The sequence below is a fragment of the Algoriphagus aquimarinus genome, assembly GCF_007997215.1.
Classification (GTDB): Bacteria; Bacteroidota; Bacteroidia; order Cytophagales; family Cyclobacteriaceae; genus Algoriphagus; species Algoriphagus aquimarinus_A.
Genome location: NZ_VORW01000005.1, coordinates 1 through 115,343, shown reverse-complemented (window position 1 = coordinate 115,343; position 115,343 = coordinate 1). Strand labels below are relative to the sequence as shown.

The following is a 115,343-nucleotide window of genomic DNA, read 5'->3' as shown; positions in this document are numbered from 1 at the left end:
AAAAAAAAACAATAACCACAAGAACCGTCCAAAATCTGAACTCTCCTTGTGGTTAAAATTAACTTAAATCAGATGACTAATTTATTTTCAATCCAGGAGAACGATCAAGGAACTCTTGGTAAAGTCTGATTTGACGGTTAGAAAGTGGCATTCTATAACCATCGATGAACACATGCATGATGTTAGTCCTTGTTTCGAAAGGATCTCCATCAGCAACGATCAAGTTGGCTACTTTACCAGCCTCTACTGATCCGTACTTGTCAGCCACACCGAAAATCTCAGCAGTATTGATTGTAACAGCCTTCCAAGCTTCTTCTTTGCCCATGCCATAGGCAGCTGCGAATGCCGCAAAGAATGGAAGGTTTCTTACGTTCTCTTGTCCGTCAGTTCTGATAGCTACTTTCACTCCAGCTTTAGCCATTTTACCTGCATTAGCATAAGGAGTATCATAACGATCTGAATCACGAGTTGGAAGTGCCTGAATAGGGCCAGTTACCACTGGGATGCCAGCTTTAGCGATTTCATCAGCTACTCTCCAGCCTTCGGATACTCCGGAAAAGATTACCTTGGCATCTTTACCTTCTACCCATTTGATCGCTGCTTGGATATCTGAAGCAGCATTCACTTCGATCAAAAGTGGAAGTTCACCAGTTGTAGCTTTTGCAAGCTGGGCCATCTCAGGATAGTATTCCAGTTCAGCACCATTTGCAGACATAGCCGCGTAGCTTACAGCATTGTCCCAAAGTTCGTTTGCTTCTTTTAGAGCTTTTTCATTTGCTTTTTTGATGTCATCATCAGATCTACGGTCAAATCTGCCACGACGCCCAGAACTTGGGAAGCTCATCACAATAGCTTTGAAACCTGCATACATTTGATCCGGAGTGTAGCCATTTAGATTGATCAATGCAGCTGTGCCTGGGAATAAGCCTCCCGAAGGAACAGCTAGCACAGTAGTTACACCAGAAACTCTGGTCACAGGAATTGCAACTGAATTAGGGTTTACGGTGGTCAAAGCCTGCATATTAGGAGTGAAATTTCCTATTTCTGCATAATCGACTGTTTCAGCCACTGAGTTGATTTCTACAAGGCCCAGTTTAGTGCCTCCGTCAATCATTCCTGGATAGATAAATTTGCCAGTACAGTCTATTACTTCTGCTCCATCGGCAGAGATATTTGCACCAACTTCCTTGATTTTTCCATCTTCCACCAATACAGAGGTGTTTGTTAATACACCTTTAGTAATGGTGACAACTGTAGCATTCTTAAGTAAAAATTTACCCGCTCTTGGTTTGATCACTTCCCCGTCAATCTGTGCCATCGCCATCATAGGCAATAAGGCCAGGAGGAAGGCGAAAAAGATTTTATTTAGTCTTTGCATGTCTTCTTTAATTACGGGTGATTAATGATTTAAATTGAATAGTGCCTCTGTAGTCTCGAATAGACTCTCAGTATCCTGCATACATCTGCTATCGTGACCTTCAAAGATCATGATAGGTTCTACCATCTCTGTAGCACTCACTTTCAATCGCTGATCATTCGCATCTTCCTTGATATCGAAATATTTCACCCCATCTACAAAGGTCATTTGGGGAATAGTATAAGAGGATAAAGGATGACCTTCGAAAATCACCAAATCAGCTTGCTTACCTTCCTCAATTGAGCCCACCTTATCCGCGATTCCCAATTGCTTGGCTGGATTAATAGTAATCATTGACAATGCCTGATCGTCAGTCATTCCACCATAGCGCTGAGTTTTTGCAGCTTCATGGTAGAGGTGACGGATCAACTCAGCATCATCGGAATTGATAGAAGTGATAGCGCCATTTGCTGTTAGGATAGCAGCATTGTAAGCAGTGGAATAATATACTTCCATCTTATATGCCCACCAGTCAGCAAATACTGAAGCCCCCATGGTGTATTCCGCGATTTCCGGAGCCACTTTGAAACCTTCGTTTGTGTGCTGGAAAACTAGTTTGGTGATACCAAAGTCTCTGGCAACATTGATCAGCATGTAGATCTCATCTGCACGGTACGAGTGACAGTGAATGATGATCTTTCCATCTATAATGTCTGAAAGGACCTGAAGTCTTTCATTGTGAACAGGAGGAAGAGCTGTACTGTTTTTCTGAGATGCAGCTGCATTGTATTCGCTCCAAGCTTTCTTGTATTGAATAGCTTCATTGAAACCATTTCTAAGAACTGCCTCAACACCCATTCTCGTACGCGGTTGGATACCATTTCCTCTTCCGTGAACTCTCGTTGGGTTTTCACCCAAAGCGAATTTGATTGTACGGGGAGCATCTTGCATAATGATGTCTGCAGGATCAGTAGATCCCCATCTATGTTTCAGCGTAGCGTTTTGCCCTCCAATCACATTGGCAGATCCGTGCATAGCATGTGAGATAGTAACTCCACCAGCTAATGCACGATATATACCAACTTCATATGGATTCACCATATCCTTCATTCTCACTTCAGCCACGATAGGGGAAGTGGCTTCATTTACCACATCCAAACCTAGGTGAGAGTGAGCATCTATGATTCCTGGCATTACATACTTACCAGTAGCGTCTATAGTCTGTACTCCTGATGGAGCACTTAGATTTTGGCCGACTTTCTTGATGATACCATCTTGAACAAGAACATCTGAATTCTCCAACGTTCCCTTTGTAACTGTAAGAACGGTAGCGTTCTTTATTAATACACTGCCTTTTTTCACTTGGGCTGAGGCAAACTGAATACTCAGACCCAACAGAACGGCAAGAAAATAATTTACTTTTTTCATGTGTTTGCAATTAGATTTTAAGGCCACATGGAATCTCACATAGCTTATAATCATCCTCCTTTTTGTCGCGTGTGTCATGTTCGATTTCATGTCTTTACTTGTTAGCGATTAGAGTTGGATTGAGTGTGCCTTCGAATGGAAATGATCCAAATTCGCCAACAGTCATAGAGGCTTCATAGCTTCCTTCGCTAACTTCACCTTTTACGTCTACCGTGATGACCATTTCATTTGCTGAAATATTGAATGAAAATGATAAGGTGCTTCCATCCAACACTACATTTTTGATAGGAGAGGATGCCTTACCAGAACCTGATGGGTCATCGTAAGTGATAGATCCTGTATAGTTTGAGCCATCTTTTTGAATAGATAGTACTCCAGAACCTGAGCCTGCAGGGCTTTCAGAAGTGTAATCCCAGTTTCCTTCAATTTTCACTGCTCCTTTTCCTTCACCGTCTTTTGGAGCTTTCTTTTTCGCTTTTGTCTCATAATCGAAGACGAATCCATCTACTACTACATGCTTGATCTGTGAGTCTTCTGCGAAAATAGAATCAGTACTCATAATCAAGTTTGCTATTTTACCTTTCTCAATTGATCCGGCAACTTTATTGATTCCCAAAATTGCTGCTGCATTAGTAGTCAAGGCTGCAAGGGCCGCTTTTTCTGAAAGACCATTTGCTATCATTGTTCTCATAGCTTTCATGATATCTCCTGATTTCACTCCTGAAGTAGTGAATGCGAAAGGAATTCCGGCAGCTTCCAATTTACCCGCTTGTGCAAGTGCATTGTCATAGGCTTTTTTAACGCGTGCATTAAGCTCCTTTACTTCATCCTTGGCATCTTCTTTTTGTGCTTTGATTGCCTTATCATCCGGAATTTCCAGTTTGACCAATACTCCAGCTCCTGAAGCTTTGATCACATCCAAAACTTCTTCGTATTCTTCCAGACCAGTCAAAACTAGTTTGAAGCCTTTTTCTTTTTGAAGGCTAATGGCTCTTCGGATTTCCAACTCTGATGATGCGGAAAAGAGTACAGGAATCTTACCTGCTACTACTTCTTCCATAGCAGAATAAGTAGGTGTGATCTCTGGGCGCTTTAGGCCAGCTACTGTAGTGTATTTTTGCGATCTCTGGGAAGTCAGCTTAGTATTGTCATATACCTCTCTGAATTTTGCCATAACACCTACTGCAGTGCCTGGATACATTCCTCTAGAAGCTCTGAAACTAGCCGCCAAGCCAGAGTTATCTACCAATAAATTGGTGGAGTTCTCAGAACCTAACAGCACAATAGCTGCTTTGCCCGCAATCATACCGCCATCAGGCATAATCTGAACTATCGTAAATCCAACCTTTCTTAGATCGTCAACTTTGCTGTCTTTGAGAGAAAACTGATCGGTGGCTGATCTCCAAGGGGTAATTCCTGCGATTTCATCAGGAGGATTTGAAGAAACAAAGTTTTCTGGCTTTTCAGGATCCTTTGGTTTGGTGATTCCTACATCACCGGCACCATCAATAAAGCCAGGGTATATAAATAAGGAGTCACCGGCAATTAGTTTCGCTTCTTTAGGAAGTGTGAGGTTTGTTCCTACTCCTTGTATTAATCCGTTCTTAATGAGGACGGTAGCTTTGACCCCGGCTTGGCCAGGAGCTGTGAAAACAGTTGCATTTGTGATTGCATAGGTATCAGTGATTCGTTTCTTTCCAGATGGGTCGCTTTGCGCATAAGCCAAGGTGGAAGAAAGCCATCCTGCAACCAGCAAACAAAACACACCTGCATGCAGTAGATTTTTTTTCATAAGGTTGAAATGGTTTTAAATAATGTGGATGATTTAACACTGAAAAATGCCCATATGGACTTCAATAAATATTCAATCTCCTCATCGTATTTGGTTTATATTTTGATAAGCAAGCTAATAAAAGGGTTTTCTTTATCCATTTAGATTTTTTTTTTGCGACTCATTATTTGACCAATGGCAAGATGTTGAGTTTGAAATACTGTTTTGTCAACACAAAAACTCTTCTTTTTAATATGATTTTATTTGATTGGTATTAGGGGTATGTAATTAGCTTATAGATACTATCTTTGAGCCAAGTGTCACCCGACGAATAATGAAAAAAATCCTAATCATCGAAGATGATTTGCTTATCTCTAGTCTAGTTCAATTCCGTCTAAAGAAGGATGGATATGATACTGTATTAGTAAAAGATGGTAATGCAGGTATAACAGCTATCGATACAGAAACGCTTGACCTGATAATCACAGATGTGATGATGCCATTCAAAAATGGAATCGAAATCATTCACCATGCCAGAAAGACAAAACCTGAAGTTCCTATTATAGTCCTAAGTTCATTGGGAGAGGAAGAAAAAATAGTTTTGGAAGCATTCAATTTAGGGGTATCAGATTTTATCCCTAAGCCATTCAATCCAAATGAATTAGCAATTCGTGTAAAGCGTATTCTTAAGTCTTAAATTCATGAAAGTTAAAAACGCAGTTGCACTTGTGTCCTTGCTGTTTTTGATTATCAAAACAGATATTGTTTTGGGGCAGGATGAACCTGTCTTTGCTGATTCTGTTTCATTTGCCAATTTTTTAAAGAGTCAAGGTAAAATTCCAGGGTTGCAATTCCGTTTAGTGGATTCTTCTAAAGCTTATATCTTGGATAGTGCCCTCAACAGATCTCTTCAATCGGGTATAGTTCGCGATTTTGCAACTGCCCTTAGGCTGAAGGATAGTGTTTTACGATCGTATGAATACGATTTGGAAATACAATATTTGATCTATAGTGATCCGAATACATTCAAAGCTACTCAAGAGTACGTTTCAAACCTTCTTAGAAATGGCGATATAGAGCCTACTGTTGCAGGGGATTCTAATGGTAAGGATTTAATCTCCCTTGCTTCTAGAAATAAGTATTCTCCTTTTCTTAAAGGCACCTATGCCTATTTTAGTGAGATTAAAATTTTTGCAGTTAGCCTTGTCATTTTACTTTTCTTCATTTTCGCATTCAGCATGATCCTCTTTATGTTGATATTTAAAGCAAGAAGAAATCAGAAGGAAAAATTACTGGTATTATACGATGAGCAAATTGTAGCACCACTTTCTGAAATATTGTTTGAAAAAACGCTAGAAGAATTAGAATCCCTAAGTGATGAGGAGCTAAACGGCTATTTCCCTGCCAAGCAACTTAAAAAGCCTTTCTATGTTCAAGTGCTCGTTGAGAGAATACTTGCGTTGAACAAAACGATGAAAGGTGATTTTAAGCTTATGCTTAAAGCTCTTTACAAAAGGTTGGATCTTGACAAGTCTTCCCTCAAAAAGCTTAAAAGTTCCAAATGGGATACGGTAGTCACCGGATTAGTTGAGGTCAATGAAATGGATTTGACGGAAGCTATATATGCGGTAAAGCAGCATATCAATTCTCCTAATTTCTATGTGCGCTCTCAAGCTGTAGCTACGATTCTGACACTTTCAGACAGTGTGGATCTATCTTTTCTGCGTGATCAGACTTTTCCACTTTCCCGTTGGCAGCAGATGAATTATTTGAGGATCATCAAGTTTCTTCATACTACGCGTGAACTTCATATTGAAATGCTCTTTGACTCTAGAAATCAAAGTATCAGGCTATTTGGATATAAACTTGTCCGGGTGATTGGTCGGGTAGATCTCTTGGAAACCTTGGAGGAGAAGTCAGGTTCTGTTACCGAAGAGGAGAAAATTGAGATTATCAAAACATTCGAATATTTGGGGGTTCCGGCACATACTGAATTGATCAATGGTAGTTTGAAGTCTGAAAACATAGCATTAGTATCAGTAGCAGCCAAGGCTGCAGGAGCAATAGGTGATGCTACTTCTGCCAAGATTATTTGTGAATTATTAAATAAAGCACCTGAGTTTAGGCTAAAAATGGTCTTGTTGAATAGCTTGCAGAATCTCGATGCAGCGGTTTATAATCAGTTTATTAATGAAAGTGAGAATCCGGAGGTAATGAGAATTAGTATGCACTTATCAGACTCCTTACTACAAGATGTATAGTTTTTTATTTTATCTTATTTTAGAAATTCTAGGATTTATTTTTCTTGTCCTCAGCTTTTCTGTGATCGTGCTTTATATGCTGATTATGATTCTCAGCGCAATGGAAATGCGTGATCATCGTAGAAAGAATAGGTTTGCAGACTATCAGGATATCATTACTTCACCCTTAGCTCCAGGGGTTTCTATTTTGGCACCAGCCTATAATGAAGGTGAATCCATCGTGCAAAATGTTAAAAGCTTACTTTCTCTTCATTATGGAAAGTTTGAAGTGATTGTGATTAACGATGGGTCAAAAGATGAAACGCTTACTAAACTCATCAATGCCTTCGAATTGCAGCTAACTGATTTTGCATACCATGAGGAAATTGAAGCAAAACCAGTCAGAGGGATTTACAAATCAAAAAATCGCTCCTATAATCGATTGGTTGTGATTGACAAAGAAAACGGAGGAAAGGCGGATGCACTGAATGCTGGTATCAATGTTTCTAGCAAGGAGATATTGGCCTGTATAGATGTGGATTGCATTCTTTCTCATGAGTCTATCACCCGTATGGTAAGGCCATTTATGGAGGAGACCAATCGTAAAGTCATTGCCGTAGGTGGAGTGATTGGTATTGCCAACAATTGTGATGTGGTGGATGGTACGGTGACTAATTACCGAGTTCCTACCACACTTTTAGGTAAATTCCAGGTCATCGAATATTGTAGAGCCTTTTTGATGGGAAGAATGGCTTGGACTAGAATTAATGGATTGATGTTAATCTCTGGGGCATTTGGATTTTTCAAGCGCGACCTTGTAGTGGAAGTAGGAGGCTATTTCCCAAAGACTGTAGGCGAGGACATGGAGCTGGTGGTGCGTATGCGTCGCCATATGGAAGAGAGAAATATTCCTTATAGAGTATCTTTTGTACCTGATCCACTTTGCTGGACAGAGGTGCCTGAGAGTGAGGAAATTTTATCTAGACAGAGAAATCGCTGGATACGTGGTACTATAGAAACACTTCAACTTCATAAAGTGACGGCCCTCAACCCGAACTATGGTGTAATGGGATTAGTGTCGTATCCCTATTGGAGTGTGTTTGAAAAAATGGCGCCAGTTCTAGAGCTGTTGGGTGTACTGTATACCATCACTCTAATAATTATTGGTGATTTCTCAGCTTTCTATTTTATAGCTTTATTCATCGTTTTGTACTTATTGTCGATCCTGGTATCCTCATTTAGTATCCTCTATGAGCAGGTTTCATACAATAATTACAAAGATAAAAAAGACCTTAATAAGCTTATCGTAACTGCCTTTTTGGAGCCACTAGTAATTCATCCAAAGATTGTACTCTGGGGTCTCAAAGGCCACTGGGACTTTATCAAAGGCAAAGGAGGATGGGGGCATATGATCCGGACTGGCTTTAAGAAATCAGAAGACAAAAAGAACATTGAGCCTAATACATTGAATTCTTGATTATGAAAAAAGTAGCTTTTCTTCTTATGTGTTCTCTGGCTTTTTCAATGGGAATCAAGGCGCAGGACTCGTTTGATCCAGATGTTTTGCTGGTAGATGCCAGAACTTTGATTTTGGATGGGAAATACTATGAAGGTAGGAAGATCGCTTTTCGTGCCTTGTCCAAATACCCGGATTATGCTGATATCTTAATTTTAGTAGGCAGAAGTTATGCTTGGGAAGGTAAAAATGATTCAGCTTCTATTTACTTGGAGCGGGCGATAATAGCTGCTCCTACCTATGAAGATGCCTATTCTGCCTTTTTGGATAATTTATCCTGGGATGAGCAATATGATCGAGCAGAGGAAGTTTTGGCCAAGGCTAAGGAGAATTTAGGACAGCCGCTTCCTAATAACCTTCGTTATAAAGAATCTCGATTATTTTATTTCAAAGAAGAGTATGAAGAGGCTTTTGAGATAGCAGAAGATCTTTTTGAAAAAAATTACAAGAATGATAATCTGCTTAGCTACATGCAAACCTTGCAGAGGTTGAGAAGAAATAATGCAGTGGGAGTGACATACGATTATGATACTTTTGCTGGGGACATTTCACCTTGGAATACTTTCTCTTTTTATGGAAGAACCCGAACAGATATTACCGGAACACTTATAGGCAGGGTGACTCAATCTTCTCGTTTTGATGATAATGGGACCTTGTTTGAGCTAGATGCCTATCCATCTCTGGGAGAAAAAATGTACGCATATGTGAATGTGGGTGGATCATCGGCAAGTTTTTTTCCTCAATTCCGTTTTGGAGCATCGCTTTATTATAATTTACCTAAAGCATGGGAAATAGATGGTGGGTTTAGGTACCTGAAATTCTCTGATCCAACTACTATTTACACTGCTTCAGTAGGTAAGTATATAGGCAACTGGTGGTTTAATCTTCGAGGTAACTTAATTCCTGGGACAGGTAATAGTTTGGGGACTTCTGCCAATTTGCAGGCAAGATATTACTTCAAAACAGGAGAGGATTTCTTCTCAGTACAGTTGAGTTCGGGAGTATCTCCTGATGAGGAAACCCGTGACCCTACACAACTTCTGAATTCCTACAGAGCGAGAGTTGGTTATCAGCAATTGGTGCTTCCTCGTTTTATGATTTATGGTTATACTGGCTATAGCCGTGATGAACTTGGTCCGGATAGGTTTAGAAATAACTTGAACTTTTCAATGGGTGTTGAATATAGATTTTGATGAAAAGAATTTTTACAGAAGAATTTAAGCTACTTATTAGTCGGGTTTTTCCCTTCGTCTTTATTTTGGTCCTTATTCCATTGATCAGTTATCTGCTATGGATGGTGTTTCCTGCCAAAGAGATAGAGATTGTGGTGATAGACAAGACCGTACCTACTGATACTTATCAAGAACACCAAACACTCTTTTGGGCTTTTGAGCACATGAAGATTCAGAATAAGGAAGGGCAGTATTATAAAAAAGACAAGGACTACTTTGGTTTTTTCCCAAATGATTCCCCTTCATTCGGAACCCCTAGGGACTTGAGGGAATTGACTGAAAGCGAAATAAAAGAAAAGGCTTCAGGTCTTGATGTTTTATACTTTGCTGATACCTATGGTGTTTTTGAAGATGATTTTGAGGAAGCTGAATTCGATGAAATATCCAAGAAAATTTACGGAGGCTTAAATCGCGGGGATATAAGTTTATTACGTGAAGCAGCAGCGCAGCATAAAACAATCATAGCGGAATTCAATACCATGGCTTCTCCTACTCCTGTAGGAATAAGAACAGAGTTTGAGAATATCATGGGCCTTAAATGGACTGGCTGGATAGCTCGGTATTTTGATGAGATGGATACTACTATTAATACTGATATACCAAAATGGTTTATTTCACAATACATAGATCAGCATCAGAATACCTGGGTGCCATCTGGCCCTGGTATTGTGTTTGTGCATGAAGATGGTACCGTAGAAGCTTTTTCCAATGATGTGGAGTACTTAGGTAGAACTCCCAAAATCCGCACGCAAAGGATCAATCAACATGGATTTAATCTACCTGAGATTGTTCCATATCCTGATTGGTTTGATATAGTACTTATTGAGCGAGATTATCAAGTGATTTCCTACTACGATATTGATCCAACTGATATAGGCAAAGAAAAGCTTAGAAGCATGGGGTTACCTCGTTTCTTTCCCGCAGCAGTTGTCAAGAATGTAGGAGAAGGTGAATATTATTATTTGGCAGGTGATTTCTCAGATATGCAGAATCCACTGGGATCTCCCCACTTTAAAGGATTACCTATGCTGTGGAGAGGCTTGCATACTGTTTCAGATTTTACTGATAGAGAGAGTTTTTATTGGAATTATTTTTATCCATTGCTTTCTCAGATTATGGATAAAACCTACAAGGAAAAACTTAAAGATTAATACTATTCAATTGGTAGTAACTTACGTGTCTGCATAGTGTAGTTATTTTTGTTTTTGTAGTCTTCAAATTCACCAGTCAATTTATTCTTGACATTTTGATCATCGATCGGATCTATATTTAGTCCATCAGTGATTATATATAACTGATCATCAGAGATGAAGTATTCTCCATTAAGGTATTCCATCAGCTGATTTTTATTCCGCATCAGCGGCATAGCAATGTTTGATTGAAACACACGAGAAGTATCCAATACCTGTCCCATCCAAATTGTTTGCTCAGGTAGTTGAATACCAACCTGTGCGTGTAGAAAGGCAAGCAGGGATGGCGTAACTTCAAAATGACTACTCATTCCTTTAAAATAAGCAGGTCTATTAATAAGCGGTGAATAAATAATTAGAGGAACATGGAATCGGTCCAATCTGGAAGCCATAGGAACTTCAGGAAGCCGGTGATCACCTGTGATTACAAAGATTGTATTTGCAAATTCAGGCTTCTTACTATAGGATGTGATAAAGTCCTTTATCGCATCATCAGCATAGAGAATAGTCATGTAAATATCCTGATATTCCCGATATTCAGTCTTTTTGGCATCGGATAGATTCAGGTAGTTTTCCAGATGATCTTCAAACTTTTTCGAATAGAAATCCCTTTCCGGAACCAAATAAGGATCGTGAGAGGTAATGGTTTGGAATATTCCAACTTGTGGTTTTCCTATATTTCGTGGGAAAATGGCTAATCCATTACTGAATATCTCTTTGTCACCATAACCCCAGGTAAAGCCATTGGCAGGGGGCATTTTCTGATATTGTGGAGCAAAATCGTCAATATCTATAAGCTGAGTTACCCCAGCATTTTCCAGAAACTCCTTTTGATTGTCAAAGCTGACATCACTACCAATAAAGAAGCTGGATTCGTAGCCGTTTTTCTTTAGAACACTTAGCAACGTTTCATGATTAGGAAAATCTTCATACAACTCTTGAAATCCTCTTTCTCCAAAGGGAAGCCCTGCCATGAGTTCAGGCAGCACCCCAAAGGTTCTACCAGTGGAAGAAATGGCATTGGTCCATACCAAGCTATGAGACTCGAGTGAATCAAGGAAAGGAGTAAAGCTCCCGAGATAGGCATCCTTGCCAGAATAGGCTTTCCCCATACTTTCTACCAGAATGAAAACTATATCTGGAGCAGTGGTGAGACTGTCGAAATATGGACTTAGTACATCTGGGTATTCTGCTTTGTGCAGAAAAGGATAGGTTGGGTCTGTAAATTCCTTTTTTACAAACAAGGCTTCATTGAGAGACCTGAGGTAGAAATCAAAGTAATATTCTTTGGTGTACATGAAGTAATCAAATGCCTCCTGTGAGAGGTACTTAGATTTATTCATCTGAATATTTGTCTTTGTCTCGTCTAATTTATTCGTATCAGTAATGGGGAGAAAGTAGAAAAAAATCAAAAAACAGTATGTAGCAAGGGTTAAAGCCATAGTTACTTTGCTACTGATTTTTAGGTACTTATTAGCCAAGGCTAGTAGGTAGAACATAGCCGCACTCAATAAGACACCACTTCCAACAGTCAAAATATTGAACTGTCCTGAAGATCGAACGGTGAGGATGATGTCATCCACGTTATAGGCAAAAAGATCTTTGCCCAGCGGGACAAATGTCTTATTGAAATAGAATATTAGGGCTGATTGAAGAAAGATTGCAATCACCAGCCAAGTTTGGGTAAACCACTTTGCAAACGTGACTGAAAACAAACTATTCACTACATGAAGTATGAAGAGTAGACCCAGAAAATAGAAAAGCCAACTGAGATCCTCTAAAAGACTGTAACCAATTACCTCTTTTATACTGAGAGGAATTATACGCGATTTGAATATTAAACTTAATTCAATTGCTCTCAACAAAAACATTAAAGTTGAGAAGATCAGCGACATACTCCAGAAATTACTGAGAGTAGTTTTAATTTTTGCTGGTAGGTTGGATCTAATTTCAGCCTTTTGGGCCATATTTACTCGTTAACTTTTTGGGTGAAGTCTGAAAAGATAGGTTAAAATCGGGTATCTTCAACGGGAGAATTAAAATATTATATGAGCAAATCAGATTTGTTGTTGGAGTTATACACCAACTTGAGTACTACTGGAGCTGTAGCTTTCAGTTCTAAAACATTGGTTAAGAAGATGCTTGCCCATGTTGATTTTAAAGACGCCAAATTAATTATTGAATTAGGGGGAGGAGATGGAAGTATTACTAAGGGAATAGTAGATAAATTAAGTCCTGAAACTGAACTTTTGGTTTTTGAGATCAGTAAATCTTTTTGTACTTCAATGGAGAAGTTGTTTCCACAAGATAACGTAAGAATTATCAACGATTCCGCTGAAAACATCGACAAGTATTTGGATGGAAGAAAGGCAGATTATGTTCTTTCTAGCTTACCATTTAGCTTTTTTGCACCAGAAGTAAGGGATCGAATTCTTTCTCAAAGTAAATCTGCACTCACTCAGAGCGGTTCTTTTATTCAGGGCTGTTATTCCTACCTATTGAAGAATTTATTCAAGAAGCACTTTGGGAAAATAAATATCAGCTTCACTTTAAAAAATCTTCCGCCAGCATTTGTGATGGTTTGTCGATAAGTTATTGCTATGGAAGTTCTTAGAACAGCCATTCTAGATATGCTTAGGCGAAAAAAGGCTGAACCTTTTTCTTTATCTGAAGTAGTCCAACAGATGTATCCCGAAGACTGGGAGCAATTCCTCGAAGAATTGAATAAAGTAGCGTTGGAATTGCAGGATGAAGGTCTGCTGAGTATCGCTTACGATAAGCAGCAAAATAGTTCTGATGCGAGTACTTCCAGCACTTTGATTATATCTCCTCCAATCAAACCATAGTAGATCTATTTCAGTTTGTAAATCAACAAGAACTTACAGCTATGGATAAGGAATTGAAATTCCCGACTACTGAAGTAAAAATACCTGAAGGATTGAATTTGATAACCCTTGGGGCTGGATGCTTCTGGTGCATTGAAGCCGTGTTTCAGCGATTGGAAGGAGTAGATAAAGTGGTGTCGGGATATGCTGGAGGCTTCATTGAAAATCCCACGTACAATGCAATTTGTACAGGAACCACTGGTCACGCGGAAGTGATTCAGGCTTATTATAATCCTACTATGATAAGTTTGTCAGACCTTTTGGAAGTTTTTTGGGCTACGCATGATCCTACTACTTTGAATAGACAGGGTGCAGATGTAGGCCCTCATTATCGATCTTCCATATTCTATCATAGTTCTGAGCAGGAGATTCTTGCTAAAAATATGAAGACTCAATTGGATGACTCTAAGGTGTTTGACAGTCCTTTAGTTACAGAGATTACTGCCTTTACTAATTTTTATCCTGCAGAAAATTATCATCAGGATTACTACAACCAGAACGGGGCACAGCCTTATTGCCAGTTTGTGATCAAACCCAAAGTGGACAAGTTGAAGAAATTCTTTTCACAGCGCTTAAAATAGTATTTGCTATTTTTGTCTTGCAAAACCCATTTGCACTTATGATTAGAACCAGAGCACACGAATCCAGAGCCGCGATCGAGCGATTGTACATCACAATGAGGCACCTTTTTACACGAGGTAGCTATAAACCAATGGGAGTTTCAGGTGAAAGCCTGGTAGATGCCTTGCGCGTATTAAGCCCAGAGATTTACGGATTGGTTACTGACCATGAAAAGATAGAATTGGATGGTTTGCTCTATGTAATGGAGCGTCTACCTAGAGGGATAGAAGAATGCCGTTTTGTACGTCTGATCAGTCGTGAAGGCTATGAAACTTCCAAACTGGAAGCCATCATACCTTCTAAGCGTAAGCGGAACTGTTACAGATTGGACGAGCAGATCATGTATGTGGAGATGACACGTGGCCGCTCCGACATTTATGATATTTTGACTCACCTTACTTTTTTATATATAGAGTCAAACAAAATCTACAATAACAGCACAGATCCAAAAGGTAAGATTTCTACCAACTGGTTGATGCTGCAGGAATTTGTACAGAAAGAAGCAGCAGGAGAGGAGTTTGAGAAGGAAGCAGCAAGTGCCTACTTGAGTCATCTGATCGGGAGAACTTACGAAGAGACTATTGAGGCAGTAGATAAATTTGAGAAAAGCAGTAATTCCAATAGTCTGTTTTCCATTGTGTATCACATGGGGAAATTAGCGCAGGAAGAAGCCACAAAGCAGTTGGATCGTGAGATATCTTTTTCCACCACACTTAGAGAGAGAATCGGACATCACGTATATGGAGAAATGTGGGCTAGGAGAATAAAGATTGCGCTGGATGAGCATGATCTACTCAAACGTCCCATTCATATTATCTCTGCTAATCTTCACTCTGTAGTCAATACCATCTACGGAACTCAGTTGCTAGATCTGAAAAGCTACGAAGCTCTGGAAAAAGTGGTGATGGATATTTCTGTCAAAGCAAAAAGTAACAAAGGGGAAGCTATCGATAAGTATGCGGTAAAGCATGGTTTTATCAATTTGCCGGATGAGTCAGGAACAAATATCGGTGCTCAGATTATCGATACGGCACTTTTGGAGAAAGATGAGTTGATACCAGGTGTGAAGTTGCCAAAAGATAAATCCAAGAGACCTGTTTTCGTGGTGATGGATTATGCCTTTGGCGAACAGGCTTACGAATGCTTTGATGAATTGCTCAAGCCTTATGATAAGGACGGTAAGTCAATTCCATTGGATGTGGTATCTACCTCTATCATGGGAAAAGCTGGTATTCTATATGGAGGCAAAGGTGATCTAATGATCCCAAATGCGCACGTGTTCGAAGGAACCGCGGATAATTACCCTTTTAAAAATGAGCTGAAGAAGTCTGACTTTGAGGGTTTTGGATTGGGAGTTTATTCTGGACCTATGATATCTGTTTTGGGTACTTCTCTTCAGAATAAAGACATACTCACCTACTTCATGCAATCATCCTGGAAAGCGGTAGGATTGGAGATGGAAGGAGCGCACTATCAGAAAGCCATACAATCTGCTTCTAAAATCAGAAAATCCATACGCTCCAATGTAAAAGTGCTTTATGCTTACTATGCATCGGATAATCCCTTGGAAACAGGAAGCACCTTGGCTTCTGGTGCTTTGGGAATGGAAGGAGTAAGACCTACTTACTTGATAACCTATAAGATCTTGGAGAAGCTGTTTGGGTAAGTTTCTGAAAGAATAAATACTATTGAAAAATGCCTGAGATGAGAATCTTGGGTATTTTTTTTAACCCTTATCTAGTTCAGATGGATAGTAGGATATTTGTGTGAGACTTATGTTGCCAAATGCCATTTTAACGCTTGTGTTGAATATGATCTATTTCAACCTAGGTGTTTGGAGATTTCCCCGCGTCTAATCATCACTTTTTGGTTGAATGGGAATCCATAACTCTTCTTCTGAATCCGGGTCATCATTCTTGTACTTTTCTCCCATCTCAGTAAAGTGAGGTCTATGGTCAAGTTGGTGGTTTGAACTAGGGAGCCAAGTTCCCAAAATATACTGATACATCGCGGGTGCTTCATTGTCAGTTCCTCTAAAAGGGAAAACTGCATAAAGACCGGAAGGAATAATTAGTTCTTCCATTTGATCTGGAATAGTTTCCAGATCAGTCACTTTTACTGCCGCCCATTTATCGAATTCAGTTGCAGGATTAAATGAATCGAAATAGGATAGGGAATCATATACTTCCACTGAATACAAGTCTTCATCTACTCTAGTATGAATTTCCTTTTTCCTAGGCATAAAAGACTTCCAAAGTGCTTGGGTCTGATTGTTCAAGAAATTCATTCTCACTTTTTTGCCAATGAGTTTTGTTTCTGGAAGGGATTTTATGCTTGGATTCATGCTGTTTTTATTGATTATTAAAGTAGACCACTGTGGTCATGGAGAATAACACAGAGGGCGCAGTGTTTAATCTTTAGTAACTTGTGTAACCTAGCAAATCATCCAAGGGATCAATTTCCACTTCGAATCAAATCATTCTTAAAAACAAAAACTCATTGAAAAGAAAAGGGGGTAGGAGATTTAAACTCGTTTACCAGGTTTATTTTTTCGTGTAATTTTCAACTCTATATTCTTATTCCTACTTCATCCCAAGATCCTTCTCCAGAAAGCTACTTATAGATTCACTAAGCTTCTGGTATCCTTCAGGAGAATAATGTACATCATTTGATCCTACGCCGTAATCCTTATGAATTTTCACAGACTCTTCGTAGATATCATTTACTTGGACTTTGTGTTTTTTCATAATTGCCTTTGCGGCCTCATTGTACTTTTGCACATCATCAGTGAATCTGCCTTCTTCCTCAGGTGGTACATAGGTAGTGGTCACAAAGATCAATTTTGCATCAGTTTTTGCCTTGATAGTAGTTACCAATAAGTCAAGGTTTGCAGCATATTCATCCACAGTGTAAGTCACCTTACCATTTACCTTATCTCGATTTCCGGTGGATTTTGCATCAGGTAGTCTATAGCACAAGTCCCACAGGCCCCAATTGAATTGAACTATATCCCATTCTTTATTACCTAGCCATTTATTGATTTGCTTCAAGCCAGTGCCTGTATGTTGGGCATTTCTAGGATTATGTTTAACCAATGCTTTGCCTTCAAAATGATCCTTGACGAAGGGAGTGTAACCAATCGAGATAGAATCGCCGATAATTAATACCCTGGGTTTCCTGAAGCTAAAAGCGCTTAAGCAAAGTAAAATCAGGAATGCGGAGGATAAGATACTTTTATTCATTATTGAAGATAATTAGGTTTTTTGGCTTAGGATGGTCCTTTTATATGAACATACCTTACCAGGCAATCCCATAATCATCGCCGTAATCACTACTTCCTCCCCAGAAGCTACCATGCTTCCAATCAAACCAAATTGCATTGATTGGGCCGGAAGTTTTGTTCCATAATTCAATATTGTATCCTTTTTTTGCCAAGTCTTTTCGTATCCAACTTGGTGTGTCTTCTCTTACTACTATGGCGCCAGGTCGTGATTCATGATCACCAAACGAGCTCTGCATTTGATAGGAATTGAAGTTGGCTGCTTCTGTGGCCTCTTGCACATCCATCCCAAATTCAATGATGTTTAGGAAAAGCTGTAAAAGATTCTGATCCTGAGAATCTCCGCCCTGTACTGCAAATGCCAGCAAAGGTTTCCCATCTTTCATCGCTAAGCTTGGGGTGAGGGTTACTCTTGGTCTTTTTCCAGGTTCAGGTAAGTTATAGGGGCTGAGATTTTCATCTAAAACGAAACTTTGCATACGCTGTGACAACCCTACGCCTGTGTTGCCTGCGACGACTGCAGGAATCCAACCACCGCTAGGAGTAACAGAAACTACCCAGCCTTCGGCATCTGCAGTTTCCACTGAAGTTGTTCCGCTTTGGAAGTCACTTATAAACTGCTCATCCAAAGTACTGTTGATTTGCTTAGGAGAAAGTGCCGCAGTAGCCTGTTCCTTTTTTCTGAGTAGATTCAAATGAGGATTGGTTCCACCCTGAAAAGGGTAGGGATCTCCTGCACCTATTTTTGGATCATTCATTTCTTGGATCAGTTTTGCACGCTCCTTAGCATATTCTTTGGAAAGCAATCCTTCCATTGGGGAATCTACAAATGCAGGATCTCCGTAGTAAAAGTCCCGATCTGCAAATGCCAAACTCATCGCCTGATAAACAGTGTGGATGTAATTCACGGAATTGTAACCCATAGATTTAAGATCAAAATTCTCTAAAATATTCAGGGACTGAAGTAAGACAGGACCCTGAGTCCACTCCTGCAATTTGTACACATCAATTCCATTGTAATTAACGTGCAGTGGTTCTTCTATTTTTACTTTCCAATTTGCTAAGTCAGCTTCAGTGAAAAGTCCTCCTTGTTCCCGTGTTCCTCTGACGATTTCCTTAGCAATATCTCCTTTGTAAAACCTATCATAGGCTGCATAAATTGCTTCTTTTCTAGTTTTCCCGGCTGCCAAGGATTCTTTCTCGGTCTCTACCAGTTTGGACAGCATCTGGTAGAGATCTTCCTGTACGAAGATTTCTCCTGCTGAAGGAGCTTCTCTTTTTTCTCCCAGATGTGGGAGGAAAATCTTTGTAGAATAAGGCCATTGTTTAATTCTAGCCTTTTGAGCTTCTATAGCATCTGCAGTTTGAGCTTCTATAGGATAGCCTTGGGCAAGTTCCATGGATGGTTTTAAAATTTGGGCTAAACTCATGGTGCCATATTCTGCAAGCATCGTCATGATTCCGCCCGGTGTACCAGGAGTAGTTGCTGCCAAGGGACCATATTGTGGAGGATAATCCATGCCTTGAGATTTATAAAAATCTACCGTAGCACCAGTTGGAGCATACCCCAACGCATTGATAGCAATCACTTTTTTGGTGTTGGGATTATAGATCAATGCTTGTGTTTCGCCACCCCAGGAAAGCACGTCCCACATCGTAGAACTAGCAGCAATCATAGCGCAGGCAGCATCTACTGCATTGCCACCTTGTTGGAAAATGGCTGCTCCGGCAGTAGCTCCAAGTGGTTTTCCTGTGATAGCTACCCAGTTTTTTCCATGCAAAACGGGTTTGTTATTTGGCGTGGTGCCAGCTCCCAAACCGGGAAGGCCTTGACTGTGTGCCTGAAGCGTGATTAGAGAAAATAGCAGGAGGTAAAATTTATTCATAAGGGTAGGTTTTAGTCGATTTATTTCAAATCCATCAATTGATTCAAAATGGGTTTGAAATCAGCGAATTTAGAATTGTAAAAAGTGAATATATTAAATAAGGTATTGGGATCTCGAATTGAGAGTGCATTTGAATTCACATAATCTTTCATTTCCTCTGCATTTTCATCAAAGAGTTCAAATAGCTTTTTCCGATTGGTTGGTACTTCTGTTATATTTTTCCCCTCTAGATAGTAATAAATATTTCTTTTGATTATTTGGTGATTCTGGTTCCCCATCATCAGAGCTGTATTATAATTGGATTCCTTAAAAACTGCCATAGTCCTTCTCATCAGAGGGAGTTTACCATCTACAATTACCTCAAAGAATCCCGAAATCGGTGATCCTTCATTAAGAAAATCCATTCCATTTACAAAATACCGGGGAATCATTGTGGTAGAATCCACCCACACCAAATTCTGAATACGTAGTCCAGCCATCATTGTGATTTGATCGGCTTGCGGAGCCAACATCTCAAAAGAATTAGAGGTGATGTTATATCGAACGCTATAGCCTTCAAGCATTTTTTGATCTTTATAGAGTAATAAGGAAGCTGTGTTCCATTTGGTATCCAGGTAGTTGTCACCCTCTATTTCGGTCGGCTGAGGAGGAATTCCATAAATCATATTTCCTCCAATAAAATTTGGTCGTTGATTGAATAGGTTGGTGATATTGGTCGCCCTGATTGTTTGTTGAATCGCAGAACCTGTACCTGTAGCACCATATTTTACGAGGTAAATTATTCCCAAATCCAGGTCTGCTTTCAAATTAACTACCTGTTCATATGCAGTATATCCTTCAGCATTGATCGACAAAGTATACTTGTCTTCAGCTATATTCTGGAATTTAAAATAACCGCCCTTAATTGAAATATTCCCATAGGTTGTACCCTTTAGCGTAATCTTCGCTCCATCAATAGTTTCTCGTGTTTCTGCATCGAGTATCCTTCCGTGAAAACCAAAAGTTTGGCCAGCTAAAAATAAAGGGGTAGTGAGAAATAGGAGGGAAAAGAAAAAGGATAGTAAATAATTTTGATTTCTATGCATAAAATTAAAGGGTCAATTTCGATACAGATGAAATATAACTTAAAAGTGGGATTGAAACCAGAGCTAATCAGGGAGAATTAATATTATTAGGAAGATAGCTGCATCGCTAGCTATAGTATGATGCCATTAGTCTAATTTTCTTTAGGAGACTTAAATAGACTCAACATTAGCTTTAACAATTTCCTTTATTACTTTACTAACAGAAATGGAATAAACCTATAAATTGGAATTCGATCAGGTTCAAATAACCCAACTATTTGTGTTTCTGTACAATTAGGGGCTATATTTGAGCAGACGTAAAAGATAACGTCGCTTTTTACAATACTTCACTTACCATAATTTGGACTTCTCATCATTTAATTTCGAAACCTCGCTTCAGGAAGGACTGGACGCAATGGGTTTTGAAAAACCAACCCCAATCCAAGAAAAGGCCATTCCGGTCATCATGGAAAATAAGGATCTTATCGCTTGTGCCCAGACGGGAACAGGTAAGACCGCCGCATTTATACTTCCTATACTTAATAAAATAAGCAAGAACGGAACGAGCACTTTGAATACACTTATTCTAGCGCCAACCCGGGAACTTGCTATTCAGATTGATCAGCAAATCCAAGGATTTGCCTATTTCTTAGGAATTAGCTCTATTCCAATTTACGGAGGAGGAGACGGGATCGTCTGGGAGCAACAAAAGAAAGCTCTAGAAACTGGTGCTGAAATTATCGTTGCGACACCAGGTCGTTTGATCGCATTGCTTGCAGGAGGTAAAATTGATCTGTCAACACTTGAACATTTGATTCTTGATGAAGCTGATCGTATGATGGATATGGGATTCTCAGATGATATTCTGAAAATCGTCAATTACCTTCCAAAGAATCGTCAGACAGTTCTTTTCTCTGCTACCATGCCTCCTAAAATCAGGCAGTTTAGCATGAAGTTTCTCAATAACCCAGCTGAAATATCAATTGCTTTGGGCAAAACAGCTAAAGGAGTAACTCAAGCTATGTATTCTGTGTACGATACGCAGAAGGAAGAATTAGTCAGAAATATACTTTCTCAAAAAGCTTATGAGGCTGTTATCATTTTTGCTTCTACGAAGGACAAAGTGAAATCCCTTTTTAAGGTGTTGAGAAAGCAATTCGATATTGAGGCTTTTCACTCAGACTTGGAGCAAGTAGAGCGTGAGAAGATCATGTCTGCTTTCAAGAACAAATCAGTAAAAATTCTGATAGGTACAGATATCATTTCACGTGGTATAGATGTAGTGGGAATAGAATTGGTAATCAACTATGATACGCCATCTGACCCTGAAGATTATGTACACAGAGTAGGACGTACTGCCCGTGCAGATGCAAAGGGTGAGGCAATTACTTTCGTGAATCCTAAGGATCAGTATAAGTTTGATAACATAGAGAAGTTGATTGGGATGAAAATCACTCAAAATCCACTTCCTGAAGGTTTTGAAACTGGACCTGCCTACACTGGAACGGCAGAGAAAGGTAAGTCTGACTATGGTTCAAAGAGAAAGCCAGCATTCAATAAGAACAAAAAGTCGAATTCTGGAGGGAATAGAAAGCCTTTCCCAAAAAGGGAGAATTCTGGAAATGACGCTCCTAAAGAGGTTCAAGCAAATAAAGAGATTCAAGCAAAGCCTGTCGAGGAAAAGAAACCTGCAGAAGTGAAAGCTCAGTCTGAGCCAAAAGAGGTTAAGCCAAGTAAATATGGTATGCGAAAAAATGTCGTTGATCCTGATTAATTGATCAACTAAGGAATTGCTAATATGAAGTACTTCAATTATATTGAAGTACTTTTTATTTTTAAACCTTTTTAGCAATGCAATATATAAGACTCAGATCAAGAGGTTTATCTGTTTCATTTTTACAGGAACTTCTTGGAAAGCTAGGTTACGAAACTCCGTCTTCAGGCTATTTTGGAGTTGAAACCGATGTGGCAGTTAAAGACTTCCAATCAAGGAATCAGCTTGTCGTAGATGGAGAGGTAGGAATTAAAACGTGGACTTTACTTTTTGATAAAACAAAACCAGCGGATGTGCTTGGAGATGTGTTTCTCGGTGAGCAAGACCTCGTTGATTTTGCCAAAAGGTATCTGTTGGAACTTGCCGCTGTAAAAGCAGTAAATGAAGTAGAAAGCTCCGGTAAAGGTTTTTTTATTGATGGAAGGCCTAAGATTTTATTTGAAGGCCATGTTTTTTGGAGACAATTACTAGCTAGAGGAATAAATCCTGAGAATTTTTCCAATCCATCTAATGAAACTGTTTTATTCAAGCATTTTAATAGAAAACAATATTTAGGAGGACCAAGGGAATATGAGAGGCTTAATCAAGCTGCTTCAATTTCTCCTGACCCTAAATTCAGAGAGGCAGCTCTATCCTCAGCTTCTTGGGGAAGTTATCAGGTGATGGGCTTTCATGCTATTCCATTGGGTTATCCTTCTGTTCAGCAATTTGTTGATGAAATGTATAAGCATGAGAGAAATCACTTAGAAGTATTTGGGCGATATATCCTAAAAAACGGTTGTTTAGCCTATTTACAGAGTAAAAACTGGGCAAAATTTGCAGAATGCTACAATGGTTCGGGATATGCACAGAATAAGTATGATGAGAAGATGGCTAAAGCCTATTTGAAATTTTCAACCCAGTAACTATGATACTTGATGAACTTATTAGACTTTTTGAAAGGGATATAAAGCGAATGAAAGTGGAGATTGATGCTTATTCCAAAGAAGAGAATTTGTGGAAAGTAGATCAAAGAATCACTAATTCAGCAGGAAATCTTTGTCTACATCTGATAGGAAATATGTCCTATTTTGTAGGAAAAGAAATAGGTGGATTTCAGTATGTCAGAGATAGGGATTTTGAATTTGCAGGTAAAAATGTACCCAAGTCAGAATTGATAGCGATGATAGAAAAACTGGAACATGTTGTCACAGCTAGTTTGGAGGGGTTAGATGAGTGTATGCTTGAGAAAGATTACCCTCTGGAAGTATTTGGAAGTAAAATGACTTACAATTTTTTTCTAATCCATCTCTTTGGCCATTTTAGCTATCACTTAGGCCAGATCAATTACCATAGGAGGATACTAGATAAGTAAAGAATAACTGTTTTTATAGATAATAAATACGTTATCAATATTGTTTTAAGTCATGAGAGTTCTAGCTGTTTTATTATCTCTTTTCATAGTAATAATTTCATGTGATCCCAAAAGCAAGACCAATTCAATAGAACCTAATCAAAAGGTTTCATTAGAAAAGCTGGACAGTATTCAGATTAATTATTTAGGTAAATATCAAGTACATGATCTAGATCCGGTGTCTAAAACTGTTGTATTTGATGGCGGTGATGGAAACGCTTCGCAGATAATAGTATTAGCAAATTTTGATGGGTCAATAATCAATTCATTTTCCAAATTAGGGGATGTTCCTGATGGTTATGGCGGTCTAATGAGCACAATTAGACTGATTGGTGAAAATCAACTATTGGTATTTGGCTCTAAAGGATTTATAACATACGATTTTGAAGGAAACCTAATATCGGGTGTTAAGGCAGTAGATTTCCAACCGCTTAATTCCAGACCGATACGAATGGGGCTAGGTATGGAAAAGTTAGGTGATAGTTATTTATATGTGAATCAAGATATTCCGGATAATAGGAGTTATTCGGATAAGGAGATTTATGAAGATTTATATTTGTTGAAGTGGTGGTCTCCACTTACAGGAGAGCAAGAGTCCTTTGGCCAATTTCAGGAAAGTAGCATTTACCGAAGCGGAAAGTACTTTTACCCCAATTCCTGGGCACCTGTGTACAGCCTTTCTGATGATAAGATCTATGTGGCATTTGGATTGGAGCCAGTAATCTATGTTTTCGATTCCAATCCACCTTATTCACTGATTTCCAGTTTCCCGCTTGATCTTCCAGAATACCGCTACTTTGAAGGGAGGGATAAGTATTCAAGAGACTTGACATTTTTCTTTTTAAGCGTAGTTACTTCAGGAAGAATATTAAACATAAAGAAAGTTGATGGGTACTTCTTGGTTGCTTATACCCAAGGATACAGCAACGCTGATATAGAAATGCGAATAGCAAAAAAATCCGAAGAGGAAACTATCGATTTCAATAACAGAATTGATGAGAAATATCCTTTACATCTCGCCATTTTGGATTCACTTGGGAATTTAGTTAATGATATAGTCCCGGTTGGCTTGGAGGTTGAAAGTATGTTGATAAGAAATGGTGAACTTTGGATGCAGGAAACACCCAACAAGGAAGTGGAGCTGGATTATTTCAGACTGTTTCGAGTCGGGTTGAAATTAGATTAATTGGTTTTTTGTAGGTGTTTCAATTCTTAAGAGATATAAAAAAAGTCCCGCATCAACGGGACTTTTTTAGTTTTAGGAATGCTTAAATCCTAGTAAAGCACTCTAAAGCGGATAGTGCCAGGAATATGTTTCAATGCATCGATTGCTTCATTTGAATAAGCTTTGTCGATATCAGTAATTACGTATCCGATCTTCTCGTTAGTCTTCAGGTATTGTCCGACGATGTTAATCTCAAAGTTTGCCAAGATCTGATTGATTTTTGCCAATACGCCAGGCTCATTCATGTGAATATGAATAAGTCTATGAGCGTTCTGCAAGAATGGCAATTGGATATTAGGGAAATTTACAGAATTGTACGTGTTGCCTGTGTTGATGTATTCCATGATTTTTCCTGGAACAAATCGGGCAATGTTCTCTTGCGCTTCTAATGTACTTCCACCGATATGTGGAGTTAAGATCGTATTTGGCAAGCCAATCAATTCAGAAACGAATGGTTCCTTGTTGTTCTTAGGCTCTTCAGGAAATACATCGAATGCACATCCAGCTAATCTTCCGGAAAGTATCGCGTCACGTACTGCAGGGATTTCTACCACATGTCCACGGCTAAGATTCACTAAGTAGGAGCCAGGCTTCATCAATTCGATTTTCTCTCTATTGATTACATTCTCATTTTCTTTTCTACCATCCACATGAAGTGAGATGATATCACAAGTACTCATTAGCTCATCAAGGGAGTTTACTTTCGTAGCATTTCCCAAAGCAAGTTTTTCAATCACATCGTAGTAGAACACATTCAATCCCATGTTTTCTGCAAGAACTGAAAGCTGCGCTCCAATATTTCCGTAACCTACGATTCCTAGTTTTTTGCCTCTGATCTCAAAACTACCTGTAGCAGATTTGTCCCATTTGCTTTCATGCATGGAAGTCGTCTTATCTACAAAATTTCTCATCAGGAAGATTATTTCTGCGATAGCCATTTCGACTACAGAACGAGTGTTGCTGAAAGGAGCATTGAATACTGCAATTCCTTTTTCTTGACAAGTTTCCAGATCGATCTGGTTTGTACCTATGCAAAATGCACCTACGGCGATCAGTCTATTAGCATTCTCCAATACCTTCTTAGTGACATTGGTTTTGGAACGAATTCCTAGAATAGAAACAGTTTTGATTTTCTCGCAGAGTTCCTCTTCTGACATGGCAGAGCTTACTACTTCTACTTCGTAGCCTTCTTCATTGAGTAGATCGACACCGATTTGGTGGACATTTTCAAGGAGCAATACCTTGATTCTGCTTTTCGGGTAAGAGAATTTCGTGTTCAAATTATTGACGTATAGGATTTCATCCAAACTTGGCGCAATATGATCTGCCTCTTTGGTTACTTTAGGACGGTTTACATTTTCAGTAAATGCATAAAACTTATTGGCTAGGCCTGATTTCTTGATCTCATAATCTGTGTAGCCGTCACCGATCACATAGATTTCGCCTTCAAGATTGATCTTTCTAATTGTTTCCGCTTTGCCATTATTCTGAGAAAGTGGGTTGTCATGGTTGAAATCTACAATATTATCCGACTCATCGTACACAAATTCATTTGCAAAGACATTGTCATGATGAATGCCATAATCTGCTACTATAGGAATAATGAAATCCTTGAAACCATTGGATACGATGTAGATATTATCCGAATTATCCTGAAGGAACTCTTTGTTACGCTCAAAGGACTTGGAAACTTTTTGCTTCAAAGCAGCGATCAAGTCAGTAATCTGAGCCTTGTTGGCTTTGAGGATATCGATTCGTTGGACCAAACTGTCACGAAAGGTCAGATTACCCTCCATACCTTTATCAGTAATATCCTTGATAGCTTTTAGTTTTACTTCTCTTTCTGGATCATTGAGAAGACTGATTTCTCCCAGAATATCGAGAGCTTCTACTTGTGTGAAGGTACTGTCAAAATCAATAATGAACTTAGTCGGATGAGGCATGTGCAGGGTCAAAAGGTTAATTCTTCTGTAAAATTACAGGATTGTTAAAAAAATCGAAGTTTTATTGAAAAAAATGTTTCAAATCTTTTTCGCAATCGATCTTTTCGCAATAAATAAGGGAAATAGGCAGGAATTTCGAATTACTATAAGTTTGCCAAACATTAATGATTTTCTTTTTCCCTCCAAATCTAAAGCGTATTTTTGGGCATTAATCTCCCAATGGTATGAAAAACTCTCATTTAGTTATACTTGCTTTTGGTCTGGCACTAACTACTGCTTGCCAAAATCAGAAATCTGAAACAGTTCTGGAAGAAGTAGGAACAGAGGTAAGTGCTACGGGTACTATTCCTGGTAGTTACGGTGCTAAAGTAGATGTGTCAGGAATAGTTTCCCCATCTGAAATGGTTCTTGTGGTGGAGAAGGAAGGGAATTTTGAAGGAAAAATTTCTGGTGAGATAAAAGAAGTTTATACCAAAAAAGGCTGCTGGCTTACTATGGAACTCCCTAATGGAGAGAGCATGCGAGTGACTTTTAAGGATTATGAATTTTTCGTACCGACTACTTCTCAGGGATATCCAATTATTTTGGAAGGAATAGCTGTTTTGACAGAAACGGATGTGGAAACTCAGAGACACTACGCTGAAGACGGTGGAATGAGCAAAGAGGAAGTGGCAAAAATCACTGAACCTAAGCGTGAGATTACTTTTGAAGCAGTTGGTGTAGTGATTAAAGACAAAGCGTAATATGCCAATAGCACTTGACAACCTGCGGATAGGTAGAAAATATCAGTTGGTCAACATGGGTGAAGTCAGACAGCTTGAGATTATTGATCGTTTGAGAGGTGCTAATTTCAAAGTAAAGGATCTAGACACCCTTGAATATTATACCATTGAGGAATTACTTCAATGGGGAAAAGGCAAGGATTACGATATCGATGAGATTTTTCGATAAAAATTAAACACCTGCCATCTTTCATTTATCAAAGTTTTTTAGGTGTCGTCAAATCCTAGAATTTATTCCTATAAACTAGACGAAATGAGTAATAAAAGTACATTCAGGGCTATCCTTGGAGCAAAATGTCCTCAGTGTCACGAAGGAGATTTATTCTCAGTGCCTGTAAATAGCTATCGTAAATTATCCGATGTCAATAAATCTTGTTCTGAATGCGGAGCTAACTTTCACGCAGAACCGGATTTTTACTATGGAGCAATGTACGTCAGCTACGGCTTCTCTGTAGCCTTAGTGATTACGACTATGGTGGCTTTGAATATACTAATGGACAAACCGGAGCTTTGGATGTATCTTACTACAGTTGGATTGTCGAATATAATCTTAATGCCTTTGATGCTTCGGTATTCTAAAGTCTTGTACCTCTATAATGTGGGGAAATTGAAATATCGAGGTTATTGATTGTTCAAATATTTACTCGGTGAAATAAGTATCATAAGAAGGCTTACAGAAACCAGAAGTAAGAAAAATAAGGCTGGTAATCCGCCAATTACGGAAAGAATTCGTACCCCATCGATTCCTGAATAGGTGATCATTACCCAGGATAAAAATCCAATCAGCACCCCCCAAATGACTTTTAAATTGGTGTCTGAGCGAAATGGATCTCCATCTTGCTTTTTCATGCTTATGCTTGCCAAGGCATCTGTGCTGGAATCTGCTGCCGTCACGTAGGATATAAAAATGCCAAGAATGAATAGCTGGGCAAATATCTTAAAGTAGCCCATATCCTCAAAAACCTTATAAATGATAGATTCAGGGCCTGAATTTAGAAAAAGGTCTTTGTAAAGCTCAGGATTGGCGGAAGCAAAATCTAATGTAGTTCCTCCAAAAATCCCCATCCAAATCAGACAAAAAAGTGCAGGGAAAAACCAATTTACCAATAGAAATTCCCGGACTGTTCTACCCACAGCTATTTTTCCAAGAAACAAGGCAGTCATGGGAGCCCAGGCCATCCACATCGCGAAATTAAAAGTAGACCAATCGTAGGTCCAGCTGTTTCCAGAGCCGCTTAGTTGTAGGCTTAGGTCTGCGAAATTTGAAAAATATTGGCTAAAGCCAGTCAGTATAGAATCGAATATTCTCCCCTTTTCTCCAAGAATCACAAATAGAAATGCGATGAGAAAGAAGAAGCCAAGATTGAAAAGTGAGAGGTTTTTAATTCCTTTTTCTATTCCTGTAGAAGCTGAGATAATGAAGGTGATCAAGATCCCAAGAGTAATTAATCCTGTGAGAAATGTGGGATTTAACTCCGGAAAGAAAGCTAGAAAACCTCCAGAAAGACTTAGAATTCCCGCTCCAAGCGCAGCAGCCATTCCTGTCACCAAAGCGAAAAGGCTAAACATATCCAATCCTGTTTCCCAAAATCGGTGAGGTGTATTTCCTATCATCGGTCTAAGCATGATACCAAGACTTAATCTGCTTTTGCCAGAATAATACATCAATGCAAAAACTAAGGCTGGCACCGCGTAAATAGCATAAGGAGTAAATCCCCAGTGAAAGTATAGTGCTCCCAAAGCAAAGGTCTTAGCTTGATCTGAATTGGATTCAAAACCCTTGAAATCTGGAGGAAATAAAAAATGGGAGAGTGGCTCAGCGCTCCCCCAAAACAAGATTCCAACTGCGATAGTTGTACATAGGACAATAGCAAACCAGCTGATTCTATTCAATCGGGGAATTGCTGATTCACCGCCGATTTTATACTTGCCTAAAGGGGAAAAGTAGACAGCAATCGTAAGCAAGGTCATCGTAAATGATACCCAGCTAAAACCAAGTGAAAAGTTGGTCAATATCCTTTGCTGTATATTCCTGATGAAATCAATAAATACATCAGGAAAGATTATGCTGCTAAATACAGCTAGAATTAGAAGTATAAATGGCGGCCAGAATACCCAGGGGCGAACGTTGAACCTGAAAAATGCAGTGTTTTTTGCCATGGAATGGGTAAGATACCGGAATTTAGAGTTCTTCAAAAATAGGATTGAAACTCTTTTAAAATATGACTCATACGACCAATAATGAAAAAACTTAAAACAGTTGGACTCTATTTGATGTCTGCTTTTTATATACTAGCGGGTATTAATCACTTCATAAGCCCGGACGGTTATCTCCGATTAATTCCTGAATATTTACCATTTCATGAGCTGTTAAATATTTTGGCAGGAGTATGTGAAGTAGCATTTGGAATTGCTTTGCTGTTTCCTCAGACTAGAGGCATGGCAGCTTGGGGAGTCATATTGATGCTGCTAGCATTTATTCCGGCACATATATATTTCATCCAACTGAATTCCTGTATTGAAAATGGAATTTGTTTGCCTCCATGGACAGGTTGGTTTCGATTGCTGATCATTCATCCTGTACTGATTGCTTGGGCATATCTATATACCCGTAAGATTTAATTCTTGATTTCTCATGTGGTGATGAAATATATATTTACCACTTCCTGTTAGTAATGCTAACTTTTTGAAAGATTTGTTAACTTTTTCCCTACTTCTGCGTTTCACAAGAGGTTACAAGACTCTTTTATGGAAAACTTAGTGAATAATATGAAGATGGAGGTGCATGACAATCTCTATCTAAAAGAACCTTTCAGCTCAGAATTGGGTAGCTCCATAGTACAGAAGGGAGCAGTTCTCATACAGGATTTAGGTATGGAGAACTTCACTTTTAAAAAACTTGCAGTACATATAGGAGTGACGGAAGCGGCAGTTTATCGCTACTTTGAAAATAAGCATATGTTGTTGCTTTACCTTACAGCTTGGTATTGGGCGTGGATGGAAGTTAATTATGTTTACTCTACGGCAAATCTTGAAAGCAGCAAAGCACGTCTATCCATTGCTATGAGACTCATTGTAAATGGGCCGGTCTTCACTAAGAATGTTCATATAAATCCTGCTGATTTGCGCAGTATAGTAGTCAATGAATCACTTAAAGGATACCTGACCAAAACTGTTGATGTAGAGCATGAAAGCGGGATTTTTGCTCAAGTTTATAGTTTTGGAGAGCGAATTTCCGAATTGATATTTGAAATAAACCCTTCTTATCCCTATCCGAAAACCTTGGCATATACTGTCATGGAGTCTAGTTTACTTCATGCCTTTAATGCCAGACATTTGCCCGGCATGACGGAGCAATCTCTAGACTCAGAAAATCGGTTGGTCTTTTTTGAAGATTTAATAGTAAAGGCAATCTCAAATGAATAATTCAAACACAATTACTCCTATGAAGCGATTTTTTAATCTGCTGAAGGAGGAAAAGGATCAGGTGTATTCGATCTACTTTTATGCCATTTTGAATGGTTTGGTAGCATTGTCTTTACCACTGGGAATACAGGCTATTTTGAATTTCGTCCTTGGAGGTAGGATTACTACTTCTTGGGTGATTTTAGTTCTTATAGTAGCAGCAGGTATTGCTTTTGGTGGTTTTCTACAGATCTCCCAATTGCAAATCACAGAGAAACTGCAACAAAGAATCTTTGCCAAGTCAGGTCTTTCTCTTGCATACAGACTTCCAAAAATTAAATCAGAGCTTTTTCATGGTACTTATGCTCCAGAGATTGTAAACAGGTTTTTCGATACTGTAAATCTTCAAAAGGGAGTTTCTAAGATTCTAGTAGAGTATTCTACAGCATTGATTCAGGTGGTTTTTGGATTGATTCTGTTGTCGTTTTACCATGCGACTTTTATTCTTTTTGGGATAGTTTTAGTGCTTATTCTAGTTACGATTTTCTATTTCACCAGCCCAAAAGGTATGTCCACTGCGATGAAAGAATCCACGCACAAATACGAGACAGCATATTGGTTGGAAGAGATTGGACGTACTCTAAATACATTTAAACTGGTCGGAGGGAATTCAAAGCTGCCGATTCTACGTGTAGACAAGCTTCTAGCGCGCTATGTGGAATATAGAACACATCACTTTTCCGTGTTGGTTTTTCAGTATAAAGTCTTGATCGGCTTCAAAGTATTGATAGTGACCAGTCTTTTAGTTGCTGGTAGTTTACTACTGATCAATGGACAAATCAGTATTGGTCAATTTGTAGCTGCAGAAGTCATTATCGTAATGGTGGTGAATGCTGTGGAAAAGTTGATCATTTCTCTGGAGACTGTTTACGATACACTGGTGGCTTCTGAGAAACTAGGGCAGATCATGGACATGGAACTTGAGGATCACAATGAATCCGAAAAGGATATCACTAATCAATACAAGGGAATCAAACTGGCAATGGAAAATGTGATTTTTCAACCTAGAGATGTTATCAAACCTATTTTGAAAGGAGTCACCCTAACTATAGAAGCTGGTTCCAAGGCAGTAATTACTGGGAAAAGTGGAAGTGGGAAAAGTGCAATGCTTGCCCTTTTTTCAGGATTATATGAAACCTATCAGGGCAAAGTGAAAATCAATGATCTCTCCTTGGAGATGATACACTTGGACAAGTACAGAAGTTCAATAGGGGATTGCATGGAGCTGCAACAGATTTTCCATGGAACGATTGGTGAGAATATTTTGGTGGGCAGAGACATAGAGCCGAAACAAATGGCGTTTCTACTTGAATTGGTAGGACTAAAGGACTTTGTGTATCAGTTGCCGGAGGATTTGCAAACGGTACTTCTGCCTGAAGGAAGAGGACTTTCAAGAAAGATGGCTCAGGCGATTATGTTGGCAAGAGCTCTTGTGGGTGAGCCTCAGGCAATGATTCTAGAGAATTCGCTCCATCATCTTGACAAGGAGATAAAAGACCGCGTTAAGGATTATTTGTTTGGTGGAAAGTGGACACTGGTGATGGTCACACAAGATGTAGAAGTGATCAAGGAGGCTAATCAGGTAATCGTAATGGACAATGGTGAGCTAATTTACCAGGGGAATCAAACAGGGTATCAGAATTTTTTAACACTTAACTCATAGGACTATGTTAAACATCTCTGAAAATAAAATCAAAGATAGAAGGCCTTTTGAGCAGTCAGAAAGTCTCCAAATGACTCTTGCCAGTCAGCAGAAGAAAACAAGGGTTAGAATTCTATTTGTGTCGTGCTGCATTGTATTTCTTATGCTTTTTCTTCCATGGACACAGTATATACGGTCCAAGGGCTATGTTACGATGCTTCAGCCACAGCATAGAGCTCAGACTATACACTCAGTAATTGCAGGTAGAATAGATAAGTGGTATGTGAATGAGGGGGCTTTTGTAAGCAAGGGAGATACCATCGTCAGTATCACAGAAGTGAAAGATGAATACTTTGATTCCTTGTTGCTTCCAAGAACTCAGCTACAAGTAGATGCAAAGAATCTATCAGCGCTTTCTTATAAGGAAAAAGTCAAAGCGCTGGATAGCCAGATCGCAGCGCTGAAACGAAATAATATCCTGCGGAAGGAACAAGCTAGAAATAAGCTCAAAATGGCTGAATTGAAAGTTCAGTCAGATAGTATTCGCTTTGAACAAGCCAAAGTCAATTATGAAATTGGTATTAAACAACTCGGAAGAGCAGAAAAGCTCTACGAAGAAGGCTTAAGATCCCTCACAGATTTGGAAACTAGAAGGTTAAAGTTTCAAGAGGTACAGGCCAGTGTAATTGGTGAGGAGAATAGTTTGTTGAGTAGTAAAAATGCCTTCGTTTCTGCACAATTGGAGCTAGATGCAATAGATAATGATTTCAAAGATAAGTTAGCAAAGGCTGAATCTGACATGTATACAGCTCAATCTAGTCAATACGATGCGGAAGGTTCAGCGTCGAAACTTGAGAATCAATACTCGAACTATGAAGCCCGAACTGGGTTTAGGCATATTTTGGCTCCTCAGGATGGATTTATAGCTGAAGCCATTCAAGTAGGTCTGGGTGAGACAATCAAGGAAGGTGACCAAATAGTAAATATTGTTCCATCCAATGGTGAACTGGCTGTAGAGATGTACATCTCACCGGTAGATTTGCCATTGATGGTCGTAGGCAAAAAGGTTCGTTTCATCTTTGATGGATGGCCTGCAATTGTATTTTCAGGCTGGCCTAAGCTATCCAATGGTACGTTTGGTGGTGTCATCGTCGCGATCGATCAATTCGCCGGGACAAGCAACCAATACAGAGTCTTGGTGGCTGAGGATCCAGAAGAGGCAGCATGGCCCGAGGTATTGCGGGTAGGATCTGGAGCTGATGGAATCGCATTGCTGAACGACGTACCTGTATGGTATGAGATCTGGCGTCAGTTGAATGGATTCCCTGCAGATTACTACACTAGGATTCAGAAGGAAGAAATAGCAAAAGGAAAGTAATGAAAAGGATACTCTTCACTATCTTACTAATTGCCAGCAGCCTGAACCTTCAGGCCCAGCAGACAGATACCTTAACATTTGAAACGTATCTGGAATGGGTGAAAGCCTATCATCCACTATCAGCACAGGCAGACATTATGCTTACCATGGGGGATATGGAAGTCCGCACCGCGAGAGGCGGTTTTGATCCCTTGCTGTATGGGAATTTGGACAAGAAAAGCTACGACGAAAAGACGTATTACGATAAGCGAGAAGCGGGAATCTCGATTCCAACTTGGGCCGGAATCGAACTTAATGGAGCTTTTGAGCAGAATTCCGGGCAATATCTTAATCCTGAAAACTCTTTGCCATCTGGAGGTTTATTATCAGCAGGTGCATCTGTAAATCTGGGCCAAGGGTTGATTTTGGATGATAGAAGAGCAGGTTTGCGTAAAGCACAGATTTATCAGCAGTCCACGGAATCGGAACGAAAAAGTATGCTGAATGAATTGTATTTACAAGCAACTGACACTTATTGGAATTGGTCACTAGCTCACGCAAATAAGGCATTGCTAGTGGAAGGAGTAATCCTGGCAAAAATGAGATTTCAGGGCGTTAAAATCAGTTACGAGCAGGGTGATTTTCCAGCTATAGATACGGTGGAAGCAGCTTCACAACTCTTGAATAGGGAATATAATCTTCAGAAAGCTGAGAATGAGTTGTTTATTAGAACACAGAATCTCAACAATTTTCTATGGGATGATTCAGGGAATCCAATTGTTTTGAATCAGGAGACTTTACCTGAGAAGTTATACACAGAACAAGCCTTGATATTAAATGAGGAAGAATTGAGGGTGTTGGTGGCTGATCATCCAGAGCTAATGCTGGTAGATTATGAGTTGGCGAGTCTTAATGTAGATAGACGACTCAAGGCACAGCAGATTATTCCTGTGGTCAAGCTCAAGTATAATTTTCTCACAGAAAACCTTAATCAATTTGATCAGGCGAGTTTCTTTGAGAATAACTACAAATGGGGTCTTACTGTATATACACCTTTGATGTGGAGAAAGGCCAGAGGAGGAATGCGTATGGCAGAAGCCAAAATTGACTTAAAACAGAATTCCAGAGATTTGAAGGAACTTCAGCTTCGTACAAAGCTTGAAAATGAATTAAATGGCTGGAGCGCGGTTAATTATCAGATCAATACGTATACTCGAAATGTAGCTGCATTGGAAATGTTGCTCCAAGGTGAAATAAGGAAATTTGAAATAGGAGAAAGCAGCCTATTTTTAGTAAATAGTAGAGAAGTATCTGTTTTCAGTTCAAAAATCACCTTAAACGAGTTGCTTTCAAAGCGCAAGGTTTCTTTTGCCAAAACTAGATTTGCAGCCGGAGTTGGGTTTGATTGATCTTATTATTTGATGTAAATTTATCTATAACCAAAACTAGAATTTATGCCTGCCTTTGTAATAGTAGAAGTAGATATCACAGATCAAGAAAAGTACAACGCTTACAAGGAGCTTACGCCTGCGACAGTTTCAGCTTATGGTGGTAAGTTCGTTCTTCGAGGTAATCCTGTGAAAGTACTCGAAGGAGAGTGGAATCATGAGCGCTTGGTAATGCTGAGATTTCCCACAAAAGAAAAAGCAGAGGCTTGGTACAATTCTGAAGGATATCAACATGCTAAATCTGTGAGGAAAGGGGCAGCAAAAGCTAAATTTCTGTTGATTGAATCGTAAATAATTTTAAAAATATAGTATCAAAAAAGGCTTCCATTTGGAAGCCTTTTTTGATTGAATACCAGTTGATTATAAGTCTGGTTGAGGAGTCATTCTTAAGTAAGGTTTGATCACCTTATGCCCTTTAGGGAATTTGGCAGCAATATCTTCAGTCTTGATAGAAGGAGACACTACTACGTCTTCGCCTTGCTGCCAGTTGGCTGGAGTCGCTACTGAATAGTTTGCAGTCAATTGAAGTGAATCAATTACTCTCAGCAACTCATCAAAGTTTCTTCCTGTGCTAGCTGGATAGGAGATGATGAGTTTCACTTTCTTGTCATTTCCAATAATAAACACGGAACGAACAGTAAAGTTTTCACTGGAATTAGGATGGATCATATCGTACAATTCTGATACTTTTCTATCCTCATCACCGATGATTGGGAAATTCACAGTAGTATTTTGTGTCTCATTGATGTCAGAGATCCAGCCTTTATGGTTTTCTACTCCATCTACACTAAGAGCAAGTACTTTCGTATTGCGCTTCGCAAATTCATCCTTGAGTTTTGCAACAGCACCTAGTTCTGTAGTACAAACAGGAGTATAATCTGCAGGATGAGAGAAGAGAACTCCCCATCCATCTCCTAAATAGTCGTAAAAATCAATTTTACCTTCTGTGGTATCGGCTGTAAAATTTGGTGCCGTATCGCCTAGTCGTAATGCCATGTTGTTAATTGTTTAAAAGTTCCTTTTTCTGTATGTTAAATATAACAATCAGTCATCCTTTCAGTTCATATTTTTCAAAACCATTGTAAAAAAAAATTATTTATCCTAAACCCATTTTGGATTAAGGGAGTTGTAAGTCCATCGAATACTTTTACTTCGTAAATAGACTAAAACCAAAGCTCCCATGAAAACATACTATAATCCAGAAGACCTTAAAAATTTCGGCAAGATCGCTGAATATCAAAAACCACTAGCAGACAAGTTTTTTGATTACTATGGAGAAGTCTTTGCCGAAGGTGCACTCACAGCAAGGGAAAAATCATTAATAGCACTAGCGGTTGCTCACACGATCCAATGCCCTTATTGCATCGATGCTTACACCACAGACACCATGGAAAAAGGCTGTGACGAGGAGCAAATGATGGAGGCTGTGCATGTAGCAGCAGCTATCAGAGGTGGTGCTTCACTAGTCCATGCTACTCAGATGATGAATAAAGTGAAAGAAATATCCATGTGATGAAATCATTAAAAGCGCAACATCATCGATTATCAAGTGCAAAAGAAGAAATTGGAATCTTAGAAAACCCAATACCGGGTTCTAAAGGGGGAGGCTTTTCCACTTATTTAGATGAAGTGGGTCTTTTTCCACTCAAACCAACTCAATTGGACACTCTCCAGATAAATCTGGGTAAAATGTGTAATCAGGTTTGTCAACACTGCCACGTGGACGCAGGTCCGGATCGTAAGGAAATAATGACCAGAGATACCATGCAGCAATGTCTTGAGGTTATTAAAAATCATGAAATTAAGACCATTGATCTGACAGGTGGAGCTCCTGAAATGAATCCTGATTTCCGATGGTTTGTAGAAGCTATACGCTCAATTGATTCTGATGTGAATATTATTGTGCGTTGCAATCTCACCATCATTTTGGCTAATCCTAAGTATCATGATTTGCCGGAGTTTTTCAAAAAGCATAGAATTGAAATAGCTTCCTCTTTACCGTATTTCACAGCGACGAAAACTGATTCACAGCGTGGAGATGGAGTTTTTGACAAATCAATAAAGGCTCTCAAACTGCTGAATGCGCAGGGATATGGAATACAGGATTCTGGGTTAATTTTAAACTTAGTGTATAATCCGTCGGGTGCTTTTATGCCTGCACCTCAAAGTGGTTTGGAAGTGGAGTTTAAAAAGCGGCTTGCTGATAAATTTGGGATTACCTTCAATTCTCTTTTTACAATAACGAATCTTCCGATTAGTAGATTTCTTGAGTATTTGCTGAGAAGTGATAACTATGAAGCATACATGGAAAAGTTAATTGCCAGTTTTAATCCTGTCGCAGCATCAGGTGTGATGTGTAGAAACACTATATCTGTTGGTTGGGATGGGTATTTATATGATTGTGATTTCAATCAAATGTTGGAACTAAAGGTAGCTACAGCAGATTCTCAGCATATTAAAGATTATAATGAGAAAACACTTCTTGGTAGAGAAATCATAGTCAAAAATCACTGCTTTGGCTGTACTGCGGGAGCAGGTTCAAGTTGCGGAGGTACAACTGCATAATATGAAAAACGGGATACTAATTTTCCAGAAAAATGCGGAATTGGGAAATGTGAAAACCAGATTAGCATCTACTATAGGCGATCAAGCTGCTTTCGAAGCATATCAACTTTTGGTGAAATACACTCATAAGGTAGCATCAGAAAGTCCTGTTCAGAAGATTCTTTTTTATTCAAATCATTTAGAAGAAGATCGAGGTGAATATCCTATAAACTATAGGTTTGAATTGCAATCAGGCTTCGGATTGGGCGAAAAAATGAGTAATGCCTTTCAAAGACTTTTTGAAGAGAAATTTGATAGGCTGATAATTATAGGAACGGATTGTGCAGAGATCACGGCAGAACTGATCTATGAAGCCTTTGAAAGTTTAAAAGATAAAGATGTGGTCATTGGTCCGGCACATGATGGGGGGTATTACCTGCTTGGCATGCGTAAATTTATCCCCGGATTATTTGAAGGGATCCCGTGGAGCACTGATCAAGTGGCATCTTTGACTAGGGATTATTTGGAGAATCATAAGATCTCCTATGATGTGCTTGCTACACTTTCAGATGTGGATTTTGAAGAGGAGTGGAATAAGTTTAAGGATAAACTTTAGCCTTATTGTACCTTCATTTCTTGGGGAAATTAAGGGAAACTCCCATCTTACTTCAGATTTTGTTCGTTGGAAAAAATACTAAATCATCCCCTTTACTTCTTGATAGAAATATATGTTGTTAAAAAGCTTTAAGCCAGTCAGTTTCGTTATTACTGTCTTTTTCCTATTGCTTGGATCTAGCCTTAATTGCTTTAGCCAAACCAAAACGAATAAATACGACATTGTACTCGCTGGATTTACTATTGGTAGTATGCAGGCAGATAAAACTACTTCTCCAAAGGCTGAAGATTATCAGCTCCACAGTAAAGTGGAATTCTGGTTTTTTGGTAAAATCCACGTGGAATTTCTCCAGAACGTAAATTTTAAAAATGGGCAGCTCATGAAAGCTACGACTAAGTCGGATTCGAATCGAGGTAACTTTGTGACAACTGTAAATTGGAACAAAGATCACTACGACGTAGATGCCAATTCCTATAAATTCCACAATGAAGAGTCTATCAAACAAGCTGTCTACGGCACTCCTGCCAAACTTTATTTCCAGGAACCTAAAAATGGTGATGAACTGATTTCAGAGAATTTCGGAATGCTCACTAAGGTGATAGAGCTAGAGAAAGGCGTGTATGAAATCGATGTGAATGGTAATACAAATACCTTCTATTATGAAGGTGGGATTTTGCAAAAAGTGGTGCTAGAAAACAACCTCAAGAATTACTCTATAAAGCGAAGAGTTGACTGAAGCAAATAAGATTTCTGTAATAATCCCCTGTGTCGATGAGGAAGAGAATTTGAAAGAATTGATACCCTATCTTCTGAAATTTGGAGGAGATTTACTTTCAGAAATTATAGTAGTGGATGGTGGTTCAACTGATAATTCTATTTCTCTTGCGATTTCCTTGGGAGCTGTAGTCATATACTCCCCAGTTCGAAATAGAGCGAAACAATTAAATCTAGGTGCTCATCATGCCAATGGAAGTGTGTTTTACTTTGTGCATGCTGATACCAGGCCAGTAATGGAATTTGCCCAAGTCATACTCGCAAATATTTCAAACGGGAAGCAAGTTGGATGTTTCCGGTATAGATTTAACTCAGAAAGTAGACTTTTGAAAGTGAACTCTTGGTTTACGAGATTCAATGGAATATTGTCAGGAGGAGGGGATCAAAGTCTATTCATCAAAAAAACATTTTTTGACTCTTTGGAGGGATTTGATGACTCGTATTCTATTATGGAAGACTTTGAACTAGTAAGGAGAATTCGGCAAAAATCTGATTTTCATGTTCTTCCAGAAGAAATGACAGTTTCCGCTCGCAAATACCAAGAAAACAGTTGGGTGAAAGTGCAGCTAGCTAATTTTGCGGCTTTGTCTCTTTTTTTGTTAAAAGTTAAGCCATCAAGGATCAAAAGTTTATATTTAAATTTTTTAAACAAAAGAATCAAAAGCATAACTTTAGTTGAATGAATCAAGCGACAATTAATGGCATCCAGCAAGTTGGTATAGGAGTAAAAGATGCGAACCAAGCTTGGGCTTGGTATAGGAAAGCTTTTAAGATGGATGTGCCGATCTTTCAGGATAGTGCAGAAGCTAAGTTGATGACTCGCTACACTTCTGGAAAAGTGGAAAGCAGGCATGCAATTCTAGCTTTGAATATGCAGGGAGGGGGAGGATTTGAAATTTGGCAATATACATCGAAGGTCCCGCTTGCATCTGAGCAGGAACTTACTTGGAAGGATTTAGGTATTTTAGCTGTAAAAATGCGATGCCATGATATCCAAAAAACCTATGCTCACTTAAAAACAGTGGGAGCGCTCATGCTGGGTGAACCTATAAAAAACCCAATTGGAGTTTGGCATTTTTACGTGAAAGATCCATACGGGAATACCTTTGAGCTGATTGAAAATGGCTCTTGGTTTAGTAAAAACAAAGATCTTACAGGTGGAGTTTTAGGAGTTGTCATTGGCGTATCATCTGTAGATGATGCACTGCCTGTTTACCAAAAGCACTTATTGCAGACCGAAATCCTGTGTGACAAAACTGGAGTATGGGATGACTTTGTTCAGGTAGGAGAAGGAAGTACAGAATATAGAAGAGCGATTCTTCAGGGTTCATCTGTTTTGACTGGCGCTTTTGGGAAATTGTTTTGCCAAACGCAGATCGAACTGATAGAAACACAAAGTCAACCTAGAAATAAGGCATTTGAAAATAGAAACTGGGGGGACCTAGGTTTTATCCACGTTTGCTTCGATGTAAATGGAATGGGAGCAATCAAAGAGAACCTTGCGAAAGAAGGCATCCCTTTGACTGTTGATAGTGGAAATGAGTTTGATATGGGTAAAGCCGCCGGTAGATTCTCTTACTTGGAAGATCCCGATGGAACGCTTATTGAAATGGTAGAAACTTTCAAGGTTCCAATCATGGAGAAATTAGGATGGTATTTGAAGCTAGACAAAAGGAAAAGCAATAAAAACCTACCAAACTTTATAGTGAAGCTTCTTTCTCTTAATCGCGTAAAAGCATAATCTCAATTTATTTCCCAGAAATCAAGCGGGCTAGGTCGACCAAACGGTTGGCGTAGCCCGCTTCATTGTCATACCAACCTACAAGTTTGATCATGTTGCCCTTTGCAGATGTCAAAGCAGAATCAATGATGCAGGAATGTGGATTCCCTATGATATCAATAGATACGATAGGAGAGTCTTCGACTTCGAGAAGTCCTTTTAAATAGCCTGTACTCGCCTCTCTAAATGCTGTGTTTATCTGATCTTCGGTGACATCTTGTTTAAGTTCCACAATCATATCAGTTAAGGAACCGTCGGGCACTGGCACTCTCATCGCAGAGGCTTCGATCTTACCTGCTAACTCAGGTAAAATTTCATCTAAGGCTTTTCCAGCATTGGTCGTGGTGGGGATAATTGAATAGGCCGCAGCTCTTGCTCTTCTTAGGTCACGATGAGGCGCATCATGAAGGTTCTGGTCATTGGTGTAAGAATGGACGGTAGAGGCAAAGCCTTTGACCACTCCGAAATTATCATCCAGAACTTTGACCATAGGAGCTAGGCAATTTGTGGTGCAGGAAGCATTGGAAACAATTTTCTCTTCACCTGTCAAAATTGAATCATTGACTCCCAACACGACCATTTTTATAGTAGGGTCTAGTGAAGGAGCAGAAATGATTACTTTTTTTGCTCCTGCCGTTAAATGTTTTTCAGCTCCTTTTCGATCCGTGAATCTTCCAGTACACTCGATGACTAAATCAATATCTAAACTTTTCCAGGGAAGTTTTTCTGGGTCAGACTGTCCAAAGAGTTGTATTTCCTGTTTATTTACTTTCAAGATCGAATCCTCAAGCTCAATTTTGCTTTCAGATTTACCATGAATAGAATCATATTTTAGGAGGTGTGCTATAGAAATTGGATCAGCCAAATCATTAATAGCCACTAGGGTTAATCCTTTTTTCTCTAGGATCAATTTTGCAGTATACCTGCCTATACGGCCAAAACCGTTTATGGCAATTTTGATGTTTTTAGTTGGTTCCATTGGTATAGTTTTCAATTGGGAGTTCAAAAATAGGAAAATCAACTGCAAACCCTCCAAAGAAAATTTTATTCCTTTTGGATCAGCTTTTTAGCTAAAATCAAAAGAAATTTTCGGAGCCAAATTGGTTTTAAAAACTTAACCCTCTATATTTGCACAACCATTCAGAAAAGCAAGTTTTCTGAGGTATTTAATGGTCGGTTCGTCTAGGGGTTAGGACGTATCCCTTTCACGGATAAAACACGGGTTCGATTCCCGTACCGACTACATTGTCGCCTGAATTTCAGGAAGTTGTGAATAATTTTTGATTTATTATGGTCGGTTCGTCTAGGGGTTAGGACGTATCCCTTTCACGGATAAAACACGGGTTCGATTCCCGTACCGACTACCAAGACGTTAAAGCTCAATCCCCGCTTAGTCTTAAGAAATTTTTGTTTTATGGTTGTTAGTGGTTAAAGTGAACAAAAACCCGATCTGTGATCGGGTTTTTTGTTTTACAGCCCTTTTTGATTAGTGGCGAAAAAGCCATTTTTAATTTTGTTAATTTCAAGATTGGAATAATAAAATAAACCTATGCCTCAACCCAAAATAAAACGACACTATGCCAAAATCATTTTGGCTGCCGCTATTCCGCTACTATTTTCTTGTAGTAAGCAAGAGAAAGTAGATCTCCGGGAGCGTAATCTATCCCAAGAAGAAATTGCTCCAATGGTGCAAGCCGCCGAAAGTCAGGTTAACCCAACATTAAGTCCCGGGTTCAAACTTTCGCTTTGGGCGGTAGATTCTTTAGTCTATGACCCTATTTCTATTCAGATTACTGATGATGGCAGCTTGTATTACTCACGTACCAATCGTCAGAAAAATTCTGAATTTGATATTAGAGCGCATCAAGATTGGGAAATTGAATCCATAAGTCTTCAAACCATCTCGGAAAAAAGAGCTTTCCTTCAAAAGACACTTTCCCCTGAGATGTCTGACAAAAATACCTGGTTAGCTGATGTGAACGGTGATGGTTCACACGATTGGCGGGATATGACTGTGGAAAGAGAAGAAATTTACCGACTGGAAGACAGAGATGGAGATGGTCGTGCAGACTATTCTCAAATGATGGTTCAGGACTTTAACGACGTGACTACGGATGTAGCAGGAGCTTTGCTGAAACTGGATGATAACTTGTTTGTGGGTGTAGGTCCAGATGTTTGGAGACTTACCGACAAAAATGGTGATGGCATTATGGATGAGAAAGAATCAATTTCTCATGGATATGGTGTTCACATTGGATTTGGAGGACATGGTATGTCAGGCCTGGAAGTTGGGCCGGATGGTAGAATATACTGGGGGATTGGCGATATAGGTTTCAATGGTAAAGGCCCAGATGGAACTGAGTGGAAATATCCAAACAGAGGAGTAGTAGCGAGAGCAAATCCTGATGGAAGTGATTTTGAAATCTTCGCCATGGGTGTAAGAAATACACATGAGTTTACCTTTGATGCTCATAATAACCTGATCTCTGTAGATAATGATGGTGATCATGGAGGAGAAAGTGAAAGACTTGTGTACCTAGTTAACGGTTCAGATACCGGCTGGAGAACAAACTGGCAATTTGGTAAATACCGTGATCCGGATAATAATACTTATAAAGTGTGGATGGATGAGCGACTTTTTGTGCCAAGATATGAAGGTCAGGCAGCTTATATCACACCACCAATTCAGAATTACATCAATGGTCCTACAGGCATGGTTTATAACCCTGGGACTGCTTTAGCAGAGAAGTGGAAAAACACCTTTTTCGTAGCATCTTTTGTAGGGAACCCAGCTAGATCAGGAATCCACGCATTCAAATTGGAGCAAGACGGAGCATCTTTCAAGATGTCCCAAACTGAAAATATTATGTCAGGAATACTGGCAACGGGCTTGGACTTTGGACCTGATGGTTCGCTTTATTTTGCTGACTGGATAGAAGGTTGGAATACGAAAAATTACGGTAGAGTATGGAAACTTGATGACGAGGGTGGAGCTAGCTGGGAAGCTAGAAAAATCACTGCACAGGTCATGAAAACTGATTTCAAAACCTTAACAGACGATGCGCTTAGCGGCTATCTTGGTGATGAGGACATGAGAATCAGAAGAAAAGCTCAATTTGAATTAGCTAAAAGAGGAGCTGACGGAGCGAAAGTTTTTCAGGCTACTATCAACAAGAAAGGTAATCAGTATGCTAGAATTCATGCAATCGTCGGTATTAGCCAATTGGCTAGAATGGACAAAATGGACTATGCGGATGCTTTGATTCCTTTGTTGAAAGACCAAGACTCTGAGATTCGTGCCCAAGCTGCTAAATGGCTTGGAGATATTAAGTATGCAAAAGCTGGTGATGCACTTTTACCCTTGCTGAAAGACAGTGAAATCCGTGTTAGGTTCTTTGCTTCAGAAGCTTTAGGAAGAATCGCTTACGAGCCTGCTATTAACGGTTTGATAGGTGTATTGGAAGCTAATAATGATGAGGATGCCTTTTTGCGACATGCAGCAAGTTTAGCGCTAGCTAGAATCAATAAGAAAGATCCTATAATCAAGTTAGCGTCTCACTCTTCTAATGCTGTTCGTCTTGGAGCTGTTTTGGCACTTCGTAGAATGGCTGATCCAGGAATCACAGCATTCTTAGCAGATAAAGACGAATACATCGTTACGGAAGCGGCAAGAGCTATCAACGATGATTTCTCAATCGAAGGTGCTTTGCCAGCACTTGGTGATCTATTGGTGACTACCAGTTTTGAAAATGAGCCTTTGATCAGAAGAGCAATCGGAGCCAATCTTCGTGTGGGAACACAGAAGTCCATGGACAACTTGAAGACTTATATAGCCAAGCCTGGTGTCAATGCAACTCTGAAAGCAGAAGCAATTGCCACTTTGGGAACCTGGGCTAAGCCTTCAGTGCTTGACCGTGTGGATGGCAGAAATAGAGGTGCTGTACAAAGAGATCTGGCACCAATTCAATCTTCCGTAAAAGAGACACTGTTAGGTGCTTTGAATGATAAAAATGAAGTAATCAGAGAGGCAAGCGTAAAGGCCATAGGTAAATTGAAGATTGCTGATGCTGAAGCTAAGCTCATTGCACTATTGAAGAATGATCAATCAGAAAATGTACGTGTAGCTGCAATTTTGGCATTATCCAATGCGAATCCGGGGACTATCTCAGGACCTATTGAAATAGCCATGAAAGATAAATCAAGGGCGGTACGGGTAGTAGGATTGGATCTATTGACTAAGACCGATATTTCTCAGGACTTAATGGTGAATTTACTTCAGGATGTAATTCAAAATAGAACTACCGCTGAAAAACAAGCTGCTTTGCTAAGTTTGGGTAATCTTGACAAGTCTGCTGAGCTTCCTCTTTGGAATACGCTTTTAGATGATTTGTCTAAGGACAAATTGCCAAATGAAGTGATGATTGAATTGGAAGAAGCGATAGATGCTACGAAATCGACTGATTTGAGAGCCAAATATGACAAAGTACAAGAGTCGCGAACCCATGGTGATCTAGTAGCACTTTATAGTGGTGCTCTAGAGGGAGGTAGTGTAAGGGCAGGTAGGAATATTTTCTTCCAGAATCAAACTGCTCAATGTATCCGTTGCCATGGTTACGATGATATGGGTGGAGTGGCAGGACCGCATTTAAATGGTGTGGCCAATAGAGCTTCTAAAACAGAACTCCTAGAGGCTTTAATTGACCCAAGTAAGAGATTAGCACCTGGTTTCGGTTTTGTTCAACTAGAATTGAAAAATGGTACTACTATAAGCGGAACTCTGATGGAGGAAAAAGCTGACGGGTTAGTTTTGAAAGTTGGTTCTAAGCCAGATACGTTAATCATGAATACTAGTATAGCTGAGCGTAAAAACTCACCTTCTAGTATGCCAGATATGAAGGCATTGCTTACGAAAAGAGAAATTAGAGACTTAGTAAGCTTCCTAAGTACCATGACTAAGGAGTGGGAATAGGAAACTGATAGTAGCATTAGTAATTATGGGATCATCACATTTTGTGGTGATCCCTTTTTTTATCTAAAAATGAGGGATGATTTTTTTAGGAGAAGTTGTATGTAAAATTCTATCACCCTTTCAAATTAGTGTCAAAACCGCCTGAAGGATATCAAATGTTTCGCCCAAAATATGCTCCGCAAAAGACTCTTTAATAAACATGAAAGCCTTATGCGATCACGTATTAAATGTGATTTAACAAATAAGAGTCAATAGAGAAGGGGAAAGATATATTGGCTATTCATGATCGAGTTTCTGTAGCTATTTCATCCACCATTTTTGATGAAGGATATTTCCATGGGATAAAACCAAAAAAGCCATCCCGGAATCCCGGAATGGCTTTTAAGAAATTGATTTTTGCTAAATCTTAATTCAAGAACTCGTCAAATGTAAGGCTTACGAAATACGTGGTTCCAACAGTAGGGTTACCCCACGCTTGGGTGTATCCTTTGCTGAAAAGGTTAGATCCTCCCACCTTCAGGATTGACTTCATGCTCTTGATTTTATAGCTCAACTGAGCATCTAATGTTCCATAAGCAGGAACTACTGATAATTGCCGACTGGAAACTGAAGGATTTACAAAAGAAGATTGCCAAGCAAATTCTCCTTGCCATCTGTAGGCTACTGCGAATCCTAGATTATCGATTACTTCTCTATTAGCGAAGTTCAACACATATCTATACTCAGGAGTGTTGAAGCTAGGCTGGAAACCTGTCTCAGCTAATTCATCCAAGTTGGAAAGTGTATTGAAGGACACGTTACCACCTACAGTGTAGCCTTTTGGTAACTTATAGTCCATACTCGCTGCCCATCCCCAAGATTTTATTATTTCAGTTCTGTTCACAGGCATTGAATAAACTTTTCTGCCACCTGGACCTGCACCAATAAGGTTAAGTCCTGTTAGTGGGTTTGGACCTGCAAGTCCTGAGTCAGAAGCGTCCTGAATTAATACTTGGCTACCATTGAAGTTTTCGAATCTATTGAAATAAGCATAGGCATCAACCAATAGCTTATTGCCCCAAATCCCTTTGTAACCTACTTCAAAAGACTTCACTCGCTCTGGTTTGAATTCTTTTATCTCATAGGGTTGAAGCTGGGCTATATTTGCAGCAGCTGATAAAAAGCCTACAGTTTGTACTATTGCTGCTTGAGCTTGTGAAGGGGGGATAATTCCTGCTTGTACCTGCTGAGTTACTATTGCAATCGCTTGCTGTTGTATAACTGGATCTTGAGTGGACTGTTGAACCGCTCCACCGTAGCTAGTCACATTAGCTAATGTGTAACCTGGATTTGTATTCAGATTGTATCGATTTGTAAAGAATGGTAAGCCACCGATCAAACGAGCTTGTGGTGTATTCAAATCGATGTACTGGTCTTGGTTAGTAGGAATACGGAATCCAGTCTGATAAGAAGCTCTGAAATTATGATTTCCTTCAGTGAGAACTCCGGAAATTCTTGGAGACCATTGACCAGCAAAGTTTTCATTCTTGTCATAGCGAGCTGAAGCTGTCAATTTGAATTTATCATTGAGAAACTTTTTTGAGCCCTGTATATATCCGCCAAACTCCTTGATATTGTATTCATCTCCATTTTCATCAAGAGCGAAAATGGTTCCGTTTGAATTCAAGTCATAGATTCTATAGTTAGCACCTACTACAAATTCAGCAAATTTGATTTGCTCTGTGAAATTGTAAGATCCTTCAAAGTGGTACAGGTTACTGCTGTCAACAAATTTTGCCCCAACACCATTTTGATCACCTGGAATAGGTCTAGAAGAAACTCCATTCAAGGCATTTTGGAATTCTGTTGACCCTGGCATATACCTTCCTTGGTCAGCAAATTGTCTAGCTAACCCATGGGCAGTATTACTATCAGCACCCTGACCTATAGCATTTGCATAGGCTCCTACATATTCAGGAAACCATTGTGTACTTGCTTTCCAAGCTTCATTAATACCTTGTGCGGCCGTTCCTACAGCAAAAGCATCACCTGATCTTTCTTGGGTGGTATATGCTCTTACGTACCAGTTGGACGCTCTCAGTTCAGCTTTGTATTGTCCCATTATGAAATCCTTCAGGGAGTATCTATCTGCACCGGTATAAACTGTGGTACCAAAACCTAAATTCCCTTGAAGAATAGCTTCAATATTGTCATTAATTCTATAATGTAGGGCAGCGTTGAATTTTACTGATTTAGTGCCATAATCAGCTATGTCTCTTTCCATATAGCCTGTTCTTGAAACAGCAGAATTTGGGATCAAACCTAATGCTGCAGAAGGAAGGGCTCCAGCCTGAACCATAGACTGAGCTACAGAAAGCATGTTTACGTTAGTTTCATCACCGTAAATATTCACACCATTATAAGCTGGGTTATTTTGGGTGTTTCCAGTTCCAATAGTTGACCCGTTTAAAAGTGATTGATCCCGGAAGTCATTTGCTTGCCAGTCGTCAGCTTTTAGGTATTCCATGTTTACTTTAAAAGCAAACTTGTCGCTGATAGCTTTTGCATATCTAGCACTGAAGTTATAGAATCCTGTAGCTGCTTGTGATCTACCACTTTCATTCATGATGCCCGTTTTCACACTGGCAGAGAGTCCTTGGTAAAGGAAAGGACTTTTAGAGTTCATCAGCAAAATACCATTAATGGCATTAGGTCCATAAAGGGCTGAAGATGCACCCGGAAGAAGTTCCACACTCTCAAGGTCAAGTTCTGAAATGCCGACAATGTTACCTATAGAGAAATTCAATCCTGGGGCTTGATTGTCCATTCCATCGATTAGCTGAACAGTTCTCACATTTCCGTTAGCATTAAATCCACGCGTGTTGAAAGACTTAAATAGGAGAGACTGCGTGCTCATTTCTACTCCTTTCAAGTTGTTAATCGCATCGTAGAAACTTGCTTGAGGAGCATCACGGATAGCGATGATATCCATTTTTTCTACAGATACAGGTGATTGAAGCACGCTTTCTTCAACTCTGGAAGCAGAGACTACCACTTCTTGACCAAGGATGGTTGTTTCAGATAATTGAATGTCAAGATTATTCTGTGATCCGTTGATTTCTACTTCTTGTGGTGTGTAGCCAATCATAGAAAAGACCAATGTAAACGGAGGTTCTTGATTAACATTCAGGGAGTATTTCCCGGAAAGATCAGAAATGGTTCCGATTACCTTTCCTTTTACCAAAATATTGACGCCGACTAAGGTCTCTTTGGTATCTGCATCTGTCAATGTTCCAGAAACAGTTGTTTGGCCGAAGACTTTTGCCGCAGTTAGGGAAACTAGCAGTGTCATTAGAAACACTGAGCTTCTGATTTTGAGTGTAAAATTGCACATAGGCTACTTTGTTAAATATTAGGGTTTACAGCATTTAGGGTGAAAATGCCTTATGTAATACGCGAAAATTACCCTAAAAAATGAAGAATTGGCAGATTCAGAACAAAATTTAAAATCACTCCAAAATCCTTAAATGTTGGTATTGATTGGAAACTGAGGCATTCACTTAAAAAATTAATGATAAAAGTCTTCTTTATTGCTAATCCTTAACCTAGTTAACGGTTTTGTTAACGATTCATAAAACCATACTTTTTTTCTAAAATCCGCTAATAACAAAAAAGCCCGATTATAGTCGGACTTTTTTAGGGATAAAAGGAAAAATTAACCTTCCTTATTTTCTTCGTTAACATGTTTGACTAGTCGATCACATAGCTCTTTTATCTCCTCAGACATATACTCATCTGCAGTACTATTTAGGATAGTTTGTGCCATCCCTCCCAAGATGTCAATGTAAAAACGCTTCATTTCTACCACTGACATTTCTTCGGTCCATAGATCGATTCGAAGTGTACTGTGATTCTGATTGTCCCATACGTTTAGACTTATGCTTTTCGTATCTTCCATACCTTCTCCTTCTTTATCGGAAGCATCCCACTTGATGGTTTTTGGGAAACTGTTTTCGTCTAAGTCGATTTGGAATTTGATCTCTGAATTTTTCATATGATTATTATTTGTCTTTTAAAGGCCATCCCGATAGCTATCGGGAGGAATCTCACACATGTCATAAGTAGCAAAATTAGCAACGGGTGAATAATGCCTGTCTGACTCAGGCAGGCTCGATTTCATGTGTGATAGTTTGATTCCCCTGGAATCCCTGTGATGATTCTGCAAAATTAATCAGGTTAACTTCATGAGCGTTGCCTGAGTTCATTTTTGCTGATTTTATTCAAAAATCATCTCAGGTATTTCACCTTCAATGATCAATTTACCGGCGGTTTTGGCTTTTATTTCTTCGACAGAAACTCCTGGAGCTCTTTCTTTTAATATAAAGCCACCTTCTGGGGAGATGTCTAAAACGGCCAGATCAGTGACTATTTTCTTAACACAGCGAATTCCTGTAATTGGAAGCGAACACTCGGGTAGAAGTTTGGATTCACCTGACCGAGAGCAATGCTGCATCGCCACGATAATATTATCTGCCGAAGCAACGAGGTCCATAGCTCCACCCATTCCTTTCACCATTTTACCAGGGATCTTCCAGTTTGAGATATCTCCATTTTCGGAAACCTCCATTGCGCCAAGAATAGTCAGGTGCACGTGACCTCCACGAATCATTCCAAAGGATTCCGCAGAATTAAAAAGAGAAGAGCCTTTTGCCATGGTAACTGTTTGCTTCCCGGCATTGATAAGGTCTGGGTCAATTTGATCCTCAGTAGGGAAGGGGCCAATTCCGAGAAGTCCATTTTCCGATTGAAGTACAACTTCTAACTTTTCCGGAATGTAATTGGCTACTAACGTGGGAATTCCTATGCCTAAATTTATGTATTGCCCATTCTTCACCTCTTTGGCAATTCGCTGAGCTATTTGATCTTTTGTTAGCATTTTGGGTTTGTTTTTGAAGTCGAAGAAATGTTTGAAAAATAATATTCAATCTTTCAAACTATTTGGAGACTGTTCTCTGCTCAATTCTTTTTTCATAATCCACTCCTTGAAAAATACGCTGAACATAAATTCCAGGGGTATGAATTTGATTCGGATCGAGTTCGCCAGCTTCTACCAACTCTTCAACTTCGGCGATACATATTTTACCAGCTGCCGCCATAATCGGATTGAAGTTTCTAGCAGTTCCTTTGAAAATCAAATTGCCAGCGGTATCGCCTTTCCAGGCTTTCACGATAGAAAAGTCAGCTTTGAGCCAGCTTTCTAATAGATACATTTTGCCATCAAATTCTCGGGATTCCTTGCCTTCAGCGACTTCTGTACCGACTCCAGCAGGGGTAAAGAATGCTGGAATACCAGCTCCACCTGCACGTACACGCTCAGCAAGTGTCCCTTGTGGGATCAAATCTACTTCAAGTTCTCCGCTGAGTAATTGTCGCTCAAACTCAGCGTTCTCGCCTACATAGCTTGAAATCATTTTTTTGACCATTCGCTTTTTCAGCAAAAGCCCAATGCCAAAATCATCTACTCCTGCATTGTTTGAAACGATAGTCAAACCGGAAATATCTTTTTCTAAAAGTGCAGAAATACAGTTTTCGGGAATGCCTGTAAGGCCAAAGCCTCCCATCATCAGCATGCAATTGCTGGGAATGTCTGCTACTGCTTCACGGGCATTTTTTACAGTTTTGTTGATCATATATTTTGGGTTTATAAGAAGTTCTTGGCATTCTTCTGATCTAAAAATAGTTGTTGTTTCAACGCTTCTAATCCATCAAATTTTTTCTCCTCACGAAGAAAAGCTTTGATGTATATCGTGATCTGTTTGTCATACAAATCACCTTGGAAATCAAATAAATTAGCTTCTACAGTCTTTTGAGTGCCATTGACCGTAGGTCGATTCCCTATATTCAGCATGGCCTTATATAGAACTCCATTCACCAAAGCCTCTACAGCGTAAACGCCGTCTTTGGGGATAAGTTTGTAGTCGTTTGGTATATGGATATTGGCAGTAGGGAAGCCTATTGATCTGCCGATCTGCTGCCCTTTGATTACCAAGCCATTCAATTCATAAGGTCTCCCCAAGTAATTAATGGCGGTTTCAATATCGCTGGTTTCTAAAGCATGGCGGATTTTGGTGCTCGATACGCCAATATCTTCTACGTCTTGCCTAGAAATCTCCTCCAGATCAAATCCATATTCTTCATGATGGGCTTGGAGGTATTCGAAACTTCCTTCACGATTTTTACCAAAGCGATGATCATATCCTATTACCAGCTTTTTGGTTTGGATAGTATCGACCAGTACGGTTTCTATAAATTCCTTGGAAGAAAGTTGGGAGAATTCTTTGGTAAATGGAATTGTAACTAAGTGATCAATGCCCAGTTGACGAAGGAGCTTAGCCTTTTCCTCAAATGTACTTAAGAGCCTAAGATTATGCTCGTCTGGATAAAGCACTAGCCGTGGATGCGGCCAAAATGTAATCAGTACCGTCTCGCCATTTATAGAGCGAGCTATTTCACGGATTCGCTGAAGGATTTTCTGATGCCCAAGATGCACTCCATCAAATGTACCGCTGGTTACTACCGCGTTGGAGAGCTTGGGGAAATCACTTAGGCCTTCATAGATTTTCATATGATAATAATTTGACTTTTAAAGGCCATATGGAATCTCGCATGCATTATAATCATCCCTCTGTGCGACCTTTTTCATCATGCTCGATTTCATTTGTCCTTGCTTTGATTTCTTCTACTAAAGCTAAAAGTTCATGAGCTTCTGAGTTTTTGAAATTACCAATTCTTGTTCTGCAAAGCGAACTCATGTAAGCGCCTACATTAAGTTTTTCTCCTAGATCTCTAGCCAAGCTACGTATATATGTGCCTTTGGAACAAACTATTCTAAACTCAACGACAGGATTTTCAAACTTGGTGATTTCGAATTCACTGACCGTGACAGGCCTAGGTTCCATTTTTACATCCACACCTTTACGAGCAGATTCATACACCCTTTTGCCATCTACTTTAATAGCAGAGTGCATAGGAGGGATTTGCAAGATATCACCGGTAAGCTCAGCTACTGCAGCTGTTACTTGTTCTAAAGTAATATGAGATGGATCTGCTACTTGAATTACAGGTTGCTCTAAGTCAAAAGAATCTGTGGTAGCTCCAATTACGAAAGTTCCTGTGTATTCCTTTTCTTGACCCATGAACGAGTCAATTTGCTTAGTCATTTTACCTGCACACACGATGAGAAGGCCAGTAGCTAAAGGATCAAGTGTACCTGCATGCCCAACTTTCTTTATGCGGAGCGCGTTTCTGACTTTTTTCACTACATCAAAAGATGTCCATTCGAGAGGTTTATTGATTAGAAAAACTTCTCCGTAAGGCTCTTGCTGCATTTTATAGGGGATAAAGAGGCTAGTAAACTAGCCCATATAATAAATCAGGAATTTGCCTCAGACTTGGCAAAAATCGCGTAAAACTCGAATATGAAACCCGCCAAAGTCACGATTGGGCCAATAGTCAAACCTAAAACGCCATTGCCGTGTGGTTCGCTATCCAGTCCTATAATGATAAATCCAAGGATGATCAGACCGATGCCGATAAACATCAGCTTGTAATTTTTGCGGGAAAAAGGGAAAGAAGATTTGCTCATTATATTAATAGAGTTCGTCCAAAGACATGTTTAAATACTTATTCACAGCTCTTAAGGTACTCAAGACAGAAAGAATTCCACCTACAGTGATTAATAAACCAAAGAGCACTAAGAGTAATTGTTGATTTTGAAGCATTGCAAATCCCTCAATATTTGCCTGAGTATATTTCACTAGGGCGAAAAGAATCACTGAAGCAAATGCCCCTGCCATCATTCCAAATAGAAATGCTCTCGAAAGGAAAGGCTTTCTGATAAATCCTCTGGTCGCGCCAACTAATTGCATGGAGCGAATTAGAAAACGCTGGGAAAATAAGGCTAATCTGATGGTGTTATTGATCAGCATAACTACCGTGATGATCAGAATTAAAATGAATCCTCCTAGCACCAAACTGACTTTGAGTAGGTTCTTATTAATAGAATCTACCAAATCGGTCATGTAAGAAACTTCAAACACTCCGGGAATAGCCTGGATTTCTGCTACGATTGCTTCAAGCTGCTCTGAAGTCTGGAATTCCTCAGCGATAGTCAATACGAAACTGTCCCGTAGCGGATTGTCCTCCAGGAATTGTGTGAAGTCTTCTCCTGTACTTTCTATAAATGTAGCTGCAGCTTCTTCGTCTGAGACAAACGCAAGATTCAGCGTGTCACCTTTTTGAAGGATAAAAGATCGCTGAGATAGGTTATCGTGAATAGCATCAAGGTCTTTTTGCTCTAGGTTTTTCTCTAAGAATACCTGAACCTCAATATTCTCCCGGATCATACTTGTAAGCGTTTTAGCCTGAATCAAGATCACTCCGAAAAGACCTACTATGAAAAGTGAGAGGGTAGTGCTGAAGAGTACACTTCCAAATTTGAAGTGTCCTAGTGTCTTTTTCTTGCGTGGATAGTTGGCCATAGATTATGATTTCTGCTCAAAAGTAACTTTCCCCAAGGATATTGCCAATCTATTCCTGATAAAGGATTTTAATGACTTTTTCTTCAGATTTTGAAAAAACTGACACTTTTCACTTTGATCTAGTTAAAGAGAGATATTTTTCATGGTAAGAAGAAGACAGAGTTTGGCAATTTTAACTTTGGTGATTCCTAGTGTATTTAAGTGTCAAACCATACCTGAAAAAGTTTGTTGATAATTCCTGAATCACCTTTAATGGCATATGAATGAGAAATAGATTCCCCAAAGCGACTGGATTTTCATTAGTTTGAATTTACGATTGCGTCTGGGCAATCTGTTAATCCACTTATTGATTATAGGTGATTATTTGGTGATAAAACTGATTTTTATCCAAAGTATTTGTTTCATTTTATTATGCTGAAATAAGTCTTTTAAAGTTTAGGGGAATGAAGATTTTTGATTTTCAATATTAATTTAATGTCCTGTTAATCAGTATGATAAGATGATTTTATGCGTTTTTTTTAATCTACAGAAGGGGAGATTTGTGAAAAAATGTAAGTTAGGAACAAAGAATATTCAGCATTACGAAATCCAACTGACTTTTTAATCTAGTATATAGATTGTAGCACCGGTTATTCAAACATTGGAAAAACAATTCTTATTGGGTATGGTTTTAGGGTCTAATCATTTAGAATCATAATTAGCCATATTCTAAGTACTTTAAATTAATTTTTTATGAAAATATATCAGTATACTTTAATAAGTATCTTCTTCTTACTATTAGGAGCAGAAAATGTACAGGCACAGTCTAAGTCAAAGATAGTGGGCGTTTGGTTCAATACTGAAAAAACAGCTCAGATTGAGATCATGGAAAATAATGATGAAGTGATTGGCAAACTGATCTGGATCAAACATGAAGATGGTGATCTTGAAGCATTCACAGATACCGTGAATTCTGATACAAGTTTAAGAAATCGACCCTTGATGGGGCTTACCATTTTGGAAGGATTAAAATTTAAAGATGGGATTTGGTCTGATGGAAAAATATATGATCCTAAATCTGGCGTAACATATGCCTGTGATTTACAACTGAAAAAGAAAGATATTTTGGAGATCAAAGGGTACCTAGGAGACTCATGGGTGAGTCGAACAGTAGAATGGAATAGAGTAAAAAAATAAGGCAGTGATAAATGCCTTATTTATTTTACCAATTTATTTATTTCTCTGTTAGCTTTTGTTTTGAAGATAAAACGACTTCAGAATATAGGAAAGCTGCTCAAATTCAATCAGAAATGCATCATGTCCGGCAGTTGAAGTGATTTCTTTGTAAGTGCCTTTTTTCACTTTTTGGCTTATATACTGAGATTCCTCAGGAAGAAACAGCAAATCAGAATTAACTCCAATTGCCAATACATTTGCTTCAATTTTCCCTAAAGCTTCATCTAAACCACCGCGATTTCTTCCCAAATCATGGGAATCCATCGTTTTACTCAGTGTCCAATAGGATAGTGCATTAAATCGTTTGGCTAGCTTCTGCCCCTGATATCGGAGATAAGATGCTGCACGGTAATCATCTAATTTATTCTCTGAGTCAGCTTGTTTAGTAGCCAAGTCAAGTGGATGTCTGTACGTAAGCATAGCTATTGCCCGAGCAGTTTCCAACCCTTTTTGACCAGCGGCTTCATGACATTCTCCCCAGGTGCAATCCGACTCTATCGCCATACGTTGGGTTTCATTGAAGCCGATCACCCAGGGTCTGGTCTTAGGAGTGGATGCTAAAATAATTGCATTCTTAAGCTTATTGCCTAAGACATACGCCCATTCTAATCCTACTTGTCCTCCCAAAGATCCTCCTATGAGGCTATGAATTGATTCTATTTTCAAATGAATCCTCAAGCGTTCCAATCCCTCAGCGAGGTCTCTTGTGGTCATCTGAGGGAAATCGTAATAATATGGCTTACCAGTCTTGAGATTGGTACTAAAAGGCTGTGTAGAGCCATAGCAAGAGCCCAAAAGATTTGCACAGATGATGAAATGATCTGCAGGATCAAAGAACTTGTCTTCTCCGATCAGACCATTCCACCATTCAGATGCATTAGAATCGCCGGTAAGCGCATGAATAACCCAGATTACATTGGATTTATCGGAATTGAGCTGACCATATGTGGTATAGCCAAGATCAAATTCAGGAAGAAATTCTCCTGATTCCAGCTGTAAAGGCAAATTAGAATGAAATATTTCCTGGGTCATGGTAATCAAAGCGTACTTACTTTTAAGATTCATTTGTTGTGTTAGATTTTATCGAAAGCTTGCTGCAAATCCGACTTGATATCTTCAATGTGTTCGATACCACATGAGATTCTCAATAGTGTAGGAGTGACTCCAGCTGCTAATTGTTCCTCGTCGGATAACTGCTGATGAGTAGTTGCTGCTGGCTGTATGATTAATGTCTTCGCATCACCCACATTGGCTAAGTGAGAAATTAATTCCAGATTATTGATCAGGGAAGAAGCCTGCTCCTTGTCGCCTTTTAGCTCAAAGCTCAATACCCCGCCAAAGCCATTTGTTAGGTATTTCTTAGCTAACTCATGGTATGGTGATGATTTCAATCCTGGGTAATTCACTTTCTGAACAGAAGGATGTGCTTCTAGCCATTGCGCCAAAGCCAGGGTGTTTTCAACAGTTTTCTTTACTCGTAGAGAAAGTGTTTCTATTCCTTGAAGTAAAAGGAAGGAATTGAATGGGCTGATAGCAGGGCCAAAGTCACGAAGACCTTCTACTCTAGCACGGATCGCAAAAGCTATATTTGGAAGTCCTAATGGATTCTTTTCTCCAAAAACCTCCCAGAAATTCAATCCATGATATCCTTCTGAAGGCTCAGAGAACTGCTTGAATTTCCCATTTCCCCAGTTGAAGTTTCCGCCATCAACGATAATTCCACCGATAGAAGTACCGTGACCACCGATCCATTTTGTAGCTGATGATGTGACAATATTTGCTCCGTGAGCGATAGGCTGACATAAATATCCTCCGGCACCGAAGGTGTTATCCACTACCAATGGAATATCATGTTTCTTCGCCACTGCTGCTATGGCTTCGAAATCAGGAATATTAAATTCAGGATTTCCAATAGTTTCCAGATAGATTGCTTTTGTTTTATCGTCTATCAGTGCTTCGAAATCTGCAGCATCTTTACCCTTAGCAAAGCGGGCATCAATGCCGATTCTCTTAAAAGAAACTTTAAATTGATTGAAAGTTCCTCCGTATAGAAATGGGCTAGAGACAAAGTTGTCTCCAACCTCCATGATATTATTTAAGGCTAGAAATTGCGCAGCTTGACCAGAACTGGTAGCGACTGCAGCCACTCCTCCTTCTAACGCGGCAATTCTCTTCTCAAAAACATCCGTAGTAGGATTCATGATCCTAGTGTAAATATTCCCGAATTCCTTCAGCCCAAAAAGATTTGCACCGTGCTCTGCTGAGTTGAATACATAGGAAGTCGTTTGATAAATAGGTACTGCGCGTGAGTTTGTAGCTGAATCAGGTTCCTGTCCCGCGTGAACTTGCAGTGTGTCGAAATGAAGGTTTTTTGACATGTTTTTTTGGGATTTATGGTTTGAAAAATAGTGAACATTAAAAAGCCTATGGGGAATTGCTCCGGAATAGGCGAAAAGGAATCAACAGGAAAATAAAGCATGATGCTTTACCAAGAATGATGTTGAAAGAGAGAGTTGTGAGTAGTATCCTGAGTGCATTTTACATTGAACTTATAGTTCCAAATAAGATTATCTCATTTGGCAGGAATTGGCACCTTGGACTTTCCAGGTTGCCAGAGGGTCTATGAGCCTGTCTCTCGCCTCTTCTATATAAATCCGAGCACTTAAAAGTGAAAGGATGATGCAAATAAAGGGTCAGCGAGTGGAAAATCAAAATATTTTTTCACTCGCTGACCAAAAAACTTTGAAATTATTTATCTAATTCTTCCAGATCGAATCTGAAAATAGGATTAATGTTCTGAAAATCAGGTTCAATATTTAGCAATTCTTTCACCAAACCATCTTTTATTCCATAAGCCCATCCATGAACTTTCGGAGCAGATCTATCCCTCCAAGCTTTCTGAATAATTGACGTTTTAATTAGATCTTGGCATTGCTCGATTACATTGAATTCTACTAGCGCATTCACTTTATCTTCATGATTTTCAATTGCATCTATCTCTTTTTGATAGACTTTATAGACTTCCTTGATGTTTAGAAGCCATTTGTTGATTAGTCCAAAGCTTTTATTGCCTAGAGCAGCTTCTATACCTCCGCAGCCATAGTGGCCGCATACGATGATATGCTCTACTTTCAACACTGCTACCGCATATTCTAATACACTGAGCAAATTGAGATCTGTATGTACCACCATATTCGCGATGTTGCGATGCACGAAAATTTCTCCAGGATCCGTTCCCGTGATTTGATTTGCTGGAACTCTACTATCAGAGCAACCAATCCATAGGAATTTAGGGCTTTGCTGCTGTGCTAGTCTTTCAAAAAAATGCTCATCGGTCTGCTTTTGATCAGCTGACCAGGACTTGTTCTGAATCAATAATTTCTCGTAGGGGCTCATATGTTTTCGTGAATTTTATACTTAAATCCTTCTACTGTTATACTAATATTTTTATCGGGACAGGAGGCTATAAAGTCATTTAACACTTCCTGAATGTCATGATCAATAAATTGAGCTTTTTGAGCATTGATGATCACCTTGCTGCCGGAAGGGATTTGAGCTATATTTTTCATCAAAAGTGCTTTATTTAGGAAAGAAACATCCTTTTGTAGCTTCAAAAGATAGTTTCCATTCATTTCTGTCAAAGTTACAGAACGAACGAAATTTGTTTTCACCACAAAGAATAATCCGAAAACCATTCCAATACCTATCCCTACCAAAAGATCAGTAAACAGGATAGCAACTACAGTGACTATAAAAGGAATAAATTGGTCCCAACCATTTTTGTAAATACTTTTGAAAATAGATGGCTTTGCAAGTTTGTATCCTACTAAAAAGAGTACTGCTGCAAGACAACTGAGTGGTATCAAATTAAGGATACTTGGAATACTCAATACCAAAATCATCAAAAGTACTCCATGAAGGACAGCAGACATTTTGGTCTTAGCTCCTGAAGCGACATTAGCCGAACTTCTAACAATGACCGCAGTAATAGGTAAGCCTCCGATTAAACCTGAAATAGAATTACCTATTCCTTGAGCCACAAGTTCTTTGCTGGGAGGAGTAGTTCTTTTTTGAGGGTCTAGTTTATCTGCAGCATCAATACTTAGTAAGGTTTCTAAACTACCAATGATAGCAATCGTGGCAGCAACGATCCAGAAGTTACTTTCTCCAATCATGGAAAAATCCGGAAACGTCAGCAAATCACCTATTTGGCTCAAATTATCCAAGACAGGAATATTAACTAGATGGTCACCTCCAAGTTGCCATTCTGGTTTCCAGATACCATATAGAAGATTGATAAGAATCCCAGATAATACTGCCCATAGAGCGCCTGGAACGACTCCAAATATTTTATGATTTTTGATTTTTGGTCTTTCAAAAAGTATCAAAATACCCATTGCTACAAGTACAATAGGAATAGCACCTATACTAGAATATTGGATAGCATACCAAATTTCAGAAAAGGTATTGTGATTATCAGTCTGCAAAAACGCTTCATCACCCATCAAATCCACATCGTATCCAAGTGCGTGTGGGATTTGTTTCAGAATTAAAATCAGACCTATAGCCGTTAGCATTCCTTTTATGACAGCATGAGGAAAGTAATAACCAATCACACCAGCTTTCGAAATTCCCAATGCGAGCTGAAACAGGCCTGCAATTACCAGCGTAGCTAGAAAAAGTGGAAATGTGCCCATGCTGCTAATTGAATCAAGTACGATTACAGTCAATCCTGCCGCAGGTCCACTTACACTTACATGGGATCCAGATAAAGCTCCCACCACTATTCCCCCAACAATTCCTGCAATTAGGCCGGACATTGGCGGTGCTCCACTTGCTATAGCAATTCCTAAGCAAAGAGGCAATGCAACCAGAAAAACCACTAAACTGGCCTTTAAATCATACTTTAAATTACTTCCAAAAAGGGTATTCATTCTGGTGATGGGTTAGGATTAAAAATGAAATTTTCTTCTTGATATCAAGTAAAAATAAATTTTTGTATGGTATGATTCAAATTAAATGCATAAAACCTACGTCTGGTCTTATTTTAAAAGATCTTCTATGGAATGCTCTACGTCTTTAAAATTAAATAGTTGGATAGATTTCTTCATTTTATTCTGAATTTCCTTAAGATTTAAGTTCCCAATACTTCCTTCATGGGTGTGATTTAGCTTGCTTTGATCAGGTACAAAATTGCCCGATTCAATATCCATCCCCACTTGCTTGTACGCATCCCTGAAAGGTGTTCCTTTCAAGACCAAGTCGTTAACTACCTCTACTGAGAATACATGCTTGTAAAATGGATCTGACAAAATATTCTCTTTGACCTTGATAGACTTGAGCATAAAAGCACTCATACTTAGACAAGATTTTAGACTTTCCAAAGCAGGGAAAATTTCCTCTTTAAGTAATTGTAGATCTCTATGGTAGCCAGTAGTAGTATTTGTCAAAATCATTGAGACAGAATTTGGTACCGACTGAATCTGATTTGTTTTCGCTCTTATTAATTCAAACACATCTGGATTTTTCTTGTGAGGCATGATACTACTACCTGTGGTCAGATCATCTGGGAATCCAATGAATGCAAAGTGTTGATTCATAAAAATACACACATCGGAAGCCAGACGATTTAAAGTTCCTGCCATTCCTGCCATCGCAAATGATAAGGTACGCTCTGTTTTCCCTCGACTATTTTGAGCATTCAGCACATTGTGATGTAGATCTGCAAAACCCAGTAGATCTGTAGTCATAGTTCTATTTAATGGAAAACTAGAACCATAGCCCGCTGCAGAACCCAGAGGATTCTTATTAGCCAAGTCAAAAGCAGCCTTCAACATACCAAGATCTTCACTTAAGCCTTCGGCAAAAGAACTGAACCAAAGACCAAAAGAGGAAGGCATAGCAAGCTGTGTATGCGTATAACCTGGCATCAAGTCAGCTTTATGTTTCTCAGCCAATTCTATCAATTGTTCAAAAAGCGCGGAGCTTTCTTCCACCAATTCATGAATCGCAGCTCTATAATAGAGTTTCAAGTCAACCAAAACCTGATCATTTCTGCTTCTGCCGCTATGAAGCTTCTTACCTACATCACCAAATCGTTCAGTTAACAAAAACTCAACCTGAGAATGTACATCTTCCACACCTGGAGCTATTTCAAATTCTCCTTTTTCTATTTCTAAGTAAATATCCTTGAGACCACGTTGTAGGATTGCATTTTCTTCTATAGTCAGCAAGCCAATAGTGGATAGCATCTGCGCATGAGCCATAGATCCAAGCACATCGAAAGGTGCCAAAAGTATATCAAATTCAGGATCGCGACCGATGGTAAAGGATTCAACTTCCTTTTTGCTTCCTGTTTCTTTTTGCCAAAGTTTCATTTCTAATTAGTTTGAGTTAGCAAGTCAGCGTAAGTATCAAGTATTTTGATATAGCCTTCTATGCCTTTCTGAATTTCATTCAAGTAAATATATTCATCTGCAGAATGTGACCTTGCGGAATCTCCCGGGCCGATTTTTACGGATGGGTAGGGGATCAGAGCCTGATCAGATAGGGTAGGACTTCCGTAGGTTTTTAGTCCTAGCTGTTCACCAACTTTCAGAATCAGATGACCTTCCGGGACATGTGAAGATTGAAGTCTCATAGAGCGAGGGGTCAGTTCAGCGCTGAGTGATCCTTTCAATTCTCCCAAAGCTCCTTCCAAAGAATACGCATCGGTGACACGGACGTCTAATACAAATTCGCAAAGATCTGGAACAACATTATGCTGCTGTCCGGAATGAATTACTGTTGCAGAGACTTTTGTCTTGCCGAGGAATGGTGAAGTCTTTTTGAATTCAAAATCTTTGATCTTTTGAAGATCATCTAAAGCTAAATAAATAGCATTTACACCTTCCTCACGAGCTGCATGTCCGGCTTTTCCGTGAACTTTTGCATCGATCACCATAAGGCCTTTTTCGGCAACGGCCATATCCATCAGTGTAGGTTCTCCGACGATAGCCAAATCACATGGAGGAAGTTGGTCAATGACCGAGGCAATTCCATTTTTACCAGAAATTTCCTCCTCAGCAGATGCAATTATGATAAGATTAAAAGGAAGTTCCTGTCCATAGAAATGCGAAAAAGCAGCCATCAAACTTACTAAAGGTCCTCCGGCATCATTACTTCCCAGTCCAAATAGTTTTCCATCTTGTGTAATTGCCAGAAAAGGATCTTTGGTATAGCCAGCATTTGGCTTTACTGTGTCATGATGTGAATTCAGCCAGATAGTAGGCTTTTTCTTGTCAAAAGGGTTTGCAAAAGCCCAGATGTTGTAGCCTGATTTATGGACTTCTATATCCCGTGCAGTGAAAAATTCCTCAATAACTTCGGCAGTAGAACTTTCTTCTTTAGAATAAGAAGGGATTTCTATTAACTGAGTGAGAAGTTGTACTGCATCATCATATAAAGCCATGGTTGGTTTCAATTATTTGATTTAATAGAGGTCATAGCGACTTCTCTCTATAGTTGTTCCTGAAAGTTTACCCTTTGCTGCCAAATGTAGGTTTTCAGCCTTGCCAATCCATACATGATTTACCCCCTTTTCTAATGCTTCGAAAGCATTGTCAAGCTTAGGTATCATCCCAGAGTGAATCACATTTTCCTTTCGAAGTTCTGCGTAAATGTCCTCATTGATAAGTGGAATGATGGAGTTTTCATTCTTCTCATCAATCAAAACCCCGCTCTTATTGAAACAAAAATAAAGATTGACTTGATGTTCTTTTGCAAGGCTGGTAGCTAGGGCAGAGGCAATACTATCAGCGTTAGTATTGAGTAATTGACCTTTGGCGTCATGCGTAATAGCATTCACCACTGGAAGTAAATCTCCTGAAAGTAAATGATCAATCAACTTGGTATTAACCTCTTGAATATCACCTACAAATCCATAGTCAATATCCTTCACTGGACGCTTGATAGAACGAATGATATTACCATCAGCTCCACACATTCCAATCGCATTTACTTTAAGCGCTTGAAGTTTTGCTACCAGGTTTTTATTGATTAAACCGGCATAGACCATAGTTACCACATCCAGCGTATCCTGATCTGTGATTCTTCTTCCGTCCACCATTTCAGGCATTACTCCAAGAGATTCACCAAAGCGGGAGGCCATAATTCCACCACCATGAACAAGTATTTTATGTCCAGGGAATTTGGCGAAAAGAGCTAAAAATTCATCTAGTTTCTCAGGAAAGTCGATGACGTTACCTCCGATTTTAATTACACTAATTTTCATTGGGCGTAAGTCTTTATTTATTTTCCTAGCAGGTGGCTAATCGCCGCTTGCGCAGCATATATTCTGTTTTTGGCTTGCTGCTGTACTAAAGAACGTTTGCCATCCAAGATCTCATCAGACAACTCCAAATTTCTTCGCACAGGAAGACAATGCATTACTTTAGCATTTTCAGCATGTTCAAAATGCTTTTCAGTAAGCATCCATGAGGCATCAGTTGAAAGGATTTTCCCATAATCATTGAAAGATGACCAGTTTTTAACATACACAAAATCAGCGTCTTTTAACGCCTTACTTTGATCATATTCTATAGAAGCTCCTTTGGTAAATTCTTCATCCAGTTCATAACCGGTAGGATGGGTAATTGTTAGATCATGATCCATTCCAAGTGTCCATTCTGCAAATGAATTCGCAACTGCATGAGGAATCGCCTTAATATGCGGTCCCCATGTCAATACAACTTTTGGCTTCTTTTTTCCTGACCAATTTTCTCTGATTGTAATCTGATCAGCAAGACTTTGAAGTGGGTGACGCGTGGCAGATTCCAAGCTGACTACAGGTACTCCTGAGTACTTTACAAACTGAGAAAATACAAAATCAGAGGTGTCTTCTTCTCTATTTGTCAACGAAGGAAAAGCACGAATCGCAAGAATATCAAAGTACGAACCTAAAACAGCCGCCGCGTCTTTGATGTGCTCGACGGTGCCACGATTCATTACTGCTCCATCTTGCATTTCCAGCGCCCAACCTTCCTTGTCCATATTCAGCACTATAGGCTCCATTCCCAGGTTCAAAGCAGCAAGCTGTGTAGAAACACGCGTTCTAAGAGATGGGTTTAGGAAAACACATCCAATGCGTTTTCCTTCTCCTTTAGCTTTATCTAGAGCTGGGTTTGCCTTGTATGCTAAAGCTTGTTCGATTAGCTGGTTGCCCAGATCGAAGGATTCAAACTTTGTAAAGTGCTGTAGTGGCTGGATAATATTGGCCATTAGATTAACTGGAAGGGGATTGACTTAAGATTTCTTTTAATGCGGATATAAACGAATTTAACTGATTCCACTCGATATTTAAAGGAGGCAAGAGTCTTATCGTATTCTTTCCTGCGGCACTTCCTGTGAACATGTGGTATTTTTTCACCAATTCAGAACGAACAGGACCAGCTTCCCGATCAAGATCAATCCCGATCATCAAGCCTGTACCACGAATAGCCGTGATTCCAGAAATTCCTTTCAACTCTGCTATAAGCTTCTCTCCGAGTTTTGTGGCATTTTCCAGAAGGTTTTCTTTTTCAATAACTTCCACTACTGCCAAACCAGCCGCGCATGCAAGCTGATTGCCTCCAAAAGTAGTTCCGAGCAGCCCGTATGTAGCTTTGAATTCAGGAGCGATTAAGATTCCACCAATTGGAAATCCATTTCCCATTCCTTTAGCCATGCTAATGATATCGGGGCTTACTCCATCTACCAATTGATGCGCAAAGAATTTCCCCGTTCTACCAAAGCCTGACTGAACTTCATCCAAGATCAATTTGGCCTCATATTTCTTCGCTAGTGAGGCTAATCCCTGAAGGAATTCTGGACTTGGAACCTGAATTCCGTTTACACCCTGAATGCCTTCAATGATTATTCCGGCTATTTCATTTGATTTCAAAACCTCTTCCACAGCATCTAAATCTGCCCAAGGAAGAATATGGAAATCCTCGCGTGCATTGCAAGGAGCGACGATTTTTGGATTGTCTGTTAAAGCAACTGCACCGGAAGTTCTACCGTGAAAACCTCCTGAGAAGGCGATAAACCCAGATTTTCCAGTTGCGAAAGATGCTAGTTTGATCGCGTTCTCGTTGGCTTCAGCTCCAGAGTTACAAAGGAAAAGCTCGTATTCAGGATAGCCTGAAAGCTCGCCTAGTTTTGCAGCGTATTCCTTTTGAATAGGAATTTGAACAGAGTTGGAGTAAAAAGCGATCTGATCCAACTGATCTTTGATTCGCTTCACGTAGTGTGGATGAGTATGACCAATGGAAATCACTGCGTGACCACCATATAAGTCTATATATTCTTGTCCGTTTTCATCCCAAAGTTTTGCTCCATCAGCCTTTGCAATGGTCACTGGGATTAGGGGATATACATCAAATAATTTCATATTGAATTACGATTTACGAAATACGATTTACGGGGTATTTTTGAACCTCGGGCATCTATTTCAAACTTGAAGATATATGAATGAGAAATGATGAATACTGAAGTTCGAAATAGCACTCACCAAATATTGAATCTTGTGTCTAGCTTCTAAAATCTATTTAGAATGCTATACTTTTTAGATTCAAGCCCATCCTCTCCTCAAGTCCAAATGCCAAATTGTAATTCTGAACAGCCTGTCCGGAAGCTCCTTTGAGCAAGTTGTCAATGGCAGAATATATCACCAATTGCCCTGCTTCTTTCTGCACGTAGACTATGCCTTTATTTGTATTCACGGCTTGCTTCATATCGATGTCGATATCAGATACGTGAGTAAATGCAGCGTCTTTATAAAATTCCTTATAGGCAGATACTGCCTCTTCTTGAGTGCCTTCGAAAGGGAAATAAGCAGTAATCCAGATTCCTCTAGGGAAGTTACCACGATAAGGAACGAAGAGAATTTCAGATGAAAAGCTTGAGTTTAGCTGTTTGAAAGTCTGATTAATCTCTTTTAAATGCTGATGTGTAAATAGCTTATAGACAGATGTATTTGAAGATCTGTAGCTGAAGTGTGAAGTCTCCGCTAGTTTCTTTCCTGCACCTGTACTTCCGGTAACTCCAGATATTTGAATCGTGTCTTTTACCCAGCCTTTTGCGATAGCTGGAAGTAATGCCAGTTGGATTCCAGTAGCAAAGCAGCCTGGATTTGCGATCTTCTTCGAAGTCTTGATTTTCTTAGCATTCACTTCTGGAAGACCATAGGTAAAGCCGTTCGACTCGTCGCGGAAATCAGTGGACAAATCGATCAAAACTGTCTCAGGAGAGAAGGAATGTTGATCTAGAAATCCTTTGGTCTCACCATGTGGCAATCCTAAGAATACAGCTTCAATTCCTTCCGTTTGTACTTCATCTGTGAACACCAGATCACAATCTCCAATCAGATCCGGATGAACCTCAGCTACTTTTTTGCCCTTTTGGCTATTGCTATGTACGTAGACCAGTTCGCAGGCAGGATGATGAACCAGAAGACGAAGTAATTCGCCTCCAGTATATCCCGCCGCGCCTATGATCGCTGTTTTTATTTTAGTCATTGCCTGAGTTTACCTTATGGAAAATCGAAGTCTGGTTACCCAAAATGCGGGTAAATCCTTTCACATCTTCAGCAGTATAGCCTTTGTTCATTTCTCCATAGCTTCCAAACTTATTGGACATCAGATCGTGATCAGAAGTGATTCCAAGCAAAGTGAATCGGAACGGTTGGAGCAGAACTCGAACTTCACCCGTCACATACGTCTGAGTGCTAGCCATGAATTCTTCCATATTTCTCATCACTGGATCTAGGTAATGTCCTTCATGCAGGTGATTGCCGTAGAATTCAGCCAATTGATTTTTCCAGAAAAGTTGCCACTTAGTAAGTGTGTGCTTCTCAAGCAACTGATGTCCTTTAATGATAATTATTGGAGCAGCAGCTTCAAAACCCACACGGCCTTTGATCCCGATAATCGTATCACCTACGTGAATGTCACGACCGATGCCATAAGGCGCAGCCATTGCCTGAAGCGCTTGAATAGCTGCTACTGAATCATCGTATTTTTTACCATCGACTCCTTTGAGCTCTCCTTTCTCGAAAGACAGGATCAATTCCAAAGGTTCTGTTTCTGTAGCTTGAGTTGGCCAGGCTTCTTCAGGTAGGTAATCAGAAGAAGTAAGTGTCTCTTTTCCTCCTACAGAAGTACCCCAAATACCTTTATTAATAGAATAAGCGGCTTTCTCGAAGTTCATCGATACACCATGCTTTTTCAAGTATTCAATTTCCTCAGCACGGCTCAGTTTCAGATCACGAATAGGAGTGACGATCTCGATGTCTGGAACGATCGTTTGGAAGATCATATCAAATCTAACTTGATCATTTCCAGCACCTGTAGAACCGTGAGCTACCGCTTTAGCACCGATTGACTTCGCATATTCAGCCAGTGATTTCGCCTGAAGAATACGCTCAGCAGATACAGAAAGCGGATATGTTTGGTTTTTTAGCACGTTGCCATAAACCAAATACTTAATCACCTCATTATAATAAGTATCCATTACATGAAGCGTAGTGAAAGAAGCAACACCTAAACCTTTTGCCCTTTCCTCAATGTCTTTCAATTCTTCATTGGAAAATCCGCCTGTGTTTACCAGTACAGCGTGCACTTCATATCCTAGTTCTTTGGACAGATGCAAGGCACAAAATGTGGTATCCAAGCCTCCACTGTAGGCTAAAACTATTTTTTTCATGTGTTTGTTATTTTCTTTCAAAGGTCACATGGAATCTCGCAAGGTGAAAAATCGACCCATAGGGAATCGTTCTTCGTTATGCTCGATTTCATCGAAATATGGTTTTTGCTTCCAAAAAGGAAGAATTGATTTATAAAAAGATGCTTGTAAGGGTGTCCTTAGACTTATTCAATTTAAGCATCACGTATTTCTTTAATCTAACCCAGCGATCAAATAATTTGAGATCTTTCTTGAAATCATCACGTAGTGCCAATTCTTGGGTGTGATTTCTCTTTGAGTTGGGATCATAAAGCATAGCTGTACAAAGACAGTTTTGCCTGTTTTTACTCATTAGAATCTCGTAATTGACACAGCTTTGGCAGCCTTTCCAGAATTCATTATCATCTGTTAGGTCTGAGTAGGATACAGGGATGTAGCCTAATTCAGAGTTGATTTTCATCACGGCAGCACCTGTGGTCAATCCGAAAATATTTGAGTCTGGGTATTTCAAACGGCTAAGTTTGAATACTTCATTCTTGATCTTTCTGGCAAGTCCGTATTTTCTGTATTCAGGAGAAACGATCAAACCAGAGTTTGCGACGTATTTACCATGCCCCCAAGCCTCAATGTAGCAGAAACCTGCCCATTTGCCGTCAGAGGTCAACGCGATTACAGCTTTTCCTTCCTCCATCTTGGTTTCCACATAAGCTGGGCTACGCTTGGCTATACCAGTGCCACGAGCTTTAGCAGAATTTTCCATCTCATCAGTGATTTGAGTGGAATAGTCCTTGTGAGAAGCATTTGCTACAATAATCTGGAAAGAAATGTTATCCATTAGGAATTGCATGTGTTAATACCGACGGAATCGGAAGATTGGTAAATAAATCAAAATGTAAAAGGGCGGGCAAGTACTCCACGTAGGAATACAACTATTCATCGAAGGGTTAAACCCTATAGAAAAATCTACACGTCCTTAACGGAGTGAAAAAAGCAATAGCATCAGCATTTACCACTACTGAAGTAGTATGAATAAATTGTGGCGCTATTTTATTTACTTGTGTCATGCGTAATAGGGACGCAAAATTCATTCCTTAGCAAGGAAAATGCAAGGGTTTTTAAGAATAATTTAAGGTTTGACCTTAATTTTTACAGATTTGAGAAAATAGCAAGGTCTATTTTGCCTAAATAAGCATCTTCAGAATATAATTTGGCGTCGAATTGTCAAATAGGTAATTGAGAATGGATGATTGCAGTTATGCATTCCCTGACATTTCTTTCAATGCTATGACAAATTTGTCCATTTCTGACTCTGAGGTATATACATTAGGCGTGATTCGGCAGCCATTCACACCTCCGGCTCCATTGATTGCTACAGTGAATATCTGATACTTTTCCATTAAGGTCTTTGCCATATCGGCTGGACTCATTGCATCCAGGCCCACATTTGCAATAGCGCAGGATCTATTGGGATCCTTAGGTGTATTGACGTTGACGCCGGGAAGATCACGAACCTGATCAGACCAATAGCGCTGTATGTATCTCAATCGCTCGTCTTTTCGCTTGCTTCCCATTTTATTTAGGAAGTTGACAGCATCGATGACAGACAAATCTGTGGAAACAGCATGTGTGCCGGTATGATTAAGATTCAAAAGTGTCTTTTGATCCAATTCATAAGGAGCCAAAAGCGGACGTATTTGAGCACTTTTTCCTTTTTTGACATACAGCATTCCACAACCAAGAGGTACGCTCAGCCATTTGTGAAGACTAGATCCATAATAATCACAATTCAGTTCTGAGATGTTAAAATCAAAATGACCAACGGCATGTGCACCATCAAGCATTATCTCCACTCCATGACTATGTGCCATATCTGCAATTTTCCTAACGGGTAAAATATGGCCTGTGATATTGACAATATGAGGTACCATCATCAGCTTGGTTTTGGGCGTGATAGCTTTCTCATATACGTCTACAATTTCAGCATCGTCTTGTGGATGCATGGGAATGTCTATTCTTTTGACTTTGATATCATATCGCCTTTCTGCCAACTCAAACATATTGAGCAAACTTTCATAATCCTGATTCGACACAATGGCTTCATCTCCAGATTTCCATGGATAGCCGGAAATAATCAGGTCAATAGATTCAGTTGTATTCCTAGTCAGGACAACTTCCTCTGGAGAAGCTCCAACTAGTTCAGCAACCATCGCTGCACTTTTGGCTTTATTATCCCACTGCACGGTACGCATGTAGCTTGAAGCCTGGTAATTCACGTCTCTTAGGTGCTTGATATAGTTGTCCAGTGTTTCCTCAGGTAGGAAACAGTAGTAGCCATTTTCCAGATTGATATAATCAGGTTTGAGCTTGTATGCAGCACGGATTTGATCCCAAAAATCAGCAGCATTTGGATCAATTTCAGCGATAGTTTTAGCAGTTACTTTTTTGGAAGAGAAAATAGAACCAGAACCTATTCCTAGGAAGGCCAAAGACTTCAAGAATTTACGTTTATTCATGCTTTTACAGAATTAATGTGGTGTGGTCAAAGTATGTAGCTGAAGATCCATATAATCAATAAAATAATTGCTACCCAGGTAATCCAAGGAGAACGCTGTGGGAATTCGAATTTGCATATTGGGCAAATTTTGGCTTTGGAATCTATCTCCATCGCGCAGGAAGGGCATTCTTTAGTTTTCAAAATTGGCTGAACTCTTTTGGCTTAATTTCTATTTCATCATAAGTTAATTAAAGAATCTAGCTATGAAAATAGAAATATGGTCAGATGTAGTTTGTCCTTTCTGCTACATCGGTAAAAGAAAAATAGAGAAGGCAATCAATAACTCGCCTTTTAAAGATAAAATCGAAATAGAATGGAAAAGCTTCCAGCTCAATCCAGATCAGGTAACGGATCCATCGCTAAATTCTCTCGAATATCTTTCTAAGGCAAAAGGCTGGTCAATGGAGCAAACTTTAGAGATTACAGACAACGTGGTGAATATGGCTGCAGCCGAAGGCTTGGATTTTCAAATGGGAAATACAGTCGTGGCCAATACGATGAATTCACATCGTTTGATCCACTTAGCCAAAGAATCAGGCAAAGGAGGAGAGATGAAGGAGAGCTTGCTGAAAGCCTACTTCACTGATGGGTTAAATATAGACGATGCGGCTACATTGGTTTCTTTAGGAAAAGAAGTTGGTATAGAGGAAGAGCCAATCAGACAAATGTTAGCTTCAGAGCAATTCAAAAATACTGTAGAGCAGGATATTTACGAATCTAGAACTATAGGAGTGAAAGGTGTTCCTTTTTTCGTGCTGGATAAAAAATTTGGGATCTCAGGTGCACAACCCGACGAAGTTTTTGATCAGACTTTGGAAAAGGCATGGAATGAATACAGCAAAGTAAATCCAAGTCTCGAAATCGCAGAAGGAAATGGCGAAGCTTGCGATGTAGAGGGGGAGAATTGCTGATATTCCTCTTAATATAAGAAACAAAAAAATGGCTGTAGAAATACAGCCATTTTTTTGTTAAGAGTAAAGATTGTCTACCAAACTCCTCTGGTTTTCATTTGAAGTGTATAGACCGCATCCATGGCAGTGATAAAGAGTGTTTTCCTATCTAATGCACCAAAAACCACATTTGCAGTCCACTTAGCTGGAACAGGAATATGCGCAATTTGCTCACCGTTTCTATTAAATACAGTTACTCCGTCTCCAGTGAGGTAAACATTCCCTCTGTCATCGATCGCCATACCATCAGATCCCATTTCGCAAAAAAGTGTTTTATTAATCAGGTAGCCATCTTCACGAACTTCGTATTTATAGGTTTTCTTGGCACCTATGTCAGAGACAAAAAGGTACTTACTATCAGGGGTACCAACAATTCCATTTGGTTTTACCAGATCATCAGCAACTTTGAAGAGTTCGGTTCTGTCAGCTGATAAGAAGTAAACATCCTGTCCTTCCTGCTCAGATTCATCTCCTCGACCTTCCCAATAGGGTCTTGGATAAAGCGGGTCGGTAAAGTAAATGCCCCCACGCGGACGTATCCATAGATCATTTGGACCATTCAGTTTTTTGCCTTTAAAAGCAGTGATCCATACTTCAGGATTTCCATCGGTATCAAAAGCCCAAAGCTCATTTTTGTTGTCAGCACAGGCAACCAAAGTTCCGTCTAGCATAAAATACATTCCGTTTGATCTTCCTGCATCTTCTTTGAATACACTTACTTCATTGGATATAGCATTCCACTTATGAATACGATTATTTGGTTGGTCTGTGAAATAAACATCTCCAAAGCGATTTACTGCTGGACCTTCAGTGAATTCAAAGCCATCTTGAACTTTTACTAGTTGTGCATTTTTAGCAACGATTCCTTTTTTGTCTTCTATTTCCTGAGAAAAAGCCTGAGTTCCAATCAGAAGCGCAGCTATGCAAAATGTTGATTTAATAGGGTTCATAGTGTTATTGTTATTTTCTATTCATAGTGATCACTAGCACATTAAGATCTTCGCTGAAGGCCATTCGGGTAATGTTTTCATGCGTGTCGGAATGGATCACACCCAGTGATTTCCATTCTGGGCTATTGTATTTTCTTAGAAAGATTTCATTTCCGGCAGCCATCATAAGGTGATTTTTATCCAGCCAAATGAAATCTTGAGATCCCGTAATTCCTTCAAGATATACTTCTCTTTCTCCATTTTCAATATCATAGCTTTTAATAATGCCCGGCTGTCCTTCTGAAGGATGAGAGATGTATGTGATTTCAGATGTCTTTGGACGTTTCTTGACTGATCGGTCGATAACCGAATCAATTTCAATCAGATCATTTCTGCCTCTAGCATAAACCAGTTTATTTGGCTCACCTAGTACAAACATCGCTGCTTTATTGTCATACCAATCGTAATATCCCACAGGCTCTATGTCATCGTAAAGCAATTCTGCTGGTTCAAAATTAGTAGGGTAGAGCCAAATTCGCTGCTTTTTATCCTCCTCCATTACAACTGCGGCTATGTACATTCCACAGTCTGTGATACTGGGAGAAAATTCGCTGCGATCTGAAGTCTTAGAAAGGTTGGTAAATTTATCAGAATCGAAATTGTATACTATAATATCGTGATTGCCATTTTCATCTGCTGCGGAGAATACCAATTGATAATCATTGATAAAACTCGGCTGGTTATCGTATTCAGGACGATCAGTTAGAGAATGGGCCGTTTCTATTGACAATTTCAAATTACCTCCTTTTCCACTTGTGTTTATCACCCAAAGGTCTGTACCAGTCTGTGCCTGAAGGGAAAATGTACTGGCTAGATATAAAATATAACAAGTGGTAAAGAAGTATTTCATTATTAACTCAAAATTGAAGTGCCAAAATACAAAATGAAGATGAAAAACAAGTGTCGAAATTCAATTGAAGGGATTTTTGAGATTTATCTTGAATTAGTACTTTAATGATAAATTATATGTTCATTTCCGAACATATTTCTGTTCGTTTCCTTAGCATCAAAATAGCTTACCCTTCGAAATTCGCCGTTTTAGGCTATGTTTGGGGAATGGCACCTTTTTCGTAATTAAACAGAACATGAAGGTAATAACCCAATGGATATCAAATTTGCCGCTAGAGCTGATCTTTTGGATCGGCAGTATAGCAGCGATCCTTCTCTTGGATCCTCGGGGGGGCAGTCACTTAAGTCTCTGTCCGCTGAGTCAACTTGGGATTGATTGGTGTCCGGGCTGTGGACTTGGAAGGTCTATGAGTTTACTCGCAAGAGGAGAATTTCAAGCTTCCTGGGACATGCATCCACTGGCTTTACTGGCATATGTGGTTATTATCTCTCGAATCTGGCAACTAATTAAAAACACAAAAACAACACACAATTATGGCTAATGTATTAAGACATCTTCCTGAATTGGAAGGAATGGAACTGGGCTACATCCAGGGTTTGATGAAAAATATGGATGAGGATCAGGCGTCTCTTTTTGCGCAGGTTTACCGTGCTAGAAGAAAAGATGCACAGATGATTTTGATTTTGACTTTGCTGGGCTTTTTTGGCTTTGCAGGTCTACATCGATTCATCCTCGGTCAGATAGGCTTGGGTATTCTATATATTTTAACCATTGGACTTTGTTTTATAGGTACCATAGTCGATTTGGTCAATTATAAGAGCCTAGCATACGAGTACAACATCAAAGTAGCGCACGAGACTATGAATATGTTGAATGCCAATTATCCTGGAGATATGACGAATACGAGTACCTAATTATAAACCTAATGAGTTAAAGGGCCGGGGGAACTCCGGCTTTTTTGTTTTCCTCTAATCATAAGCTTGTAATTAATTTAGCGGAAAAATGATGAGTTGGTGATTTTACTTCATAACTAGTCTGACTGGAAAAATTGGGCAATAAAAAAACCTGGGGGTAATACCAGGTTTTTTTATGCATGTTTACTTTTCAAAAATGTTTACTGATACGATTTTGTGTTCAGTGTTTCGTCACCTTTAAAGAAATCAGTAAGTTTCCCGAATGAATTTTCGAAATAACCATCTAACATTTTTTTAATAATGAAGGAACGATATTCATCTTTCGATACGATTGGAAAATACTCGTGACTCTTTCCATAAGACTTGTGACTCACAAATCCTTTGCGCTCCAATATCCTAACTATCGTAGACACAGTGTTATACGCTGGTTTTGGTTCAGTCATTGGAGTAAGGATGTCTTTGACAAATCCTCTTTCGATTTCCCAGAGGATCTGCATGATCTCCTCTTCGGCTCTTGTTAATGGTTTCATAAATAAGGCGTTAAGTTTTAAGTGCAAGAAAATTATTCGTTTAGTTTCACAATTGCAAAAAAAACCACCTTTAGTTTTAATTTTTTTTATCCAAATAGATTTGATGTTCACATAAAAAATAACCGACTTCAACAAAAAATAGCCTCAATTGAGGCTATTTTTTGCTATGCGGGTCTTAATTTAATTATCCTAGTCATATGTAGAAGTTTGACAATCGGGTAGGTAGGATCAAATTCGTACCATTTAACCGCAAAATTGACTCTATTTGGAAGTTTGTGGTGATTGTTTTGAAACAATTCACCTAGCATCAAAACATCTAATAATAGGCTGTTTTTAGAGTGATCGTTATTGTCAAAGTTTGCGTAGCCGTACTTATGTCCGCTCCAGTTCACAATAGCTCCATGAACTGGTCCCATTAGGAAGTGGATTGGAAGCAAGAAATACATCCACCAATGTGTTCCTGGCATATCAAAAACAGAGATACAAAGGACATAAATGGCTACATACAATAATCCCCAGCTAACTCGCACTAGCATGGTATCTGCAAATTTGTCAAACTTATTCCAATCAGGAATATCTTTGGAAAATCTTTCCTCGGGTTTTAAACGAAAAGAGAAGTATTCATTGTAAATATTTTTTGTCTTCCACATCATAGTAAACAGGTTTTCTGTATGATGAGGGCTATGTGGGTCTTTTGGTGTATCACTATAGGCATGATGCATTCTGTGAAGAATGGCATATGCTCTTGGAGAGAGGTAAGAGCTTCCCTGCCACATCCAAGTGAAGAAATAGAAGAATTTCTCCCAGTATTTGTTCATATAGAACATCTGATGGGCGGCATATCTGTGAAGGAAGAAGCTTTGGCAAAACAAGGAGAAATACCAATGAAGCAAGAACAAGATAATGATTATCACTCGGCGTAGGATTTATGTTAGAGGCGCAAATATAAGGCAACCCAATTCAAGTAACGAATTTAAAGCCCTTTGCATTCCATTTTTTTGAGATGATATTTATCAGGTTTTAGAAAAATTAAGGTAAATTCTAACTTTACAATCTGTGGACAAAAACCAACCGACCTATGAATTTTCTAGTAAAAATCCTCTTGGGAGGAATTTCTGTAATAATTGCAGAATATCTAATCCCAGGTATTCATATTGATACAGCTATGACTGGATTTATCCTGGCTGCAGTAATCATTCTAATCAATCTTACCCTGAAGCCTATATTAATTATACTAACCTTGCCGATTACCATTTTAACACTTGGATTGTTTTTATTAGTAATCAATGCGCTGATGTTTATGCTTGCAGATCGGATTATTCAGGGATTTCAGGTGGATGGATTCTGGTGGGCAGTATTGTTTGCAATAGTGGTAAGTATTATTAACTCGCTGTTTGGTAATAGTTTGAATCCTTCCAAACCATCTCAATAAGAATTTGAAGATTAAATTTTATCAAACATTTGATTGCGTGGCCGGTTTGGATTAATCAGATTGAGGTTTAACTAGAGGATTCTCAACATTTTTATTATAAAAATTCATTAAGGACTGAATTCACGAAATATCCTTGAATTTATGAATCCTTAAATGCATTTACTATACCAATTAGCCCTTTCAATTGAAGTTCAGATTATTATATCTCTTAGAAAACCTCAATTATTTAACAATTTCTTTATTAGACTTTGTGGTTTTTATTAAATTCGATTAGATTTTGATGTTATATTACTATTCGTTTTAGTACTATTGGATTGCTAATCACTTAAAAGTAAATATTCTTTAAATATTTGACCTATGTCAATCTCAAATCCGGGTTTTGATCCTCAGCGCATAGAAGAGCTAAAGGATGAGCTAGGGAAGCTCAATAAAACCTTCAAAATCCTTCCCGATGAAGAAAACTCTGATGAGTTTGTGAATTTCTATTTTATAGGTATGTACCAAGGCAAAGAAGTCATTTATGATGCTGCTTTGTACACCCTTAGGTTGCATCATGCTAGTGAGGTTTATGAATTGGCGGAGCACAAAGCCGCACAGAAGTTCCCGAATTTCAAAGGCATATCCTATGAAGAAGATGAAAATGGCAATTTGAAGCCATTGACTTGTGAAGAAGAAGAAATCGGTTGGTTTATCACCGAAATCATTATGGAGATAGAAGAGGAAGAAAGTGTGAAAGTGCAGGAATTCGTTGATGTAGATACACACCATGATTTCGGAATTGGTGTGGATGCTGCCTTAAATATTGATCTTATAGATGAGGCGGTGATTTCCAATTTCATCAAAGAATTTAACGACGACACATTAGAGCTAGATGATACCATGTATGCTTTTCAATCTGAAGAAGAAGAAGAAGAAGAAGAAGAAGAAGAAGAAGAAGAAGACATCGAAGATTGACCTAAACTCAATTCAAACACGAAAACGACGCTTGCTAACCGCAGGCGTTTTTTTATGCTAAAAATTGCCTATTCACCTATATATAAGCATTCGTTGCCCGAAGGTCATAGATTTCCAATGGAGAAATATGAATTGCTTCCTGGTCAACTGTTACATGAAGGAATTGTCATCGAGACTAATTTCTTTGAACCAAATCAACTAGAGGAAAAATGGATTTTGACTACCCATACACTGGAATATTGGAATAAGCTTAAGAACTTATCTTTATCCAAATCTGAAGTCCGTGCTACTGGATTTCCTTTGTCCCAAGAATTAGTGGAGAGGGAAGTCACAATTTTGCAAGGGTCTGTACAAGCTTCGATTTATGCTCTAAAGTATGGGATCGCAATGAACATCGCAGGGGGAACTCATCATGCATATGCTGATCGGGGAGAGGGTTTTTGTCTGTTAAATGATATTGCTGTTACAGCTAATTATTTAATTGAAAATCAGCTATCTAAAAAGGTTTTGGTGATTGACTTGGATGTTCATCAAGGGAATGGTACTGCAAGTATATTTGCTGACAATTCAGCTGTATATACGTTTAGTATGCATGGAGAGAAGAATTATCCTATGAGAAAAGAAGTCTCTGATTTAGATTTTGCTATTCCTGATGGTACAGGTGATGAAATGTATTTAGGTGTTCTCCAGTCTCAATTCGAAATAATTTTGAAAGATTTTTCTCCTGATTTTATTATTTATCAATCTGGTGTAGATGTATTGGAAAGCGATAAATTGGGGAGATTGTCCATGAGCATTGAAGGAGTGAGGAGACGGGATAGTTTGGTTCTTAGCCTTGCCAAATCATTGCAGGTTCCTATTATGTGCTGTATGGGAGGAGGGTATTCACCGAACGTAGCTAAAATTGTAGAGGCCCATACTCAAGTATATAGATTGGCTCAAGATCTATATTTTTAAGCGGTGAATTCCAAATTTGCCTAGAGATGTTAAGTCAATTCTTGTAAAATCAATACTTTCTTTATATTTGCGCCCTTGTAATCAATAACATCAACAAAGTGAAAAGAGGAATAAAACTAATCGGTGCATTGAGCCTTGCTACAGTGCTTTTATACGGCTGCGATAAAGCTGGAACTTCTACTACGACTGGCGAAAGCGCTTCCAAAGAAGTAAAACAAGGTGATTTGAACGTTGCTTTTGTTTTCACAGATAGCGTAATCAATAAGTATGATTACTTCTTGTCGAAGTCAGAAGAGCTAACTGAAAAAGGAAAGAAATTTGAAGGAGATCTTCAGGGAAGAGCTAATGGCTTTCAGCAAGAAGTTCAAACTTTCCAGCAAACTGGTGGTAACATGACTGTGAACCAGCAGAGAGCTAAGCAAGAGGAATTGTCTAAAAAAGAGCAAAATCTGATGACTTACCGTGATAATTTGATGCAAGAATTATCTGCTGATGAGGCTGCACTTTATAGTGAAGTGTACGACAGAGTACAGAAATATCTTAAGTCGTATGCAGAAAGCAACGATCTTGATGTGATTTTGAGCTACACTAGAGGTGGGGCAGTTTGGTACGCAAATGACGCTATTGATCTTACTACATCTGTAATCGAAGGATTAAACAAAGAGTATACATCTGCTCCTGCAGACACAGCAAAATAAGCTGTACTACTTATTCCAAATATTGAAACCCGGCTTAGGCTGGGTTTTTTTGTGGGGAAAAATTGGGTATTTTTGAAGCTCTAACGAAAATTTATAGAATGAAAATCACTGAATTTTTAAAGCATAATTACCGTCACTTCAACGCTGCGGCGTTGATCGATGCCGCTGAAGGTTACAAAAGCCATTTGGATAATGGCGGAAAAATGATGGTAACTCTTGCCGGCGCTATGTCTACTGCCGAGCTAGGTATTTCTCTAGCAGAGATGATCCGTCAGGACAAGATCCAAATAATCACTTGTACTGGGGCTAATTTGGAGGAAGATGTATTCAATTTGGTAGCCCATGATTACTATGAGCGTATTCCAAATTACCGAGAACTTACGCCAGCACAAGAACAGGATTTGGTAGAGCGACACATGAATCGCGTTACTGACACCTGTATTCCAGAAATGGAAGCGATGCGAAGAATTGAAAATGTGATTTTGGAAGAATGGGTGAAAGCTGATGAAGCGGGTGAATCATTTTTCCCACATGAGTTTTTCTATAAAATATTGCTTTCAGGAAAATTAGAAGAGTCATATCAAATCGATCCAAAGGATAGCTGGTTGCTTGAAGCCGCCAAAAAGAACATTCCAATCATAGTACCAGGATGGGAAGATTCCACATTGGGAAACATGTTTGCAGGTCACGTGATCACAGGAGATGTGAAGAATGTGCATACAGTTAGAACAGGCATTGAGTACATGATTTACCTAGCAGATTGGTATACAAATAATGCTACAGAGGAAAGTACTGTTGGATTTTTCCAGATTGGCGGGGGAATTGCAGGAGACTTCCCTATATGTGTGGTGCCGATGTTGCATCAGGATTTGCAAAGGACTAATGTACCGCTTTGGGGGTATTTCTGTCAAATCTCTGATTCGACCACTTCTTACGGTTCGTATTCTGGAGCTGTTCCAAATGAAAAAATCACTTGGGGCAAACTGGGAATCGATACTCCGAAATTTATCATCGAGTCTGATGCAACGATCGTAGCACCTTTGGTATTTGCCATTGTGTTGGATCAATAAACTATGAGAAAATTTAAGAACGTATTTATAAAAGCAAGTGGCGTAATGCTACTTGCTTTTTGCTTTTCATTTAATCTTCAAGCTCAAAAAGTAGTTTCGCTATCTGGAGCCAATAGTCCACAAGACGATATAAATCCTGTTTGGATTGGAGATAATACTTTACTCTTTACCCGAGCTTTTCACCCTGATAATATAGGAGGAGTTGCAGATCCAGGTGATATCTGGATGACCAAAAAATCAGAATCTGGAGAATGGTTGGAAGCCGTTCATAGAGCAGATTTAAGTACGGACGGATATGATTTTTCTCTCGGGTTGGAGGATATTCTTACGCTACTTGTTTATCATACAGGAGGTGAAAGATTTGGGATTTATCAATATTCCAAATTTGGTAAAGATTGGAATTTCCTTCGTCAAATATCTATGTCTGGTTTGGAAGAGCTTTCGGGACAAGTTACCGGTCGTGTAGGTTCTGGCGGTAAAGTGATTTTTCTGTCTGGAAAAGGAAAAGACTCCAAGGGAAATGAAGATATCTATGTGAGTGACAAAATTGGCCCAACAGAATGGTCAAGCCCAGTCAACCTTGGTTCTACGATAAATACCATAGGTCAGGAGATGAGTCCGTTTTATGATGTTAAGTCAAGTCAATTGTATTTCTCCTCCAATATGCATGAAGGCGCAGAGGGAAAGGATATTTTTATAGCCAAGCGCATGGGAGAAGGATGGAATAATTGGAGCAAACCAGTAATCTGGGAGCAAGTGAGCTCTCCTGGTTCTGAAGTTTCAGTGACTTTTATCAATGCCGAAGAAGTAGTGTGGACGAGTACGCAGAATAGTGATGGCTTTGCAGACTTATTGACTTTTGAGACAGTGACCCCACTTGATATCCCCGCAGAATTTTCAATTGCAGCTCCTGAGTCTACAGCTCAAATTGCAAGGCCTCAACAAGTAAAGACAGTTTCCATAGAGCCTATATATCCAGCATCTAGTGTTGGAATACCGGAAGTGAGAATCGTGGAGCAAACTGCTGAGAAGGTAGAAAGTCCGATTTCATGGTTTGTGGTGGATGCGAAGAATAAAACTCTCGTTCCTTTCACCTTAAGCTGGAAAGTAGGTGGAAATAGTTTTTCCAAGAACGCTAGTGATTCACTCAAACTCTCTGAGTTGGGAAATGCTCAAGTAAAAGAAATAAAGGTGAGTGCTAATGGTTATTTCCCTAAGACAATATTGATAAGGGAAATAAGGACCAACGAACCTACAGTAGTGCTAATGACAAAAGCAGAATCCGGTAATGTAGTGTTACTGGATAATGTGAATTTCAAACGCGGTACTGCAGAATTGGAAGGAGAGGATACCAAAGCTTCATTAACTGAATTGGCAGAATTCCTTTTGTTAAACCCTGAGATGAAACTTAGAATTCATGGGCATACGGATAATGCTGGTGATCCTGGATTGAATAAAGGTCTTTCTCTGGACAGAGCAGGTAGTGTGAGGGATTTCTTGATTGAACAAGGAGTAGCTTTTGAAAGCCTTAGAATCTCAGGCTGGGGAGGTACTAGGCCTTTAGCTTCCAACTCGACCGAAACAGGAAGATCAAAAAACAGAAGAGTAGAACTGGAAGTAGAGAGGTAGGGAGTATTCAGTGGCAGTTTTCAGATCGAGTTAAATAACTACTCAGTAGTACTAAAAATAAGGTATTTAAGTAAAACGGCTTTGAAATTAACTTTCAAAGCCGTTTTTTTATTTTAAAGAGAATAATCTCCTCTATAGTCCCGCTTCACAAATTGGTTGGCAGGTTCGAAATTAGAAACCTTCATTTCTGGACCATCCCATACAAGTTTGATTCCTCTTCCTGGATAATCGAACTGATTTGCATTATCAGGCTTTGGCGTTCTATAATCATAGCTTCTGATAGCAAGATTTCCCATCAATACAGACTCGGTCAGCGGACCAGCGATAGAGAAAGGAGAACTCAGGTTTTTGAATTCTTCCGAACCATGACCTGCGATACAAGCTTCAACCCAGTTATTATAGTGGCCACCATCTCCACCTTCTACTCGATGAAGGGTCTGTGGTACATTTGCATCTTTTGTTTTTGATGTAGGAAGTAGCTGAGGATTTTTGCCATAAGTAGAGCACATCATCTTTCCTTTGGTTCCTTCGATGATCACACCATTTCCACCATCACCCATTTGCTCATTTGGAGCTAATTCTTCTGGTCTATTTGGCTGTATACCACCATCCATCCAGTGGAATTCAAGATCATCTTTGCCCGGTCTATCAAATCTTAAGGTAATATGAGAAGAAGGAGGGCAGCTCTCTGGGAAATATCCTCTTTTAAACTCACCTACATAAACGGAACCAACAGAGCACTCAGCGGACTTTGGATAGCCAAGGCCCAATACTCGGAATGGAGGCTCCATGATATGACAAGCCATATCGCCTAGTGCACCTGTTCCGTAATCCCACCAACCTCTCCAGTTAAATGGAACAAGATTACCTACATAATCCTTATATGGCGCAGTACCTAACCATAGATCCCAATCCAAATCAGATGGAGGTGTAACTGGCTCTGTTGGCCATTGTATACCCTGAGGCCAAACTGGTCTATCTGTCCAACTATAAACTTTAGTAGCTTCACCGATAAGTCCAGCATCATACCATTCTACCATTTGACGCACCCCATCTCCGGAAGAGCCTTGGTTACCCATTTGGGTGACAACTTTGTATTTTTTCGCTGCTTCAGTCAGCATTCTTGCCTCGTAGATATCGTGAGCAAGCGGCTTTTGTACATAGACATGTTTGCCCATTTTCATAGCTGTCATTGCAGCTACTGCATGCATGTGATCAGGAGTTGACACAGTGACTGCATCAATATTATTTCCTTCCTTATCCAGCATTTCGCGGAAATCCTTATAATATTTTGCCTTAGGATGTAACTCTCTGCTGGCTTTTGCTCTGGAATCATCCACATCACATAGTGCTATAAAGTCCGCTTTACCTGTTTTGGTCACTCCGCGAACATCACTTCCTCCCATTCCCCCAACACCTATACTAGCTACACGAAGTTTGTCACTCGGTGCTATGAAGCCTGGACCGCCCAAGACATTTCTCGGTACGATGTAAAATCCAGCCGCAGCTAATGCAGTGCCTTTAAGAAATTTTCTCCGGGAACTCCCAGAATCTGAGCTATTACTTTTCATTAGATTAATGGTTTTGTTAAAGAGGGTTTTTTGAATTGTTTCTATTTTTTACTTAAAATGAAACCAATTACTGACTTTGTGAAATTTGAAATTATCAAAAATGAGCCACAATCTTAAGCCCATTCATAAAAATACACTTAGTAAAATCAACTTGCCTTTTAAAACTACTAATTAGCGGCGTTTAGTTATAAAATTAATTTGCTCTAAAAAGATTGTTAAAAAAATAGATTAAGTTTACTCAAACCTTTATTCTATGAAACTTACATTAATGACAATGGCTGCGCTAGCAGTTTTATCTGTTAGTTCTTGCCAAGCACCGAATTCAATCCCTCTCGATGAAGCTGGAATTATTCCAATTCCGAGATCAGTCACAGCAAAATCTGGCGCATTCGTGTTGAGCTCAGAATCTTCCATTCAGTTGATTGGATCTGGGGATGATTTGACCAGAGTTGGAAGTTACTTGGCTGAAAAACTTCGACCAGCAACTGGCTATGATATTCCCGTATCTGCTGAGAATGGCGATTTGGTTTTGGAGTTGACTGGAGGAGAAGCTTCTGAGAAATATAGTATCGAAATAACAGACGATGGGGTGAGAATCACTTCAACTTCTGGTGCGGGACTTTATTATGGGACGCAAACACTTATCAAAGCTTTTCCGGTGGAGATTGAAAATACCTCAGTAGTGGATACTGATTGGACAGTAGGGAATGGAAAGATTGAAGATGAGCCTGAATTTGCATACAGAGGCGCGATGCTGGACGTTGCGCGGCACTTTATAAGCGTAGAAGATGTAAAGCACTACATAGATCAAATGGGAAGTCTGAAATATAACTATCTCCATTTGCATTTATCTGATGATCAGGGTTGGAGAATAGAGATTAAATCTTGGCCTAAATTGACGGAAATAGGTGGCAAAACGGAAGTAGGAGGAACTGAAGGCGGTTTTTATACCCAAGCCGAATATACTGATATTGTGAAGTATGCAGCGGACAGGTTTATGACTGTAGTGCCTGAAATCGATATGCCTGGTCACACTAATGCTGCCTTGGCTGCTTATGCTGAATTAAATCCTGGTGTGAATTTACCAGATGGAGATTTTGCTACTATGACTGAAGGTAAAATTGATTTTGATATTCTAGATAAGAATCCAGAGCCAGCAGAGATTTACACAGGTATTGAAGTGGGGTTCAGCACGTTTGCTACAAACAAAGAAATCACTTACACTTTTGTTGAAGATGTAATTAGAGAACTCGTAGAGCTTACTCCTGGTCCTTATATTCACATTGGAGGAGATGAATCCCATGTGACAGAAAAGGATGATTACATCTACTTTGTGGAGCGTGTGCAGGAAATAGTTACCAAATATGGTAAAACGAGCATAGGCTGGGATGAAATCGCAACCGCAAAATTATCGCCAGGTACAGTAGCTCAATTCTGGGCTTTGGAAGAAAATGCGAAACTGGCTAAGGAGCAAGGAAATCAAATCCTTATGTCACCAGCTAAGCGAGCGTACCTGGATATGCAATATGACTCTACGTCTAGACTTGGTCTTCATTGGGCTGCATATATTGAGCTTGATGATTCATATAATTGGGATCCAGCAACCTATGCAGATGGAATTAATAAGACCGATATTTTAGGTGTTGAAGCTCCTCTTTGGACAGAAACAATTACTAATCGTGCGGATATTGAGTACATGGCATTCCCTAGATTGGCAGCACTCGCTGAAGTCGCTTGGTCTTCAAATGAGCGAAAAAATTGGGAAAGCTTTCAAAAGAGAATTGCACAGCAAGGTAAACGCTGGGATATCAATGGGATAGGTTTTTATCGATCTCCACAAGTCAATTGGTAAACTGTACCATCAAAATTAAAAACCCGGCTTCGACCGGGTTTTTTGTTTCTTAAGAAAGCTATATTCTTTGAAATTGAATAAAATGAACCTAATATGGACGTTAATTTTAAAATCATCCTATTAAGTAACTTGACTACTCTAAATAGAAAAATTTAATGAGCGAATACATTATTTCCTTTGCTAACTGGATTTGGGGAACCCCTATGCTTATCATCTTAATGGGAGGAGGAATGGTTTTGTTAGTGCATTCAGGCTTCGTTCCCTTTCGCAAAATTGGACATGCAGTAGGATTACTCAGAGGGAAATATGATGACACCTTCGTTCCAGGTCAGATTACTTCTTTTCAGGCATTATCGGCTGCGATTGCGGCGACAGTTGGATTAGGGAATATAAGTGGAGTTGCCATTGCGATAAATATGGGCGGTCCTGGTGCAATTTTTTGGATGTGGGTATCGGCTTTTGTAGGAATGGCTACCAAATTTTACACCTGTAGTCTCGCTATTATGTATCGGGGTAAAGATTCTGAAGGTCAAATACAAGGTGGTCCCATGTATGTGATCGAGGAAGGAATGGGTAAAAAGTGGAAGTTCTTATCTGTGATTTTTTGTGGAGCAGGTATTTTAGGATTGCTGGCGATTTTCCAAGCGAATCAATTAACAGCCGTACTTAGAACTGTAATCCTAGAACCTGCAGGGTTAGATGAAGGAGATAAAACACGATGGATTATAGGGATTACAATGATGGTGCTTGTAGCCATCGTTATTCTCGGAGGAATTAAAAGAATTGCTGCAGTAGCGTCCAAAATGGTCCCTTTTATGGTGGGGCTTTACTTTGTGACAGTGCTGATTATCGTTTTCAAATACATAGGCGATGTGCCTGATATGTTGTTGAAAATTGTTACTGATGCATTTACAGGCGAAGCAATGGCTGGTGGAGCAGTGGGAGCTGTGATTATCGTCGGAGCAAGAAGAGCAGCATTTTCAAATGAAGCAGGGATAGGAACTGCACCGATGGTTCATGGTGCTTCCAAAAATAATGAGCCTATTCGGGAAGGTTTAATTGCGATGCTTGGACCTTTTATTGACACAATAGTAGTTTGTACACTCACTGCTTTGGTGATCATGCTGACTGGTGTTTGGGAATCTACAGAAAAGGATGGAGTTAGACTTACTCTTGCAGCATTTGATATGGCACTTCCAGTTTATGGTAGATATCTATTGATGATTGCAGTACTAGTCTTTGCGCTTTCTACCATGTTCACCTATTCCTATTATGGTCATAAGTGCTTCGGTTATCTATTTGGAGCCAAAAGAGCTGATTACTACAATTATTTCTATTTGATCACGATTGTAGCTGGCGCTGTGGCGTCATTGGATGTTGTGATTAGCTTGGTAGACGGTATGTATGCGATTATGGCTATACCAACTATGATTTCTACATTTTACTTAGCACCTAAAGTACGTGTTGAGATGAAGGATTATTTTCAGAGAATGAAAAAAGCCTAATTATGAATGTCTTAATTTCTCCAAACGCATTCAAAGGTACTATGAGTGCTCATGATGCTGGGGTAATTATTCAAGCTTATATACAAAGAAAATATCCTCAGGTTAATACAGATTTACTTCCAATTGCTGACGGAGGAGATGGGACTTGCGAGCTATTGACAGAGATTTTAGGCTTTGAAAAAAAGAGGACTTGTACACTTGACCCCTTTGGTAGGCCGGTCTCATGTGTATACGGCTGGGATCACCGTTCCAAAAAAGCCTATATAGACGTATCTGCTGCCTCTGGAATCGCTTTGTTGGGCAATGAGACCTTAAACCCTTATGTCGCCTCTAGCTTTGGCACAGGGCTATTAGTGAGGAAAGCAATTGATCTTGGGGCAGAGGAAATTGTACTAGGTCTAGGTGGAAGCGCTACTGTTGATTTAGGAATTGGGATCTTAGCTGCTTTAGGTATTGAATTTTTGGATGAGAGTGGGAGAGGGTTGACTCAGTTTTCACCTAATTACCTTTCGAAAATCAGACATATTCAGAAGTCTCCTTCTATTCCAAAAGTTAAGTTTTCATTTCTCTGTGATGTAAAAAATACTTTTTTCGGAAATCGTGGTGCAATACCTGTTTTTGGTCCACAAAAAGGTATACAATCAAGTGAATTTGAAAATTACGAATCAGTTTGTAAAAAAGTAGTGCAGCAACTTTTTGATAAACAAAAGAAAACTTTTGTGGATGTTCAAGGCTTTGGAGCAGCAGGCGGAATATCCTTAGGATTATCAGCATTTTTTGAAACAGATATTGAATTTGGTTCGCAGTACTTTTTTGAAAAAGTGAAGTTAGAATCTAAGGTGAAATGGGCCGACTTGATCATCACAGGAGAGGGGAGATACGACAATCAATCTGCTGATGGTAAAGCTTGCTTTGAATTGATGAAAATGGCTCGTAATCTATCTAAAAAAATAATTCTAGTTACTTCAGGAAAGGAAGAGGGAGTAGAACAATTCGATCAGGTTTTGACTTTGCCTGATTTGGATTTTTCAGACCCTAATTATAAAATTAAGTCCAGAGAGAATCTTCAAGCTCTACTAGCAAAGGAATTCTCTCTGGACTGATAAAACTAAACCTATTAGACTCTGTGATGGTCTGCTGTCCAGTTTCTGATACTTTTTTTGATCTCTTTAGGGGCTGTGTTTTCTTTGATGGCCTTATCCATTAGATCCAAAAATTCATCATCTCCAGCAAATCTTAATGCAATAATTTGCGATGCAGTAAGCTGGATCTCTTTTTCGTAAAATGGAGTGCCAGTAAGGTAGAAATAGCGTTGTCTCATCTCCAAACGAATGATTCTGTTTTGATTTTTGATAGCATATATCCGTGGGAGATAAGATATGAAAAAAATTAAAAATGCTAATAGGAGTTGATAAATGCTATCTGCTATGGAGGAGGACGAGCTGAAGTCAGTTCTCACAACGGTCCATCCCAAGTATATCAGAGCCATCGGCATTATAATAAAGTGATGAAAGGGATATAGCTTCGCGTGATTTTCGAAATTCTGTGTTTTTGACATAGGTATGGGCATAAAAAAAGGAGGCGTTAGCCTCCTTTTAAGTAAGATATAAGTTATTAATGATCAGCTTTTTTCTTCTTGGAGAAAGTACTTCTAGTATCAATTGCAGTGATGCCGGCTCCAAGACCGATTAATACACATACAATCACAAGGAAGGTTTGGGCTCCTCCAGCAATTGGAGAACTGAAAACGTCAAGTAGTATCATGATCAAATTGTTGAATTTCTAAAGATTGCTCGAAGATAATTTCTTAAAGCCAATTAACCAAAAGATTCTAATTAATCGAATTGATCATCATCGAAATCTTCTTCTTCAGCGCCATCGTCATCATCGTCGAAATCCATGATATTATCATCGACAAATTCATTTTCATCATCGAGATCATATTCATCTTCGAAATCATTCCCGAAATCGTCGTCATCATTTAAGTTGTCGTCATCTTCGAAGTCGTCGTCAAAATCCTCCATAGTAGTTTAGATAGGGGTTTTTTAAATTGTTGAACGATGCGAATTAAAGTAAAAATTTATTTAGCACCATGCGGTGGATATAATTTTTTACAACTTTTTTTATGGCTGTAGTTTCATTTTTGATTTACCCGCCTTGTTTCAAACTATTTGCTTGAATTCAGGATTAAATTATCACTTGTTTTCAAAATTGGTTTACAATGAAATCTATATCAAAAATGATTGATTATTTGGAATCTAACTGTTTAAAATGACAAGTCAAAAAAAAGACCCAATCTTGGGTCAATTAAAAATCGATTTTATATATTTTTTTATAAGGGGTTTCGATAAGTAATCCTTTACTACACTATATCCACTGGCTTTATTGATGTCCCTTTCGTCCACAGAACTACTCAAAATGTAAATTTGTGCTTCGTTTTTTTCAGAATTAAAACAGTCTAAGAAATCCCATCCAGTCATTTCCGGCATATTAAGATCCAAAAACAAGTAATTGGCCTTAATAGAATAGATTTCTTGTAGTGCTGCTCTAGCACTTTGGTACTTATAAAATTGACATGGCTCTTTTACATTCCTGGAAATGAGCTTTTCAGTAACAAACGTACTGATTGGATCGTCATCTATTAAAACTATGGTTAGCATTGAAGTGCAAAAATAAGTTGCTGAAATACATTATAGCTACTACAAAAGTAATAGTAAATTAATATTTAACAAATATTTTGCCATTTAAGAATCAAAAGAACTTAAAAATCTTTCTAAAAAGATCAAGAGAGTATTAATTAGCTGTGAATTACCCTCAGTCTTTGGAATAAAAAAATGAGTGGATAATAAGCTTAATTCAAAAGAGGTGTTTTTTTAAATACAAAAGAAAAAGCGGCTGATAAGCCGCTTTTAATTTATGCCTGTGGATGGGCTGCTGCGTGGAGCTTTCCAAGCTCTTGATCAATGGTCCAAAGACCAACTCCTTCTTCTCCGATAATATCGAAAAGCTCAAGGGCTCGTCTGGACATAGTTTCTTCTTCTCTTTGTTCGGTGACATACCATTGCATAAAACTAAACGTAGCGAAGTCCTTCTTTGTGAAGGCATGGTCAACGATGTTATTAATAGACTTAGTCACGTTGATTTCATGCTCCAAAATCAATTCGAAAATCTCTCTCAACGAATTAAAATTATGTCTAATATCAGTAATCTCAGGTTGAAATGCATGTCCCCCCGCCTCATTGATATATCTGAATATTTTCATCATATGCATTCTTTCTTCGTCTGCATGTGTATAAAGATAGTTTGCGGCATTTTCATAGCCCATCATATGACACCAAGAAGCCATAGACAAGTAATATGCGGAAGAAGTACCTTCCATTTCTACCTGCTTATTAAGTAATTTCTCTGTATCGATAAGTAATGAACGCTGTAGCGTTACGATTTCTTTAGCTTTCATAGTTTTAGTGTTTCAAATAGTTAACTGAATATAACCATTGAGGTTCCATCCCACTCGTCTTATTTTGGAATTTGGAATTGATTTAATTAAGAACAGCTATTATCTGGAAAGTGGAGTAGGAAAAACAGGAAGGCTTTCTCCGCCTGATTCTGACACTGCTTGTACAGCGAAGAAGTAATTGTCCTTAGAGTAAGGTAAAGTCAGTGTAGTCTCTGTGGTCCAAAACTTCCGTTCCCACATTGCAGAAGAAGTCTCTCGCATCAAAACATAATAGCCTTTTACTTTTCCACTTGCTGGCGCGTTCCATAGCAATGTCGATTTGTTGCTCAAACCACGTACATCTATTTTAACTTCCTGAGGTTGATCAGGAGAATTGGCTAAAGAAGCCAAAGAAGCCAGATTCACAGCAGAGACTTTTCTTAGGTATTCGAAGTCCATAAACTCAGGCAGATCGCCGTATTGTATACCATTTTCCAATCTGACATTTTCGTGTTGATGAATGAAGTTTTCATTCATTTCTGACATTCTTACCGCTGTAAAGGCATTTCTCGCAAAAGGAGTTTGGTCGCCACCTCTTAAAAATCTATCAGCTCTATAGATTAATTTCACTTCAAATTGATCAACATATCGTTCTCCCAGCTCCTTTATATATCGAGCCAGCTGCCTTGATTTACTGTCATTGTCTGCATTGGTATAGCGGCGAATGTTGCCTTCTTGTTCTGTTTCCGATGCAGGAATTGTTTCAGAAAAAACACGCATTTTCAGATTGTCTTTGATCAGTGTCTCAGAGGAGCTACTGTTACCGACAATATCGTTGTTCAGCACAGCCGCGATGTTCCATTCTTCTGAAGTAGCTTTATCTGCCAAATAAGTTGCGCCTTTCAGACCTTGCTCTTCACCTGTGAATGCTACAAAAATAATAGTAGCAGAAAACTTATGAGAAGCCATCACGCGGGCCAATTCGATTACTGCTGCTGTTCCACTACCATCATCATTTGCACCAGGTGCGCTGCCTTCTGAATCCATTACGTCCTTATTACGGGAATCCATATGGGCTGATATAATGAAAATGCGGTCATCATTGGGATCAGTTCCTTTAAGAGTAGCAATTACATTTGCACCTGGTGAATCTTCTAATATCCTTCGTTTGTCAGCAGGGATGGTGAATTTCTCGATTTCTGCAGTCATCCTTCCTCCAGATTGCTTCGCAAAATGGTTGAACTTAGAAAGCACATATCGTTGTGCCGCAGGCATGCCATTTTCCTCATTTGTACTTAGAGTATGACGGGAATTAAATGAAGCGAGTGTTCTAACGTGGTGTTCTAGTGAATCCGATGAAATCTCAGAAACCATTTGAGCTATTTCAGGATTTCTGATGACCGTAGTTTGTGAAATAGCCGCTTGACTTGAAATAGCGAAGAAGAGAAAAAGGAAATTTTTACGCATGATATGGAGCTGGTTTATACTTAAGACTTAAATTTATCTCAATAATATTCAAGCCAAAACATTTTTACATGAAAAGCCTAGTACAACCTAGAGAAGGTGATTATTCTGCCTTTTTCTCTACCTACCTCAATTTAGTGTCTGGCCACAACTACGAAGAACAGCTCCAGAATCAAGTCACTGAACTCTTAGTATTATTCAAAGAAAAAGGAACAGACTGGGCTGAGAAAGCCTATGCAGAAGGAAAATGGACTCCTAAAGAAGTACTGGGGCATGTGATCGATACTGAGAGAATCATGACTTTTAGGGCACTTTGTTTTGCCAGAGGAGAGAAGTCCTCTTTACCGGGTTTTGATCAAGATCCTTATGTATTAAATGCTAGATTTGGGCAAGTTCCAATTGAATACCTTCTTGAGGATTTTCAGGCTCAGCGCAAGGCTTTACTCACTATGATTCGAATATTACCTGAGGATTCTCTGGATTTGGTAGGTCGGGCAAGCGGGAATTCGATTACCCCAAGAGCTTTATTTTGGATTATCCCAGGTCATTTCACTCATCATTTCAATATTTTCAAAGAGCGCTATTAACCATGAAATTAGCTATAACCACCATTGATGCTTTTACTTCTAAAGCATTTTCCGGTAATCCTGCAGCCATTTGTTTAGTAGATCAAGAGCTTTCGGTAGTTCAGATGCAAAGCATTGCTATGGAAATGAATCTAAGCGAGACTGCTTTTGTAAAAAGAAATGTAGAAACGGATTCCTTCAGTTTACGCTGGTTTACTCCAACTGTTGAAATAGATCTATGTGGACATGCTACACTGGCTTCAGCTTTTGTGATGGAAAAGTCAGGTTGGGCAAAATCAGGAGAAACTATACGGTTCCAAACCCGGAGTGGTGATCTTTTGGTGAAAAGTGATGGGGAATGGATTGAGATGGATTTCCCCTTGATTTCAACTTTTGAAAAAGAGCATCCATTCTTTGGAAATGATTTCTTTGGAACCAAAATTACTCGTACCGCAAAATTAAAAGGGAATTGGATTTTTGAGTTGGAAGATGCGGATGCTGTAGAAACTTGTGAGCCTGACTTTGCACTAGTGAAAAACCATAGTGAAGAGGGAATTATTATTACTGCTCCAGGAAAAAATTCATTTGATATTTATAGTAGGTACTTTGGTCCAAATATAGGAATCGATGAAGACCCTGTTACTGGATTTGCACATTGTGCTTTGATGGATTATTGGTACAAAGGATCTGGAAAAAGTAACCTTAAAGCATTTCAGGCTAGTAAGCGCGGGGGAGAAATTCATTTAGAGAAAAGAGAAGATCGAGTGATCATTCGAGGTCAAGCTGTAAAAGTGTTATCTGGTGAAATTGAATTTTAGATGAATCATTTTGTATATAAAAGAGGTAGACAAGTAAAGCACGCATTCAATTCCTTCACAGAATATTGGTTGACAGATGCGAGTTTTGTTGTACTGCTTCTTATTTTATTATTCACTGTATTTGTCCTACCCATACTGATTGAGTATGGTCATGTTCATGCACTTTTTGTCAATACAGTCTTCCTATTTTTGTTTTTCACCGGTATTTGGTCATCCAGATATAGGTTATTGGTGGTCTTGACCACGGTTCTTTTTTTGACACAATTAGGACTGAGAATCCTTCGTTTCTCCAATTACGATTTTCAGTTTTATCTGGCAGAACGGATTGTGGGTGTGATGAATATGTTGGTCTTTATATTTTTAAATATCAGGCTTTTATTTAGAAACCATGAAGTAAATATTTATAGAATAATAGGGGCTGTGAATGTCTATTTATTGGTAGCAATTTTAGGTTCCTTTCTTTTTGAAATCATCTATTTAACTACCGGTTCTGGTATAGGAGGCGATGTGGTTTTGGAAGGAATAGACAAGGATTTTGCGCTGTATATTTACTTCAGTTTGGTGTCACTTACCACAGTTGGTTTTGGAGATTTGTATCCCATTCAGATAATTTCAAAAATGCTATCGGTCTTTCTTTCTACCATTGGAATTCTTTATCCAGCAGTGGTAATTGCAAGGCTTGTTTCAGCTAGTAAAGACTGAAGAATTACCTCCATCTATGTAAATTTTCACTGCTTTCTATTTACAATTAGTAGTTTTAAAACTGAATGATTTTACCCCATACTTTATGAGAAAAATAAGTTTAACCATACTCTTTGCGATCTGCTTTTCGGCTGTAATGGCCCAAACGGAAAGGCATATTGAAGTTGAGTCAGCCGTAGTTACTACGCACACAACTACCATCAAGGGCAAAAAAGTCCCTTATAAAGCTACAGCTGGAACTCAGCCAGTTTGGAACGAAAAAGGAAAGCCAATCGCCTCTTTGTTCTACACATATTATGAGCGAACTGACATCACGGACAAGACTACTCGTCCACTTGTGATTTCTTTCAATGGTGGCCCTGGCTCAGCATCTATCTGGATGCACATCGCATACACAGGTCCAGTAGTATTAAATATTGATGACGAAGGTTATCCTCTTCAGCCATATGGAACCAAGTCAAATCCTTATTCTATTCTTGACGTGGCAGACATCGTCTATGTGGATCCTGTAAACACTGGATTTTCCAGAATAGTAGATGAGGAAGTAGATCGCTCTACTTTCTTTGGAATCAATTCTGATATCAAATATCTGGCAGACTGGGTGAATACATTTGTAACTCGTCAGAATCGCTGGGCTTCGCCAAAGTACTTAATTGGTGAGAGCTATGGGACGACTCGTGTTGCTGGTTTGGTGGCACAGCTTCAAAATGCTCACTGGATGTATTTCAATGGAGTGATCATGGTTTCTCCAACCGAATTGGGAATTGAGCGTGGTGCACCTATTCATACTTCTAATTATCTACCTTATTATGCTGCTACAGCTTGGTATCATAAGGCCTTGGATTCGTCTTTGCAAAATCAGGATCTAGATGATTTCTTGCCAGAAGTAGAAGCTTTTACAATTAATGAATTGATTCCTGCAGTTGTGAAAGGAGGGACGCTGTCAGCGACTGAGCGAGATGCAATTGCAACAAAATATGCACTGTATTCAGGCCTTAACAAAGAAGTGATCCTTGAGCATAACCTTTTGATTCCTACCAATTTTTTCTGGAAGGAATTACTTAGAGACAAAGGGATGACCATCGGTAGATTGGACAGTAGATACAAAGGTTTTGATAACGCAGGAACGGGTTCCAGACCTGATTTTGATCCTGCCTTATCTTCTTGGAATCATGCTTTCGCGCCTTCATTTCAGATTTATGTTAGAGAAAACTTGAATTTCAAAACTGATTTGACGTACAACCTATTTGGCCCTGTGCATCCATGGAATCGATCTAATGAGAGCACGGGCTACGATTTGGGAGACGCGATGCGTCAAAACCCATATTTACATTTGATGGTGCAGTCTGGCTACTACGATGGAGGAACTGATTTCTTCAATGCTAAGTATAACCTGTGGCAAATTGATGCTGCTGGAAGAATGGCAGACCGAATTTCTTGGAAAGGCTACCGAAGTGGTCACATGATGTACTTGAGAGCGGAGGATTTGGAAACTTCCAATGAAGATATTCGTCAGTTTATCAAGAATTCAATGGTAGCACCTGATATGCCTGCGAAGTATAATTAAGCTGGTAGATGGGTGACGGAAGACCGAAGTAGCCTCAATATTTGAGCTCATCATTCTGCGATGCTTTTGTCACTTTACTATTAAAAAGATTGATGTAACTAGTTAATACGAAAGCCGGAAATCATTCTCCGGCTTTCTGTTTTTATGTTCCTTTATATTGCAAGATGCGTTTTGAAGGATTCAAAATCTTGTAACTCTTCTTTTGCTCCGGTCATCTCACCCAATATTCTATATACATCGGCAGGCTTCTTTCCTTCTTTTCTGAGAAACTGAATAGAGTTGGCTCCGTCAGATTTAGAGAGCTTCTTGTTTTTTGGGCCTTTCAAAAGTTGATGATGATGAAAGGTAGCATCTTCGAAGGATTGGAGATCAAGACCATTTGCCAAGATTTTTTGATCCAAAGTTGATCCCAACAAATCATTTCCCCGCACTACCAAATCAACTCCGTAATGAACGTCGTCTATTAAAGAGGTCAGGTGATAAGCCGGAAGTTTGTCTTTTTTCCTAACTATGAAAAAGGCAGAGTCTTCAGGTAGTACATAGGATTTTTTGCCTTCTGTGCAGGTGTTTAGATGGATAAAATCGGTATCAAAAGTATCCATGCGCCAGCAAGTTTCATTTCTTTCCAAAGGGATATTTCTGACTTGGCAATGTCCCAAATAATAGCCAGAAGAGTCTAATTGCTGGATTTTCTTGCGGGTGCAATCACAGGCAAAGACTAATTTTCTATCTCTAACCTGCTCCAATGCATCCAAGTAACTAGTCATCCTATGAATCTGAGACCAATCTTGTTCAAATTCCTGAACATTTTTCGGGCCCTGATCATATCCGATTTCCATGAAATCCAGCGTGTCAAAAATATCCTGAACAAATTCAGTCCTATACCGATCCCGGTCCAGATCATCTATCCTGAGTAGAATCTTAGCACCGCTTTTTTCTGCCAAAGCTTTTGTTACTAAAAATGAGTAGAGATTTCCCAAGTGTAAAAATCCGCTGGGTGTAGGGGCAATTCGAGTGAGCTTAAAATCCATTGGACGAAATTAATCAGATTCAGGTAACTTAAAGTCATGAAATGCTAAACCTTCGTATTCTCATGAATAAGTAATCACCTACAGAATACTGACAATACGAATTACTTCACTGTTGTACGGAAAGTTACTTATAGATTTAGAATGAATATCCTATATAAACCCTCTTTGAAATCTCCCGACTTTTTGATGTAGCGTCATTTGTCTTACATCATACTTTTCACCTTTTACATCTTATTTCACTCACTTAAGCTTAATTAACTTTGTAGATTTTAATAGATATGAAAAGCCTGCTTACTTTTGGTCTTTATGAAATTCAGGTTCCTAGTATTTATATATTTCGCTTTTTTACCAGCGCTATTGGCTCAGAGATCCTATTCAGGAAATATCTTGGATGCCAACGATAAAAAATATCTCGAAGGAGTAACGGTACAAGTAATAGGTAGTGACCAATTACAACTCACCAATTCAAGAGGTTATTTTTCAGTGAAAGGTGGAAGTGGAGATACTTTGCGATTATCTTATCCTGGATTTTTAGAGCAAAAGATTGTTCTAGCTGAAGAGACATTTCTTCTTCTTCAGATTCAAGATAGAGCTAGGATGCTTCCCGCATTTGAGGTGAAAGCAGAACCTTATTCCTTCCGATTTAAAGATGGAAAACTGGTTTTGATAGATCCTGACGAGGAGAAATCTCCTTCTAATAAAAGTGGTATCAGTGCAGGATACCTCAATTCTCCTAATCAAACTGGAGGAGTTGCTATAGCCGGTGTATTATCATCTCTGACCAAAAGGGCTAAGCAAGAGCGAGAATACCAGAAAAAGCTAGAGTGGATGAAGAGGAGAGAAGGTTATTATGCGGTGATTGAATCGGATTCAGTTCGGCAGAATTTCATGGTTAAGTACCAGCTAGAGCGCTCAGAGTGGGATAAAATGATCATTCGATTCAATGAGGGAAATAACTATCATGAATTTCTGGATTGGGACAGAAAGCGTGTTTATGCCACACTGAGTGAGTTTATTGAAAGAGAAAGTAAGTGGATTAATTAGGCTTTCCTCTTGAAGGACCAAGTCACATAGAATCTCGCGACTTCTTCACCTTGAGGATTTTTACCACTTGATATCATTGTCAACTTTCCAGTGTCATTTGGTTGTAAAGATTCAATATGATTAAATAACTCTTGTCCTTGCTCGCAGGTGAATGTGATCTTTTGATTGGCTTTTTTGAAATATTCTGCTCTGAAATCAACTACCAACATGGAGTATTTCCCGAGGCCACTTATAGCTAATTGGCATAATGCACCTGTAGTCAATTCACCTGCTCCTGCCATCGCAGCAAAGTAAATTGATTTAAAAGGATTCTGAGTTCTCCAGCTATATGGGATAGTCACCACACATTTTTCAGCATCTAATTCCTTAATTCGAAACTTCCAGAAAATTGCAGATGGCAGCTTGATCAACATGCCAAACCAAAAATAAAGAGGATTACTCATTTTTTTCTGATAAGCCAAAGCCTCTGGTTTTAAAGCAATTCGGGTTTCTTTCGTATTCATTTTTCTATAATTGAAATCTTAAGCTAGTGAAAATTGCTTTCTGGTATTTAAATTGGATCAGTTGATAAAAAAACAACCACCATGAAAAAGATAGCAATTTTATTTTGTACTGGATTAATCCTCTATTCCTGTGCAACAGTACCACTTACTGGTAGAAGCCAGTTGGCTTTAGTGCCGGCAGAAGAGATTCAGCCTATGGTAGATCAAGAGTATGCTAAGGTTTTGAAAGAAAATAAGGTCGTGACGAATACCGCTGATGGGCAAAAAATTCTCAAAGTGGGTAATCGCATGGCGAAAGCAGTGGAGAGTTATTTGATTTCTCAGGGCTATCAAGACCTAGCAAATAGCTTTGATTGGGAGTTTAATTTAATTCAAAGTGATGACGTCAATGCTTGGTGTATGCCAGGTGGAAAAGTAGCATTCTACACTGGAATTATGCCACTTACACAGACTGAAACTGGAATTGCCGTGGTAATGGGACATGAGATTGCACATGCTGTTGCTTCACATTCTGCAGAAAGGATGTCAACTGGTATGATTACTAACCTTGGTGTAAGTGCATTATCATCTGCGATGGGTCAAAATCCAACATTGACTCAATCTATTTTATTGCAATCTGTAGGTGTAAGTAGTGAACTTGGAATGCTAAGTTTCTCTAGAAAACATGAGCTAGAAGCAGATGAAATGGGGTTAACCTTCATGGCAATTGCAGGATATGATCCGCGTGAAGCGCCTATCTTCTGGCAAAGAATGCTGGATAAAGAAAATGGTGCAGCGCCACCAGAATTTCTTTCTACCCACCCAGCGTCACAGACTAGAATTGATAAATTGAATAGAAATATGCCCGAAGCTCTGACTTATTATAAAGGGAAATAGATCGATTAGGCTATGATATTAAAAAAAAAACGGGCATATGTCCGTTTTTTTTTAGCTTACCAACTTAGTTTTAATTGCCTGATTAATAATCTTCTTAATATGATAAGAATGAGAAAACTAATAGTTTTTACCTGTTTGATCACTTTCGCATTGGCTGGATGTGAAGAGGAATTACCTAGAATAGATTATTCATTGGATCAAATTCTTTTTGCCTGTAAGAATGATAACAGAGCTGATTTTCTTTGGCTGGATCAATTTGTGGCTAAGGCAGAAGCGCAACCCGGAGGCTATTATGCGGTAGAATTGATGAAATATAATTCCTCGGTATATATCATGCTTCAGGATAATTTGAGCGCAAGTCCTCCTCAAATTTATAATTGCAATGGAGATCTGGCATTGGGGGATTTAGGGTTGACGTACAATGAGTTTATAAATCTATCTACCAAACTGAAAACGATCTACTATAAATACTAAATAGAAAAACCCGACTTAATTAAGCCGGGTTTTTCGTTACTGATTAAATCCTCTCAGTTTGATCTGTGTCAGTTTTCGTTTGGTGTCTAGCGGGAAATCGCCCCGCATCATCCAGTCGTAATAGCCTGGCTCATCTTTCAGCACCTGAGTGACCGGCGTGCCTTTTTGCTTTCCAAAGTTAAATACCTCAACACCCTCGTTGTTGAATACAAACCTTCCAGCTAGATCTACCATTTTTTCATTCAGTAGATCGTGCAGTTTCTTCATGTCATTTTCGATGATCCCCATTTTATTTCCCTGAAGATCTTCCATTTCCTCACCGAGGTAGCGTTCTATCTGCGCTTTGAATACATCCAAAGTAGCCAGTGTGTCCGCTTCAGCACTGTGTGCATTTTCTAATTTTTGACCGCAGTAGAATTTATAGGCAGAAGTTAGGTTCCTCTTTTCCATCATGAAAAAGATCTTCTGAGCATCCAGTAAGTTTCTCTTGTCCAGATCAAACTCGATTCCTGCTCTAAGAAACTCTTCTACCAATAGTGGAATGTCATACTTCAAGACATTAAATCCAGCCAAATCTGACTGACCGATAAACTGGTATATCTCTCTGGCCAGTTCTTTAAAAGTCTTCTCTTCTTTCACATCCTTGTCATAAATGCCATGGATAAGAGAAGATTCCAACGGAATCGGTATAGTAGGATTGATTTTTCTAGTGAATATTTCTTGCCCGCCATCTGGCATTACTTTTACTATAGAAATCTCCACAATTCTATCGGTGGAGATATTGATTCCGGTTGCTTCCAGATCAAAAAATGAAACGGAATTCTTCAGGTTTAACTGCATGGTTATTTGAATTTAGCTTTAATCGGCTCTAGATCCATCTTGTCATAGGATCCTGAACTCATCAAAAGTAGGTTGGAATTTGTATAATCTTGAGCCAAAAGGAATTCCTTCAGCTCTATGCTATTTGTAAATAATTTTAAATCAGGTCTTTGAAAGCCATTTCTCAACGTCTCTTCATCCATTAGTTCTAGCTTTTTCAAGGCTACAGCATGCGGATCAAGGTAAATAATTGCTAAGTCAGCAGCTTCCATGGAGTTAGCGTAGTTAGGCAAAAACTCCTTATTCAATGAGGAGTACGTGTGCAGTTCTTGTACAGCAATTAGCTTTCTGTTAGGGAATTGGGTTTTCACGGCGGAAACTGTTGCTTTCAATTTGGAAGGAGCATGCGCGAAATCTCGGAAGAGGCTGGAGTTATCAGTTTGAACCAAAAGCTCTTGTCTTTTCGCTGCGCCTTTGAAAGTTTGTATGCTTTTGTAAAACTGCTCTTTGGTCAAGCCTAGCGCAAGGCATATATCTAGAGCACCTTGCAGATTTTGCAGGTTATGCTCTCCAAAAATGTAAATAGGAACTAAGCCGTCTTCTGTTTCAAGGAAAGTTTTACCTTCAAGAATAATTGCAGGATGAGCTTTGTATGCAGTTTTCTTTGCTGAAATCTCACTTTTTTCTGCCGCATCTTTCACAAGTGGATCAGCTTCGCAATAAATCAATTCACCTGACTCCGGAGTCAGATCCATCAATTTGCTAAACTGCTCTTTGTATTCGTCAAAGTCTGGAAACACATTGTAATGATCCCAAGCTATTCCACTTACTAAAGCAATGTCATGCTTGTAATGGAAGAATTTTGGAGTTCTATCTAGGGGAGAAGTGAGGTATTCGTCTCCCTCAATGATGATCACAGGAGCATCTGAGAGTTTGACCATCAAGTTAAATCCTTCGATCTGGGCGCCTACTAAGTAGTCAAAATCTACATTCTGATCTTTCAACACATGTAAAATCACGGATGTGATAGATGTCTTTCCGTGAGAACCAGCTACGATCACTCGTTTCTTATTCTGGCTCTGATTGAAGATGAATTCAGGGAATGAATAAACGGGAATGCCTAATTCCTGTGCCTTGACAAGCTCTGGGTTATCTATTCTAGCATGCATGCCAAGGATAATACCATCCAGTTCGGATGTGATTTTATCTGGAAACCATCCATATTCAGCAGGTAATATTCCGGCTTTTTCTAGTCTTGTTCTAGATGGTTCATAGATTTCATCGTCAGAACCGGTTACCTGATAGCCTTTTTCTACTAGGGCCAAAGCTAGGTTGTGCATCACGGCTCCACCGATGGCTATAAAATGATAGTTATTCATTGAGCTAAATAATGAGTTGGAATTCTGATTCAAACTTAAAAATAATAATCGGGTGCTCAGGAGACTAGCAATTCTAAATCAAAACATTTTTTCTGAGTGGTACAATTTGCCTATTTTCGAGCCAAAGCCAAAAGAATGATTCCAGATAAATACGCTTACCTCAGTTTAGCATTGATGTACATGATTGCTTGGACTGTGATTTTTATCAAAAATCCCTGGAAAAGTGGAATGATAAAAGTAGGCGCTGTGGGCGGAATAATGGGGATGGTGGCAGAGTTCTGGTATTTCCGAGATTATTGGCGCCCGCCAACTCTATTCGGTGAAGGGATTGTAGGAATAGAAGATTATATCATTGGCTTTGCTTTATTTGGTGTTGGAGGATATATCCATTCTTCTTTTTCCAAAAAAGAGATTGATTTTGACAAACACATGGTTGCCAAAAATCGCGATTTCTTCTTCATATTCCTGCTTGGATGTGGAAGTTTGACCTTTTTTAGTGTTGTACTTGGCTTTCATTCGGGCTACGTTACCTTCCTGACATTCTTCTTGTTATCTGTTTATATCTGGATACAAAGACCTGATTTAATTGGGCTATCTATTATCTCAGCTTTCGCTACACTGGCGATTTCATTGGTTATTTATTACATCAATTTCAACCTACTCTTTCCTCATTTTTGGGATCAATATGGTATGTTGGACAAGCCTATTTTGGGCTTCAAAATACTTAATATCCCGCTTTCTGAGATGCTGTGGCACTTTTCCTGGGCTATGCTTTGCAGCATGTTCCGTGGGTACAGGAATGGTGTTTATTATAAATAGTTTTGCTTTTAGGGCTTGATTATTGAGTCCTTCTCACTGTTGATAACTTTGGCAAAAGTTGTTTAAAACTCTTGCCTTTTTCACAATACATTTGTTCTATGTCCGAAAAAAGTAACAATCCCCGTATCACCCGTAATAAGCCAACTCACCAAAACACTAATATGCTAGGTAAAGTACCGCCTCAAGCTATTGATCTTGAGGAAGCTGTGCTTGGTGCATTGATGCTGGAGAAGGATGCGCTGACGAATGTGATCGACATTCTGAAGGTTGAAAGCTTTTATAAGGATTCGCATCAAGTGATTTTTCAGGCTATCCTTGATCTTTTTACTGAAAGTCAACCGATAGATTTGCTAACGGTGACTTCGCAGCTACGCAAAAGCGGAACTTTGGAGATTGCTGGCGGCGCGTTTAATGTTACTGAACTTACTTCTAAAGTAGCTTCAGCTGCCAATATTGAATATCATGCGCGGATTATTACTGAGCAATCCATCAAGCGTGAGATGATTAGAATTGCTTCAGACATTCAGAGAGATGCTTACGAGGAGACGACAGACGTATTCGAGTTGTTGGATAAAATGGAGCAGAACCTTTTTGAGATATCTGAAAAGAATATCCGAAAAAATTACTCTGACATGAAGTCCATCATGCGGGAGGCGATCATTGAACTGGAAGCTAGAAAGGGCCAAAAAGATGGACTGACTGGTGTTCCTTCTGGATTGACAGCCTTGGATCGTGTGACGGCAGGTTGGCAAAAATCAGATTTGGTCATCATTGCAGCACGTCCTGCAATGGGGAAAACAGCTTTCGTACTTTCTGTATTAAGAAATGCGGCAGTTGATCACAATCGTCCAGTAGCCATTTTCTCTTTGGAGATGTCCTCAATTCAGTTGGTCAATCGTCTGATTTCCTCGGAAGCAGAACTGGATTCTGAGAAAATCAAGAAAGGTACTCTTGCGGAGCATGAGTGGGCACAGCTGGTTCACAAGACTGCCAAACTCTCAAAAGCACCACTATTCGTAGATGACACACCTGCACTTTCTATCCTGGAGCTTCGGGCAAAATGTAGAAAACTTAAGGCGCAGCACGATATTCAGATGATCGTAATTGATTACTTGCAGCTGATGTCTGGTGACTCCAAAAATGGAGGAGGAGGAAACCGAGAGCAGGAAATTGCGAGTATTTCCCGAGCGCTGAAGAAAATCGCAAAGGAACTGGAGGTGCCGGTAATTGCACTTTCGCAGCTTTCCCGAGCAGTAGAGACCAGAGGAGGAGATAAGCGACCACAGCTTTCGGATTTGAGGGAATCAGGAGCCATCGAGCAGGATGCCGATATGGTAATGTTCCTTTACCGTCCTGAATATTATGGAATCACGGAAGATGAAGATGGCAATTCTACTCAAGGAGTGGGTGAAGTGATCATCGCCAAGCATAGAAATGGATCATTGGATAATGTGAAGCTCCGCTTCATCGGTAGATATACTAAGTTTCAGGATTTGGATGGCTTTGGCAATATGCAAGATCCACAAGGTGGAAATGCTGTTTACCGACCAACATTCGCTGCCCAATCTAGCGGAGTATCTGAGTTTGATTCGGGTAATACGATCAAGCTACAGAGTAAAGCCAACAGCGATGATGGAGATGATTTATTGAATAGAAATAATTCAGAAGACGCTTTTTAAATTTTAGAAATGAGAGCAATCACATTAGATAGTAGAGAGGAGTCGAAATTACTTTTGACTGAAGTACAGACTCGAACTCTTCTTCCAGGCGAAGTAAGAGTATTGATCAAAGCTGCGGCTTTAAATCACCGTGATGAATGGTGTAGAAAAGGTCTGTATCCAAATATTCAAAACGGTGTAGTTCTGGGTTCTGACGGAGCAGGTATTGTCACGGAAATAGGAGAGGGCGTTGCTTATGATTGGCTACAAAAAGAAGTGATTATCAACCCAGCACTGAACTGGGGTGAAAACCAAAAAGTGCAAAGTGCTTCTTTTGAGATTCTAGGAATGCCAAGAAATGGCACTTTAGCGGAATCTGTCATTGTTCCAGTGGATAGACTTCACGATAAGCCTACTCATATGAGCTGGGAAGAGGCTGGAGCATTGCCTCTAGCTGGTTTGACAGCATTTCGGGCACTTACTTATCAGGGCGATATTCAGGAAGGAGAAAATCTCTTAGTTACTGGATTTGGCGGTGGAGTAGCCCAATTTGCTGTGCAATTTGGAATGGCTCTTGGTGCCAATGTATCCACAAGTAGCAGTAGCCCAGAGAAGTTGGCACGTGCTAAAGCTATGGGTGTGTCAAATACCTTTAACTATCTAGATCATAACTGGATAACAAAAGCTGTAGACGATACAAACGGTTTTGATTTGATCATAGATGGTGCAGTGGGTGATACCTTAAACCATCTGATTCAAGTAGCAAAACCTGGAGGGAAAATTGTTTGCTACGGGGCGACACTTGGAAACCCTAGTAAAATAGAAGCGAGAAAAATATTCTGGAATCAGTTGAAAATCATGGGTACCACGATGGGTTCTGATCTGGACTTTAAGAATATGGTTGCTCTTGTCTGTGAAAAGAAAATACAGCCTATTATAGATCAGGTTTTCAAATTTGATCAGGCTGAAATGGCCTTTGATAGAATGCGTGATGGCAAGCAGACTGGCAAAATTGTGTTGGTTCCTTAATCTGGTTTAAATCTCCACGTAAGTTTCGCCAAACTCTTTTATTGCAATTCGATAGATTTCATCCTTTTCCGGAGGAACGACCAGCATATCGCCGGGCTTGACGATCATAGTATCCTTCCAAGGAGCCTGAAACTCCATAACGCTTGTTGCTCCAAAAGCTTCTAAATGATCTTTACCAACTATAAGACCGGAAATTTCACCCTTTGGTTGATAGCAACCCCAGCCTTGCTCCAGTGATTGGACTAATGAATATTTCTTCTTGAAAGTTTCTGCTTTCACTAGATAGAGTTCATTTGTGCTTGTCTGATTTTCGACCAACCAATCTCCTGTCTCGGCAGTATTTTTCGTCTCATCTCCATCAGAAGTCTTTGTCACTACCACTAGTCCCGCTTGTGCTTTTTTGGCGCGCACCATAGATTTCTTTTTATAGCGTTTGCCGCTAGTTTCCAGAAGAGGAAGAAAATGAGCCAACATTTCTATTTGGGTGATCATTGGGAAATGGGATTAAATTATTTGATATAGGTCATATAAAACTAAGAATAACAATTTAAGTATTGCTTACTATTTAGATGATTTTAGTACTTTTTAGCAGAATTGAGTAGTCTCAATCCAAGTCATTTTCAAAGAGAAAATTCTGATAAGCATTTTGTAATTCCTGCAGAGCTTTGGAATTCTTTTCGGTACGAGCCAGAGCTATACCATTTTCAAAAATCACCTTGGATTGCTCTATTTCCCCCATTTCTGCGTATAAATGAGCGGCTGGAAAGTAGGTAGCCAAGTAAGATGGATGTTCAGCCAGTAACTTTGCAAAGAGTGTATATGCCTCTTCTTGATCCGTTTCTCGGAACTCTATAGCCAAGGCATACCAGTTGAAAGGGTTTCCTGGTTCTTCTTCGGTAAATTGTCTTAGTACCTGTATCCTGTCCAGATTGCTCATCAATAGTTTTTTTAATTAAGTGCTTACTGTTATTTTCACGATAAATAAATCTAACCTAATCTAATTCTAAACCAATGAAGATTCTTGTTTGTATCACCCACGTACCCGATACTACCTCCAAGATTCAGTTTACAGCCGACAATACCAAGTTTGATTCTACTGGAGTTCAATATATTATTGGTCCTTACGATGATTATGCCTTGGCTCGTGCTGTTGAATTGAGAGATCAAGCGAGTGGAAAGTTAACTGTTTTGAATGTAGGAGAAGCGGATTCTGATCCGACCTTAAGAAAAGCTTTGGCAATTGGAGCTGATGAGGCTATCCGAGTGAATTCTGCACCGAAGGATTCTTATTTCGTTTCGCAGCAGATTGCACATTACGCCAAAGAAGGAGCTTATGATTTGATTTTGATGGGTAGAGAATCTATTGATTTCAATGGCGGAATGGTTCATGGCATGGTAGGAGAGTTGTTGGGAATTCCTTCATTTTCTCCAGTGATGAAACTAGATGTAGATGGATCTTCTGTGAAAATGTCTAGAGAAATCGAAGGTGGCAAGGAAATGCTAGAAGCAAGTCTTCCGCTGATTGCTGGATGCCAGGAGCCGATTGCAGAATGGAAAATTCCAAATATGCGTGGAATCATGTCTGCGAGAACTAAGCCGCTGACTGTAGTAGAACCAGTTTCTCAGGAAACTCAAGCTGAAGCGAGCAAGTATGAACTTCCTCCAGCTAAAGGAGCTGTGAAATTAGTGGATAAAGACAATGTAGCGGAGCTAGTGAGGCTTTTGAAAAACGAAGCAAAGGTTCTTTAATCCAAACCCAATAACTTATTAAAAATTAAGATATTATGTCAATTTTAGTATATATAGAACAAGCCGAGGGAAAGGTGAAAAAGACCAGTCTTGAGGCAGTCTCTTTTGCAAATGCTTTAGCGGGACAAACTGGAGAGGGCGATGTGGTTGCAGTAGCTCTTGGTACCATCGGTGCCGAAGAATTAGCTGCAATAGGGAAAGCTGGTGCTGCAAAAGTACTTCACGGTGCAGACAGCAAACTGGATGCAGGTGTGATCCAAGCACATGCTTCGGCAGTAGCTCAAGCTTTCAATCAAATCGGAGCAAAGACCTTGGTGTTAGCGAAATCTTCTTTAGGAGATGCCGTTGCTGCTAGACTTGCGATCAAACTTCAGGCAGGGTTGGTTTCCAACGTAGTAGAGTTGCCAAAGACTGATGGTGCATATATCGTGAAGAGAAGCATTTATACAGGAAAGGCTTTCGCAGAAACTACAGTAACTACTGATAATAAAATCCTTGCAATCAAGAAGAATGCAATTGATTTGAAACTTGATGGTGCTGATGCGCAAGTGGAAAAGTTCGATGTAGCGCTGGATGATACCGATTTTGCTTCTAAAATCACTTCTACCGAGCGTGCAACTGGAGATGTCTTGCTTCCAGAAGCTGATATCGTCGTGTCAGGTGGTCGAGGCTTGAAAGGTCCCGAAAACTGGGGTATGGTAGAAGAAATGGCGAAAATATTAGGAGCTGCTACTGCATGTTCTAAGCCAGTTTCTGACCTTGGATGGAGACCTCATCATGAGCACGTGGGTCAAACCGGTATAAAAGTCGCGCCAACTTTATACATAGCGATAGGAATTTCAGGAGCTATTCAACATCTTGCAGGAGTCAACTCTTCAAAGTGCATCGTGGTCATCAATAAAGACCCAGATGCGCCTTTTTTCAAAGCTGCAGATTACGGAATCGTAGGAGATGCATTTGAGGTTGTACCCAAATTGAACGAAGCATTTAAAGCTGAATTATAAATTTTTGTGGAAAAACTCATAGAACTCGAGATTTTAGGACTTTCGTCCAACCATTCCCAGTCAGGGTCATTTACCTTGGTGTTAGGGGAAGTTGGTGGAGCTAGACGTTTGCCGATTGTGATCGGTATGTTTGAAGCTCAGGCGATAGCTTTGGAGATCGAAAAGATAGTCCCTAATCGTCCCATGACACATGATTTGTTTAAGTCATTTGCCTCTGGGTTCAATTTTGACATCGAAAGAATTGTAATTACCGATATGAAGGAAGGAGTCTATTACGCTAAAATTCAGTGTAAAAGTGATCATACCGAATCTGATGTGGATGCGAGACCTTCTGATGCGATAGCGATAGCGATACGATTTGGAAGTCCGGTCTACTGTACTGAGAAGGCCATGTCAGAAGGGGCAGTGGAGCATTATGAAGTAGAAAAGAAGGACGATAAAAAAGATCCAGCTCCTTCATCACAAAAATTCACTACTAAAAAAGAGCCTTCTTTGAAGGATTTCAGTTTAGACAAGCTCAATCAGATGCTTGACAAAGCGATAAATAATGAAGATTATGAGCGAGCAGCTCGAATTCGCGATGAAATCAATAAAAGAAATTAATACAATTTAAGGCCCGAGACTATCTTGGGCTTTTTTTATGACTTTAGTTCAAGTCTCATGACTTGGACTTGAATAAATGAAGTCTTCAGACTTCCAGAACCCAGTGTGAGTGTCTCACTAAGGCATATAGATTTGTTTAATGTAGCTTTCTAAGCACATGCATTGGCCACTAATTACTTCTTCATCTCCGTTTAAAGAATTCAATTTCTCTGAAAGATTTTTATGTAAACATTTAGGCTTGTGCCTTGGAAATCGTTGCAGTCAGGAGACTGCATTGAGAGTGGGTCCAAGTCTGGAGACTTGAACCAAGATGTACGTTGGTCTACAATGATCGAAAATCTAGGCTGAGTGAGTTTTATGTCCTTTGGTTCTTTTGTAGTTCAAAAATCTCTACCGAAAAAGTCATAAAGGCAACAAAGAAAATGCCTGTTAATGCCTTATCAATTTCAGCTCTATGAAAATCTATGTGTCTATGTGGTTATTTTTTTCACCACATAGACACATAGGAAAACATAGAAATGTTCTCATTTCGGATTAATTCTCATTCGAAAGCATTATGCCCTTTGTTCCTTTTGTGGTTCAAAATACTCTACCACAAAAGGAACAAAGAAAACAAAGTTACTGGATCTTCATTGGGATGATGCCTTGCCACATTCTAAGCTATTAAAATCTATGATTCTATGTGGTTAACCTTTTTTCCGTCACATACCACATAAAAAGATTGGATCCTCAAACAAGTTTCAATCAATAATTACGCAAAAACAGGATGGCTGAAAGCCCTAAATACCATAGCCCAGTTCGTAGGACTGGGTAAGAAGTGTTGGAATAAAATCAAAGCTCTGAAAGAGCGAAATCATCGTAAACTACTTTAGGGACAAATAGTAATGGATGAAGTTACCCTGATTCTCCATCACCTGGACTCTTCAATTGAAATAACCGCAACAGCGCATTTATCAGAATGACCAGAATCAAAGTCCAAACTGGGACTGATTACAGATCACTTTTCTAACTCGAACTGTCAATATTCATCCCCAACCACTTAATTCATAATTGTTTTCTGAACAAGTGTTCCTTATTTTTAGGCCTTATTATGCACTAATTATTGAATGGATTACTTAAGAGGAGTTTTTGGTCTGGCCGTCATCGTTTTGGTGGCTTTTATTTTTTCAAGCAATAAGAAAAGAATAGACTGGAGATTAGTTGGTATAGGCATTTTGTTGCAGCTAGTATTTGGCTTTTTAATCACCCAAGTACCTATAGTGGAAAGTGGCTTTGCGATGGTTAGCCGGGGCTTTGTGAAGTTTCTAAGCTTCAGCCGTGATGGTGCCTCATTTATTTTTGGAGATCTAGCAGGAGATAGCTATGGTTTCATTTTCGCATTCCAAGTGCTTCCAACGATCATCTTTTTCTCTACTGTATCAGCTGGATTATACTATTTGGGAGTTTTGCAAAAAGTAGTGTTCGGGATCGCCTGGGTGATGGCCAGAACAATGAGACTTTCTGGGCCAGAAAGTTTATCTGCTGCAGGAAATATATTTTTGGGACAAACAGAAGCGCCTTTACTTGTTCGTCCTTTCATTCCACAAATGAGTAAATCTGAATTGATGTGCTTGATGACTGGTGGAATGGCAACCATAGCGGGTGGAGTGTTGGCTGGTTATGTGGCTTTTCTCGGTGGAGATAGTCCAGAGGAGCAAAGTAGATTTGCAGCCTATCTACTCGGTGCTAGTATAATGAATGCCCCTGCGGCAATAGTGATGTCGAAGATGTTTATCCCTGAAGTGGAAAAAGAACGGGTGCAAGATAAGCTCGAAGTAAACGAAGAAGCGATGGGGGTCAACTTGATTGATGCCATGTCAATAGGTGCTTCTGAAGGACTTAAACTAGCACTGAATGTAGGAGCGATGCTCTTGGCATTTATAGCGGTGATTGCTGCGGTTAATTACCTCTTGATGGGAATCTTAGGAGATATAACAGGCTTAAATGAATTTGTAGTAAACAGCACGGGAGGTCAGTTTCAAGGTTTCTCTTTGGAATATCTTTTTGGCCAGGTCTTCCGGGTATTTGCTTGGGTGATTGGTGTAGATTGGGTGGACACATTGCAAGTGGGTAGTTTGCTGGGGCAGAAAACTGTGATCAACGAATTTGTAGCCTATTTGAGCCTTTCGGAAATGAAGGAACTGGGAAGTCTAAGTCCCAAGTCCATTGTGATCGCTACTTATGCGCTTTGTGGATTTTCTAACTTTAGCTCTATAGCAATTCAATTGGGTGGCATCAGCATAATCGCTCCGAACCAACAAGGAAACTTAAGCCGATTAGGACTTAGATCCTTACTAGCTGCTTCACTTGCTTGTCTGATGACTGCTACGATTGCAGGGATGTTGTTTGGGTGATTTTTGGGTAGTTATTTGCAATTTTGAAATTCCAACTATGAATAAACTTTTCGTTTTTGAAATAGAAAAAGCAGATAAATTCGAAGGAATCGTAACATTTCGGAATTATAGAGGTCATTATATATATGCAAATTTTTGGGGCATAGATTTAGAAATCGGGCAAGAATACATTGTTGAATTTTTTGCTTTAGAATATTCACTAGAATGGGAAACAGTTTTCAGTGAAAACAAGAGCAAAGAATGTAAATTTGAACAAGCTGAAAATAAAACAGCATATAATTGTTATGGGATAATTGAATCTATAAATCCAACAATTGTTGACTTCGGAGATTTCAAACTTTCAATAGGAGAGTTTTCAAACGACCAAAAAGTTATCAATGATTATATTTATTGGAAAATATTTAGACTTGATGTCTCGAAAATTCTAAAATGTAATGGTTGATCATAAAATAGGATCCGTAATTTGATGTTTCTTTAAATCAACTATCATTTAACAATCTTAATGAAATTCTTTAATCTAGTATCAGGCATTTTTCTATTACTGATATCCTTTATATTTTCTTGTAAACCTTCCGGAGATTCAGCAGAAAGAACATTTTCGGATATGTCAATTATCGACAGTATCGAGCTTGATTTGCCTCTTAGGAGGATAATGTATGAGAATGGTAATTACTATTCCTATGATTATTACTCCAAAAGCATTTTGAAGCATGATACCAACTTCAAGATTATTGATAGTCTAGGGGCAAGGGGAGAAGGTCCAGCCGAAAATCTAATGGTGAGGAACTTTCAACCACTAGGTTCAGACAAAATCAGGATTTTTGATGCGCAGAAGCACGCGTATAAAGTTCAGGGTTTTTCTGATTCGGTTTACCTGTATCACAAATTCATGACTCCTGTAGAAAGAGGAGTGGCAATTAGTGAGTCTTTATTACTCACGATAGCGAGTTTGCCTGGTTCTAAGCTCGGTTTTTCATACTATGATCTAAACAGGTTAGAATCAGAATCTATCGAAAATATAAATGTATTATTCGATGAAGAAAATTCAGGAATGATATATGAGGGAAAGCTACTTCAGGAAGGGAAATACGTAGTCCACACATCCTACTTTGCTGATCATTGGTTTGTTTTCAATACAGTAAGCGGTGAACTTAAAGTAGGCTCTTATCGCTATGAATTTGAGAATCCCAAAGTTCTTGAATTAGGAGGGGGAGTAATGCTAGACAATGCTCCTGAGTTAATAGCAGACGCATTCTTATACGGCCCAAAATTATTCGTGATTTCCAATGTAGGTGAAAAAGAATATCCTGAACAAGCGGTTTTGGATATCTACGACCTCGAAACCACAAATTATATAAAATCTTACGCGCTTCCAAAGCTGCAAGATTCTGCACCCAGCGAAGGGTTTTATATTGAAAGTGATCGGATAGGATTACGATATGAAGACTATTTGTATTTTCTGCAATTGAAATAACGCCCTGGCCATGGTCTGATATATTTAAAGAATTAACAGTTCCAGTTTTCAACAAATACAAAAGAGGTAGTAAGTGAAATCCCATCAATGATTCCACTTACTACCTCTTACTTTTTACTTACAATATTTACTACTTATCCCCGTAAAGTGCTTTACCAGCTTCCTCATACTTATCACCAGCAACCCACATAGGTTGGTTAGCTGTATTAGCGATATTCTGAGCTGCTAGGATAAATGATTTCCAATAAAGGGTCACATAATCTAAATTCATGGAGTCCACGTGGTCACCCGCTTTGTGATAGTATTTGTTGATCTCATCATCAAATGCTGTAAAGCCAAGACTGAAGGTAGGAGCAGGAATTCCTTCTTTGGCGAAGTTCACATTATCAGATCTATCGTAAAGTCCTTGCTCAGGAGCTGGATCAGCCAAAGCTTTCAAACCAAAGTCTTCCACAGCTTCAATCACTAAATCATCACCGGTTGTTCTTCCCAAACCGATCACCGTGATAACTGAAGTGTCATTATAACCAGCTCCGTCGATGTTGAGGTTGTAAATGATCTGATTTAGGGGGATCAAAGGGTTTTCAGCAAAGTATCTACTGCCTAGTAGTCCTTTTTCCTCAGCAGTCCAAAGTGCTAGCAACACGGATCTTTTTGGTGGGTTTTTAGCAAAAAACTTGGCAGCATTCATGACGGCTACAGTTCCTACAGCATTATCACGGGTACCATTGTAAATAGAATCGCCGTTGGCATCAGGAGTTCCTATTCCTACGTGATCATAGTGTGCAGAAAGCATCACAAACTCATTTTTCAGAGTCTTGTCTGTTCCTTCAATCCAAGCAACTACATTTTTACCTTCAATTAGCTTGTTTGTTTTTCCTTCTATCTCCAAAACTGCCGATTTAGCTTTTCCAGTAGCTATTTCCTTTGGCAATACATTCGAGAGATCTTTCACCCAGATGTAAGGTAATTTGCTTGACTCACCATTGTCAATGCCCATTTGAGCACGGTTCAGGTAATTGACGATCAAAGGCCATGGAATTGATGGGATATTAAATCGCTCGATTAAAGCTACTGCACCTTGCTTTTTGGCATTTGCAGTTTTTTCGCTACCCAGAGAGAATAAATCAGCAGGTCCCATCTTGTCTGGAGCACCCACGCTACTCACCGCTATTTTACCAGTTAGATCTTTTCCTTCAAAATCAGCCGGAGTACCAAATCCTACATCCACCAATTCATAAGTTCCGCTCAGCGATTCTCCATCCAGCACAAGTAAGTTTACGCCCTGGCTGAAGGTGGAATCACCCATGGTAACTTTACCTTTGGAAGGAGGGGACGAAAGATGGAAAGGGATATTTTGAAAATAGCCATCAGTTCCAGGAACTGGTTTTGCACCAGCAGCTTCTAGTTGGTTTGCTATGAAATCATAGGCAAGGGCCATTTCTGGAGCTGCAGGATCTCTACCTTTTAACTCATCAGAAGCAAGGTAGGTCAGTTCAGAAATCGCTCCTTTTTCATCGAATTTCTTGTCAATTTTCTTCTTTTGAGCTTCAGCTACAAAAGTCACAGACAATAAGAGGCCAAGGCCTAAAAGTGATTTTTTCATGTGATTTATAATTTGATTTTTATCGGACACATGCCCGCCCAGCTGATGCCAGTCGGACAAGGAATCTCGCATAACGGATAATAATCTTTCCTGTGTTGCTTGAATCAGGCTCGATTTCATAGGGTTTATAAAATGTGTATTCTAAACTAATCCATTTTTGGGAAAAGATGGGCTTTATTCCTTCAATTGAAGTTCTGACCAGCCCAGATCAATTATTGTCTTTTGGAAATGAGGGGGAAGTTGGGCCAATACTGAGATGTTTTCGGAGGAGATAGGATGCCTAAACTCAAGTTTTCTTGCATGCAAAAGCAAGTTCTCCATTCCGAATTGCTTCTCGAAAAATTGGTTTTGTTTGTTATCTCCATGTTTTTTGTCTCCCAATATATAATGCCTCAAATGAGCTAAATGTCTTCTGATCTGATGAGTTCGGCCGGTTTCTGGTTTCAATTCCAGCAAACTATAGCGGCTGGTTGGGTATCTCCCTGTGGTATCAAATGGAATTTCTGCCTCGGCCAAAACCTGATAAGAGGTTTGCGACTCCTGCATTCTTCCGGATCTCTCACTTTTCAAAGGATGATCAATCATCGCTGATTTAACTTCAGGAATCCCACGCACAATCGCTAGATAGGTTTTCTGAACGGACCGATCGGCAAATTGCTCTTTTAGCAAAGGCAGGATTTCTTCCTTCTTGGAGAAAAGTAAAACACCGCTCGTAGGCCTGTCCAGACGATGCACAGGCGATACGTGCTGACCAATCTGATCGCGTAGCATCTGCAAAGCAAAAACAGTCTCCTCTGCAGCAATGGATGTTCTGTGAACAAGTAAGCCAGAAGGCTTATTTATGGCAATGAGGTATTCGTCTTCGAAAAGTATTTCTAACACTGGGGAATTTAAATGAATGAATGAAGAATTTAAAATAATGGCTATCTGAAAGTAATGATTGAGGTTCAGGTTTGGCTATTTTCCCTACTCATATCGATCGCGATAAAAGGGGGCTAGGGGGATTTCTTACTTTAGAAAAGGAGGCTAATGAGTTGAACATGAAGGACTGCCAGGTCGCCCATTTAATGGTAAGGTATAATGGGTAAATTACAAGCAGTTTGAAGACTGCAGCATAATTAGCACAAGTCAGAGACTCATATCTTTGGAATGAATCAAAAAAACAGAATAATGGTGTAGCCAGACTTCGAGACTAAGTACGGCAATGTCGATACTGTGCGCAAGGAATCACACCTTTATTCTTTCCTCTTCAAATCTGA

Annotated in this window: 110 protein-coding genes, 2 tRNA genes and 1 riboswitch; of the genes, 60 read left to right on the top strand and 52 right to left on the bottom strand. The window is 39.3% G+C overall.

What is annotated here, in order from left to right; translation table 11 throughout:
- Nucleotides 1–76: 76 nt before the first annotated feature.
- The 3 genes from ESV85_RS10695 to ESV85_RS10685 all read right to left on the bottom strand — a co-directional run bounded on the left by ESV85_RS10695 (nt 77) and on the right by ESV85_RS10685 (nt 4,577).
- Entirely contained in the window at nt 77–1,378 is a 1,302-nt protein-coding gene (locus tag ESV85_RS10695; protein ID WP_146917429.1) for an amidohydrolase family protein, read from the bottom strand.
- 21 nt (nt 1,379–1,399) lie between these two features.
- On the bottom strand, nt 1,400–2,785 hold the full coding sequence (locus ESV85_RS10690) for an amidohydrolase family protein (protein WP_146917427.1): 1,386 nt from the start codon (nt 2,783–2,785) through the stop codon (nt 1,400–1,402).
- Nucleotides 2,786–2,879: 94 nt separating this feature from the next.
- Nucleotides 2,880–4,577 carry an amidohydrolase family protein gene (locus tag ESV85_RS10685; RefSeq protein ID WP_223275971.1) on the bottom strand — a complete coding sequence of 566 codons (1,698 nt, stop codon included), beginning with the start codon at nt 4,575–4,577 and terminating at the stop codon, nt 2,880–2,882.
- Nucleotides 4,578–4,890: 313 nt separating this feature from the next.
- Between ESV85_RS10685 and ESV85_RS10680 the strand changes: the two genes are divergently transcribed.
- The 5 genes from ESV85_RS10680 to ESV85_RS10660 are packed head-to-tail and all read left to right on the top strand — an operon-like array spanning nt 4,891 to nt 10,695.
- Nucleotides 4,891–5,253 (top strand): response regulator transcription factor, encoded by a 363-nt coding sequence (locus ESV85_RS10680; protein WP_146917426.1) that lies wholly within the window; start codon nt 4,891–4,893, stop codon nt 5,251–5,253.
- 4 nt (nt 5,254–5,257) lie between these two features.
- Nucleotides 5,258–6,817 carry a HEAT repeat domain-containing protein gene (locus ESV85_RS10675; protein ID WP_146917424.1) on the top strand — a complete coding sequence of 520 codons (1,560 nt, stop codon included), beginning with the start codon at nt 5,258–5,260 and terminating at the stop codon, nt 6,815–6,817.
- The gene (locus tag ESV85_RS10670) at nt 6,810–8,273 is read left to right on the top strand and encodes a glycosyltransferase family 2 protein (protein WP_146917422.1); all 1,464 of its coding nucleotides are present in this window, start codon (nt 6,810–6,812) and stop codon (nt 8,271–8,273) included. The genes ESV85_RS10675 and ESV85_RS10670 overlap by 8 nt, the downstream gene beginning before the upstream one ends.
- A gap of 2 nt (nt 8,274–8,275) precedes the next feature.
- Nucleotides 8,276–9,505 (top strand): YaiO family outer membrane beta-barrel protein, encoded by a 1,230-nt coding sequence (locus tag ESV85_RS10665; protein ID WP_146917420.1) that lies wholly within the window; start codon nt 8,276–8,278, stop codon nt 9,503–9,505.
- Nucleotides 9,505–10,695, top strand: a complete 1,191-nt coding sequence (locus ESV85_RS10660) for a hypothetical protein (RefSeq protein ID WP_146917418.1) — start codon at nt 9,505–9,507, stop codon at nt 10,693–10,695. Before ESV85_RS10665 ends, ESV85_RS10660 begins: the two co-directional genes overlap by 1 nt.
- A gap of 2 nt (nt 10,696–10,697) precedes the next feature.
- Here the strand turns inward: ESV85_RS10660 and ESV85_RS10655 are convergent, their stop codons facing one another.
- Complete coding sequence (locus ESV85_RS10655; RefSeq protein ID WP_191321984.1) at nt 10,698–12,404, bottom strand: LTA synthase family protein; 1,707 nt, start codon at nt 12,402–12,404, stop codon at nt 10,698–10,700.
- Nucleotides 12,405–12,782: 378 nt separating this feature from the next.
- Between ESV85_RS10655 and ESV85_RS10650 the strand changes: the two genes are divergently transcribed.
- Genes ESV85_RS10650 through ESV85_RS10635 form a run of 4 tightly spaced genes read left to right on the top strand, consistent with a single transcriptional unit; the run spans nt 12,783 to nt 15,906 of the window.
- Nucleotides 12,783–13,325, top strand: coding sequence for a class I SAM-dependent methyltransferase (locus ESV85_RS10650; RefSeq protein ID WP_146917415.1), 543 nt, complete (start codon nt 12,783–12,785; stop codon nt 13,323–13,325).
- 9 nt (nt 13,326–13,334) lie between these two features.
- Nucleotides 13,335–13,580, top strand: coding sequence for a DUF3253 domain-containing protein (locus tag ESV85_RS10645; protein WP_146917413.1), 246 nt, complete (start codon nt 13,335–13,337; stop codon nt 13,578–13,580).
- A 41-nt stretch (nt 13,581–13,621) separates the two neighbouring features.
- Complete coding sequence (gene msrA, locus ESV85_RS10640; RefSeq protein WP_146917411.1) at nt 13,622–14,200, top strand: peptide-methionine (S)-S-oxide reductase MsrA; 579 nt, start codon at nt 13,622–13,624, stop codon at nt 14,198–14,200.
- A 38-nt stretch (nt 14,201–14,238) separates the two neighbouring features.
- Entirely contained in the window at nt 14,239–15,906 is a 1,668-nt protein-coding gene (locus ESV85_RS10635) for a DUF6909 family protein (RefSeq protein WP_146917410.1), read from the top strand.
- Nucleotides 15,907–16,092: 186 nt separating this feature from the next.
- On the opposite strand, the gene ESV85_RS10630 is transcribed toward ESV85_RS10635, so the two are convergent.
- From ESV85_RS10630 to ESV85_RS10615, 4 genes are all read right to left on the bottom strand, one after another.
- Nucleotides 16,093–16,584 (bottom strand): GyrI-like domain-containing protein, encoded by a 492-nt coding sequence (locus ESV85_RS10630; protein WP_146917408.1) that lies wholly within the window; start codon nt 16,582–16,584, stop codon nt 16,093–16,095.
- Between the two features lie 238 nt (nt 16,585–16,822).
- Nucleotides 16,823–17,482 (bottom strand): SGNH/GDSL hydrolase family protein, encoded by a 660-nt coding sequence (locus tag ESV85_RS10625; protein WP_146917406.1) that lies wholly within the window; start codon nt 17,480–17,482, stop codon nt 16,823–16,825.
- 55 nt (nt 17,483–17,537) lie between these two features.
- Nucleotides 17,538–19,406 carry a gamma-glutamyltransferase family protein gene (locus ESV85_RS10620; RefSeq protein WP_146917404.1) on the bottom strand — a complete coding sequence of 623 codons (1,869 nt, stop codon included), beginning with the start codon at nt 19,404–19,406 and terminating at the stop codon, nt 17,538–17,540.
- Nucleotides 19,407–19,426: 20 nt separating this feature from the next.
- The gene (locus ESV85_RS10615; RefSeq protein WP_146917402.1) at nt 19,427–20,491 is read right to left on the bottom strand and encodes a carboxypeptidase-like regulatory domain-containing protein; all 1,065 of its coding nucleotides are present in this window, start codon (nt 20,489–20,491) and stop codon (nt 19,427–19,429) included.
- A gap of 340 nt (nt 20,492–20,831) precedes the next feature.
- Here ESV85_RS10615 and ESV85_RS10610 point away from each other — a divergent pair, with 340 nt between their 5' ends.
- The 4 genes from ESV85_RS10610 (at nt 20,832) to ESV85_RS10595 (ending at nt 24,823) form a co-directional block, all read left to right on the top strand.
- On the top strand, nt 20,832–22,244 hold the full coding sequence (locus tag ESV85_RS10610; protein ID WP_146917400.1) for a DEAD/DEAH box helicase: 1,413 nt from the start codon (nt 20,832–20,834) through the stop codon (nt 22,242–22,244).
- Between the two features lie 77 nt (nt 22,245–22,321).
- Nucleotides 22,322–23,149, top strand: a complete 828-nt coding sequence (locus ESV85_RS10605) for an N-acetylmuramidase domain-containing protein (RefSeq protein ID WP_146917398.1) — start codon at nt 22,322–22,324, stop codon at nt 23,147–23,149.
- 2 nt (nt 23,150–23,151) lie between these two features.
- Nucleotides 23,152–23,598 (top strand): DinB family protein, encoded by a 447-nt coding sequence (locus ESV85_RS10600; RefSeq protein WP_191321983.1) that lies wholly within the window; start codon nt 23,152–23,154, stop codon nt 23,596–23,598.
- A 52-nt stretch (nt 23,599–23,650) separates the two neighbouring features.
- A complete protein-coding gene (locus ESV85_RS10595; protein WP_223275970.1) occupies nt 23,651–24,823 on the top strand; it encodes a hypothetical protein in 1,173 nt (390 codons plus the stop codon).
- Nucleotides 24,824–24,912: 89 nt separating this feature from the next.
- On the opposite strand, the gene serA is transcribed toward ESV85_RS10595, so the two are convergent.
- Nucleotides 24,913–26,805: a phosphoglycerate dehydrogenase gene (serA, locus tag ESV85_RS10590; RefSeq protein WP_146917397.1), complete on the bottom strand. Its 1,893-nt coding sequence runs from the start codon at nt 26,803–26,805 to the stop codon at nt 24,913–24,915.
- 224 nt (nt 26,806–27,029) lie between these two features.
- On the opposite strand from serA, the gene ESV85_RS10585 reads away from it, so the two are divergent.
- The 3 genes from ESV85_RS10585 (at nt 27,030) to ESV85_RS10575 (ending at nt 28,215) form a co-directional block, all read left to right on the top strand.
- Complete coding sequence (locus ESV85_RS10585; RefSeq protein ID WP_146917395.1) at nt 27,030–27,548, top strand: DUF4920 domain-containing protein; 519 nt, start codon at nt 27,030–27,032, stop codon at nt 27,546–27,548.
- Nucleotide 27,549: 1 nt separating this feature from the next.
- Nucleotides 27,550–27,756, top strand: coding sequence for a hypothetical protein (locus ESV85_RS10580; RefSeq protein ID WP_146917393.1), 207 nt, complete (start codon nt 27,550–27,552; stop codon nt 27,754–27,756).
- A gap of 84 nt (nt 27,757–27,840) precedes the next feature.
- Nucleotides 27,841–28,215, top strand: coding sequence for a DUF983 domain-containing protein (locus ESV85_RS10575; protein WP_146917391.1), 375 nt, complete (start codon nt 27,841–27,843; stop codon nt 28,213–28,215).
- Here ESV85_RS10575 and ESV85_RS10570 read toward each other — a convergent pair.
- Complete coding sequence (locus ESV85_RS10570) at nt 28,209–29,747, bottom strand: BCCT family transporter (protein ID WP_146917390.1); 1,539 nt, start codon at nt 29,745–29,747, stop codon at nt 28,209–28,211. The genes ESV85_RS10575 and ESV85_RS10570 overlap by 7 nt on opposite strands.
- Before the next feature lie 81 nt (nt 29,748–29,828).
- Here ESV85_RS10570 and ESV85_RS10565 point away from each other — a divergent pair, with 81 nt between their 5' ends.
- From ESV85_RS10565 to ESV85_RS10540, 6 genes are all read left to right on the top strand, one after another.
- Nucleotides 29,829–30,209, top strand: coding sequence for a MauE/DoxX family redox-associated membrane protein (locus ESV85_RS10565; protein WP_146917388.1), 381 nt, complete (start codon nt 29,829–29,831; stop codon nt 30,207–30,209).
- A gap of 126 nt (nt 30,210–30,335) precedes the next feature.
- The gene (locus ESV85_RS10560; protein WP_146917387.1) at nt 30,336–31,013 is read left to right on the top strand and encodes a TetR/AcrR family transcriptional regulator; all 678 of its coding nucleotides are present in this window, start codon (nt 30,336–30,338) and stop codon (nt 31,011–31,013) included.
- A 19-nt stretch (nt 31,014–31,032) separates the two neighbouring features.
- Nucleotides 31,033–32,715: a peptidase domain-containing ABC transporter gene (locus ESV85_RS10555; RefSeq protein WP_146917385.1), complete on the top strand. Its 1,683-nt coding sequence runs from the start codon at nt 31,033–31,035 to the stop codon at nt 32,713–32,715.
- A gap of 4 nt (nt 32,716–32,719) precedes the next feature.
- Entirely contained in the window at nt 32,720–34,072 is a 1,353-nt protein-coding gene (locus ESV85_RS10550) for an HlyD family secretion protein (RefSeq protein WP_146917383.1), read from the top strand.
- Nucleotides 34,072–35,460: a TolC family protein gene (locus tag ESV85_RS10545; RefSeq protein WP_146917381.1), complete on the top strand. Its 1,389-nt coding sequence runs from the start codon at nt 34,072–34,074 to the stop codon at nt 35,458–35,460. The genes ESV85_RS10550 and ESV85_RS10545 overlap by 1 nt, the downstream gene beginning before the upstream one ends.
- 45 nt (nt 35,461–35,505) lie before the next feature.
- The gene (locus tag ESV85_RS10540; RefSeq protein WP_146917379.1) at nt 35,506–35,790 is read left to right on the top strand and encodes a DUF1330 domain-containing protein; all 285 of its coding nucleotides are present in this window, start codon (nt 35,506–35,508) and stop codon (nt 35,788–35,790) included.
- Nucleotides 35,791–35,859: 69 nt separating this feature from the next.
- Here ESV85_RS10540 and ESV85_RS10535 read toward each other — a convergent pair whose 3' ends face one another.
- Nucleotides 35,860–36,495: a peroxiredoxin gene (locus tag ESV85_RS10535; RefSeq protein WP_146917376.1), complete on the bottom strand. Its 636-nt coding sequence runs from the start codon at nt 36,493–36,495 to the stop codon at nt 35,860–35,862.
- A 184-nt stretch (nt 36,496–36,679) separates the two neighbouring features.
- Here ESV85_RS10535 and ESV85_RS10530 point away from each other — a divergent pair, with 184 nt between their 5' ends.
- From ESV85_RS10530 to ESV85_RS10505, 6 genes are all read left to right on the top strand, one after another.
- Nucleotides 36,680–37,012 (top strand): arsenosugar biosynthesis-associated peroxidase-like protein, encoded by a 333-nt coding sequence (locus ESV85_RS10530; protein ID WP_146917373.1) that lies wholly within the window; start codon nt 36,680–36,682, stop codon nt 37,010–37,012.
- Complete coding sequence (arsS, locus tag ESV85_RS10525) at nt 37,012–38,064, top strand: arsenosugar biosynthesis radical SAM (seleno)protein ArsS (protein ID WP_146917371.1); 1,053 nt, start codon at nt 37,012–37,014, stop codon at nt 38,062–38,064. The genes ESV85_RS10530 and arsS overlap by 1 nt, the downstream gene beginning before the upstream one ends.
- A gap of 1 nt (nt 38,065) precedes the next feature.
- Entirely contained in the window at nt 38,066–38,659 is a 594-nt protein-coding gene (locus ESV85_RS10520; RefSeq protein ID WP_146917368.1) for a TIGR04282 family arsenosugar biosynthesis glycosyltransferase, read from the top strand.
- Nucleotides 38,660–38,771: 112 nt separating this feature from the next.
- Nucleotides 38,772–39,395, top strand: a complete 624-nt coding sequence (locus ESV85_RS10515; protein ID WP_146917366.1) for a DUF6134 family protein — start codon at nt 38,772–38,774, stop codon at nt 39,393–39,395.
- On the top strand, nt 39,388–40,116 hold the full coding sequence (locus ESV85_RS10510; RefSeq protein ID WP_146917363.1) for a TIGR04283 family arsenosugar biosynthesis glycosyltransferase: 729 nt from the start codon (nt 39,388–39,390) through the stop codon (nt 40,114–40,116). Before ESV85_RS10515 ends, ESV85_RS10510 begins: the two co-directional genes overlap by 8 nt.
- Entirely contained in the window at nt 40,113–41,174 is a 1,062-nt protein-coding gene (locus ESV85_RS10505; RefSeq protein ID WP_146917361.1) for a VOC family protein, read from the top strand. The genes ESV85_RS10510 and ESV85_RS10505 overlap by 4 nt, the downstream gene beginning before the upstream one ends.
- Nucleotides 41,175–41,181: 7 nt before the next feature.
- On the opposite strand, the gene gap is transcribed toward ESV85_RS10505, so the two are convergent.
- Nucleotides 41,182–42,192 (bottom strand): type I glyceraldehyde-3-phosphate dehydrogenase, encoded by a 1,011-nt coding sequence (gene gap, locus ESV85_RS10500; protein WP_146917358.1) that lies wholly within the window; start codon nt 42,190–42,192, stop codon nt 41,182–41,184.
- Nucleotides 42,193–42,384: 192 nt separating this feature from the next.
- On the opposite strand from gap, the gene ESV85_RS10495 reads away from it, so the two are divergent.
- The 3 genes from ESV85_RS10495 to ESV85_RS10485 all read left to right on the top strand — a co-directional run bounded on the left by ESV85_RS10495 (nt 42,385) and on the right by ESV85_RS10485 (nt 46,182).
- A tRNA-Glu gene (locus ESV85_RS10495) sits at nt 42,385–42,456 on the top strand.
- Nucleotides 42,457–42,505: 49 nt separating this feature from the next.
- Nucleotides 42,506–42,580, top strand: a tRNA-Glu gene (locus ESV85_RS10490).
- A gap of 182 nt (nt 42,581–42,762) precedes the next feature.
- Nucleotides 42,763–46,182, top strand: coding sequence for a HEAT repeat domain-containing protein (locus tag ESV85_RS10485; protein ID WP_191321982.1), 3,420 nt, complete (start codon nt 42,763–42,765; stop codon nt 46,180–46,182).
- Nucleotides 46,183–46,588: 406 nt separating this feature from the next.
- Here ESV85_RS10485 and ESV85_RS10480 read toward each other — a convergent pair whose 3' ends face one another.
- The 8 genes from ESV85_RS10480 to ESV85_RS10445 all read right to left on the bottom strand — a co-directional run bounded on the left by ESV85_RS10480 (nt 46,589) and on the right by ESV85_RS10445 (nt 54,701).
- Nucleotides 46,589–49,555, bottom strand: coding sequence for a TonB-dependent receptor (locus ESV85_RS10480; RefSeq protein WP_146917356.1), 2,967 nt, complete (start codon nt 49,553–49,555; stop codon nt 46,589–46,591).
- Nucleotides 49,556–49,876: 321 nt separating this feature from the next.
- Nucleotides 49,877–50,215 carry a gliding motility protein GldC gene (gene gldC / locus ESV85_RS10475; protein ID WP_146917354.1) on the bottom strand — a complete coding sequence of 113 codons (339 nt, stop codon included), beginning with the start codon at nt 50,213–50,215 and terminating at the stop codon, nt 49,877–49,879.
- A gap of 222 nt (nt 50,216–50,437) precedes the next feature.
- Nucleotides 50,438–51,097, bottom strand: coding sequence for a 3-oxoacid CoA-transferase subunit B (locus tag ESV85_RS10470; protein WP_146917351.1), 660 nt, complete (start codon nt 51,095–51,097; stop codon nt 50,438–50,440).
- 58 nt (nt 51,098–51,155) lie between these two features.
- Entirely contained in the window at nt 51,156–51,851 is a 696-nt protein-coding gene (locus ESV85_RS10465) for a CoA transferase subunit A (RefSeq protein WP_146917348.1), read from the bottom strand.
- An 11-nt stretch (nt 51,852–51,862) separates the two neighbouring features.
- Nucleotides 51,863–52,786: a bifunctional riboflavin kinase/FAD synthetase gene (locus ESV85_RS10460; protein ID WP_146917345.1), complete on the bottom strand. Its 924-nt coding sequence runs from the start codon at nt 52,784–52,786 to the stop codon at nt 51,863–51,865.
- A 52-nt stretch (nt 52,787–52,838) separates the two neighbouring features.
- Nucleotides 52,839–53,549, bottom strand: a complete 711-nt coding sequence (gene truB, locus ESV85_RS10455) for a tRNA pseudouridine(55) synthase TruB (protein ID WP_146917342.1) — start codon at nt 53,547–53,549, stop codon at nt 52,839–52,841.
- 44 nt (nt 53,550–53,593) lie between these two features.
- Nucleotides 53,594–53,806, bottom strand: coding sequence for a DUF3098 domain-containing protein (locus ESV85_RS10450; RefSeq protein ID WP_146917340.1), 213 nt, complete (start codon nt 53,804–53,806; stop codon nt 53,594–53,596).
- A 4-nt stretch (nt 53,807–53,810) separates the two neighbouring features.
- Nucleotides 53,811–54,701 (bottom strand): cell division protein FtsX, encoded by an 891-nt coding sequence (locus tag ESV85_RS10445; protein WP_146917337.1) that lies wholly within the window; start codon nt 54,699–54,701, stop codon nt 53,811–53,813.
- A gap of 732 nt (nt 54,702–55,433) precedes the next feature.
- Between ESV85_RS10445 and ESV85_RS10440 the strand changes: the two genes are divergently transcribed.
- A complete protein-coding gene (locus ESV85_RS10440) occupies nt 55,434–55,877 on the top strand; it encodes a DUF2147 domain-containing protein (RefSeq protein ID WP_146917334.1) in 444 nt (147 codons plus the stop codon).
- A gap of 48 nt (nt 55,878–55,925) precedes the next feature.
- Here the strand turns inward: ESV85_RS10440 and metX are convergent, their stop codons facing one another.
- From metX to ESV85_RS10375, 13 genes are all read right to left on the bottom strand, one after another.
- On the bottom strand, nt 55,926–56,981 hold the full coding sequence (gene metX / locus ESV85_RS10435; RefSeq protein ID WP_146917331.1) for a homoserine O-acetyltransferase family protein: 1,056 nt from the start codon (nt 56,979–56,981) through the stop codon (nt 55,926–55,928).
- Between the two features lie 8 nt (nt 56,982–56,989).
- Nucleotides 56,990–58,294, bottom strand: a complete 1,305-nt coding sequence (locus tag ESV85_RS10430) for an O-acetylhomoserine aminocarboxypropyltransferase/cysteine synthase family protein (RefSeq protein WP_146917328.1) — start codon at nt 58,292–58,294, stop codon at nt 56,990–56,992.
- Between the two features lie 168 nt (nt 58,295–58,462).
- Nucleotides 58,463–58,571: riboswitch (SAM riboswitch) on the bottom strand.
- Nucleotides 58,572–58,664: 93 nt separating this feature from the next.
- Entirely contained in the window at nt 58,665–59,312 is a 648-nt protein-coding gene (can, locus tag ESV85_RS10425) for a carbonate dehydratase (RefSeq protein ID WP_146917325.1), read from the bottom strand.
- Nucleotides 59,309–60,850 carry a SulP family inorganic anion transporter gene (locus ESV85_RS10420; RefSeq protein ID WP_146917323.1) on the bottom strand — a complete coding sequence of 514 codons (1,542 nt, stop codon included), beginning with the start codon at nt 60,848–60,850 and terminating at the stop codon, nt 59,309–59,311. Before ESV85_RS10420 ends, can begins: the two co-directional genes overlap by 4 nt.
- A gap of 108 nt (nt 60,851–60,958) precedes the next feature.
- Nucleotides 60,959–62,293, bottom strand: coding sequence for an argininosuccinate lyase (argH, locus tag ESV85_RS10415; protein ID WP_146917321.1), 1,335 nt, complete (start codon nt 62,291–62,293; stop codon nt 60,959–60,961).
- 2 nt (nt 62,294–62,295) lie between these two features.
- A complete protein-coding gene (locus ESV85_RS10410; protein WP_146917318.1) occupies nt 62,296–63,366 on the bottom strand; it encodes a M20 family metallo-hydrolase in 1,071 nt (356 codons plus the stop codon).
- Nucleotides 63,367–63,387: 21 nt separating this feature from the next.
- Nucleotides 63,388–64,188 (bottom strand): acetylglutamate kinase, encoded by an 801-nt coding sequence (gene argB, locus ESV85_RS10405; RefSeq protein ID WP_146917315.1) that lies wholly within the window; start codon nt 64,186–64,188, stop codon nt 63,388–63,390.
- Between the two features lie 17 nt (nt 64,189–64,205).
- Complete coding sequence (locus tag ESV85_RS10400; RefSeq protein ID WP_146917313.1) at nt 64,206–65,174, bottom strand: acetylornithine carbamoyltransferase; 969 nt, start codon at nt 65,172–65,174, stop codon at nt 64,206–64,208.
- A 4-nt stretch (nt 65,175–65,178) separates the two neighbouring features.
- Entirely contained in the window at nt 65,179–66,324 is a 1,146-nt protein-coding gene (locus ESV85_RS10395) for an aspartate aminotransferase family protein (RefSeq protein ID WP_146917310.1), read from the bottom strand.
- A gap of 157 nt (nt 66,325–66,481) precedes the next feature.
- Nucleotides 66,482–67,450: an N-acetyl-gamma-glutamyl-phosphate reductase gene (argC, locus tag ESV85_RS10390; protein ID WP_146917307.1), complete on the bottom strand. Its 969-nt coding sequence runs from the start codon at nt 67,448–67,450 to the stop codon at nt 66,482–66,484.
- Nucleotides 67,443–68,636, bottom strand: coding sequence for an argininosuccinate synthase (locus tag ESV85_RS10385; protein WP_146917306.1), 1,194 nt, complete (start codon nt 68,634–68,636; stop codon nt 67,443–67,445). The genes argC and ESV85_RS10385 overlap by 8 nt, the downstream gene beginning before the upstream one ends.
- A 130-nt stretch (nt 68,637–68,766) precedes the next feature.
- Nucleotides 68,767–69,450 (bottom strand): GNAT family N-acetyltransferase, encoded by a 684-nt coding sequence (locus ESV85_RS10380; RefSeq protein WP_146917640.1) that lies wholly within the window; start codon nt 69,448–69,450, stop codon nt 68,767–68,769.
- A gap of 418 nt (nt 69,451–69,868) precedes the next feature.
- Nucleotides 69,869–71,128, bottom strand: a complete 1,260-nt coding sequence (locus tag ESV85_RS10375; protein WP_146917303.1) for an aminotransferase class V-fold PLP-dependent enzyme — start codon at nt 71,126–71,128, stop codon at nt 69,869–69,871.
- A 244-nt stretch (nt 71,129–71,372) separates the two neighbouring features.
- Between ESV85_RS10375 and ESV85_RS10370 the strand changes: the two genes are divergently transcribed.
- Nucleotides 71,373–72,080 carry a DsbA family protein gene (locus ESV85_RS10370; protein ID WP_146917301.1) on the top strand — a complete coding sequence of 236 codons (708 nt, stop codon included), beginning with the start codon at nt 71,373–71,375 and terminating at the stop codon, nt 72,078–72,080.
- Between the two features lie 74 nt (nt 72,081–72,154).
- On the opposite strand, the gene ESV85_RS10365 is transcribed toward ESV85_RS10370, so the two are convergent.
- Together ESV85_RS10365 and ESV85_RS10360 are read right to left on the bottom strand one after the other, a co-directional pair.
- Nucleotides 72,155–73,069 (bottom strand): SMP-30/gluconolactonase/LRE family protein, encoded by a 915-nt coding sequence (locus tag ESV85_RS10365; RefSeq protein ID WP_146917298.1) that lies wholly within the window; start codon nt 73,067–73,069, stop codon nt 72,155–72,157.
- A 10-nt stretch (nt 73,070–73,079) separates the two neighbouring features.
- Nucleotides 73,080–73,958: a hypothetical protein gene (locus ESV85_RS10360; protein WP_146917295.1), complete on the bottom strand. Its 879-nt coding sequence runs from the start codon at nt 73,956–73,958 to the stop codon at nt 73,080–73,082.
- A gap of 235 nt (nt 73,959–74,193) precedes the next feature.
- Here ESV85_RS10360 and ESV85_RS10355 point away from each other — a divergent pair, with 235 nt between their 5' ends.
- Together ESV85_RS10355 and ESV85_RS10350 are read left to right on the top strand one after the other, a co-directional pair.
- Complete coding sequence (locus tag ESV85_RS10355) at nt 74,194–74,499, top strand: DUF2752 domain-containing protein (protein WP_146917292.1); 306 nt, start codon at nt 74,194–74,196, stop codon at nt 74,497–74,499.
- Nucleotides 74,492–74,872 carry a TM2 domain-containing protein gene (locus ESV85_RS10350; protein ID WP_146917289.1) on the top strand — a complete coding sequence of 127 codons (381 nt, stop codon included), beginning with the start codon at nt 74,492–74,494 and terminating at the stop codon, nt 74,870–74,872. Before ESV85_RS10355 ends, ESV85_RS10350 begins: the two co-directional genes overlap by 8 nt.
- A 200-nt stretch (nt 74,873–75,072) precedes the next feature.
- On the opposite strand, the gene ESV85_RS10345 is transcribed toward ESV85_RS10350, so the two are convergent.
- Nucleotides 75,073–75,402 carry a BlaI/MecI/CopY family transcriptional regulator gene (locus ESV85_RS10345; RefSeq protein ID WP_146917286.1) on the bottom strand — a complete coding sequence of 110 codons (330 nt, stop codon included), beginning with the start codon at nt 75,400–75,402 and terminating at the stop codon, nt 75,073–75,075.
- Nucleotides 75,403–75,566: 164 nt separating this feature from the next.
- Entirely contained in the window at nt 75,567–76,316 is a 750-nt protein-coding gene (locus ESV85_RS10340; protein ID WP_146917283.1) for an acyl-CoA desaturase, read from the bottom strand.
- Nucleotides 76,317–76,480: 164 nt separating this feature from the next.
- Here ESV85_RS10340 and ESV85_RS10335 point away from each other — a divergent pair, with 164 nt between their 5' ends.
- The 6 genes from ESV85_RS10335 to ESV85_RS10310 all read left to right on the top strand — a co-directional run bounded on the left by ESV85_RS10335 (nt 76,481) and on the right by ESV85_RS10310 (nt 82,142).
- Nucleotides 76,481–76,834 carry a phage holin family protein gene (locus tag ESV85_RS10335; protein WP_146917281.1) on the top strand — a complete coding sequence of 118 codons (354 nt, stop codon included), beginning with the start codon at nt 76,481–76,483 and terminating at the stop codon, nt 76,832–76,834.
- A gap of 357 nt (nt 76,835–77,191) precedes the next feature.
- Nucleotides 77,192–77,788, top strand: coding sequence for a hypothetical protein (locus ESV85_RS10330; protein ID WP_146917278.1), 597 nt, complete (start codon nt 77,192–77,194; stop codon nt 77,786–77,788).
- Between the two features lie 54 nt (nt 77,789–77,842).
- A complete protein-coding gene (locus ESV85_RS10325; RefSeq protein WP_146917275.1) occupies nt 77,843–78,745 on the top strand; it encodes a histone deacetylase in 903 nt (300 codons plus the stop codon).
- 98 nt (nt 78,746–78,843) lie between these two features.
- Nucleotides 78,844–79,443: an OmpH family outer membrane protein gene (locus tag ESV85_RS10320; protein ID WP_146917273.1), complete on the top strand. Its 600-nt coding sequence runs from the start codon at nt 78,844–78,846 to the stop codon at nt 79,441–79,443.
- Between the two features lie 98 nt (nt 79,444–79,541).
- Complete coding sequence (locus tag ESV85_RS10315) at nt 79,542–80,513, top strand: deoxyhypusine synthase family protein (RefSeq protein ID WP_092895765.1); 972 nt, start codon at nt 79,542–79,544, stop codon at nt 80,511–80,513.
- Between the two features lie 3 nt (nt 80,514–80,516).
- Nucleotides 80,517–82,142: an OmpA family protein gene (locus ESV85_RS10310; RefSeq protein WP_146917270.1), complete on the top strand. Its 1,626-nt coding sequence runs from the start codon at nt 80,517–80,519 to the stop codon at nt 82,140–82,142.
- A gap of 113 nt (nt 82,143–82,255) precedes the next feature.
- Here the strand turns inward: ESV85_RS10310 and ESV85_RS10305 are convergent, their stop codons facing one another.
- The gene (locus ESV85_RS10305) at nt 82,256–83,713 is read right to left on the bottom strand and encodes a Gfo/Idh/MocA family protein (protein WP_146917267.1); all 1,458 of its coding nucleotides are present in this window, start codon (nt 83,711–83,713) and stop codon (nt 82,256–82,258) included.
- 253 nt (nt 83,714–83,966) lie between these two features.
- Here ESV85_RS10305 and ESV85_RS10300 point away from each other — a divergent pair, with 253 nt between their 5' ends.
- The 3 genes from ESV85_RS10300 (at nt 83,967) to ESV85_RS10290 (ending at nt 88,173) form a co-directional block, all read left to right on the top strand.
- Nucleotides 83,967–85,565 carry a beta-N-acetylhexosaminidase gene (locus ESV85_RS10300; RefSeq protein ID WP_146917265.1) on the top strand — a complete coding sequence of 533 codons (1,599 nt, stop codon included), beginning with the start codon at nt 83,967–83,969 and terminating at the stop codon, nt 85,563–85,565.
- Between the two features lie 155 nt (nt 85,566–85,720).
- Nucleotides 85,721–87,070 (top strand): alanine/glycine:cation symporter family protein, encoded by a 1,350-nt coding sequence (locus ESV85_RS10295; RefSeq protein WP_146917263.1) that lies wholly within the window; start codon nt 85,721–85,723, stop codon nt 87,068–87,070.
- Between the two features lie 2 nt (nt 87,071–87,072).
- Nucleotides 87,073–88,173 carry a glycerate kinase gene (locus ESV85_RS10290; RefSeq protein ID WP_146917261.1) on the top strand — a complete coding sequence of 367 codons (1,101 nt, stop codon included), beginning with the start codon at nt 87,073–87,075 and terminating at the stop codon, nt 88,171–88,173.
- A 14-nt stretch (nt 88,174–88,187) separates the two neighbouring features.
- On the opposite strand, the gene ESV85_RS10285 is transcribed toward ESV85_RS10290, so the two are convergent.
- From ESV85_RS10285 to ESV85_RS10265, 6 genes are all read right to left on the bottom strand, one after another.
- On the bottom strand, nt 88,188–88,628 hold the full coding sequence (locus tag ESV85_RS10285; protein WP_223275969.1) for a DUF6526 family protein: 441 nt from the start codon (nt 88,626–88,628) through the stop codon (nt 88,188–88,190).
- A gap of 56 nt (nt 88,629–88,684) precedes the next feature.
- On the bottom strand, nt 88,685–88,834 hold the full coding sequence (locus tag ESV85_RS22290) for a hypothetical protein (RefSeq protein WP_191321988.1): 150 nt from the start codon (nt 88,832–88,834) through the stop codon (nt 88,685–88,687).
- A gap of 71 nt (nt 88,835–88,905) precedes the next feature.
- Nucleotides 88,906–89,094: a hypothetical protein gene (locus tag ESV85_RS10280; protein ID WP_146917256.1), complete on the bottom strand. Its 189-nt coding sequence runs from the start codon at nt 89,092–89,094 to the stop codon at nt 88,906–88,908.
- A 279-nt stretch (nt 89,095–89,373) separates the two neighbouring features.
- The gene (locus ESV85_RS10275; protein ID WP_146917253.1) at nt 89,374–89,730 is read right to left on the bottom strand and encodes a response regulator; all 357 of its coding nucleotides are present in this window, start codon (nt 89,728–89,730) and stop codon (nt 89,374–89,376) included.
- Between the two features lie 254 nt (nt 89,731–89,984).
- Nucleotides 89,985–90,527 carry a ferritin gene (locus ESV85_RS10270; RefSeq protein WP_146917250.1) on the bottom strand — a complete coding sequence of 181 codons (543 nt, stop codon included), beginning with the start codon at nt 90,525–90,527 and terminating at the stop codon, nt 89,985–89,987.
- 99 nt (nt 90,528–90,626) lie between these two features.
- The gene (locus ESV85_RS10265) at nt 90,627–91,973 is read right to left on the bottom strand and encodes a M28 family metallopeptidase (RefSeq protein ID WP_146917247.1); all 1,347 of its coding nucleotides are present in this window, start codon (nt 91,971–91,973) and stop codon (nt 90,627–90,629) included.
- Nucleotides 91,974–92,041: 68 nt separating this feature from the next.
- On the opposite strand from ESV85_RS10265, the gene ESV85_RS10260 reads away from it, so the two are divergent.
- The 4 genes from ESV85_RS10260 to ESV85_RS10245 all read left to right on the top strand — a co-directional run bounded on the left by ESV85_RS10260 (nt 92,042) and on the right by ESV85_RS10245 (nt 95,623).
- Entirely contained in the window at nt 92,042–92,557 is a 516-nt protein-coding gene (locus tag ESV85_RS10260) for a DinB family protein (RefSeq protein WP_146917245.1), read from the top strand.
- Between the two features lie 2 nt (nt 92,558–92,559).
- Nucleotides 92,560–93,354, top strand: a complete 795-nt coding sequence (locus ESV85_RS10255) for a PhzF family phenazine biosynthesis protein (protein WP_146917242.1) — start codon at nt 92,560–92,562, stop codon at nt 93,352–93,354.
- Nucleotides 93,355–94,056 carry a potassium channel family protein gene (locus ESV85_RS10250; RefSeq protein ID WP_146917240.1) on the top strand — a complete coding sequence of 234 codons (702 nt, stop codon included), beginning with the start codon at nt 93,355–93,357 and terminating at the stop codon, nt 94,054–94,056. It begins immediately after the preceding gene.
- An 85-nt stretch (nt 94,057–94,141) separates the two neighbouring features.
- A complete protein-coding gene (locus ESV85_RS10245; RefSeq protein WP_146917237.1) occupies nt 94,142–95,623 on the top strand; it encodes a S10 family peptidase in 1,482 nt (493 codons plus the stop codon).
- A 152-nt stretch (nt 95,624–95,775) separates the two neighbouring features.
- Here the strand turns inward: ESV85_RS10245 and ESV85_RS10240 are convergent, their stop codons facing one another.
- Nucleotides 95,776–96,654, bottom strand: coding sequence for a glutamate--tRNA ligase family protein (locus tag ESV85_RS10240; RefSeq protein ID WP_146917224.1), 879 nt, complete (start codon nt 96,652–96,654; stop codon nt 95,776–95,778).
- Nucleotides 96,655–96,960: 306 nt separating this feature from the next.
- Between ESV85_RS10240 and ESV85_RS10235 the strand changes: the two genes are divergently transcribed.
- Nucleotides 96,961–97,698, top strand: coding sequence for a carboxypeptidase-like regulatory domain-containing protein (locus tag ESV85_RS10235; protein ID WP_146917222.1), 738 nt, complete (start codon nt 96,961–96,963; stop codon nt 97,696–97,698).
- On the opposite strand, the gene ESV85_RS10230 is transcribed toward ESV85_RS10235, so the two are convergent.
- Nucleotides 97,695–98,201: a DUF4442 domain-containing protein gene (locus ESV85_RS10230; protein WP_146917219.1), complete on the bottom strand. Its 507-nt coding sequence runs from the start codon at nt 98,199–98,201 to the stop codon at nt 97,695–97,697. The genes ESV85_RS10235 and ESV85_RS10230 overlap by 4 nt on opposite strands.
- A gap of 81 nt (nt 98,202–98,282) precedes the next feature.
- Here ESV85_RS10230 and ESV85_RS10225 point away from each other — a divergent pair, with 81 nt between their 5' ends.
- A complete protein-coding gene (locus ESV85_RS10225; protein ID WP_146917216.1) occupies nt 98,283–99,077 on the top strand; it encodes a M48 family metallopeptidase in 795 nt (264 codons plus the stop codon).
- Nucleotides 99,078–99,185: 108 nt separating this feature from the next.
- Nucleotides 99,186–99,551, top strand: coding sequence for a hypothetical protein (locus ESV85_RS10220; RefSeq protein WP_146917215.1), 366 nt, complete (start codon nt 99,186–99,188; stop codon nt 99,549–99,551).
- A gap of 36 nt (nt 99,552–99,587) precedes the next feature.
- Here the strand turns inward: ESV85_RS10220 and ESV85_RS10215 are convergent, their stop codons facing one another.
- Together ESV85_RS10215 and ESV85_RS10210 are read right to left on the bottom strand one after the other, a co-directional pair.
- Nucleotides 99,588–100,391, bottom strand: coding sequence for a 3'-5' exonuclease (locus ESV85_RS10215; protein WP_146917212.1), 804 nt, complete (start codon nt 100,389–100,391; stop codon nt 99,588–99,590).
- Nucleotides 100,392–100,393: 2 nt separating this feature from the next.
- Nucleotides 100,394–101,749: a UDP-N-acetylmuramate--L-alanine ligase gene (locus ESV85_RS10210; protein ID WP_146917210.1), complete on the bottom strand. Its 1,356-nt coding sequence runs from the start codon at nt 101,747–101,749 to the stop codon at nt 100,394–100,396.
- 135 nt (nt 101,750–101,884) lie between these two features.
- Between ESV85_RS10210 and ESV85_RS10205 the strand changes: the two genes are divergently transcribed.
- From ESV85_RS10205 to ESV85_RS10195, 3 genes are all read left to right on the top strand, one after another.
- Nucleotides 101,885–102,568: a lycopene cyclase domain-containing protein gene (locus ESV85_RS10205; protein ID WP_146917207.1), complete on the top strand. Its 684-nt coding sequence runs from the start codon at nt 101,885–101,887 to the stop codon at nt 102,566–102,568.
- A gap of 98 nt (nt 102,569–102,666) precedes the next feature.
- Nucleotides 102,667–104,247 (top strand): replicative DNA helicase, encoded by a 1,581-nt coding sequence (gene dnaB / locus ESV85_RS10200; RefSeq protein ID WP_146917206.1) that lies wholly within the window; start codon nt 102,667–102,669, stop codon nt 104,245–104,247.
- 9 nt (nt 104,248–104,256) lie between these two features.
- The gene (locus ESV85_RS10195; RefSeq protein WP_146917203.1) at nt 104,257–105,255 is read left to right on the top strand and encodes a zinc-binding alcohol dehydrogenase family protein; all 999 of its coding nucleotides are present in this window, start codon (nt 104,257–104,259) and stop codon (nt 105,253–105,255) included.
- Nucleotides 105,256–105,261: 6 nt separating this feature from the next.
- Here ESV85_RS10195 and ESV85_RS10190 read toward each other — a convergent pair whose 3' ends face one another.
- Together ESV85_RS10190 and ESV85_RS10185 are read right to left on the bottom strand one after the other, a co-directional pair.
- Entirely contained in the window at nt 105,262–105,747 is a 486-nt protein-coding gene (locus ESV85_RS10190) for a hypothetical protein (RefSeq protein ID WP_146917200.1), read from the bottom strand.
- A 112-nt stretch (nt 105,748–105,859) separates the two neighbouring features.
- Nucleotides 105,860–106,192: a tetratricopeptide repeat protein gene (locus tag ESV85_RS10185; protein WP_146917198.1), complete on the bottom strand. Its 333-nt coding sequence runs from the start codon at nt 106,190–106,192 to the stop codon at nt 105,860–105,862.
- Between the two features lie 74 nt (nt 106,193–106,266).
- Between ESV85_RS10185 and ESV85_RS10180 the strand changes: the two genes are divergently transcribed.
- The 6 genes from ESV85_RS10180 (at nt 106,267) to ESV85_RS10155 (ending at nt 112,478) form a co-directional block, all read left to right on the top strand.
- On the top strand, nt 106,267–107,004 hold the full coding sequence (locus ESV85_RS10180) for an electron transfer flavoprotein subunit beta/FixA family protein (protein WP_146917195.1): 738 nt from the start codon (nt 106,267–106,269) through the stop codon (nt 107,002–107,004).
- A gap of 35 nt (nt 107,005–107,039) precedes the next feature.
- Nucleotides 107,040–108,008 (top strand): electron transfer flavoprotein subunit alpha/FixB family protein, encoded by a 969-nt coding sequence (locus ESV85_RS10175; RefSeq protein ID WP_146917194.1) that lies wholly within the window; start codon nt 107,040–107,042, stop codon nt 108,006–108,008.
- A 6-nt stretch (nt 108,009–108,014) separates the two neighbouring features.
- On the top strand, nt 108,015–108,611 hold the full coding sequence (locus tag ESV85_RS10170; RefSeq protein WP_146917191.1) for a bifunctional nuclease family protein: 597 nt from the start codon (nt 108,015–108,017) through the stop codon (nt 108,609–108,611).
- Between the two features lie 1,106 nt (nt 108,612–109,717).
- Nucleotides 109,718–111,004 carry a NupC/NupG family nucleoside CNT transporter gene (locus ESV85_RS10165; RefSeq protein WP_146917188.1) on the top strand — a complete coding sequence of 429 codons (1,287 nt, stop codon included), beginning with the start codon at nt 109,718–109,720 and terminating at the stop codon, nt 111,002–111,004.
- Nucleotides 111,005–111,041: 37 nt separating this feature from the next.
- Nucleotides 111,042–111,446 (top strand): hypothetical protein, encoded by a 405-nt coding sequence (locus ESV85_RS10160; protein ID WP_146917186.1) that lies wholly within the window; start codon nt 111,042–111,044, stop codon nt 111,444–111,446.
- A gap of 162 nt (nt 111,447–111,608) precedes the next feature.
- The gene (locus tag ESV85_RS10155) at nt 111,609–112,478 is read left to right on the top strand and encodes a hypothetical protein (RefSeq protein ID WP_146917185.1); all 870 of its coding nucleotides are present in this window, start codon (nt 111,609–111,611) and stop codon (nt 112,476–112,478) included.
- Between the two features lie 130 nt (nt 112,479–112,608).
- Here the strand turns inward: ESV85_RS10155 and ESV85_RS10150 are convergent, their stop codons facing one another.
- Both ESV85_RS10150 and ESV85_RS10145 read right to left on the bottom strand, forming a co-directional pair.
- Complete coding sequence (locus ESV85_RS10150; RefSeq protein ID WP_146917182.1) at nt 112,609–114,084, bottom strand: M28 family peptidase; 1,476 nt, start codon at nt 114,082–114,084, stop codon at nt 112,609–112,611.
- 174 nt (nt 114,085–114,258) lie between these two features.
- Nucleotides 114,259–114,984, bottom strand: coding sequence for a pseudouridine synthase (locus ESV85_RS10145; RefSeq protein ID WP_146917180.1), 726 nt, complete (start codon nt 114,982–114,984; stop codon nt 114,259–114,261).
- Nucleotides 114,985–115,343: the final 359 nt, after the last annotated feature.

What these genes read in the sequence shown, in the direction of transcription:
- ESV85_RS10695 (WP_146917429.1), bottom strand. Translation starts at nt 1,378, where the DNA reads ATGCAAAGACTAAATAAAATCTTTTTCGCCTTCCTCCTGGCCTTATTG.
- ESV85_RS10690 (WP_146917427.1), bottom strand. Translation starts at nt 2,785, where the DNA reads ATGAAAAAAGTAAATTATTTTCTTGCCGTTCTGTTGGGTCTGAGTATT.
- ESV85_RS10685 (WP_223275971.1), bottom strand. Translation starts at nt 4,577, where the DNA reads ATGAAAAAAAATCTACTGCATGCAGGTGTGTTTTGTTTGCTGGTTGCA.
- ESV85_RS10680 (WP_146917426.1), top strand. Translation starts at nt 4,891, where the DNA reads ATGAAAAAAATCCTAATCATCGAAGATGATTTGCTTATCTCTAGTCTA.
- ESV85_RS10675 (WP_146917424.1), top strand. Translation starts at nt 5,258, where the DNA reads ATGAAAGTTAAAAACGCAGTTGCACTTGTGTCCTTGCTGTTTTTGATT.
- ESV85_RS10670 (WP_146917422.1), top strand. Translation starts at nt 6,810, where the DNA reads ATGTATAGTTTTTTATTTTATCTTATTTTAGAAATTCTAGGATTTATT.
- ESV85_RS10665 (WP_146917420.1), top strand. Translation starts at nt 8,276, where the DNA reads ATGAAAAAAGTAGCTTTTCTTCTTATGTGTTCTCTGGCTTTTTCAATG.
- ESV85_RS10660 (WP_146917418.1), top strand. Translation starts at nt 9,505, where the DNA reads ATGAAAAGAATTTTTACAGAAGAATTTAAGCTACTTATTAGTCGGGTT.
- ESV85_RS10650 (WP_146917415.1), top strand. Translation starts at nt 12,783, where the DNA reads ATGAGCAAATCAGATTTGTTGTTGGAGTTATACACCAACTTGAGTACT.
- ESV85_RS10645 (WP_146917413.1), top strand. Translation starts at nt 13,335, where the DNA reads ATGGAAGTTCTTAGAACAGCCATTCTAGATATGCTTAGGCGAAAAAAG.
- msrA (WP_146917411.1), top strand. Translation starts at nt 13,622, where the DNA reads ATGGATAAGGAATTGAAATTCCCGACTACTGAAGTAAAAATACCTGAA.
- ESV85_RS10635 (WP_146917410.1), top strand. Translation starts at nt 14,239, where the DNA reads ATGATTAGAACCAGAGCACACGAATCCAGAGCCGCGATCGAGCGATTG.
- ESV85_RS10630 (WP_146917408.1), bottom strand. Translation starts at nt 16,584, where the DNA reads ATGAATCCAAGCATAAAATCCCTTCCAGAAACAAAACTCATTGGCAAA.
- ESV85_RS10625 (WP_146917406.1), bottom strand. Translation starts at nt 17,482, where the DNA reads ATGAATAAAAGTATCTTATCCTCCGCATTCCTGATTTTACTTTGCTTA.
- ESV85_RS10620 (WP_146917404.1), bottom strand. Translation starts at nt 19,406, where the DNA reads ATGAATAAATTTTACCTCCTGCTATTTTCTCTAATCACGCTTCAGGCA.
- ESV85_RS10615 (WP_146917402.1), bottom strand. Translation starts at nt 20,491, where the DNA reads ATGCATAGAAATCAAAATTATTTACTATCCTTTTTCTTTTCCCTCCTA.
- ESV85_RS10605 (WP_146917398.1), top strand. Translation starts at nt 22,322, where the DNA reads ATGCAATATATAAGACTCAGATCAAGAGGTTTATCTGTTTCATTTTTA.
- ESV85_RS10600 (WP_191321983.1), top strand. Translation starts at nt 23,152, where the DNA reads ATGATACTTGATGAACTTATTAGACTTTTTGAAAGGGATATAAAGCGA.
- ESV85_RS10595 (WP_223275970.1), top strand. Translation starts at nt 23,651, where the DNA reads ATGAGAGTTCTAGCTGTTTTATTATCTCTTTTCATAGTAATAATTTCA.
- serA (WP_146917397.1), bottom strand. Translation starts at nt 26,805, where the DNA reads ATGCCTCATCCGACTAAGTTCATTATTGATTTTGACAGTACCTTCACA.
- ESV85_RS10585 (WP_146917395.1), top strand. Translation starts at nt 27,030, where the DNA reads ATGAAAAACTCTCATTTAGTTATACTTGCTTTTGGTCTGGCACTAACT.
- ESV85_RS10580 (WP_146917393.1), top strand. Translation starts at nt 27,550, where the DNA reads ATGCCAATAGCACTTGACAACCTGCGGATAGGTAGAAAATATCAGTTG.
- ESV85_RS10575 (WP_146917391.1), top strand. Translation starts at nt 27,841, where the DNA reads ATGAGTAATAAAAGTACATTCAGGGCTATCCTTGGAGCAAAATGTCCT.
- ESV85_RS10570 (WP_146917390.1), bottom strand. Translation starts at nt 29,747, where the DNA reads ATGGCAAAAAACACTGCATTTTTCAGGTTCAACGTTCGCCCCTGGGTA.
- ESV85_RS10565 (WP_146917388.1), top strand. Translation starts at nt 29,829, where the DNA reads ATGAAAAAACTTAAAACAGTTGGACTCTATTTGATGTCTGCTTTTTAT.
- ESV85_RS10560 (WP_146917387.1), top strand. Translation starts at nt 30,336, where the DNA reads ATGGAAAACTTAGTGAATAATATGAAGATGGAGGTGCATGACAATCTC.
- ESV85_RS10555 (WP_146917385.1), top strand. Translation starts at nt 31,033, where the DNA reads ATGAAGCGATTTTTTAATCTGCTGAAGGAGGAAAAGGATCAGGTGTAT.
- ESV85_RS10550 (WP_146917383.1), top strand. Translation starts at nt 32,720, where the DNA reads ATGTTAAACATCTCTGAAAATAAAATCAAAGATAGAAGGCCTTTTGAG.
- ESV85_RS10545 (WP_146917381.1), top strand. Translation starts at nt 34,072, where the DNA reads ATGAAAAGGATACTCTTCACTATCTTACTAATTGCCAGCAGCCTGAAC.
- ESV85_RS10540 (WP_146917379.1), top strand. Translation starts at nt 35,506, where the DNA reads ATGCCTGCCTTTGTAATAGTAGAAGTAGATATCACAGATCAAGAAAAG.
- ESV85_RS10535 (WP_146917376.1), bottom strand. Translation starts at nt 36,495, where the DNA reads ATGGCATTACGACTAGGCGATACGGCACCAAATTTTACAGCCGATACC.
- ESV85_RS10530 (WP_146917373.1), top strand. Translation starts at nt 36,680, where the DNA reads ATGAAAACATACTATAATCCAGAAGACCTTAAAAATTTCGGCAAGATC.
- arsS (WP_146917371.1), top strand. Translation starts at nt 37,012, where the DNA reads ATGAAATCATTAAAAGCGCAACATCATCGATTATCAAGTGCAAAAGAA.
- ESV85_RS10520 (WP_146917368.1), top strand. Translation starts at nt 38,066, where the DNA reads ATGAAAAACGGGATACTAATTTTCCAGAAAAATGCGGAATTGGGAAAT.
- ESV85_RS10515 (WP_146917366.1), top strand. Translation starts at nt 38,772, where the DNA reads ATGTTGTTAAAAAGCTTTAAGCCAGTCAGTTTCGTTATTACTGTCTTT.
- ESV85_RS10505 (WP_146917361.1), top strand. Translation starts at nt 40,113, where the DNA reads ATGAATCAAGCGACAATTAATGGCATCCAGCAAGTTGGTATAGGAGTA.
- gap (WP_146917358.1), bottom strand. Translation starts at nt 42,192, where the DNA reads ATGGAACCAACTAAAAACATCAAAATTGCCATAAACGGTTTTGGCCGT.
- ESV85_RS10485 (WP_191321982.1), top strand. Translation starts at nt 42,763, where the DNA reads ATGCCTCAACCCAAAATAAAACGACACTATGCCAAAATCATTTTGGCT.
- ESV85_RS10480 (WP_146917356.1), bottom strand. Translation starts at nt 49,555, where the DNA reads ATGTGCAATTTTACACTCAAAATCAGAAGCTCAGTGTTTCTAATGACA.
- gldC (WP_146917354.1), bottom strand. Translation starts at nt 50,215, where the DNA reads ATGAAAAATTCAGAGATCAAATTCCAAATCGACTTAGACGAAAACAGT.
- ESV85_RS10470 (WP_146917351.1), bottom strand. Translation starts at nt 51,097, where the DNA reads ATGCTAACAAAAGATCAAATAGCTCAGCGAATTGCCAAAGAGGTGAAG.
- ESV85_RS10465 (WP_146917348.1), bottom strand. Translation starts at nt 51,851, where the DNA reads ATGATCAACAAAACTGTAAAAAATGCCCGTGAAGCAGTAGCAGACATT.
- ESV85_RS10460 (WP_146917345.1), bottom strand. Translation starts at nt 52,786, where the DNA reads ATGAAAATCTATGAAGGCCTAAGTGATTTCCCCAAGCTCTCCAACGCG.
- truB (WP_146917342.1), bottom strand. Translation starts at nt 53,549, where the DNA reads ATGCAGCAAGAGCCTTACGGAGAAGTTTTTCTAATCAATAAACCTCTC.
- ESV85_RS10450 (WP_146917340.1), bottom strand. Translation starts at nt 53,806, where the DNA reads ATGAGCAAATCTTCTTTCCCTTTTTCCCGCAAAAATTACAAGCTGATG.
- ESV85_RS10445 (WP_146917337.1), bottom strand. Translation starts at nt 54,701, where the DNA reads ATGGCCAACTATCCACGCAAGAAAAAGACACTAGGACACTTCAAATTT.
- ESV85_RS10440 (WP_146917334.1), top strand. Translation starts at nt 55,434, where the DNA reads ATGAAAATATATCAGTATACTTTAATAAGTATCTTCTTCTTACTATTA.
- metX (WP_146917331.1), bottom strand. Translation starts at nt 56,981, where the DNA reads ATGAATCTTAAAAGTAAGTACGCTTTGATTACCATGACCCAGGAAATA.
- ESV85_RS10430 (WP_146917328.1), bottom strand. Translation starts at nt 58,294, where the DNA reads ATGTCAAAAAACCTTCATTTCGACACACTGCAAGTTCACGCGGGACAG.
- can (WP_146917325.1), bottom strand. Translation starts at nt 59,312, where the DNA reads ATGAGCCCCTACGAGAAATTATTGATTCAGAACAAGTCCTGGTCAGCT.
- ESV85_RS10420 (WP_146917323.1), bottom strand. Translation starts at nt 60,850, where the DNA reads ATGAATACCCTTTTTGGAAGTAATTTAAAGTATGATTTAAAGGCCAGT.
- argH (WP_146917321.1), bottom strand. Translation starts at nt 62,293, where the DNA reads ATGAAACTTTGGCAAAAAGAAACAGGAAGCAAAAAGGAAGTTGAATCC.
- ESV85_RS10410 (WP_146917318.1), bottom strand. Translation starts at nt 63,366, where the DNA reads ATGGCTTTATATGATGATGCAGTACAACTTCTCACTCAGTTAATAGAA.
- argB (WP_146917315.1), bottom strand. Translation starts at nt 64,188, where the DNA reads ATGAAAATTAGTGTAATTAAAATCGGAGGTAACGTCATCGACTTTCCT.
- ESV85_RS10400 (WP_146917313.1), bottom strand. Translation starts at nt 65,174, where the DNA reads ATGGCCAATATTATCCAGCCACTACAGCACTTTACAAAGTTTGAATCC.
- ESV85_RS10395 (WP_146917310.1), bottom strand. Translation starts at nt 66,324, where the DNA reads ATGAAATTATTTGATGTATATCCCCTAATCCCAGTGACCATTGCAAAG.
- argC (WP_146917307.1), bottom strand. Translation starts at nt 67,450, where the DNA reads ATGACTAAAATAAAAACAGCGATCATAGGCGCGGCGGGATATACTGGA.
- ESV85_RS10385 (WP_146917306.1), bottom strand. Translation starts at nt 68,636, where the DNA reads ATGAAAAAAATAGTTTTAGCCTACAGTGGAGGCTTGGATACCACATTT.
- ESV85_RS10380 (WP_146917640.1), bottom strand. Translation starts at nt 69,450, where the DNA reads ATGGATAACATTTCTTTCCAGATTATTGTAGCAAATGCTTCTCACAAG.
- ESV85_RS10375 (WP_146917303.1), bottom strand. Translation starts at nt 71,128, where the DNA reads ATGAATAAACGTAAATTCTTGAAGTCTTTGGCCTTCCTAGGAATAGGT.
- ESV85_RS10370 (WP_146917301.1), top strand. Translation starts at nt 71,373, where the DNA reads ATGAAAATAGAAATATGGTCAGATGTAGTTTGTCCTTTCTGCTACATC.
- ESV85_RS10365 (WP_146917298.1), bottom strand. Translation starts at nt 73,069, where the DNA reads ATGAACCCTATTAAATCAACATTTTGCATAGCTGCGCTTCTGATTGGA.
- ESV85_RS10360 (WP_146917295.1), bottom strand. Translation starts at nt 73,958, where the DNA reads ATGAAATACTTCTTTACCACTTGTTATATTTTATATCTAGCCAGTACA.
- ESV85_RS10355 (WP_146917292.1), top strand. Translation starts at nt 74,194, where the DNA reads ATGAAGGTAATAACCCAATGGATATCAAATTTGCCGCTAGAGCTGATC.
- ESV85_RS10350 (WP_146917289.1), top strand. Translation starts at nt 74,492, where the DNA reads ATGGCTAATGTATTAAGACATCTTCCTGAATTGGAAGGAATGGAACTG.
- ESV85_RS10345 (WP_146917286.1), bottom strand. Translation starts at nt 75,402, where the DNA reads ATGAAACCATTAACAAGAGCCGAAGAGGAGATCATGCAGATCCTCTGG.
- ESV85_RS10335 (WP_146917281.1), top strand. Translation starts at nt 76,481, where the DNA reads ATGAATTTTCTAGTAAAAATCCTCTTGGGAGGAATTTCTGTAATAATT.
- ESV85_RS10330 (WP_146917278.1), top strand. Translation starts at nt 77,192, where the DNA reads ATGTCAATCTCAAATCCGGGTTTTGATCCTCAGCGCATAGAAGAGCTA.
- ESV85_RS10325 (WP_146917275.1), top strand. Translation starts at nt 77,843, where the DNA reads ATGCTAAAAATTGCCTATTCACCTATATATAAGCATTCGTTGCCCGAA.
- ESV85_RS10315 (WP_092895765.1), top strand. Translation starts at nt 79,542, where the DNA reads ATGAAAATCACTGAATTTTTAAAGCATAATTACCGTCACTTCAACGCT.
- ESV85_RS10310 (WP_146917270.1), top strand. Translation starts at nt 80,517, where the DNA reads ATGAGAAAATTTAAGAACGTATTTATAAAAGCAAGTGGCGTAATGCTA.
- ESV85_RS10305 (WP_146917267.1), bottom strand. Translation starts at nt 83,713, where the DNA reads ATGAAAAGTAATAGCTCAGATTCTGGGAGTTCCCGGAGAAAATTTCTT.
- ESV85_RS10300 (WP_146917265.1), top strand. Translation starts at nt 83,967, where the DNA reads ATGAAACTTACATTAATGACAATGGCTGCGCTAGCAGTTTTATCTGTT.
- ESV85_RS10295 (WP_146917263.1), top strand. Translation starts at nt 85,721, where the DNA reads ATGAGCGAATACATTATTTCCTTTGCTAACTGGATTTGGGGAACCCCT.
- ESV85_RS10290 (WP_146917261.1), top strand. Translation starts at nt 87,073, where the DNA reads ATGAATGTCTTAATTTCTCCAAACGCATTCAAAGGTACTATGAGTGCT.
- ESV85_RS10285 (WP_223275969.1), bottom strand. Translation starts at nt 88,628, where the DNA reads ATGTCAAAAACACAGAATTTCGAAAATCACGCGAAGCTATATCCCTTT.
- ESV85_RS22290 (WP_191321988.1), bottom strand. Translation starts at nt 88,834, where the DNA reads ATGATACTACTTGACGTTTTCAGTTCTCCAATTGCTGGAGGAGCCCAA.
- ESV85_RS10280 (WP_146917256.1), bottom strand. Translation starts at nt 89,094, where the DNA reads ATGGAGGATTTTGACGACGACTTCGAAGATGACGACAACTTAAATGAT.
- ESV85_RS10275 (WP_146917253.1), bottom strand. Translation starts at nt 89,730, where the DNA reads ATGCTAACCATAGTTTTAATAGATGACGATCCAATCAGTACGTTTGTT.
- ESV85_RS10270 (WP_146917250.1), bottom strand. Translation starts at nt 90,527, where the DNA reads ATGAAAGCTAAAGAAATCGTAACGCTACAGCGTTCATTACTTATCGAT.
- ESV85_RS10265 (WP_146917247.1), bottom strand. Translation starts at nt 91,973, where the DNA reads ATGCGTAAAAATTTCCTTTTTCTCTTCTTCGCTATTTCAAGTCAAGCG.
- ESV85_RS10260 (WP_146917245.1), top strand. Translation starts at nt 92,042, where the DNA reads ATGAAAAGCCTAGTACAACCTAGAGAAGGTGATTATTCTGCCTTTTTC.
- ESV85_RS10255 (WP_146917242.1), top strand. Translation starts at nt 92,560, where the DNA reads ATGAAATTAGCTATAACCACCATTGATGCTTTTACTTCTAAAGCATTT.
- ESV85_RS10250 (WP_146917240.1), top strand. Translation starts at nt 93,355, where the DNA reads ATGAATCATTTTGTATATAAAAGAGGTAGACAAGTAAAGCACGCATTC.
- ESV85_RS10245 (WP_146917237.1), top strand. Translation starts at nt 94,142, where the DNA reads ATGAGAAAAATAAGTTTAACCATACTCTTTGCGATCTGCTTTTCGGCT.
- ESV85_RS10240 (WP_146917224.1), bottom strand. Translation starts at nt 96,654, where the DNA reads ATGGATTTTAAGCTCACTCGAATTGCCCCTACACCCAGCGGATTTTTA.
- ESV85_RS10235 (WP_146917222.1), top strand. Translation starts at nt 96,961, where the DNA reads ATGAAATTCAGGTTCCTAGTATTTATATATTTCGCTTTTTTACCAGCG.
- ESV85_RS10230 (WP_146917219.1), bottom strand. Translation starts at nt 98,201, where the DNA reads ATGAATACGAAAGAAACCCGAATTGCTTTAAAACCAGAGGCTTTGGCT.
- ESV85_RS10225 (WP_146917216.1), top strand. Translation starts at nt 98,283, where the DNA reads ATGAAAAAGATAGCAATTTTATTTTGTACTGGATTAATCCTCTATTCC.
- ESV85_RS10220 (WP_146917215.1), top strand. Translation starts at nt 99,186, where the DNA reads ATGAGAAAACTAATAGTTTTTACCTGTTTGATCACTTTCGCATTGGCT.
- ESV85_RS10215 (WP_146917212.1), bottom strand. Translation starts at nt 100,391, where the DNA reads ATGCAGTTAAACCTGAAGAATTCCGTTTCATTTTTTGATCTGGAAGCA.
- ESV85_RS10210 (WP_146917210.1), bottom strand. Translation starts at nt 101,749, where the DNA reads ATGAATAACTATCATTTTATAGCCATCGGTGGAGCCGTGATGCACAAC.
- ESV85_RS10205 (WP_146917207.1), top strand. Translation starts at nt 101,885, where the DNA reads ATGATTCCAGATAAATACGCTTACCTCAGTTTAGCATTGATGTACATG.
- dnaB (WP_146917206.1), top strand. Translation starts at nt 102,667, where the DNA reads ATGTCCGAAAAAAGTAACAATCCCCGTATCACCCGTAATAAGCCAACT.
- ESV85_RS10195 (WP_146917203.1), top strand. Translation starts at nt 104,257, where the DNA reads ATGAGAGCAATCACATTAGATAGTAGAGAGGAGTCGAAATTACTTTTG.
- ESV85_RS10190 (WP_146917200.1), bottom strand. Translation starts at nt 105,747, where the DNA reads ATGATCACCCAAATAGAAATGTTGGCTCATTTTCTTCCTCTTCTGGAA.
- ESV85_RS10185 (WP_146917198.1), bottom strand. Translation starts at nt 106,192, where the DNA reads ATGAGCAATCTGGACAGGATACAGGTACTAAGACAATTTACCGAAGAA.
- ESV85_RS10180 (WP_146917195.1), top strand. Translation starts at nt 106,267, where the DNA reads ATGAAGATTCTTGTTTGTATCACCCACGTACCCGATACTACCTCCAAG.
- ESV85_RS10175 (WP_146917194.1), top strand. Translation starts at nt 107,040, where the DNA reads ATGTCAATTTTAGTATATATAGAACAAGCCGAGGGAAAGGTGAAAAAG.
- ESV85_RS10165 (WP_146917188.1), top strand. Translation starts at nt 109,718, where the DNA reads ATGGATTACTTAAGAGGAGTTTTTGGTCTGGCCGTCATCGTTTTGGTG.
- ESV85_RS10160 (WP_146917186.1), top strand. Translation starts at nt 111,042, where the DNA reads ATGAATAAACTTTTCGTTTTTGAAATAGAAAAAGCAGATAAATTCGAA.
- ESV85_RS10155 (WP_146917185.1), top strand. Translation starts at nt 111,609, where the DNA reads ATGTCAATTATCGACAGTATCGAGCTTGATTTGCCTCTTAGGAGGATA.
- ESV85_RS10150 (WP_146917182.1), bottom strand. Translation starts at nt 114,084, where the DNA reads ATGAAAAAATCACTTTTAGGCCTTGGCCTCTTATTGTCTGTGACTTTT.